This is a genomic window from Paenibacillus sp. PDC88, from assembly GCF_900106725.1.
In the GTDB taxonomy this organism is placed as follows: domain Bacteria; phylum Bacillota; class Bacilli; order Paenibacillales; family Paenibacillaceae; genus Paenibacillus; species Paenibacillus shunpengii.
Window position 1 is genome coordinate 57672 of the sequence record NZ_FNNT01000010.1, and the last position, 98830, is coordinate 156501.

General features: G+C 38.8%; 93 protein-coding genes and 1 pseudogene (1 of these 94 running past the window's edge). 60 read left to right on the forward strand and 34 right to left on the reverse strand.

What is annotated here, in order from left to right; all coding sequences use genetic code 11:
* The 20 genes from BLW49_RS23495 to BLW49_RS23590 all read right to left on the reverse strand — a co-directional run.
* Window positions 1-539, reverse strand: the 5' portion of a protein-coding gene (locus BLW49_RS23495; RefSeq protein ID WP_090727232.1) for a nuclease-related domain-containing protein. Its footprint begins 112 nt before the window's first position; 539 of the gene's 651 nt are visible here — the first part of the coding sequence; its start codon is at window positions 537-539; the stop codon falls past the left edge of the window.
* A gap of 24 nt (window positions 540-563) precedes the next feature.
* Window positions 564-836: a DUF1294 domain-containing protein gene (locus tag BLW49_RS23500; protein WP_090727234.1), complete on the reverse strand. Its 273-nt coding sequence runs from the start codon at window positions 834-836 to the stop codon at window positions 564-566.
* Between the two features lie 172 nt (window positions 837-1008).
* Complete coding sequence (locus BLW49_RS23505; RefSeq protein ID WP_090727235.1) at window positions 1009-1674, reverse strand: HD-GYP domain-containing protein; 666 nt, start codon at window positions 1672-1674, stop codon at window positions 1009-1011.
* The gene (locus tag BLW49_RS23510; protein ID WP_090727237.1) at window positions 1674-2789 is read right to left on the reverse strand and encodes a GGDEF domain-containing protein; all 1116 of its coding nucleotides are present in this window, start codon (window positions 2787-2789) and stop codon (window positions 1674-1676) included. The genes BLW49_RS23505 and BLW49_RS23510 overlap by 1 nt, the downstream gene beginning before the upstream one ends.
* Before the next feature lie 70 nt (window positions 2790-2859).
* Window positions 2860-6183: a DUF5704 domain-containing protein gene (locus BLW49_RS23515; RefSeq protein WP_090727238.1), complete on the reverse strand. Its 3324-nt coding sequence runs from the start codon at window positions 6181-6183 to the stop codon at window positions 2860-2862.
* Between the two features lie 17 nt (window positions 6184-6200).
* Entirely contained in the window at window positions 6201-7148 is a 948-nt protein-coding gene (locus BLW49_RS23520) for a copper amine oxidase N-terminal domain-containing protein (protein WP_090727240.1), read from the reverse strand.
* Between the two features lie 204 nt (window positions 7149-7352).
* Complete coding sequence (locus BLW49_RS23525) at window positions 7353-8345, reverse strand: hypothetical protein (RefSeq protein WP_090727241.1); 993 nt, start codon at window positions 8343-8345, stop codon at window positions 7353-7355.
* Window positions 8332-8883 (reverse strand): hypothetical protein, encoded by a 552-nt coding sequence (locus BLW49_RS23530; RefSeq protein WP_256209919.1) that lies wholly within the window; start codon window positions 8881-8883, stop codon window positions 8332-8334. The genes BLW49_RS23525 and BLW49_RS23530 overlap by 14 nt, the downstream gene beginning before the upstream one ends.
* 11 nt (window positions 8884-8894) lie before the next feature.
* Window positions 8895-9275, reverse strand: a complete 381-nt coding sequence (locus BLW49_RS23535) for a hypothetical protein (RefSeq protein ID WP_090727245.1) — start codon at window positions 9273-9275, stop codon at window positions 8895-8897.
* Between the two features lie 73 nt (window positions 9276-9348).
* Entirely contained in the window at window positions 9349-9807 is a 459-nt protein-coding gene (locus BLW49_RS23540) for an ABC transporter permease (protein WP_090727246.1), read from the reverse strand.
* A gap of 18 nt (window positions 9808-9825) precedes the next feature.
* Window positions 9826-11607, reverse strand: a complete 1782-nt coding sequence (locus BLW49_RS23545) for a hypothetical protein (RefSeq protein WP_143042153.1) — start codon at window positions 11605-11607, stop codon at window positions 9826-9828.
* Window positions 11608-11860: 253 nt separating this feature from the next.
* Entirely contained in the window at window positions 11861-13762 is a 1902-nt protein-coding gene (locus BLW49_RS23550; protein ID WP_090727249.1) for an ATPase, T2SS/T4P/T4SS family, read from the reverse strand.
* Window positions 13762-14604, reverse strand: coding sequence for a hypothetical protein (locus tag BLW49_RS23555; protein WP_090727251.1), 843 nt, complete (start codon window positions 14602-14604; stop codon window positions 13762-13764). The genes BLW49_RS23550 and BLW49_RS23555 overlap by 1 nt, the downstream gene beginning before the upstream one ends.
* A gap of 2 nt (window positions 14605-14606) precedes the next feature.
* Window positions 14607-15290, reverse strand: a complete 684-nt coding sequence (locus BLW49_RS23560) for a hypothetical protein (RefSeq protein WP_090727253.1) — start codon at window positions 15288-15290, stop codon at window positions 14607-14609.
* A gap of 9 nt (window positions 15291-15299) precedes the next feature.
* Window positions 15300-16283, reverse strand: a complete 984-nt coding sequence (locus tag BLW49_RS23565; protein WP_090727254.1) for a flagella basal body P-ring formation protein FlgA — start codon at window positions 16281-16283, stop codon at window positions 15300-15302.
* Window positions 16284-16320: 37 nt separating this feature from the next.
* Window positions 16321-17706 (reverse strand): hypothetical protein, encoded by a 1386-nt coding sequence (locus BLW49_RS23570; protein ID WP_090727256.1) that lies wholly within the window; start codon window positions 17704-17706, stop codon window positions 16321-16323.
* A gap of 66 nt (window positions 17707-17772) precedes the next feature.
* Window positions 17773-18681, reverse strand: a complete 909-nt coding sequence (locus BLW49_RS23575) for a replication-relaxation family protein (protein ID WP_090727257.1) — start codon at window positions 18679-18681, stop codon at window positions 17773-17775.
* A gap of 12 nt (window positions 18682-18693) precedes the next feature.
* Window positions 18694-19542 (reverse strand): 30S ribosomal protein S1, encoded by an 849-nt coding sequence (locus BLW49_RS23580; RefSeq protein WP_256209921.1) that lies wholly within the window; start codon window positions 19540-19542, stop codon window positions 18694-18696.
* Window positions 19539-20021: a hypothetical protein gene (locus BLW49_RS23585; RefSeq protein ID WP_090727259.1), complete on the reverse strand. Its 483-nt coding sequence runs from the start codon at window positions 20019-20021 to the stop codon at window positions 19539-19541. Before BLW49_RS23585 ends, BLW49_RS23580 begins: the two co-directional genes overlap by 4 nt.
* A 104-nt stretch (window positions 20022-20125) precedes the next feature.
* The gene (locus BLW49_RS23590; RefSeq protein ID WP_090727260.1) at window positions 20126-20743 is read right to left on the reverse strand and encodes a hypothetical protein; all 618 of its coding nucleotides are present in this window, start codon (window positions 20741-20743) and stop codon (window positions 20126-20128) included.
* A 254-nt stretch (window positions 20744-20997) separates the two neighbouring features.
* On the opposite strand from BLW49_RS23590, the gene BLW49_RS23595 reads away from it, so the two are divergent.
* Complete coding sequence (locus BLW49_RS23595; RefSeq protein ID WP_090727262.1) at window positions 20998-21303, forward strand: hypothetical protein; 306 nt, start codon at window positions 20998-21000, stop codon at window positions 21301-21303.
* Window positions 21304-21321: 18 nt separating this feature from the next.
* On the opposite strand, the gene BLW49_RS23600 is transcribed toward BLW49_RS23595, so the two are convergent.
* On the reverse strand, window positions 21322-23766 hold the full coding sequence (locus BLW49_RS23600) for a type IV secretory system conjugative DNA transfer family protein (RefSeq protein WP_256209922.1): 2445 nt from the start codon (window positions 23764-23766) through the stop codon (window positions 21322-21324).
* A gap of 527 nt (window positions 23767-24293) precedes the next feature.
* Here BLW49_RS23600 and BLW49_RS23605 point away from each other — a divergent pair.
* The gene (locus tag BLW49_RS23605) at window positions 24294-25103 is read left to right on the forward strand and encodes a helix-turn-helix domain-containing protein (protein ID WP_177178831.1); all 810 of its coding nucleotides are present in this window, start codon (window positions 24294-24296) and stop codon (window positions 25101-25103) included.
* A 155-nt stretch (window positions 25104-25258) separates the two neighbouring features.
* Here the strand turns inward: BLW49_RS23605 and BLW49_RS23610 are convergent, their stop codons facing one another.
* Window positions 25259-26590, reverse strand: coding sequence for an FtsZ/tubulin family protein (locus tag BLW49_RS23610; protein WP_090727265.1), 1332 nt, complete (start codon window positions 26588-26590; stop codon window positions 25259-25261).
* 22 nt (window positions 26591-26612) lie between these two features.
* The gene (locus tag BLW49_RS23615) at window positions 26613-26915 is read right to left on the reverse strand and encodes a hypothetical protein (protein WP_090727267.1); all 303 of its coding nucleotides are present in this window, start codon (window positions 26913-26915) and stop codon (window positions 26613-26615) included.
* A gap of 645 nt (window positions 26916-27560) precedes the next feature.
* Between BLW49_RS23615 and BLW49_RS23620 the strand changes: the two genes are divergently transcribed.
* The 27 genes from BLW49_RS23620 to BLW49_RS23745 all read left to right on the forward strand — a co-directional run bounded on the left by BLW49_RS23620 (window position 27561) and on the right by BLW49_RS23745 (window position 52522).
* Window positions 27561-28553, forward strand: a complete 993-nt coding sequence (locus BLW49_RS23620; RefSeq protein ID WP_090727268.1) for a replication-relaxation family protein — start codon at window positions 27561-27563, stop codon at window positions 28551-28553.
* A 126-nt stretch (window positions 28554-28679) separates the two neighbouring features.
* Window positions 28680-29063, forward strand: a complete 384-nt coding sequence (locus BLW49_RS23625; RefSeq protein WP_090727269.1) for a hypothetical protein — start codon at window positions 28680-28682, stop codon at window positions 29061-29063.
* A gap of 13 nt (window positions 29064-29076) precedes the next feature.
* Window positions 29077-30201, forward strand: a complete 1125-nt coding sequence (locus BLW49_RS23630) for a conjugal transfer protein (RefSeq protein WP_090727271.1) — start codon at window positions 29077-29079, stop codon at window positions 30199-30201.
* Between the two features lie 18 nt (window positions 30202-30219).
* A complete protein-coding gene (locus BLW49_RS23635) occupies window positions 30220-30525 on the forward strand; it encodes a hypothetical protein (protein ID WP_251584631.1) in 306 nt (101 codons plus the stop codon).
* The gene (locus BLW49_RS23640) at window positions 30526-30930 is read left to right on the forward strand and encodes a TcpE family conjugal transfer membrane protein (RefSeq protein ID WP_090727272.1); all 405 of its coding nucleotides are present in this window, start codon (window positions 30526-30528) and stop codon (window positions 30928-30930) included.
* 36 nt (window positions 30931-30966) lie between these two features.
* Window positions 30967-33609 (forward strand): ATP-binding protein, encoded by a 2643-nt coding sequence (locus BLW49_RS23645; protein ID WP_090727274.1) that lies wholly within the window; start codon window positions 30967-30969, stop codon window positions 33607-33609.
* Window positions 33584-36424 carry a CD3337/EF1877 family mobilome membrane protein gene (locus BLW49_RS23650; protein ID WP_256209923.1) on the forward strand — a complete coding sequence of 947 codons (2841 nt, stop codon included), beginning with the start codon at window positions 33584-33586 and terminating at the stop codon, window positions 36422-36424. Before BLW49_RS23645 ends, BLW49_RS23650 begins: the two co-directional genes overlap by 26 nt.
* Window positions 36425-36441: 17 nt before the next feature.
* Window positions 36442-38283, forward strand: coding sequence for a glucosaminidase domain-containing protein (locus tag BLW49_RS23655; RefSeq protein WP_256209924.1), 1842 nt, complete (start codon window positions 36442-36444; stop codon window positions 38281-38283).
* On the forward strand, window positions 38283-38681 hold the full coding sequence (locus BLW49_RS23660) for a hypothetical protein (RefSeq protein WP_090727275.1): 399 nt from the start codon (window positions 38283-38285) through the stop codon (window positions 38679-38681). Before BLW49_RS23655 ends, BLW49_RS23660 begins: the two co-directional genes overlap by 1 nt.
* A gap of 324 nt (window positions 38682-39005) precedes the next feature.
* Window positions 39006-39398 carry a DUF4258 domain-containing protein gene (locus BLW49_RS23665; protein WP_090727277.1) on the forward strand — a complete coding sequence of 131 codons (393 nt, stop codon included), beginning with the start codon at window positions 39006-39008 and terminating at the stop codon, window positions 39396-39398.
* 107 nt (window positions 39399-39505) lie between these two features.
* Entirely contained in the window at window positions 39506-39739 is a 234-nt protein-coding gene (locus BLW49_RS23670; protein ID WP_249436061.1) for a hypothetical protein, read from the forward strand.
* A gap of 240 nt (window positions 39740-39979) precedes the next feature.
* A complete protein-coding gene (locus BLW49_RS23675) occupies window positions 39980-40174 on the forward strand; it encodes a hypothetical protein (protein ID WP_090727280.1) in 195 nt (64 codons plus the stop codon).
* A 72-nt stretch (window positions 40175-40246) separates the two neighbouring features.
* The gene (locus BLW49_RS23680) at window positions 40247-40507 is read left to right on the forward strand and encodes a hypothetical protein (protein ID WP_256209925.1); all 261 of its coding nucleotides are present in this window, start codon (window positions 40247-40249) and stop codon (window positions 40505-40507) included.
* A gap of 15 nt (window positions 40508-40522) precedes the next feature.
* Window positions 40523-40864, forward strand: a complete 342-nt coding sequence (locus tag BLW49_RS23685) for a hypothetical protein (RefSeq protein WP_090727282.1) — start codon at window positions 40523-40525, stop codon at window positions 40862-40864.
* Between the two features lie 3 nt (window positions 40865-40867).
* Entirely contained in the window at window positions 40868-41431 is a 564-nt protein-coding gene (locus BLW49_RS23690; protein WP_090727284.1) for a hypothetical protein, read from the forward strand.
* Window positions 41432-41688: 257 nt separating this feature from the next.
* Complete coding sequence (gene radC / locus BLW49_RS23695; RefSeq protein WP_090727285.1) at window positions 41689-42402, forward strand: RadC family protein; 714 nt, start codon at window positions 41689-41691, stop codon at window positions 42400-42402.
* A gap of 131 nt (window positions 42403-42533) precedes the next feature.
* A complete protein-coding gene (locus BLW49_RS23700) occupies window positions 42534-42914 on the forward strand; it encodes a DUF6573 family protein (protein WP_090727286.1) in 381 nt (126 codons plus the stop codon).
* Window positions 42915-43054: 140 nt separating this feature from the next.
* A complete protein-coding gene (locus tag BLW49_RS23705) occupies window positions 43055-43534 on the forward strand; it encodes a BC1872 family protein (RefSeq protein ID WP_090727288.1) in 480 nt (159 codons plus the stop codon).
* Between the two features lie 10 nt (window positions 43535-43544).
* The gene (locus BLW49_RS23710; protein WP_090727289.1) at window positions 43545-44672 is read left to right on the forward strand and encodes a hypothetical protein; all 1128 of its coding nucleotides are present in this window, start codon (window positions 43545-43547) and stop codon (window positions 44670-44672) included.
* 59 nt (window positions 44673-44731) lie between these two features.
* On the forward strand, window positions 44732-45856 hold the full coding sequence (locus BLW49_RS23715; protein ID WP_090727290.1) for a hypothetical protein: 1125 nt from the start codon (window positions 44732-44734) through the stop codon (window positions 45854-45856).
* On the forward strand, window positions 45819-45989 hold the full coding sequence (locus tag BLW49_RS28935; RefSeq protein WP_175537566.1) for a hypothetical protein: 171 nt from the start codon (window positions 45819-45821) through the stop codon (window positions 45987-45989). The genes BLW49_RS23715 and BLW49_RS28935 overlap by 38 nt, the downstream gene beginning before the upstream one ends.
* Window positions 45990-46570: 581 nt before the next feature.
* Window positions 46571-47251, forward strand: a complete 681-nt coding sequence (locus BLW49_RS23720) for an XF1762 family protein (protein WP_256209926.1) — start codon at window positions 46571-46573, stop codon at window positions 47249-47251.
* 20 nt (window positions 47252-47271) lie between these two features.
* Entirely contained in the window at window positions 47272-48159 is an 888-nt protein-coding gene (locus BLW49_RS23725; protein ID WP_143042154.1) for a DUF6884 domain-containing protein, read from the forward strand.
* Window positions 48160-48188: 29 nt separating this feature from the next.
* Window positions 48189-48953: a hypothetical protein gene (locus BLW49_RS23730; protein WP_143042155.1), complete on the forward strand. Its 765-nt coding sequence runs from the start codon at window positions 48189-48191 to the stop codon at window positions 48951-48953.
* Window positions 48954-49181: 228 nt separating this feature from the next.
* Window positions 49182-50009 carry a DNA adenine methylase gene (locus BLW49_RS23735; RefSeq protein ID WP_090727296.1) on the forward strand — a complete coding sequence of 276 codons (828 nt, stop codon included), beginning with the start codon at window positions 49182-49184 and terminating at the stop codon, window positions 50007-50009.
* Between the two features lie 105 nt (window positions 50010-50114).
* Window positions 50115-51731: a DNA cytosine methyltransferase gene (locus tag BLW49_RS23740; RefSeq protein ID WP_256209927.1), complete on the forward strand. Its 1617-nt coding sequence runs from the start codon at window positions 50115-50117 to the stop codon at window positions 51729-51731.
* Window positions 51732-51913: 182 nt separating this feature from the next.
* Window positions 51914-52522: a hypothetical protein gene (locus BLW49_RS23745; protein WP_090727300.1), complete on the forward strand. Its 609-nt coding sequence runs from the start codon at window positions 51914-51916 to the stop codon at window positions 52520-52522.
* Between the two features lie 95 nt (window positions 52523-52617).
* Here the strand turns inward: BLW49_RS23745 and BLW49_RS23750 are convergent, their stop codons facing one another.
* Complete coding sequence (locus BLW49_RS23750; protein WP_090727301.1) at window positions 52618-53928, reverse strand: hypothetical protein; 1311 nt, start codon at window positions 53926-53928, stop codon at window positions 52618-52620.
* A gap of 328 nt (window positions 53929-54256) precedes the next feature.
* Here BLW49_RS23750 and BLW49_RS23755 point away from each other — a divergent pair, with 328 nt between their 5' ends.
* From BLW49_RS23755 to BLW49_RS23770, 4 genes are all read left to right on the forward strand, one after another.
* On the forward strand, window positions 54257-54544 hold the full coding sequence (locus BLW49_RS23755; protein WP_090727303.1) for a hypothetical protein: 288 nt from the start codon (window positions 54257-54259) through the stop codon (window positions 54542-54544).
* A 17-nt stretch (window positions 54545-54561) separates the two neighbouring features.
* Window positions 54562-56433: a phosphoadenosine phosphosulfate reductase domain-containing protein gene (locus BLW49_RS23760; RefSeq protein WP_090727304.1), complete on the forward strand. Its 1872-nt coding sequence runs from the start codon at window positions 54562-54564 to the stop codon at window positions 56431-56433.
* A gap of 94 nt (window positions 56434-56527) precedes the next feature.
* Window positions 56528-58270 carry an LPD1 domain-containing protein gene (locus BLW49_RS23765; protein WP_090727306.1) on the forward strand — a complete coding sequence of 581 codons (1743 nt, stop codon included), beginning with the start codon at window positions 56528-56530 and terminating at the stop codon, window positions 58268-58270.
* A 26-nt stretch (window positions 58271-58296) separates the two neighbouring features.
* Window positions 58297-58470, forward strand: a complete 174-nt coding sequence (locus BLW49_RS23770; protein ID WP_143042156.1) for an aspartyl-phosphate phosphatase Spo0E family protein — start codon at window positions 58297-58299, stop codon at window positions 58468-58470.
* 109 nt (window positions 58471-58579) lie between these two features.
* Here the strand turns inward: BLW49_RS23770 and BLW49_RS23775 are convergent, their stop codons facing one another.
* Complete coding sequence (locus tag BLW49_RS23775) at window positions 58580-59467, reverse strand: hypothetical protein (RefSeq protein ID WP_090727309.1); 888 nt, start codon at window positions 59465-59467, stop codon at window positions 58580-58582.
* A 219-nt stretch (window positions 59468-59686) separates the two neighbouring features.
* On the opposite strand from BLW49_RS23775, the gene BLW49_RS23780 reads away from it, so the two are divergent.
* Genes BLW49_RS23780 through BLW49_RS23790 form a run of 3 tightly spaced genes read left to right on the forward strand, consistent with a single transcriptional unit; the run spans window position 59687 to window position 61676 of the window.
* Window positions 59687-60070, forward strand: a complete 384-nt coding sequence (locus BLW49_RS23780) for a YhjD family protein (RefSeq protein WP_090727311.1) — start codon at window positions 59687-59689, stop codon at window positions 60068-60070.
* Window positions 60067-61338, forward strand: a complete 1272-nt coding sequence (locus BLW49_RS23785; RefSeq protein ID WP_090727312.1) for a DNA polymerase IV — start codon at window positions 60067-60069, stop codon at window positions 61336-61338. Before BLW49_RS23780 ends, BLW49_RS23785 begins: the two co-directional genes overlap by 4 nt.
* Window positions 61335-61676, forward strand: a complete 342-nt coding sequence (locus BLW49_RS23790) for a YolD-like family protein (RefSeq protein WP_090727313.1) — start codon at window positions 61335-61337, stop codon at window positions 61674-61676. The genes BLW49_RS23785 and BLW49_RS23790 overlap by 4 nt, the downstream gene beginning before the upstream one ends.
* 463 nt (window positions 61677-62139) lie before the next feature.
* On the opposite strand, the gene BLW49_RS23795 is transcribed toward BLW49_RS23790, so the two are convergent.
* Window positions 62140-63126, reverse strand: a complete 987-nt coding sequence (locus tag BLW49_RS23795; protein ID WP_090727315.1) for a DnaA N-terminal domain-containing protein — start codon at window positions 63124-63126, stop codon at window positions 62140-62142.
* Between the two features lie 1186 nt (window positions 63127-64312).
* On the opposite strand from BLW49_RS23795, the gene BLW49_RS23800 reads away from it, so the two are divergent.
* The gene (locus BLW49_RS23800; RefSeq protein ID WP_090727317.1) at window positions 64313-65548 is read left to right on the forward strand and encodes a replication initiation protein; all 1236 of its coding nucleotides are present in this window, start codon (window positions 64313-64315) and stop codon (window positions 65546-65548) included.
* On the opposite strand, the gene BLW49_RS23805 is transcribed toward BLW49_RS23800, so the two are convergent.
* From BLW49_RS23805 to BLW49_RS23815, 3 genes are all read right to left on the reverse strand, one after another.
* The gene (locus tag BLW49_RS23805) at window positions 65539-66642 is read right to left on the reverse strand and encodes a replication initiation protein (RefSeq protein WP_090727318.1); all 1104 of its coding nucleotides are present in this window, start codon (window positions 66640-66642) and stop codon (window positions 65539-65541) included. The two genes, BLW49_RS23800 and BLW49_RS23805, sit on opposite strands and share 10 nt — an antisense overlap.
* A gap of 157 nt (window positions 66643-66799) precedes the next feature.
* On the reverse strand, window positions 66800-67771 hold the full coding sequence (locus tag BLW49_RS23810) for a HEPN domain-containing protein (protein ID WP_090727320.1): 972 nt from the start codon (window positions 67769-67771) through the stop codon (window positions 66800-66802).
* Between the two features lie 135 nt (window positions 67772-67906).
* Window positions 67907-69007, reverse strand: a complete 1101-nt coding sequence (locus BLW49_RS23815; protein WP_090727322.1) for a hypothetical protein — start codon at window positions 69005-69007, stop codon at window positions 67907-67909.
* A gap of 475 nt (window positions 69008-69482) precedes the next feature.
* Here BLW49_RS23815 and BLW49_RS23820 point away from each other — a divergent pair, with 475 nt between their 5' ends.
* Genes BLW49_RS23820 through BLW49_RS23835 form a run of 4 tightly spaced genes read left to right on the forward strand, consistent with a single transcriptional unit; the run spans window position 69483 to window position 71667 of the window.
* A complete protein-coding gene (locus BLW49_RS23820) occupies window positions 69483-70733 on the forward strand; it encodes a toprim domain-containing protein (RefSeq protein WP_090727323.1) in 1251 nt (416 codons plus the stop codon).
* A 53-nt stretch (window positions 70734-70786) separates the two neighbouring features.
* On the forward strand, window positions 70787-71026 hold the full coding sequence (locus BLW49_RS23825; RefSeq protein ID WP_090727325.1) for a hypothetical protein: 240 nt from the start codon (window positions 70787-70789) through the stop codon (window positions 71024-71026).
* A gap of 55 nt (window positions 71027-71081) precedes the next feature.
* Window positions 71082-71411: a hypothetical protein gene (locus BLW49_RS23830; protein WP_090727326.1), complete on the forward strand. Its 330-nt coding sequence runs from the start codon at window positions 71082-71084 to the stop codon at window positions 71409-71411.
* A gap of 16 nt (window positions 71412-71427) precedes the next feature.
* Window positions 71428-71667: a hypothetical protein gene (locus tag BLW49_RS23835; RefSeq protein ID WP_090727328.1), complete on the forward strand. Its 240-nt coding sequence runs from the start codon at window positions 71428-71430 to the stop codon at window positions 71665-71667.
* A gap of 187 nt (window positions 71668-71854) precedes the next feature.
* Here BLW49_RS23835 and BLW49_RS23840 read toward each other — a convergent pair whose 3' ends face one another.
* The gene (locus BLW49_RS23840; protein ID WP_090727329.1) at window positions 71855-72328 is read right to left on the reverse strand and encodes a hypothetical protein; all 474 of its coding nucleotides are present in this window, start codon (window positions 72326-72328) and stop codon (window positions 71855-71857) included.
* Between the two features lie 160 nt (window positions 72329-72488).
* Between BLW49_RS23840 and BLW49_RS23845 the strand changes: the two genes are divergently transcribed.
* From BLW49_RS23845 to BLW49_RS23890, 10 genes are all read left to right on the forward strand, one after another.
* On the forward strand, window positions 72489-74180 hold the full coding sequence (locus BLW49_RS23845; RefSeq protein ID WP_090727331.1) for a sensor histidine kinase: 1692 nt from the start codon (window positions 72489-72491) through the stop codon (window positions 74178-74180).
* Between the two features lie 16 nt (window positions 74181-74196).
* Entirely contained in the window at window positions 74197-74868 is a 672-nt protein-coding gene (locus BLW49_RS23850) for a LytR/AlgR family response regulator transcription factor (protein ID WP_090727332.1), read from the forward strand.
* A gap of 327 nt (window positions 74869-75195) precedes the next feature.
* Window positions 75196-76362 carry a DNA polymerase III subunit beta gene (locus tag BLW49_RS23855; RefSeq protein WP_090727334.1) on the forward strand — a complete coding sequence of 389 codons (1167 nt, stop codon included), beginning with the start codon at window positions 75196-75198 and terminating at the stop codon, window positions 76360-76362.
* A 67-nt stretch (window positions 76363-76429) separates the two neighbouring features.
* Window positions 76430-77473 carry a DUF6094 domain-containing protein gene (locus BLW49_RS23860; RefSeq protein ID WP_090727336.1) on the forward strand — a complete coding sequence of 348 codons (1044 nt, stop codon included), beginning with the start codon at window positions 76430-76432 and terminating at the stop codon, window positions 77471-77473.
* A gap of 34 nt (window positions 77474-77507) precedes the next feature.
* Window positions 77508-78149: a hypothetical protein gene (locus BLW49_RS23865; RefSeq protein WP_090727338.1), complete on the forward strand. Its 642-nt coding sequence runs from the start codon at window positions 77508-77510 to the stop codon at window positions 78147-78149.
* Window positions 78146-80971, forward strand: a complete 2826-nt coding sequence (locus tag BLW49_RS23870; RefSeq protein WP_090727340.1) for a DEAD/DEAH box helicase family protein — start codon at window positions 78146-78148, stop codon at window positions 80969-80971. Before BLW49_RS23865 ends, BLW49_RS23870 begins: the two co-directional genes overlap by 4 nt.
* Window positions 80972-81144: 173 nt before the next feature.
* Window positions 81145-81489: a hypothetical protein gene (locus BLW49_RS23875; protein ID WP_090727342.1), complete on the forward strand. Its 345-nt coding sequence runs from the start codon at window positions 81145-81147 to the stop codon at window positions 81487-81489.
* Between the two features lie 23 nt (window positions 81490-81512).
* Complete coding sequence (locus BLW49_RS23880) at window positions 81513-83303, forward strand: DUF4365 domain-containing protein (RefSeq protein WP_090727343.1); 1791 nt, start codon at window positions 81513-81515, stop codon at window positions 83301-83303.
* A 705-nt stretch (window positions 83304-84008) separates the two neighbouring features.
* On the forward strand, window positions 84009-84395 hold the full coding sequence (locus BLW49_RS23885; RefSeq protein WP_090727345.1) for a PadR family transcriptional regulator: 387 nt from the start codon (window positions 84009-84011) through the stop codon (window positions 84393-84395).
* 75 nt (window positions 84396-84470) lie between these two features.
* A complete protein-coding gene (locus BLW49_RS23890; RefSeq protein ID WP_090727346.1) occupies window positions 84471-85127 on the forward strand; it encodes a hypothetical protein in 657 nt (218 codons plus the stop codon).
* A gap of 655 nt (window positions 85128-85782) precedes the next feature.
* Here BLW49_RS23890 and BLW49_RS23895 read toward each other — a convergent pair.
* Entirely contained in the window at window positions 85783-88740 is a 2958-nt protein-coding gene (locus BLW49_RS23895) for a Tn3 family transposase (protein ID WP_090727348.1), read from the reverse strand.
* 12 nt (window positions 88741-88752) lie between these two features.
* A complete protein-coding gene (locus BLW49_RS23900) occupies window positions 88753-89325 on the reverse strand; it encodes a recombinase family protein (RefSeq protein WP_090727350.1) in 573 nt (190 codons plus the stop codon).
* 280 nt (window positions 89326-89605) lie between these two features.
* Here BLW49_RS23900 and BLW49_RS23905 point away from each other — a divergent pair, with 280 nt between their 5' ends.
* The 9 genes and pseudogenes from BLW49_RS23905 (at window position 89606) to BLW49_RS23945 (ending at window position 97718) form a co-directional block, all read left to right on the forward strand.
* Entirely contained in the window at window positions 89606-89809 is a 204-nt protein-coding gene (locus BLW49_RS23905; protein ID WP_061786336.1) for a hypothetical protein, read from the forward strand.
* A gap of 138 nt (window positions 89810-89947) precedes the next feature.
* A complete protein-coding gene (locus tag BLW49_RS23910) occupies window positions 89948-90178 on the forward strand; it encodes a hypothetical protein (RefSeq protein WP_061786335.1) in 231 nt (76 codons plus the stop codon).
* A gap of 257 nt (window positions 90179-90435) precedes the next feature.
* Window positions 90436-91695 (forward strand): CYP152 family fatty-acid peroxygenase CypC, encoded by a 1260-nt coding sequence (locus BLW49_RS23915; protein ID WP_090727351.1) that lies wholly within the window; start codon window positions 90436-90438, stop codon window positions 91693-91695.
* Window positions 91696-92075: 380 nt separating this feature from the next.
* Window positions 92076-92441, forward strand: coding sequence for an ArsR/SmtB family transcription factor (locus BLW49_RS23920; RefSeq protein ID WP_090727353.1), 366 nt, complete (start codon window positions 92076-92078; stop codon window positions 92439-92441).
* Window positions 92434-94599, forward strand: coding sequence for a heavy metal translocating P-type ATPase (locus BLW49_RS23925; protein ID WP_090727354.1), 2166 nt, complete (start codon window positions 92434-92436; stop codon window positions 94597-94599). The genes BLW49_RS23920 and BLW49_RS23925 overlap by 8 nt, the downstream gene beginning before the upstream one ends.
* A 200-nt stretch (window positions 94600-94799) precedes the next feature.
* On the forward strand, window positions 94800-96218 hold the full coding sequence (gene lpdA / locus BLW49_RS23930; RefSeq protein ID WP_090727356.1) for a dihydrolipoyl dehydrogenase: 1419 nt from the start codon (window positions 94800-94802) through the stop codon (window positions 96216-96218).
* Between the two features lie 85 nt (window positions 96219-96303).
* On the forward strand, window positions 96304-97053 hold the full coding sequence (locus BLW49_RS23935) for a ZIP family metal transporter (RefSeq protein ID WP_090727357.1): 750 nt from the start codon (window positions 96304-96306) through the stop codon (window positions 97051-97053).
* Window positions 97054-97155: 102 nt separating this feature from the next.
* Window positions 97156-97239 (forward strand): annotated as a pseudogene (locus tag BLW49_RS23940) (hypothetical protein); the annotation flags it as partial.
* Between the two features lie 17 nt (window positions 97240-97256).
* Window positions 97257-97718, forward strand: a complete 462-nt coding sequence (locus tag BLW49_RS23945; RefSeq protein ID WP_090727359.1) for a putative iron-sulfur cluster-binding metallochaperone — start codon at window positions 97257-97259, stop codon at window positions 97716-97718.
* 276 nt (window positions 97719-97994) lie between these two features.
* On the opposite strand, the gene BLW49_RS23950 is transcribed toward BLW49_RS23945, so the two are convergent.
* The gene (locus BLW49_RS23950; RefSeq protein WP_243356598.1) at window positions 97995-98288 is read right to left on the reverse strand and encodes a hypothetical protein; all 294 of its coding nucleotides are present in this window, start codon (window positions 98286-98288) and stop codon (window positions 97995-97997) included.
* A 58-nt stretch (window positions 98289-98346) separates the two neighbouring features.
* Entirely contained in the window at window positions 98347-98727 is a 381-nt protein-coding gene (gene lspA, locus BLW49_RS23955; protein ID WP_256209929.1) for a signal peptidase II, read from the reverse strand.
* Window positions 98728-98830 lie beyond the last annotated feature (103 nt).

Genomic DNA, 98830 nt, shown 5'->3' on the forward strand with positions numbered 1-98830 from the left:
CGAATGAAACTTTCCAGATTCTCAGTGGTTAGCACAGCTGTATTTGAATTTCTTTTTAAACTCACCTCTAATTCAACTTGGGGATGAGTAAATACAACGATCCCTTGTACCCACATTGGCAAACCAATGCTTTCAAGGTTCTTAGCAAGCACAAAAGTATGTATTCTGGTCATTGCCATAGGATTTCTAAGCGTCTTGGGTTCCGCGGTGTTATTTCCTGTCTGCTTGTACTGACACCAAACCTTATCTTCCTCAGATCCCACAATGCGGCCAGAACGATTCTTTCTGACGATGATAAAAACACCTTGATCTTGGACACGAATTTCCTCGATATTCACTTTAATATCCTCATGAAACAGCTCAATATTTTTGTATATCTGGTTAGGGCTATCATGACTAAGAGTATTTACTGGTTTTTTTTCTGTGGATTTTATTTCATGTCGAAATTTATTCTCCCTTAAAGTTTTGAATAGCAAGAAACATACAATTGCTAGGGACAATACGATTAAAATGATTGTTATTAAATTTTGTAACTCCAATTAATCCACCTACATAATCTGTATTTAGTTAAATATGACTTTCGTTGAAAGTATTAAGAGTAATATGAGATTCATGATAATAAGTAACGGGATACCTAACTTAAAAAGATGGTGCTTTGTTTTATGTCTAAAAAGGTACATCCCCATCCATACGCCTGTTGCCCCACCCAAGGCCGCGATTGCGAATAATCGCTTTTCTGGAACTCTCCGTGCTCTTATAATTGCCTGGCTCTTGTCGTACCACATGATGAACAAGCCAACAGTGTTAATAAGTGCAAAATAGCCGAATATTAGCATGCTTTTTCCCCTTAAAAATTTTAAAGAAATCTAATTAATCTAAATTGCAAGACAAATAATATTACTCTCGATCAAAGCTGATACTTCACCCCCTTTTAATTGTATGTATGTTAGTTAATATACTAATATACATATATATTAGTATCAATTATTTTCTTCTGAAAAGTACTATTTAATTCTTAGGATTTATGAAAAGTTGACTCCAGGGAATTTTGACTGTAGAAACAGATTGATTATACTTGGTTTCCTGTTCTACTATTTCGATGAGAGATCGGAGGATGGCAGCATCAAAAAGATAAGATTCTTCCTCCATTATTTTAGTTGCACAAACAGCACTTAATGGAGATTGGTATGGCCTGCCTCCAATGATCGTGGAAAATGTATCGCTTATAGCAGCTATCCGTCCACTTAAGGGGATCTGTTTACCCTTTAATCCTTTTAAGTATCCACTTCCATCAAAGCGTTCATGGTGGTAATCGACTATATTATTAATCGCTGATGGGAGTTCAAAGCTTTCTATTAGCTTAATTCCCTTTTGTACGTGTTCCGATAAACATGCCTTATCCTTGGTCGAAAGGACTCCGTTCCCTTTTAAAATATCGTCCCCCATGGCGATCTTCCCTAAATCATGAATTAAAGAACCGGCATAGTATAGCATTGATTGCTTAGAGTCATGGATCTGAGCGAGTTTATATGAATAATGAGCCATCAAGACAGAATGGTTAGCGGTTTGTTCATCTCTCAATTTTATACAGTAGAAAAGTGCATCAATAATCATCAAGTAGCTCTTTAAAGCCTGCTCATTCATCTTAGGCGATGGGTCCACTACGTTAACCATTAACTTACACCTACTTTTGTATTAATTTCACTGACGTCTCTTGATGCCAAGGCTTCATGATCTCCGTATACGACTACTCTGTTTTTCCCTGTCTTTTTTGCAACATACATAGCGTCATCAGCTCGTTTGATTAATTCGTCTGCAGATAGACCTTCAACAAATGTACTAAACCCTATACTTACAGTGATTGAGTAGATCCCCTCTTTCGTATCAAACGATGCCTCATTTTCCACCCTAGAACGGATGGTTTCTGTTAGCTCGGAAATATTCAGATTCGACTCTATAATTAAAGCGACGAATTCTTCTCCCCCGTATCTTCCTCCAACACCTACTCCTTCTAATTCCTCAATAAGGATTGATGAAACTTTCTTTAAAACCACATCACCTTTTTTATGTCCGAACGTATCATTTAACAGTTTGAAATTATCAATATCCAGAAAAATTAAATGTGCATCAACTTTTTTGTCTACGCTTCTAGTGACAAATGTCGTGAACTGTTTACGATTGTATAGTCCGGTTAAGGGATCCTGTATAGATGATTCATATGTATCACGAATTAATTGAATCAAGTAATCGACGATATACGAAATGATTACTGTGTAAGAAGAAATATATAGAAGAATGATAATTATCTCTAAAGGTGGACTATTTCCTATAAACAACCCGAGGATTACGACTATCTTAGAGAGTATAAATAAGATAATTGAAGACTTTGCTTTGTTATGCATAGCTGCAGCTAGGTAATACCATGCAGCTGTCGCTAACACAATTGATAACATAGGCTGAATCGCAGGAAACGGAATCAGTAGACCAGCTAGTCCAATTGCTCCACATCCTAGATAAACCACCGACTGCTCCCATCGCAGTACCGTGTTAGATAACTGGTAAAAGCTAAACAAGGTACAAACGAATAGTACGTCACCTAAGATTTGTGCTCTCAATGTCTGGCCATCAAATGCACCAAAAAGGGATAAAATATGATACACACTAGTTACAACTACTATAATGGTCAATTGAATATTGGTACTTGAGTTCTTACGTTTAGGCATTCTTCTAGTTAGATTCCACATTATATACAAAAGCGGCAGCATTATAACTGATTGTGAGAGTGACACTTAATCCCCCCTAAATGAAAGAGTTTTAGGGAAGGGGGCTACCCTTCCCTGTAAAACCATTTTTGAAATGTTAGAATGGAACCTGCGGACTAAAGTCATCTCGACTTGATAAATCGGCATGATAGAATACAACGTCTCCATCCTGTAAAGTAAATCTGTTACCAAAGGAGTCAAACTTAATTCGCTGATATCCTTCTAATTGCCATTGATTCATTAACGGCGCATTGATGTATTGCAAATGTGGGTTGTTTAGATCACCGTTACGAATGGTTTCGATATCAAAGTTCACGATGATATAGCCATTCTTAAAGAATATTGGAGAATTATCATCGAGCCCTCCGTGTGTACGTCCATACTCAGCAATATCTGTCCCTGCTTCTACCACATAGGGTTCTGCAGGTAAGCTGTACTCCCCATACCAATTCTGAACAGCTGCATTCGCACGTTGGACGTTCACAGAAGCTGGCAAGTTTGTTTTAGGACCTATAAAGGTACGTAGTTGCTCTGGAAGCAGCAGGAGATTATAGCCACCAACTGGAGTTTTTTGCTTGGCATCTTTACTTATAAACTGTTCCGTGTACTCCTGCTTCGTCATCGATCCAAGTTGCCCCGTTGTAAAGTAATTATCGAACTTAAAACTGGCCGTATCGATCATTTCTTCTGCAGGCACATTTCGAAGTCGATCATTCATAATGACATAGCGCTGTACCTTATCTTCTTCTGATCCAATCTTCACAAAATTACTCTCATTGGTTTTGTAATAAAGATCTACTGGAAAGCGATACTGACCATCTTTAGATACAAAGTGGAACGTCGGAGTAATTCGTATTCCATCCTCTTTGCCGAACATATTTCCTTTAGTTTTAAAATCGAATTTGAAGTGATAACCGGTTTTCACAGCTACATTTTTATAACCCTCTGCAGGATGACTACCAGGAAGAATTGGCAAAGTATATTGCTCGGAGTTTCCACGAGGAGCACCATCTATGCCGTTCATTCCAACCCAATATGATAAACCTGTAGGTAGTGTGCTTCCTATTTGTGTTCGGAAAACGGACTCCCAATTGTAATCAGCTATATCAGTTACTTGAAAATCGTACAGCCGGCCAATCACTTCGACGGAAACTTCATCGACAGCTACGTGGTTCACTAAGTCAAGATTTGCATCATACTGATATGGTAACTCTGGAGGAGCGTTCTCAGCTATGTTCCTGAAATACACCTGATAATCACCTTCATCAACCCATACTGGGAGGAAAAATTCTGTATCAAGCTGATTCACAGGAATATCAATCCAGGTATTCTTTGGATAAAATTGTGTCCGGCTACTGTTATAAACATCGAATGGAAACTGGACTTGCTTGGTTCTGAAATATTTTGCGTAATCACGATTACCGTAACCCGGATAGTTCCTATGTTGTCCATTCGTTGGTATCCGAACTGTAAATGGTCGATCCAATATGAATGCAGCACGATTATAGTTCGGGTTCGTCTTCTGATTATGTTCGCGGTCATCCGTTACCGAAGAGTAGTTTACAACAGGAGTATGAACGGTTACTGTATTTATCCCGTATATCGGGAAATTCTTATTACTACCACCGTTAATATTTCCTTCCATAAGACCATAGTAAATTGTCCCAGAACTTGTTGTATTTTCTCGGTTAGTCTTACTACTACTGATAATGTTCCCAGGCTTATACAACACGTTTTCATTAATTTGAGGCGGCTCAGGAATTGTTCTCGGCGTTGGTCCGCTTTCATCAACACGGCAGCCACTCATGATAGTAGCTCCGTTAAACACAAGTGAATCATTCGTCACTTCTACCTTCTTAACACCTTCTTCAGCAACGCTCTGCAAGTTTTCACTTGGTGGAGATGGTGGGCTCGAATAAGAGCTTCCACCGAAAGATCCTGGCGGTGCAACAATTGGATTTGGCGGTGATGGCGGATAAAAAGCACCTGTTTGATCCACTGTAAATTCTGGAGGCTCATACCCCTGTGGAGTGATACTTATCTGATCACCTGGTAATGCGTAATTTTTGAGCTGCCCTTCATCGATTTTATATACTTCCAAGTTATCAATCACCCAATATGAATAAGGCCTTTCAACTGTATACTGTTGCACTACCGTTTCAGGCATCTGTTGAGGATCCGGAATTGTTGTTGGTTCTCCATTCGGTCCAGGTGGACCTGGTTGACCAGGATCCCAGTGCAATGTCCAAGTCTTCTCTACATTAACTGTAAACGTACATACCCCAGACATCTGGACGAAAGAATGTTGAGCAAGGTAGTTTCGAGCAAGGATATTTCCATATAAGCTCTCTGATGTTGGAATACCTTGTAACACGTCAAATTGTTCACTGCCTCGTCGATCAGCCGAGATTTTAGCTGTTACGACTGGATCCATATATCGTCCATCAATAGTAGTTCCAGGAGTTGGTGCTGTACAACTAGCTTCAGGAATTTCCGGATCAGGCGGCGGTGGATTCCCCTCTTTCTTATAGTAAAAGTTCACATAGTAAATAGGGAAGGTAGCATCATACTTAAAGCCACTCGGATCTCCGGGCGTAATTTCTCCACCGCTTGGAGGTTCGACCGTACTTTTTTTATGGCCAACGTATGTATATTCCTCGGTGCCTGGTGTGTGGGTGAATCTATAGTCTACGTTTTTCTCAAGCTTCTCTTCCCGATCCTGAAATCCATCTACGTTATTTAGTCTTTGCCCCGTCGTCGTCCAGTGTTGGACGATGGCTTTTCCTTCTTCTGGTTCAAGTTCAATCGTGAACAGTGTAGGAAAGAAATAACGCCAACCTTCTACATTCTCTCCGAAAATTTGGCCGTTTTCAGTTTCTTCTTCAAGCCTCCTATCGACCTGCTTTACAGCTTCCAAAGTCCCATTCAACACGAAAACTTCCTTCTGCCCGACATTTGTTCCTTTGCCTACAACAGGCGTGTTTCTATAATTATTGTAACTCCTTGTTGAAGTGGCATCTTGATAGTATTGTTTGCGATTTACAGCCAATTCTCCCGTTCTCGAAGTTTCAAATGTCTCATCTGCAAGCTCCCAGTTAAAATCAAAAGGTTTAATTCTAATGTCTTTAATCTTACGGCTCGAACCAAACGTAAATTCATATGTTCCACCATCTACAACTGCGACTGTATCTCCTGGTTTATGGCCGCCGCCAGTCCATTGCCCCGAATTGTTTTTCCAAACCTCGTAATATACCATCCCTACGAAGTAGTATAGATTCGGATTGTCCTCGTCCTGAAGAAGGCGATTTGAGCTAATTGGAAAAACTGCTGCCTCGGCCTTCCCTGGATGAAGTGTAAACACGACGAGAATAGAAGATAGAATAAGTACCGCACTGAGTAAGGAGCTCATCATCTTTTTCATTCGGCTCGTTGTGCTCCTTACTTGAATGGATTAACAATGACAACTGCATAATTCTCTAAGTCGCCATCTTCCAGCAAAATATAATCCGCCTGATTAATTTTAAAGTTTCTCCAACCCTCATAGCTTTCAATGTATTTTCCAGTTTGGAACTTATCTGACCGACTTACCACAGGATAATGATTCATGGCCGTTTTATCACCGTTATTAATAAAAGCCGCATCTAAAACTTGACGACCTTTCGCATAATCGTTCTTAACAAGGAATGAAACTGGATTTCCTCTTTGACTGCTTCTAATCTGAACCAAATCATCTCCTGTTACTTGGTTCTTAACAATATCCAAACTGTAGACTACTTGACTATTTCCCAACTGAATTGGAAGGTCACTTTCCTTAATGATCTTTACTCCTGAATAAGCTTTATCATTCATGTTTGTAAATGCACTCTTTGTTTTCGTATACGCCTTGAACTCGCTCAATTTCGTAAGCTTGAACTCATTATCGTCTGTGCTTCGGAAATCTTTCTCCCCGATCCAGACCCAGCGGCTGATTTTGTCCCATTCTACTTTTTGACCGAGTCCTTCACTTACGAGACGAATCGGAACAAACGTCCGGTTCTGCTTCAGGATGATTTTTGTACCATAGTCCTTTTTCTTTCCGTTGACTAAAGCTGTCGTTTGGCCAACTGTCATCTTCACCGTGTGATCCTTACTTGTAATACCTACGGTTTGAACCTTTCCTGTTTTGGAATAGCTAACTTTAGCTCCGAGTGATTCCGAAACGAAACGGATCGGCACCATCACGCTGCCTTGAGCATCTTGAAATGGTTTTGCATCTGGAAAACTCATTTTTTTGGTGTTAAGAAGAACTTCTACTTGTTGAGAACTAGCTAAAGCGGACCCGGAAGTAAATCCTAACATTCCAAACGCTAGCACACCCGTCATGATAGTTAAAACTGTCTTTTTCATATCTTTTACTCCTTATCAAAATTATTTAATTTCTTTTCCTTAATGAGCCTATAAACGGTATGAGGAAACAATTGTTAGCGATGAGCTATCAATGGAGACAAAGATATAATAAATTTCAAATGCTCACTTCCCTTCAAGAAATGTCTTCATTATTATTGCATTAAATATTGTGTTATAACACAACACAGTACAGACTTTTTATTATTATTTATTGTTTTGATTTGTACACACCTTCGGGAAATATCCTTTCATTGCAGCTTCTTTTTCACTCGAAAACGCTTGTTCTATTCGATATTGAAAGCTACAAGATTCTCTGTAGTAATATTTCAATCCGGTTGAAGGATCCACTGCTCCATAAATTACCGGCGATTTAACCAACCTCCCTCCTCCAAACGCATAATTGTTGTAAAATTGATCTCCTATTGGAATCCCCTGGATAAAGGCCATAATTCCGATATCATCTACGGTATTGACCCAATCCTCTTGGGATATTGTAGGAAGTGTAAAAGTGTAGCTGATACCACTACGGGTCATAACTTCATTGTGTTTATTGATGAAATAAGCTAAGTCTTTTTGAACATTGCTGACAATCCAACTTTTTCTTGCTTCTTCAAACTGAACCGTACTGTTCAGGATCTGAATATCTGTTTTGTTTTGTAATTCCCATTGGTACCCCTCTATCCATTCTCGGTCAGAAGCGTCAAATGCATAAACGTAACTATCCAGAGTAAAATTCAAACTGTTGCCCTGTGAATCTGTGTAAGCATATGGTTTTTTAGGACGCCACATATGTTTCATTTCAGTTGTTCCATCAGCATTTTTGTACTCGCTAAGGGTATACAACCAGTACCCATCATAATCTAGCACGACTACAGCTGGTATGTAGGAAGCAAGGGTACTTTGTCCAACTGGATCATTCTGTACTTCAAAATTCAAATATAGTGTTTTAAAGAAAGTATCGATTGCCTGTTCTTTGTTTGCTTTAAAGTATTTTGAAGACTGATAACCAGCTTCGTATTCTTGCATTTCATTGATGTTTAGCATAAATCCAGCATCTTGCGCTGCTGTCTTAAGAGCTGCATCATATTTGTCTTCTAGCTGCGCTACGAGCATAAGATCATTTGTACGCAGATCCAAAACATAGTAGAAAGGGAAAAAGAAAAGGACAAAGACGATGGCCAGGTTAGTAATCCTCATTGAGTACCATCCCTCCATAATTCATAAAGATCTTTGGCACATCCCCGCTGTTACCTACCAATATAAAATCTTGCATTATAGTTGACATCGTTCGATTTTTATTCTTGACTGAAACGGTAATAAAATCATTTAATGCGAGCTTATATTTTCTTGAATCGTTTTCTGCAGGAATATTAGTTTCTGGAAAAAGAACCTTCATGATTTCTTCGGTATAATGACCTTCATAATATGTATCAAAAGAGTTTTGGAATGTTGCTGGATTCGCTGGGTCTGAATAAACAGGATTATACTTTTTGTGCATGTGCTCTAACGTTACGTCGTACACATTCCCTGTCTCCCCAAGTTTCTTATTAAACTGCAGATACATCTCAGGTGAGATATATCCTTTCGTTCTTACTGCATCTACAAATTCGGTAACTGTCTGATGGACTACAGTTTGAATCTGGTTATCATGACGTACCGTGGACTGATACAATGGATACAACATCATTAATATCAGAGCAATAAATCCAGCTACAAGTTTAGAAAATACATCCATCAATTCATCCCCTAGTTAAAAATGATCTTTGTTAATTCGCCTTTAGTATTTCTCTCATACACAACGCTATATGATTTATTGGGATCGATGTGAGAAACATCGGTATTATCAATAGTCAAATTTTTAGTAAAAAGTATGTCTTCAACTTCAATGTCTGAGTTGATTTCTTGAATTCGAAAGATACTGTAAATGACTTGTGCTCCAGAATATAATTCCTCGCCAGCCTCTTGAATTGTACTGAATACCCGATGATCTTCATTGGCTCGGACCTGAGGCAAATTGTTTGTACTTTGTTCTTGCGAAACTAGTCCCCAGAGTGCAAAAGATGCTGCAGATATAAAGATTAATATTGCAGTTGCTAAAGAAATGGAAGTTTCGGTATTCTCATTCATGAACAAGATCTCCCTTAATTTTATGGGAGGGATTCCCTTCAAGAGCCTAGGAATCCCATGTAATATCTTTTAATCATCCTTGAGTAAAAATGATTCCGCGTACGACATTGTTCTTATCGTAAACAACTTTAGAGTAGAACTTTCCTGATGGGTTGATATAGTTGCTGCTTGTTTGATCTTGTGCAGTGGTAATACTAATATTTTTTGTATCTCCTACGATTTCACCAGCAGCATTAAATGCATTTCCGTAAGTCATACTTCCACCTTTACCTGTAACTACTGTTAATCCAAATTGATCTTGGTTCATATACTGACGCACAGCATTCAATACTTGGCTACCAGTCATGGACGAATTATCGTAGTTGTTGTACTCCGATTGTGATAATGTTTGTTGAATTCCTGTCATTTTTTCTTGGCCAGTTTTCGCTCCTGCTTGGAAGACACCGAAAAGTAAAACTACCAATGTAATTAGTGCGATTGTCAGCATTATACCTCCGGATAATCGCAATCCGGTATTTGTTGATTCTTCCATTTTCTCTCTTCCCTTCGGCTAAATATTCATTATTTGTTGCATCGTCTGATCCATTTGTCCAATGGATACATAAATCATAGGAAACAATAGGTATAGGAAGATCAGCAGATATGCAGGTGCCCAACCACAAATTCTTCCCCACACAACTTTTTTACTAATGAGTCGATTCATGCGATCAATCTTTTGTTCCCTATGAAACTCTTGCTCCATTTCCAAATCATCAAAAGCCTCAATAAGTGGTATCTTTTCAAGTGCCAGCTGCAGTCGATTAACGATTCTCACAAATGAGATAAACGGTGCATCATCTTTAAGTTCTTCAAGTGCCCTTTCTGGACCACTGTCAAAGTTAGCGATGCACTTCCGTAGTGTGGGCTTAAATATTATGCTATATCTCTCCATCCATTCGAGGATTGACTGCACATTCATTCGTTCAAATTGACTAAGAATAGAAATGACCACATGGAATTGATCTACTTCATTTTGAATTTCCATGATTCTCATCTTTCTCTGGAATTGAGTCAACCATAGTGGAATGAAGAATCCGATACAGGCACCACCGATAGCAATGAGCAGCTCCCACCACTTAAAGTACTGATTGTTGAGAACTTCTATTTTCTCAATGATCCTGGTCACGGTATTATTTAAAGCAGCGCTTTCTGATGGAGCATCTGGCATTAATATTACCCTTTCTAAAACTGCTTCCCTGGTAAGAGTATCAGCCCCTTTCAAGTCACGAATTAGTGCATTATCAAAGTCTGTAAGTTCTTTTCCTCTTAATTTTTCTTCATCAGTCATGTAGCCCATCAAGTGTGATGCCTCTGTTGTTAGATTGGTATAAATTTGATGACTTGTATTCCAATGGAGAAAAAAGGAAAGCACGATGACCCCGATAAAGCAGGTCAAACTCACAACTATTCGTTGTATATAGAACCACTCAATCGTAAGTGGTGAGTTTGATTCTTTTAATAAAAGCGTTACTTCATAATGTTTTCTTGTCCTTTTAGAAGGTACAACACGGTCAATAATCCAACTTACACCAGGCCATTCATATACATGCTTCTCCCAATTTCGTCTAGATGTGGTCGTCATGTATCTTGATTCCTCAATCTCACTAATCTTGCGGACAAGCAAATAGAAAATAATGCACGCTGAATAAATGATTATCCGCAAAATATAGCCAATATTTCCGGAGTAAAATTGATTCATAATCGGGAAGTAAGTTGTTGCCCAGGTTTCAATCGGAAAAGTGAGGAGGATCGGTAATAATGCGAACAAAGACAAGTTACTAAGCTTATAACTTAGACGTCTTCTTCTTAGGACATCATCCCTGATCTCTCGAACCAGCTTGCTTAGAGCATTAAGAAACATAGATCCCTTAGAAACCAAACGGTCACCGTACTCCATTACTAAAAATGAGATACCAGCGAACATTTTTAAGTACCGATTAGGAACTACTGTATAGAAAGCTTCAAGGTCTTTCTTAGGATCTTTTGCAGTGAGTATCTCATGAATACGCTCCGCCTGAAGTTTCAAATCATGAGGGGAACGTTGTGCCCCTTGGTAAATCGCTTCATCTACCAATTTCAATTCTTGATAGTCATGACGAACTTCTTCAAGATAATTTACTAACTGTACAAGGAGCCGATCTTCAACACGCTTGACAAAAACATTAATGAGTAAAGTATTAAGAACGATAACACCCATGATTGAAAAGAGGACCATTACAAGGTTTTTACTGAAGATAGCCATAAGCGCAATTACAAGAAAGGAAATGGCAAGAACCTTCAGTGTAATCCGCATTGTCTCTCTTCTCAGTGTAAGCTCGTCATAAGGATTAATGGTTGCGAGACGAAACCGAACCTGTCTGATGAGTTTACCTAGAACAGGTAATTTCGATAACTCAACGTAAGATTTCTGATAGAACACGAGAAGTCTCTTATTGCTCTCCTTCTTAGACCCAAATGTCGATGTCTTATTTTTTCGAACTGAGACATAGTGGTAAACGCTTGATAAGACTAAAGCTATCAAACAAATAATCAACAATATTTGGATGTTAATCATAACTTACATGCCCCCAATGTTTGTTTAGGAAGGCTTTGAAATCACTTGCATCCTTAAGAGGCATAATCGCAAGCATTTGCTGTATTTTTTTCTTGGATAGAGGCTCACCAGCTACATATTTACCGTCCAGGTACTCTACAATGTTACGATCTTTCCATACACGTCCTGTTTTCCGCAGGAGTTCCTCTTTTTTAATTGCTATAAGTGCATCCATCTTGGACTCGAGAGTATCTCCGGACTTGATCTCTAGAAGTTCTGAGTCATCATGCTCTTGATAAATACATTCAGTGATACGTTCAATATAACGGTGACCAGTGTTGCTTCTTTCAACATGGACATCCAACTCAATGACTTTAGCCACCTGCTCTTCAGCAGTTTTTTGATCCGTTGCTGCTTGAGTGTTAATTAATGAATTTCGCAATGACCACATAAGGTCTCTAAAAGTTTTGGCATGGTGAGTAAAAACCGTAAATAAACTTGCGACTTGTCCCATCTTAATCATCCATGCAGCCACCTCATCAGTAGCGACTTCTCCTAATAGATTGACGGTTCCATCTGTTTTCTTCTGCAAATCAAGGCCTTGTTGACCAGTTATATAGTCCGTTTCACGAAATGCAATTGTATTCCGCTGTGGATACAGTTTCCGCAGGTTAAGTTCAAAAGCCATTTCTTGAATGCGTAAGTTATATACTGCTGGGATATACTTGACTGCTGCCATCATAAGAGACGTTTTACCAGAACCTTGTGGTCCAGTAATAGCAGTAATGCGAGCACCTTTCATTAGAAACTTCATCAACTCTCTAGGGAGCTCTGCATTTTCTGCTGTTTCATCTGATATCAGATTTTCTAAAGACATGTTGGGAAGGTCAAATTTTCGAACCCAGAATGCCCAGCTTTCTGAAAAAGGCGGTCGGACTACAACAACCCGCGAACCATCTTTCAACTCATTTACTTTGAAACCTGTCTGTTCTGTCATTTGACTCGGATTGTCATATTTATAGATGTTGTTGACGATTCTCTTTAGCTCCAACTCAGAATTAAAACTGAGAAAAGATAAATGAATTGATTTTCCTTTATAGAAAATCCATACACTTTCGTATCCGTGGTGTTTAATTTTTTTCATAGAGTTCATCAAATCCACTTCATCATCAAGCAGTTGCATTGAGCTAGGCACACCGGAAACCCCACCAGAAACGCCATCAACTCTCATGTTAAGGATGTCATCAATAACACCATATCCTTTGTACTGTGAGTACACTCTCTGAACCACAACACTCAGTCTATCCTGGAAATCCAGTTTAGTGTTCGCAAGTTCTGTCTTAAAGACCTTATTGATTTCTTCACTTGTGATAATGTAAGATTCTGTCGTTCCGTCTTCAATTTCTGACTTTAATTCATCGAGTTGATACTGACTTATCAGCTGCTCCAGTCCCTTAAATCCGAACTTCTTTTTATATAAATGAAGAAGGATATCAAACTTATCTTGATCACTTAATTTTTTGGGATCATTAAATGGGATGATCCAGTTAACATTCTCTTCATTGATCCCATACTTCCGTTCAAGTAGATCGTATATGTATTGCTTGAGATATACTTTCTCTTGAATATCACCGGTATTCGCGTTTTTAAGGGCTTTTTCCAGTTCAACTACTATTGCTTTTCGTCGTTCATATTCTTCATCAGATAAACCTAAATCCAGTAAATTCGTATTGATAAAATCACTTATCGTCCTTTTTACAAAGCCGAGTATCTGATCGATTTCATATCGTTTCCTGTCCATTTCATCTTTTTTAGATACTTGCTGGACGGGTTTGCGTCGTAATTTTAAAGTCAAAAACAATATAAGACCGATCAAAATGAGGACGATAATCAGATAGTTTAAAGTCGTCCCCATTAAGACACTCCTTTCTCAATACTTTTAATCTTTGTGTTGACTCCTACTTCCGTAAGAATGAATTCCGCTGCTCTACGTACTTCCTGCATGAAGTAATAATTATCATGATTTCTTGTGATGTATCGATTTTTCATGAAGAATCCCTTTATATCTCCATCATTGTAGTGATCTCTGAAATTAGTATTGTAAGGAATTGAGAGAATTGGACCTTTGTAACGGTACTTATTGGCTATGTTTTTAATTTTGTATTTTGATTCAACGTCATACTGACCAACCATCAAAACGTGAGGCTTGTTGTGCAGTTCCTCAGGCCAGTAGGTTTTACTTTCAAAGTACTTTTCTAAAACATTTATGTTCTGGTTAACACATACAACTATTAGATCCGAACTCTGAAGCATGGCTTTTCCTACTTCGCTATTCGTCCCACTATGAAGATCTAGCAGCATGGCATCATAATAAGTGCTTGCCTTCTCATATATAATTTTCAATACATCCGTCGATTCTTCGAATTGTGTTTGGTTAGGTTTTCCACTATTCTTCAAGAAATCAAGGCGATCCCGTTCAATGAATAACGAGTTGTTCCTGATGGAATTATTTTGTAACTTGCCTGAACGGACAGCTCGCTCTAAAGCATCAATACCAATTCCTGTGAAATCAAAAAATTCTGGATTAGATTGTTGCAAAGCCTTTCGGAAAGCCTGTTCTAAAGTGACATCGGACCATTGAGGCTGCGAACAAAGAGTTCGGATCTGATATTCCATTCCAACCAGTGCTGCTATCGCAGCGGTATTACTTGTAACTCCTAAGCCATGCTGGTATCCCCAAAATACAATTTGCCCCATCCTTAACCTCTCCTTTCAGTTTGCTTCCATAGATTTAAAGTTTCTTTTGGGCTCTGCTCAAGAATTCGTGATACGATTGACCTGATCACATCTTTGTATGGTCCTGAAATCCCCTTAAGTTTTACCGTACTGGAGAATTGATTATTGATTTTTCTTGTTAAGTCACGCTCGTCCGGATAGTAAGTCAAAGTATCCTCCCAATGGATAGGGTGTCTTTCTAAGAGATCATTAAGATGGGACTCGTTATGAGTACCATTGACCTCAAATAATACTTTAGTAAAAGGGTAGAGCTCAGAAATCATCTTTTCTTGGAAGTATGATTGAAGGAGCTTTGCATTACTCTGCATAACCGGATTCTCAAATGAAGAGACCAAGTAGTACATGTCGGCTAACGGCCAATTTCTCAGGGCCTCTTCATTTTCTGCATCTATTAGTACGATATCGTACTCACCTTTTTTGAGATGCACTTCCAAATCACTGTATCTTTTTAATCCTTCAGCAACATCAAAGTGATCATACTCCTGAAGAGTAGTATTCATCTCCACTTTCGGATAGGCATGCATATATCTACTAGTTAATGTGCAGTCAGCTATCAAAACTCTCTTCACTTGTGATACTAGCTTGGCAATGTAAAACAACAGATCAGTTTTATCGTAATTTCCTACAAAGAGAATATGCTTCTTCATAACTGCCTCCTACTCTGTTACCGTAGCATCAACTGGGACACTCACATTGTTATCTGTGAAAACAGCTTCTGAGTTTTGGGGAGTTTGCTGCTGATCGAGCAATGAATTCCCCGTAACTGTTGAGGTATCAGCTGCCTCTTCAGTTTCCTTCTTGGTTCCGTTCTTGCCGTTACTATAATCCTGTCTTTGCTTTTCAGTCATAGATTGCAAATCACTTTCAAGCTTCTGACGGTATCTTCGTTCTAGCTCCGTTGTTGCAACATCTATAATATTGGGATCAGAATCGATCAAATCTAAGACCTTTTCATTAGCAGGGTACGTAATAGCAGCCTCATTTTGCATGTGTGGATCTACATAGGTTAATGCGTAAATTGTGGCATCATTGATATAAGCGTCCACAATGGCACTAGACATTGTTAAGATTTCTTGCTCGTCCATCTCATACCAAATGGTTCCATTGGCTAAGTCTTTAACTTTTTTCTTAGATAGTACTATGTAGTCTTGGCCTGTTGGAAACTTAACGCGGACATCGACAAATTCATCCTTCTCCAGCTTGCTTGGAAGCTCGATAAGGCGAAACTCTTGGTTTCTCAGATCATCAGGTGTTATTCCATCTTCATAAAGCATCGAGTCGGTGATAGGTGTATTCTTTTTCAAATTAATCTTTGTGTACTTTCCTACAATATCATTAGCATGCATAACGTTTTCTGGTACTGCTCTTTTCGGAACATTTATGGTTACAAGGTCCGATTCATGTAGAATATCACCAGCCTCGTAATCGTCTGCAGCTACCTCAACGGCTATTGTTTCTTCTTCTAACTGCATTTGTGCAAAGTCACGTTGCTCCTCAAGAATGTTTCTTTCAGTTTCGTTTTTACCCTCGATGTGTTTGAAATAGAAGTAGCCGATTGTAACACAAATCAGTAGTACAACAATTCCGCCGATGGAGCCGGCTAAAATCAATTGTTTTTGGCGAAATCTTATTTTTGACATGAACTTTCTCCCTTCATCTCATAACTGCCGTTCAAAATTAGTCCTGAAAGAATGTCTGCATCTTCTTTTTAAGTAGTGAGAGTCGTTGATGTTGGTGCAGCTTCAATATTTCCTCTAATGTTGAGTTAACTACCTTATCCTTCTGATATGGATCTGTTTGAAACGGCAAAGAATGTATTTTTCTCTTTGGTAATTTTTTTCTTATATCATCAACCGTCTGTTTTGAAGCCATAGGAACGCACAATTTCCACCTGCTTTGATCAAGGTCAATTTGTTCCTCAAAGAAGTTCATAATGTCTTTCTGTTTCCATTCACTTCCTGACCCAACGACGATGGATATATTTGCTCGTAAAAATTCTTCATAGCAATAACTTTCTTGATAGGCTCCCATATCAATAATGATGAAAGCATAATTTCCTGAATGATAATGATAAAGTTTAAGATCCTTGACGGACTTAGCATATCTAACTCCGTCAATTGTAAATGTTGGATTTTTGAGTATTGTTGGATTATCTATACCTTCATAGGCAGCTTCAATTTCTACAAAATCGTTTGAATCGTTTGCTTCTATTAAAAGAACAGGATAATTTTCACTCGCTAGATAGTTAGCTAGCATAATGGCAGTATGAGTACAACCGACACCACTTTTTACACCAGTTACTGCAATTACAGCTGTTCCAACAAACCTTTCTTTTTTACGCTTAGCATTTTTTTGTAGTACAGGAGCAAAATCAAGTTCCTCTGTACGAATAACATCTAGATTTTTTTGCTTTTTTCCTTCGATAATCGCCTTTTTCTTCTCATCTATCTTTTCAAATAACTTGGCACTTGTTTCAGAGATTTGACGACTAAATTCTCTTGCAGATTCACTAAATCGGGAAACTGGTTGATTGTCTAAAGAAGTATTCTCAAGAGATCCATCTTCCTTCTCAGTTGTTTCATCAGAGATTATTTCAACTTCAGTAGTGAATGTCTCTTCCTGGTATTCTTCCTTGCCTTCATCAAGTTTCTCACCAAAGCAATTCTCCTGAGGGTTCTTTAGTACAGGAACTCGAACGCTATGTCCTAAGGCTTCAAGGATTCTTACTTCAACAATTCCGGGTTCAAGATCCATATAATTAAGGCAAGTAATACCTTCATCCATTAAGCTTGAAATCAATTCATCATCTTCTCGATGGTAAATCAGCATAATTGTTGAACCAGGACGCTCAATTCGTATCTTCGCAACGAGTCGCTTAAATGCATCGTCAGACCGTATAACATTCTCCATGAAGACAACAATATTTGATTCAATTGACTCCCACTGAGGAACAAAGAAATCTAAAGAATCAATTGTTCTGACTATTCTCCCAATATCACTAAGCTCATCAGCAAACCATTCTGCTTCATCCCTATCCGGGGTAGCTAAGAATATTCGATTCATTTACAACCCTCTATATTCCTGTATATATATCAATATATTAATATACAAACATAAAATGAAAGCTTGTTAGCTAAGATTATAGTATTGCTTCTCCTCATTCTGAAATATGAAAAAGCTTGTTTTGAGATTTTTCTGATGGTTGTACAGATCATTATCAGTTAGAAACCAAACATAATCTGAAATACCTTCTTGCATGATAAGCTTTTGTGCTAAAGTGGCCTTCTCTTCAGTAGAGAGAAGTAAGATGAGTATGCCACCACCTTCAGTACTTTTAAGAAAGTTTTTGTAGAACTGAGCTTGATATCTTAAGGTTTTCAACCATTTCTCGTCTTCGCGATGAACAACCAAGTAGAATGAAAGCATTTTCCCCTTTGGAGTTCGAAGTATATAACGAGCCATGGGTATTTGTTGTTCTTCTTCAATTTTTAAAGTAGGATGAAATTCAAAGTGTGTCATTTTGAAGTTCTCTCGAAGTTGAATATACAACTCGTTAGTCACTGAATATTTCATTCGATATAGCATGGTCATAGGCCGTGTAGCCCTCGGATCTCTATTACCTAACACTAAGCCGTATCGATATTTCAATACATCAGCACCGCTAGCACCTAACTCATAAAAACTCTGACGATTCTCACTCGGACTTGAATAAGTTTTCCATTGAATGCGCCGAATCATTCCATATTTCAACAGCTTACGAACTCTCTTTTTAACTGTTTCCTCTCTCTCTGCTTCAGGAAAGAAAATTCTTTGTAATTGAGATAGCGTAATCCAGCGGTGTACAAAAAGAAATCTTACAATTTCAATATCCCTGTCTGTGATCCAACCATTTTTTATTTTTTCTTCGATGTAATAAAACTCATGTCTTGTTAGCTGATCCATCCCTGTAACGTACGCATATGGATCATCCCAAATCGGTTTTGGTTGGAGTGTCGGTTCTTCCGCTGAATCTAACAACGGAGACACTTGAAATTCCATATTACACTCCCCTTAATAAATTTCATGAGGAAATTTGCAAATTCTTGATTTAATACGCCTTCTCTCCACATCAATGTTTCTTATTTTCACACTCACTCGTTTTCCAATAAGTGAACCATGAGAGGGAAGCTTTGGTGGAAACCAAGCAAGAGTCTCAACGCCAGGTGTCAGCTTAACGAAAACCCCAACATTTTCAACGACACTAGTTATTTCCCCGGGATAAAAATTGCCCACACCAAAATTCTCTCGGACACGATTCCATGGGTCTTCTAACAACTCTTTACGGGATACTCGTACTTGCTGTTTCTCCCTATCAATTTTCTTGATTTTAACAGTAAGCGTAGTACCGAGTGGTACAAGGTTCTTAGCTGAATGTGTCCAATCATATTCATAATCTTGAATGGCTAGCACACATGAAACCCCTTTTACTAAAACATACAAACGTTCCTCTTCCCATCCGGAAACTGTTCCTGTAACAACATGTCCTTCTTCAGCAGTCTCCCAAAATTCCTCCTGAAGTTCATCAATTGCTTGCACACGAGAAAGCAAGACAATTCCCTTTTCTTCATCAAAGACCTGAAATTGTTCAGGGTCTAGCCCCATTTTCTGTACATCCAAAACCATAAAATCAATTCGATGATCAATAAAACCTACAAGAGAACGGAATTTATGTTTATCAAATTGATCCTCATAAATTAACCCTTTAAGACCATTATTTAAATGAACAAGCACGCACTCCATTTTCTTGCCATGAGGTTCGTGTACCTCTACACCGCTCACTAAACCTTGGTGAATTTGTTTTCGACGTAAAGACGTCCTGTATTCCTGCATTGGATTTGATGAAAGTGATTGAAAACTCACGCTGATTCCTCCTTAACTTTTATGTAAAGTGCGTATTTACGATCTGTCACGAAACGAAAACCAACCAGTTCCAAATCCCTACGTTTTCGATCAATTACTCTAATCGCTTTTCTTTTGAACATCTTATTAATAAATTCCTCTCCAAGCTCCGAGGACCATATTACTTTGTAATACCCTTTTGTTGGTAAATGTCCGGCTAAGTCAATGCTTATCTGAAGAGCTGAGTCACTAGCATTAATGTCATTATCTTTTTCGTTTAATTCTAAATCTTGTGTAGCTGTTAAAATCATTTTGTTTTTACTAGACCATTCAATGAGTAAACTTGGATTTATTCTCTTTATAGCTGTAACGAATGCGTATATAGGCACATACTCGTTCATGAAGAGACAGTTGTTATAAAAGTTCTCAAGCCTATCCACATTACAATCAGGATGGGTTAGCACAAACTCCAGTTCTTCAAGTAGATGTTTATCAATCAAACTATTACTCCTCTCTAAATTTTCTCCTTTCCATGTATTATAATCAATTAGTTAGTTTATATATATATTAATATACAACTATAATTGAAAAAAATGAAGGGTTATTATTTAACCCTTTTAAGTTGACCTCTTTTTATTGTTTTTGGCAGCAGCTCTGTTGTATCCAACTGCCTTATTTCTAAGTAAGGATTACCAAACCGATCGGTAGTTCTCTCGATATAATATTCTTGATCCTCAAACAGTATATACGACTCATCATCGTAGTACTCTCCCTTTCGAATCTCATCTATAGCAAATTTAAGTATCTCCTTCGAATGTAGAATACTTGCTGATATCTTAATTTCAGGATGATTGTATACACTTTCAGTTCCAGTCGTCATCAATTTGTATGGTTGTTGAGTCAAAGGATTGTTCATAGTAACAATATTAACTTCATCATCATGAGATATTTTTATTTTTGCAAGATTATCTTGTGGAATCATTTCAAAACTTAACAACGAACCATTAAAATACCAAGCATGGTTTATGTCAAAATCGAGGGTGTAAATCTTATCCAAGATACCATGAAACAATTCCTCATAATTATTTATTGATTCTTCTATATATAGATCTGGGTAACCATAATGTTGGAGTCCGTATGTTCTAACATACTTGATGTTGCCATCTAAGTCAGTCGTCACAACTGGTTTTATTGAAGGATCAAAAAATTGATGCATATACATCGCATCCCTTCTCAAAAGTTTCCGATATAGATTATTATATTACTCTTTTTCAATTCAACAAAATTTTTTACCCTCCCCCTGTAATTTTTCCTGCAAGTTGGGTAAAATGTACTAGAAAGTAATTAATGAAAACATATTTTAATGCTTTTGAATATGAGTTTTTATGATATATATACGCTAATCGATATATGTTATTTACTTATATTGTGTGTTAATATATATGATAGTAACCTGAAAGGCTCGGTGAAATAATAATGACCTTTTCTTTTGATTTATCGTCAGAGTTAAGAGATTACTTAGAAAAAATGATTACAAATCTGCCAAACGCTCCAAAACTCGTTATGCAATCCCTATCAAAAAAGGATTATAACAAGGAAGATTTATCCCTAGAAAGCAGAGTACGTCGTGGTGAACTTAATTACGCAGTTATTTGGATTGAAGCTCTCGGCTTTGTTCAATATAATACGAGTGGTCGCCAAAAACTCTACAGTCTCACACCACTTGGTATCAAAGTTTATGAAGAATTTAATGAATTGTTCCATACTTTGAATGAAGAATAAAAAGAGTAGCATGACGGATTACTCCGTCGCGCTACTCTTTTTTTCCTTTCTGGAAATTTGTGCATCGTTCTTGATTTGCTGTGCTAACTTAAGTGCCTTATCATCTATACTTGCCGGTTTGAAGGTTACCCCACTAGGAGATACAACACTCTCATTTACCTTCGGCTTCGATTTATCATCATCAATACTTCGAGCCAATGGTTCTGGGTCATCCCAAATCGGATTTCGGATTATCTCTGGCTCAGTGTCTTCAGTATGGAGTTCAGCCTCAACTTTAGTGGAATGAAGTTCTTTACTAAGTTGTGCGTTCTTTTTTATTCTTTCCAGTTGATCAATACTATTATCTTTTCTTTTCCCTCCTACATCCCCCCTATTTGGAGATTCCGTATTTAATATCTCCTGGTCTTCAATAATCTCATCATCTTTTAAAATTTCTTTAAGGGGAGTGAACAGGATCTTCGGCAGCGGATAGATAAGCCCTATTACCGGATCCAGTCTAACATTATTATGTACTCCTCTGAATAGACATTCCGCGGGATCCCCAGTTTCAGGATTGTATCCTTTCAGACTAAGTATTTCTTTTGGCATCACAGTATACCTTTTTTCTTCTTTTATCTGAGTTTTGAAACCAGTGGCAGACATTTCATCAGTCCCACTACTTTGTCCAATTTTGTATTCTTCACCTATCATTTCTGAATAGTACTTAGCATCATTAGGATCCAAACCAGCCATTATGAATTTATGAACAGCATTTTGTTTTACCATAGCTCCTAATCTTTTACTCACATCGTCTAATTGTTCATTCCCTTGATGAATCACATTAACAAACACTTCGAATTCTCTGGCCATTTCCATAAATGTTGAGAATTCTTCATCCGCAAACATTTCCACTTCATCGATAGTTAATTGATGTGGGCGTACATTCCCATCCATATTTCTACGGAATGTGCTCGCCCTTGCAAGGTTCAAAAATAAACGACCAGCAGTGTACGTTAAAGTTTGTAATGTACCGTAAGCTCCATTAAAAAGAATAATTTCGCCATTCTTCATAGCTTCATCAATGCTAAATGTTGATTTACCACAAAACATCTTTTGAATATATTTGTTAGACGTCAATTCAGAAAGGTAATCATACAAGTTAGAGTAAGTTTGCATCGCATGCTCCTGCATTTTAGGTGAACCCGCCATATTTCGTGTATATTCAATCAGCAACGGTACCTGACTTTCTTTTCCAAGAAGTGTAATTTGGTGCATCACTTCAACTCTAAATTCATCATTAATTGGTTGAATCAACTTATCTAACTCATTGTAAGTGGCTTCGTTTCCGTAAACTAGTTTTAACGCTTTAACACCTACTCGAAAAAGCTGTGTAGATCGACTTTTAAAATAAATTTGTGCATCTGTTCCAAGATAAGCATGAAACGCTGCTACATTCCTCTCGATCATTGGTTCAATATCTTCACTTTCAGGAACATAAAAAGGATTTAAACAATCAGAGTTCTCAACCAAAGGATCAAGTCTGTAATACTTCCTCCCAATTCGATCCAAGAAATTAGCCATTCGTTTTATCAAACTTCCCTTAGGATCAATAATCGTACTTCCAATGTAGTCATTCAACAAATCCTGAGTAATCAAGTTAGTTGCGAAAAGAGTTTTACCAGCTCCTGTTCCTGCAATGATTTGACCATGCTGTGCTCTATCTGACCGATTAAGCTTCATGAGCTGACTTTGTCTTTCTCTAGTTGGATTCGTGTAAAACAGTTCCAATTCACATAACTCTGAGAAGTATCTTAAATGGCTTAAACAACCTGGTGTATTTATATCTATATCCTCTAATTTAACTAGTCCATCTCTAATAAAAGTAGTATTCTCCTCCCCCTCTCCCTCGCTCTCACTTAAAGTCATTATTGTATTTTTCGACTTACTTTTGTTAGAAGTATTTATTCCCTCAGCTGCCACAGAAAGTTTATTAAAAATTGTAGAATTCGCCCGTATACGCAATGTGTAATATAAAGTCAAGATGATTGTAGATACGAATAAAAGAATTGCAATTACAAATCCAATTTTATTGTCTGTAAAATAAATTATCAGTTGGCCTACTGCTAACACACTAAGTGCATTCAAAAAAGTCTGAATTACAGGCTTTGCATAATGATTTCTATGTAATGCAGGACATGAATATATCGAATGTCCTAAAAAGCAGACTAAAATAATAGGAACTGCTCTAAATACAATCGGATCATCTATTCCGAGTATTACGTCTTGATATTTTGTGACCAACCATAGAAAAATGATAATTAATAAAACTAACAATAAAAAAGCTTGAGAATTCCAGATGGTATTCTTATTTACTGGATCAAGAGAAAATCTTCGAACAGCAATATACACATTCTTAAATATAAATGCCATCATATGACCGATGGCTGAAATTATTCCTCCGATAACCATTCCAATATATTTCAAAAAGCTGCACCTCTCATATTAGTATATTAGTTAATTAATATATTACAATAAAATCCTCTAAAATCTACTCCCTATTGAATATTTCTTACTGAACGAAACGGCAATTGAACATACTTAGACACAAATATACATTTCTCCCATGCACATGGAGCCCCCTCCATCTAACTTAAACGTCTCCCACACTCATGTAGACCCCCTCCCACACCGAAAAAAACCCCTCCAATTATGTGGGAGATCGTCTCCTAGTCCAAAATTATACTCTTACACTTTAACTTGCAACAGTATTTATGGTATATGTATACATCTCTAATATCATTAGTATCTATCTATCTTCTTTGATATATATACCTCTCTTAGTATGTATATATATCTCTCTCAATTGATTGGAGATATATACATGTGCCTTGTTTGCTCTTCCCGATTCAATGGGAGTCGTATATAATTCTATTAAGAGAACCGTATTACATCGGGTAGATACATCTCTCAATCATTTTGGAGAGGGTCTCCAATACGAAGGGAGGGTTATCATGAACGAAACTATGTTTGAAAAGGCCTATACAATTAAGGAATTTAGTGATGCAACAGGGGTTCCGCAAAATACTCTCCGTAACTGGGAGGAAAAATTGGGGGAAGCTTTTGTAGTCCCAAGGGATCCACACGAGAATCGTTACTATACTGAGAGGCATTTAGAATTAATCCGGCTAATTCAGAAATGGCGCGATTCCGAGTACGAGTTGAGCTTTACCCAGATAAAGCAGATGCTTCTCCATATGAATATGGCAGGGCCTAAAAACGAGATGTATTCAGCTCCAAGTGGGGAAGAAGGGGGCTCCAACTCACTTGTATCCCTCTCCCAACAGAATTCACAATCCTTACAGCTACAAGAGGTTCAACAACTTGTAGTTAATATGGAAGAGCGTATGCAGCAGTTTTTTGGTCACCTTGATCAAGTGCTGCAAACACACGCTGAAACTACCCACGCGTTCGTTAGGCAAGAAATTGAGACTCTAAAATCATCTCAATCTAGTAGAGACGAGAACTTAATTCAGAAAATAGAATCAAAATTCCATGACAAAATTCAAGAAGAACACAGAGAGTTTCTATCTAGCATCAATTCAATGAAAGATGAGTTTAGATCTCAGGTTGAGACAACTACAGAAACAAACAAAAGACACTTAGATGTCCTTATGGCAAACACTAAGAGCGAGTTCCAACAACAGTTAGAGGACAATATGAAGAACTGGGCAGTTATCTCCCGAGAAGATTTAGAAAGAGAAGAGAATGCACGTAAGAAAAAGAAAAAAGGATTCTTCGGGTTATTCGGTGGGGGAGAGTAACAAAAAAAGCGCTGCTTTACGCGGCGCTTTTTTTGTTACTCTTTTCAGTAATAAGAAGGGAAGTACACTCAGATTAAATTAACGACGCGTAATGTTACGTAACGCATCGTTATTATTGGATAACAAAAAACCCCCTATAAAGGGGGGAGGGGAGCCTACAGTAAAAAGTCATCATCATCAGATGATTTAGTCTTTTTGCTTGTATCTCCAAATAAATCAAACTCACTATTTACCGGTTCCTTTGATGCAGCCACTTCATTTTTTGTGATTGTTTTGAATGCAGACAAATCCAATGTTGTCTTGTTCTTTCTCTCATTTTTTTTAATTTCTAACTCTTGCTCTTCGCGGTCAATTTCCTCCAACATTTTAACGATTCTATCAGGTAATTGGGAGCATACTACACCAGTATAGAGAATTGCTTTATTGGTTTCATTTTCGCTGTGTTTTCCTCGACTAGTAGTTGTTCCCCAGATATTGTTTTCAATCAATCCGGAATGAGGTTTCTCAGCATTAGCAATAAAGCGGCCAAATCTTTCTTCCAGTGTTCTAAACTCTGAATCAGTTATAATCGGGTTCTTATGCTTAGGATGAATTACTGCAACAAATCCATTTACTGCATCCAGTTCGTAGTCATAGTCATTGGCAGTAGGAGATTCTCTGAAGCTCTTTTCAATGATAGAAGTGAGGCTATTTACTTCAAGAGAGTCATTCTCATGAATATAGCATTTTCCCGACGAATAGTAGCCAGGAGTACTCAGTACATCAAGTAATTCATCTTCGTCAAAAGTCTTGCTAGAAGGGAGTGAAGTCATAAAAGATATCTCTGTGAGCAATGAAGCGAGAGTACTGTTACCATAGTCAGTCCATTCTAGTTTAGTTTCTGTGTTACTAAAAATCCCTTCTGTCATCGTGTATAGCTTTTCATTATCAATGATTGTAACTGATCCACAAGCGTTTTTCTTAATCAATTCATCAATATGTGATAAACCCCATCGAGCGTTCTTTTTGATACCACGTTTTTCCCATGATCCTGGTACTGAGACGATTGCGCCAAATGACGGTTTTCCGTTGAATGGCTTTCTTACTCTGCTTAAGTTACTTAAGATGATAGGAGCAGCTGCATTACCTGTGCCTCCACCCATACCTGCGATAACAAAAACAAAGTCAGCATCTACAACATCGGGATTGCTTAAAAGAGAGAGGACCATCTCACGGTTATCTTTAATAGCAGCTTGGCCACGCTCTATATCCTTGACTGCTCCATTGTAGCCCTCTAATTTGATAATATTCTGGACAACTTTGAGGTCCGAAAGGTCTGATTCAGAGGTGTTTAGAGCGTAAACTGTATGTCCTAACCGGGCTAGTTCGTCACCTTGACGTCCACCGAATTGTCCGCAAGCTATAAAACAAAACTTAAGTTTTTTCTGGTTACCATCAGTCCGACGCATAAAGCCCTCAAGTGTGATAAATCCAAGATTCATTTCCATTAGTTTTACCTCCTATTATTGTTTAAGCCTTACTATCACGTAAGTAAAGAGCTAATTGTTTTCCTCTTATTTCGTCTGGAATATACTTCTTCTGTCTCCGATCGAGTGGGGAGGGGTCTACATTAACAAAACCATTGGTCTCTAATAGAAGAAGAGCCTTCTCTACTAAATAACGATCCCCAATTTTACTAACCAGAAGTGTCCAGGTAACTCCTCCTTCAGAACGGTGATTCCAAATCTCAGCAAATACGCTGATCATTTCTTGTGGAATCCTACGAGCTATAAAGTCTAATACTTCTGGAGGGTATTCAACGTGACCATTCAATCTCAATCACTCCCTTTCACATAAGATATTACGATTTGAAATAAACTAAAACTCACGACGCCTTACGACGCACTAAATATGATTTAACAAAATTAATTAACGTTACTTAACGCAGCGTCATTTATGTAATTTGACACTTTAGCCTTAGAATCCTGCATATTATCTACAATTTTAATAATTTAAAATCCAGAATTTCACGTTGCGTAACGTGTCGTTATTATTATTCCGTAGGATATTGTTTCCTGTCAAGTTCTTGGAGCCTTAATTTCATTTTTTTTAGTGCTTCTATGATTAGTTGGAACTAAATCCAGTTCAAAATTTTGGTTTTATTAAGTTCAAACGAAGCTTTTTGAGTAGAGTAATATATTTAGAAAGTTTGCAATTACGCTGTTGCTTCCTATTAGTAAATTTGGTTACGTTTATCTTTATAGGAATTTGTTCATCCATTGACTCCTTATTTGTCCATTCATTGATCTTTTTATCTATCTGCCTAATTGTTTTTTAATTTCATGATACAAAGCCAATGATTTTGTTATACTTCCTTGTATGGCGTGGGTTCTTAATCATAAAGAATTCCCGACTAATACCCTAAAAGAGGGTGTATCAACCTAAGCCCACTCATGGGTAGCAAAGGAGATGAATGAATTGGCTGACCAAGTGAAGTTTGAACGGATTGATCCAAGTGAAGAGGGAGGCAAAAAACGAAAGAAGGGAGTTAGCGACTACTCCATAGGCGAAGCGATAGATCTCCTAACAGAGAGGGAGTGGCGTCTATTGATAGACCTCTACAAGTGTAGATGTATCCCACAAACAGAAGTCGTAGACACGTACTTTATTGATTCACCAGAAATGCATTATGAGGAGTATGTAACTGCAGGTAAGGTAGAAAAAAACAAACTGGAAGAAAAAAATAGGAACAGAGCAGTCTTGAAAGCACGCCGGACATTTAAGCGGTTAAAGGATCGCGGTCTAGTAGAAAGTACTTCCATCATTCCAGATGCTATTGATTTACCAAGCAAACGAAGGGGGAGAGTTACAGGAGAAACATGGTATTACCTATCTAACAGAGGACTGAGGATAGTTGAGAAACGATTAGAAATACCTGATGATTCTAAGTTGTCTAAAGTTGAAGTAGACATGGAACGAGCGAAAAAAGACCATTATTGGGAACTCGGAAAGATATATCTCGATTTAAGATATCAGTGGATGGCGAGATTTAATGATTTAAGACAATTCATTGATTGGGATTGGTATCCCTCTGAAATAGTGTGGGGAGACAATAGAGTAATAGAGGTACGCCCCGATGCAATATTGCGAATTGGAGAACAGCTCTTTTGTATTGAGTTAGATCGATCTACTGAACCAATTCAGAGATCCCCTTTCTACACGGAACAGGTTTCCATACAAAAGAAGCTGGAACGGTATAGAGATGTTATAAAAGCTTCTACGAATCCAATAATTCGAAATTCAATTATTGCTTTTGTAATTCCCGATGCTGTTTATCGGACAAGGCTTCAAAATATAGGTAATGCTGCCGATAAAGTTTTTGGCAAAAAACATCGAGTGCTGATTGGTCGGAAAATAGAAGATATTCTTATTGCTTATTCCGATCTTGCAGGCACATCCCACTACAATTAGAGCGGGAGACCTTTACAATTTGTGCTGAAACCCACTCTAATTGTTGTATATTAATATATATACTAGTGTGTTATTATATTAGTTAGTTAATTTATATATATGGTATATGAAATTGGGGGTGAGTATTTGAGCAAGAACAAAAAAGTTGTTTTGGTAAGTGTAGGAGTATTACTGCTTCTAATTGCTTCGGTTATTTTTTTTCGGAGCCCCACAAAAGAATCGCAGCCTGAGCCAAGCCCATCAATTGTACATACAGAAGAAAGCCAAGAATCTCATGGTATCTCTTCAGAGGAATACAGCGATTCTCACGACAGAGTGGCTAAGGTAATCGATGACGCAACAAACGCAATAGCGGAACGAGCTCCTGGTTGGTGGGACAAAATCGAATCATGGTGGGATTGGTTCCTCGGGTTTAAAACGCATCATGCCATAATTTTAGCTATAGTTGCATTGTTCATTATTGGTGTCGTCTTCAATCCGAAAAACCGTGATCAGTCTCGAAATCGATAGGGGGTGATAATCTTTGGGACTATTCAGAAAAAGCAAAATAATAGATACAGATGAACCAGTAGCAACTACGGATTCTGTAAAGAAGACAGCTGAGAGGTTGAAGTCTGACAAGGCAATAAAGGAACGAGCTCCAAAATCAAGGACTGGAATGAAATTACTTAGAACGTGCGTTTGGATATTCGTCGGTTTTATCCTCATCAAAGGGTGCATGTCATTTGTTCAAGGTACACGTGTGGTAAACCAGACCATCATTAATGGAGAAACCGCTCCTGTAATTGAAGAAAGAGTTAAAGGATTCGCCGCGGATTTTGCTTCTGAATACTTCACCTGGAGTATGAATAATTTCTCTGAGCGTTCAACACGATTGGCTGCTTTTGTGTCGGGCATTGATTCAGATGCAGGAATAAAATCTCTAGACGTTAAAGGATCAAGTCGTGTCCTGACAACAGAAGTATTTGATGTTAAACAACTAAACGAAAATCAAGTGGAAGTAACAGTGATGGTAAGAAGAGAAGTTGAAATTCCTACTGAACCATCAAGCACAACACCTACGAATAATATTGAGAGTACTGAAAGAGCAGTATCAATAAACAAAGTCTACATGGTTGTACCAGTGACTGTAGCAGAAGAGGGGTTGGTAATCCGGTCGTATCCTCGGTTTGTTACCGAATTACCAAAAGGGGAAGCAACAACTACCTCGATAGGCCCATCAGTCTCCGACACAAATACGCTTGCTTTAGCGAAAGAATTAACCGGCAGCTTCCTTAGTGCTTGGTACGAAGGAAATGCTAGTCAGTTGCGTTATTTCTACTCAATTGCGGATGATGCTCCTAAATCTCTGATCAAATCTTCATTCGTATTTGACCGAGTTGAAAGCCTCAATATGTACCGTATCGAAGATCAAAGTGAAACAATGAGAATTCAAGCGACAGTCATCTTAAAAAGCGACATTGGCGAGTCATTTACTAACGCATGGTCACTCGACGTAACAGAGAAAGATGGCCGATTATATGTTCTTAAATCCTCCCAGGAAACCGAAAAAAATGATCCTGCCGTAGAGGAACAATTGACTGAAGAGCCACAACCGAATGTAGAAGAAACAACTCAGGTGCTGCCTGAGCCCAATAATGCAAATTAATGAAAGGATGTTAACTAAATGAAGATGTTTAAAAAGGATTTAATGATCCGTACTACATTAATGTCAAGTGCTCTTATGCTGATAGCTACTCCTGCTTTTGCAAGTGGTCCAGGAGTAAAGTTAGGTGATTGGCTTGAAACTAATATTGGTGGAGTTGTACCAGGAATCCTGATTGCTATCGGTGTTTATCATCTAATCAAACGCGATTGGATGAAACTAATCAGTTTTGTTGCAATTGCACTTGTAGTAGCTATCCTGATGAACTGGTCTGATGTACAAAAGCTAGCTAAGTACTTCTTTGACCAAATCTTCGGAGGCATCTAAATGAGTGATAGACAATCAGAATCCCCACGAGTAACCGTATCTAATTACTCAAAGATATGGACCTGGGATTGGGTTATTTACGCTTTTGAAGGCAAGAAGTTACCGGTGCCTGCGAATGTTCGAGCTATCGGCACATTCTTCGCTTGTCTAGTATTTTGGTCCATTTTCGGTAAAATATTATTTTTTCTGCCAGATGCTTATATTTATGTAGTCCTCCCATTTGTCTCTGCCTGGTTAATCATGAAACAAAAACTTGATGGGAAAGCACCACATAAATGGCTACTTTCAATGATATTTCACTGGATAAGACCAAAACATCTTCGAAGATATCGACCGATTCAACACAATAAGCGATATACCTACGGCAGCAAAGTGGTTTATCGTACTCACCGGGAGCGTGCTTAATACGCGCTCCTCTTTTTTAATAAGGAGGGTAGAACTATGGGTGTGGAAGTGACTAAGCGACCAAATAAAATAAACGTTGAGTTCCCTATTGCTTACTTTGAAGGAAACTTAATATTTAATCATAACAAGCAGGTGTGGGCCGTATATGAGCTAGATCCTTTCATATATGACCATCAGAGTGACCAACAAAAAATAGATCGTCTGATTGCCCAAACCTCTTTCCTAAGCATGTTAACGGACCAATTCCAAATCCTATGGTTACCTAAAGCCCATGACATTGCTAAGCACCATGAAAAGCTTAGACAACGAAATACTGGACCGCTTAAAAGTTGGGGGAACAGGTATATCTCCGGAATGGAGGATTATCTAGGCGAAGCATACAACACATCGGATGGATCCAATAATGCGGAATATCGTCCCTATGTTGTTGTATACATCCCCAAGAGTGATGATAAGGATCTGGTAGAACAAATAGAGAACGTATATACCGAAATGAAGAAAATGATTCTTCATCCTAAACGTTTTATTGAGCATATTTCAGGTCTTAATGAACCAGAAATTTTCGAACATGAATACCAGGCTTATATGGTAAAGGAGCGGCAAATATACGATCGTATTTCCCGCAGAATCAAAGTAAAACGAGGAACTCCTGCAACAACAGAGTGGCTAATCAAGCGTAACTTCTGGTGGGGGATATCGGATCCAGTTCTCCGTTCGACGAAAGACAAACCATGGACTCCAAAGAAAAGAAAAGGAAACCGCGGCGGTCTTGATACATTCTTATATGACTCAAGACAGATTATCACTTTGACTGAGGCTGAAATTGATGGATCGCATCCTCGTAGATTGCAGATTAATCAGCCCCATGAAGGCCAGGACGATTACATCTACCATACATATCTTACCGTTTCTGAACTTCCAGATAATATGGATATGCCGGGAAGTGAGTGGCTTTACAGTGCAGCTACATTGCCATTTCCAGTTCAAATGAGCATTAAAGTGGAAGTGATAGAAGCACCTGAAGCAATTAAGAAACTAGCAAAGAAAAAAACTGACATCGACAACCAGGTAAAGAACGTGCATGAAGCTGGTGCAACCGTACCTCTTGAACTTGCTGAAAAGCAAGAAAGGGCATTACTGCTCGAAGACGAGTATAAGAAAAGAAAGAACCAAACCTTCATTACACATATTACCTTTGGGCTGTACCATACGGATATTAACCTCTTAAAAAGTAATGCCAAGATATTGCAGGATCATTTCAGAGATTTCGGAAACATACATGTTGAATTACCTGCAGGTGATCAATGGTTACTCTTTAATGATTTTATCCCTGGATCCCCCCGCTATGTTTCAGACTATATTCAAAGAATTCCTCCTGAAACATTGGCTTCCGGAATGTTTGGGGCAACTCAACAGTTAGGAGATAACATTGGGGTCTATATAGGCACAACGGGGTCATTACAACAACCTGTATTTGTTGATCTTAGGCACGCTAGCCAAATCAATAGATCACCGTCTTTTACCATAAGCGGAACACTCGGAGGCGGTAAATCCGTCCTGCTAAACTTGTTAGGATATATTAACGCAGTATGCGGAGGAAAAACTCTAATATTCGACCCTAAGGGTGAACGTTCTCATTGGCCGGATATGCTGCCTGAGCTAAAAGGACAAATTCAAGTGGCTACCTTATCTGCTTCTCATGAGGATCAAGGGAAGCTCGATCCTTTTGTGATGCTACAAAATATTGAAGATGCTAAAGAAGCAGCGATGGACATTTTATCATACTTAGCATCTGTACAGAGTGATCGGGTAGAGTACAGTTACATATCTCAAGCGGTCACAAGAGTAGCTTCCGAACCGAAACCTTACTTAAAAAAATGTATTGATGTCCTGCGACAAATGGGTGAGACTAGACAACCGGCTGCTGTGGTAGCTGAAGTACTCGACAGTTTCAGTAACTTATCATTTGCCAAGTTGCTTTTTGGTAACGGGGAACAAAAAACAATCGACTTAAACTATGCGATGAACATTTTACAGGTTCAGAATCTTAAAATGCCTCCTGTAGAAAAGCCTCCCGGGAACTACTCCTTGGTTGAGAAAATGTCTGTAGCCACGATGTATTCAATTGGTCGATTCATGGATACCTTCATTTATTTTGATCGCTCGGTCTTTACACTTGCCGAAATGGATGAGGCATGGGCGATCCTGCGAACTCAAATCGGGAAGGAAATGGCCGATCGTGTAATTCGTACGGGGCGCTCTCTAAATGGCGGACTTGGAATTGCGACTCAAAACCCTACAGATGTAGCTGGTGACCTTGCTGGTAACATTGGAATGAAGTTTGCGTTTAGGGACTCAGACACAGCCAAGATCAAAAGTACGCTTTCCTACTTTGGATTGGAGCACACTCAAGAAAATATTGATCTAATTAAGAATCTTGATAATGGGCAATGTCTCATGCAGGATATTTACGGCCGAAATGGTGTACTTACAGTAGATGTTGTATTTCAACGTCTCTTTGATTGTTTTGATACTAGACCACCTGAAGAGGATAGTTCAGATACAAGAGAGGAAACCGAGTATACAATACTTGAGAAATTCCAAGAACACTATGAGCAGTATGCTGCTGCAGGTGATGTAGGAGGGGAGCTTGATGGAGAAGACCCCGACCATGATTAAGCGAGGAGTGAAAATAAGGAAGTCTCTTGTATTACTAGGTGTAATAGTATCATTTCTCCTAGTCTTGATACTTCCTACAGTAGTAGAAGCATCCTCCATCGATGAAATGATTCCTTCTGACAACAACAAAGAAGGGATATATAACAAGTATGGAGCAACCAACTATTCATTTCAAACACTGATCCCAGAGCGATCATTCTGGCAAATAGGTCAGAAAGCTTCGGACGGTATAATCAGGGTTTATGATCATGTACTAAGTTTCTTTTTTCTTGTCCTAGTTCAAATCACTCGTTTATTCACCTTTTTATCTCATCAAGCATTTACATTTTCCTTTATGGATCAATTGATCGATGCTGCTGAGGATATTATTCAAAGTGTCGCAGGGGTGAATAACGGTCTCTTAGGTAACGGTCTATGGGGGAGTCTCTTAGGGATTTTTGCTTCCATTACCGTTCTTTATATCTTGTTTAATATGCTTCGAGGAAGATACATGGATGGATATCAATCCGCATTAGGCTTCGTAATGGCTCTTGTCATATGTCTCGGTTTTATTTCAAACGCAGGCACCATTATTAAGTCTTTTAATGGGATCGGCAACGAGGTGGGGGGGATGATGTACTCCATGCTCGCCAAAACAACTGGTCTTAATACTGATCCTAACAATGGTGTAGGAACGATCTCAGAACAAGTATGGAATGAGCTAGTAGTTCGACCCTACACCATGCTTCAGTTTGATGATCCAGACGTTCAAAAAAAGGACCCTCAACTTTTTAACGAAGTTCTTTCAACAGCACCATTTTCAGATGAACGAGAAGCAGTTTTACAGAAGGCACTAAGCAAGTATCCCGACATTGGGCGAGAAAGACCATATGAACAGATGCTAATACTTGTGTGTTACTATGCATTCTCCATTTTTACACTAGGGTTATTTATCTTCTGGGCTATCCTTTCTATATTCTATCGTTTGAAACTGCTAATTCATGCAGCTGTTATGGCCGTAACGTTACTTGCAACGCTGCTTCCAGGTAGAGAAGCTGGGTTCAACTCTATGAAGCAACAATTCATCAAATTAATAGGTCTTTGTGTAATGACCGCCTTTGTCATGTTTTTCTTAAGTCTATCCCTAGTATTTGGACATCTATCCTTTGATGTTGTCTATTCAGCAGGAGCAGGCTGGTTTACCGCAATGATAGTAGAGGCAATTGTAGTTGTTGTTATATTCAAATATCGTAACGAGATTGGACAAGTTTTCAGCAAAGCAGCAGGACATATTCCAATGCCGGAACGTGCCAAATCCACTGTTGTAGATACATTACAGCGTGGTGCAACGAGAACCTTGTATCACAGTACTGCTGGTAAAATCAGTAGCATGTTTAACCGAAAAGAGCATGAAGGAGTTCCTAGTACATTTACTCCGTCTTCTCTCAGTACTGCCGGCACCAACATTAACGATGCTACTACAGCAAGTATGGTCCTGCGTTACCAGCGAGAGAAACAAGCTGCCGAACAAATTTCTAATGAATCTGGAGCAGAGGCACAATATTCTCCTTTTGTTCAGAAAGTAAATGAGAATCTTCGGAATGGCAGTAAAAATCCTTTTCGTGGGTTGGACAAAGAATGGAAAGAAGAGAAGAACAGATTGTCGTCTGTCAAAACTGATGGTGGAGATATGCGTAACGCGATTCTTATGCAGGGCGTGAATGACAACATGAATGATCAAGAGGTTGCATCTACATTGTATTCAAATGAGAATGCAATCCGAGAAGCGAGTTCCTTCATGGTGAATCGACCAAAACAGGCTATAAACCAACTCGACAGGGCCAAAACACTCAATCGGAATCGTAAACTCGAAACTGCAGTGGATGATTTTGTAATGGTCCAATTGTTCCAAAGGTACAAAACAGAATATAAGCAAGCTGTTGATACCTCCATCGAGACGGGTGAACCAATCAGACACTCTAACTTTGTAAAGAAAATGGATGGTCGATTTAAGGAAGCAGGGCTCAGCAACACCAACAAAGTAAACACTACGATGCTATCAAGAAAAAGTAGGATTGCCGTTGCTACTCATTTCCAATCAATGCCTGAGTATGGAGCACAGAAGGAGCGGCTACTAAAAGCTAATGACTCATTCCGAAGGGTAGCCGTACAAAATGGTGGAATATCTGAAGTACCTAAAATTCAGCTAAATCCTTTAAAGAATCCTGCTACTATTATGAAAAATATGCCTCCTCTACCAACGGCTCAGTTCGGTTCTAGAGGAAATAAGTATAGTGCAGGCAGCTTTAATACTACTAAATCTGTACCAGCATCAATATTGTCGGCTCCTGCAGCTCTTGCAGCTCCTGTAACTTTACCATCCGTTCCTGATCCCAAGATGACTACGAACAATGTTAAGGGTAAGAATATCGCAACTCAATTTAACGTTCCTATGTCTGTTACAGCAACTCCTGTGACCGATCCTAAACTAACCATTAACAATGTTAAATTTAGTAATCCGGATCTTAAGAACAAGATTGAAGCTTCACGTGCCAACCTCAAAAACAGCATCACTACGGATGACCTTCAAGACATGCGGCTTGAAATTGATACTAATGCAAAATCCGAAGTGGTCATGAATTTGAGGAATAAGGTAACTGGTGAAGTAACAGGTGGACTAGATGATATGAAAGCGTCCCTTGAAATCATGAAAAAGGCCCGCGGTCAGCTGCATCGCGCTGAAGTTTCTTCTGCCAATCGTAACATTGAGAAAACAGTGGCAAATAAAGCGCAAAGCGGTAGAAAACAAACCAGGGTCCTAAAACAGCTTGAGTAGTAAGGGGGCGTACTATTTTGCTAGACAAGAAAGCTATTATTGGTGAAGCATTGCAAGGTGGTTTGAATAAGGAAAATCTTAAGCAACGAATCAAAAATGAAGCGATAAAGCGACTGCTCAATAAAGTATCAACATCGTTATTGAAAAACCCTGTCTTTTGGATCGTAACTTCAGTGCTGGCTGGAATCTTCATGTTCTTCTTTCTAATCGCAGCGCTAGTTTCGTCCACAACAGTCGTTGCTTCTTCTGCATTTGTATCTGAAAGGGTATTACCTCCTCAAATTTACTATCGTGATCTGGATAAGATCATAACCAGTGAGTTTGGGGAGCGAACTGACCCTGTGTTTGGAACGAAAGCTTTCCATAAAGGAATTGATTTCGGTATACCCGTAGGCACTCCAATCATCAGCTCATTCGATGGTGTTGTAACAACCGTGAGTTATCCGTCTACAAACCCAACGGAAAGTAATTCAAATGCCGGTATATACGTCTCGGTTAAAAGTTCTGATCCTGAGCTTTCATCCACCACAAGATACCTTCATTTGAGTGAAGCATTCGTCGAGCCAGGTCAATTGGTTCGTCGAGGGGAAATCATTGGACTATCGGGGAACACTGGTAAGTCTACAGGTCCTCATCTTCATTATGAGTGGATTCCTGAAGGGGAAGAGCCAGTTGACCCTACTCCTTTCATAATGCTCATGTCTAAGGCAACGGATACTGCTAGTAAAGAAGCTTTTAAGTATTTCGATAAGGTGAAATTTTCTAAAGAAGATGGAGATTATGATTATTTTTCAAATAAGATGCTCTATTTAAGCGGAGTCTATATGGAATCTGCTGCACCTCCATTTAGCAATATGGGAACTGTAACGACACGAAATGTTCAGACTGGCGCGTCCAGCTCAACAACTGGGGAGGGAACTGAAACTTCAGAAGACGTACCTGAAGTTTCAGTTCCACCAAATCTAGGTTCACTAACTCATCCCTTCTTTATTGAGTATGCTGCCGCTGCCATGGAAGAAGAACGCAGAAGCGGGGTACCTGCAAGTGTCACTCTTGCACAAGCTGCGCTCGAATCAGGGTATGGTCAACGAAGCGTATGTAATAACGTTTTTGGTATCAAAGCATCCAAAGGGTGGAAAGGTCCTACTTGTTCATCTCCAACTAAAGAAGAATATGGTGGTAACATTGTCACGATCGTTGGTACGTTCCGTGCCTACTCTAGTGTAGAGCAATCATTTGCAGATCATTCAGCTTTTCTTTTAGAAAACCCTCGCTATCGTTTTGCTTTAGCCCAGGATAATCCCTATGCCTTCGCAAATGAATTACAACGGGCAGGATATGCTACAGATAGCCAATATGCAAATAAGCTTAAGAGCATTATGAGAAGTCAGAATCTCGTCTCCCTCGATGCCAACGGAGGAATTGATCCCGCAACTGGACAGCCTTTCAATGATGTACCATTCGGTAGTGGGGGAGGAAGTGTAGGAAGCGGTGGAAGCAGCGGAGGGAGTGTAAATACTGATGGTACTGTAACTCTCGTATTCGGCATCCAGCAATTTTATGGTAACTATGCAAAGCAGGTATACCGATCAACGTCAACTGTTACAGACTCCAAAACCGGTAAAACACAAACTAGTCAAACGGTTACTAAATCCGATCTAATCGATCCGACTTTTAATAAACCAATCATTAATTCAGTTAATTATAATAACGTGGTGAACAATGGAGGTTACGGGGAGACTGAAGGACCTAATCTATTTGTTAAGGAACTTCCTGCAGCTATTGCAGTAACTCTTTCCAGTGGTACCGATGAGGAACTTTATATCTCTAACATTCAGTACGTAAGGGGGACATACTAATGAATGTACAATTAGTTGAACAGTTACAAACCGAAACATACTTTATGCTTAATTTAGAAATCACTTTCACCGGCTTAAAAGAATGGTTTCATATGGCTGGAATGCAATGCGATGATGTATCCCTTTTTCAAAGTATCCTGATGCCAGAAAAGATATCACCGGAGAAGCAAGTTGAATTTGCACAGTTGATACTGTATCGACATGAGGATGTCTTCTTCCAGATGCATCGAGGATTATCTGCCGATGAGCCGCTTCATCAGTTACTCATACAATTGCTGAACGTTAGAACTCTTCATGGTGAGGAGACTGCTATCCTTGATCTATGGGAAAAATTGAACCTTGATCGGAAAGAAACTGATCCAAAGTACCGTTCTATTTACGAGTTGTTTAGCAATTAGTATTCTATTTTCCTGCAAAAAGTTTATTTAACCGCTTGGGGAAGCATAACAATTAATACTGGGGTAATAGATGGGTCGATTGAAGGCCTTTCTATTGCCCATTTTCCATAATTAGACTATAATCATTGTATTACTATTAAATGAATTATTTTTCTTTGCTGCTATATTTCAGCGAAGAGAGGAGCATGTTGTTCATATTCGACAACGATAAATAATTGCCTTGATGCAAAAGGATGGAGCAGGCCCTATTCAGGTGTGCTTTTATTTTTGCGTTCAGGGCTTTTTTATTTTCATCTATCTCAGAGAAAAGGGGGTAATAAAGACGTGGATTACCGTAAGGAAAATTGGTCCTACGAGTTAGAGTGTTTCCGGAAAGCGGTGAATGGGGGCGTTGACGGCTTCATCATTGAAATTGCCGATCATTACTTAAATGATCGCCTTGACAATGAAGAGTACGAGGATCGTACATATACTCAAATCGATATCGCCGTAGCCATTTTTAACGGAAAAATAATTGAAGGATATTCAAGTGAAGATAATCGGATAAGGGAATCTCGCTCCATGGGACTAGTTACCCCTAGCCGTTTAGTTCTCGGCAAAGATCTTCAGGGAAATTGGTTCATTATTGTAGTTGGATTGCTCACAAGCAAGCATTTCAAGGTGGTTACTTGTTACCCTCCTGGAAAACGCCATCTTCCGTATATCGAGAATTTTTAATGAGCTGAAATTTTTTGGAGAAACGGAGTTCCGTGATACAATAAGGTTAGAAGGAGGCGTTGTGCATGACGACTCATTGTGACCGTTGCAAAGGGGAGTACGTAAATATGATAACCACCAAAACCCAAGTATTTGAAGGTGGCACTTTAATTGTTTCCGATGTTCCTGCAAGAAAATGCGAATGTGAGGTACTAACGCAAATTCCTGATGGAGTTATTATGGAAGGTTATAAGATGCTGCTCGAAAAGAATGGAATTGTTGGTGATGTGACGGTATCGTTGGCCAAGCTCAAAGAGCATTTCACGCCAATGGATTTTATTAGACCGCATATCAGTACTTAACCAGGAGTTATAAAAAGAGAAGTCCCAAGTAGAGTTTTACGTTAAAAAACGTGATTCTTGTTGGGGCTTTTTTTATTTTCTATGGACTATAAAAAACTATTGGAAGGACTGATCCTTTTGCCACATAAAAACACGGATAAGACGAAAGTTCTGCTACTCATGAGTTATATTATCGGTCTTTGTCTGATAATTGATCACTTAGTTTTCGGGTAACGATCCAAAAAAATGGGAGGAATAGATATGAATAATTGCGAGCGCAGGTTTGATGGAGGACTGTTAGTCGTGACAAACATTGGAGATGAGGATGTTCAATTCATGAAGAAGATTGAGCAATACACCCAACTCCTCAATCAACTTAAGGTATACGGCACCGTAGAAGTGACTTTGGCTGATCTGACACGAAGACTCAACGCAAAGTTAACTTCGATTGCGTAACGCAAAATAAGGATGGCCATAAAGAGAGCGACATGAGCGCTCTTTTTTTTGTGCCCTAAGGAGGCAATAAAAATGATAAAAAAGGTTTCGATTCAGCTTAACCGGAGCCTAATTTGTGGTGGGGTAGCGATCGTTGATAAGAATGGTAGCGACGCTTGCATCTTCTTTGATGTTGTGAAATCCAATCCCATAAAAGTGATTGTTGGCAATCGTGGGAAGGAAGTACCTGAAAACGAGGCAGATGTCTATGAGCACACACTTCTAGAGCTCTTTGCAAAGCATAATGTGCCCCTGCAGCTAGGTACTTACCTTGTTCAAACCCATGCGCTATAGAGAGGAGTAATATATATGCGAAAATTCAGTCGTAAACCCATCTGCCTGCTTATGAATCTTGGTGGCTTTGAAACACGTATCGATGAGCTCATAAATAAGGCATCCCGCATTGGAGAGATTGTTTATTCTCTCACAGGTGAAGGTATTGTTCCTTTTTCCACTCGAGGAATAGTTCCTGTGAATGTGATGACCTTATCTCCTGGTGAACTTCATGTATGGTCTTCACTGATCAATGAGCAGCTGCAAGAGCAGGGTATGAGTGTTGAGAACGTCGTCATCCTAGCTGCAGGACGTAAATATTGTGGAGTACTTCCATTAGGCACTATCGTCTATGAAGGCTTCAGGATAGGAGCGTGAGTTATGCAGCTACTAAGTATTGCATTTAAGTGGCATGCAGAAGCACCTATCGATGCTGTTCTCCCCATTTTAAAGCTTGCAGGATTCACACCAAGTAAGAAAAATATTTGGTACCGTTCCGTCGGTTTACACAAGCTTGAAATTGAAGCGCGTGTGCGAATGAATAATCCAGAGAGGTCTTATTTCTGGATTCGGTGGGTAAGCGCTAAGGGAGTCGTTGATAAGGGTCCATTGGAACGTCTGTTGAATGATTGGTTTTTTACAGTCAACAGCCACGTCAACATAACGGTCAACTGGCTTCAGGTCAAAGTAGATACCAATGACTTTAAGCCTCCGTTATTTGGCTACAAGGAAAATGTCCCTACAATTTGGGTCAAGGCGGAAAAGCAGATCCGATTATCTTTCTATCCAATCCTAGGTCACTATCATTTTGAGGCTAGGAACAGCGATATTCGGCTACCCATTCCACATAATCGTTTTTCACTATGGATCGATGAGCTTAAGCATAATTTGCTTGGACATCAGCGTCCAGATGATCAAATCACTTTTGACCTGAACGTAGGATAAAGAGAAGCATTTTGGGAACGCTTAGCTGCGTTACCCGCCGGAGGCAATAAATAAAAACTCAATTAATGTGAGGAGGGAGCCCCTCTGCCGCAACAATGGTGAGGGCTCTTGTCCTCAGTTGCGGTAAGGGCAGATATATATGAATAACAAAGTAAACCTTATGAGACTTCAACGGATTTATAACCGCAGGAAGCAGCTAAAAAAGTATACCGTCATTGGAAAACTTTTGTCACGCTAATAAGGGAGGAGTAATAGAAATGTCGTATTCGGTCTTAAACCAATCCGCTGTTAAAGAAGCCAGAAGCGTCTATTTTCATAGTTGTGACGTAAGTCGGCTCTCAGTTAAGGATTTACTGATAGTTATCCTTGAGCCGATCGTGAAAAGCCGATCCATCTCTGCTGTAGTAGATGATATCCTGCAGAATGGGCTGCCATATCTCGGAACCTTATCCGAGTTTGAATTATCGGTTCTTTTCGATCTGAACGAGAAACAGAGTTTCCAGTTGATGTCGATCTTTGAGTTGGCAAAGCGCATGAATACTTCTGTTGCTACTGAAGAGGTCATCATTCGATCTCCTGTAGATGCGAGATATGCCGTTCAAGATCTTAAATATTTGGATCGTGAACATTTCGTTACCCTTTATCTTAACACTAAGAACCGAGTGATTGGTCGTGAGACGGTATCTATCGGATCTTTGAATGCAACTTTAGTACATCCAAGAGAAGTATTTAAAGGGGCAATTCGAAAAGGTGCAGCGAGTGTTATTTTCGCTCATAACCATCCAAGTGGTAATCCTGAACCTAGCATAGAGGACATCAGCCTTACTGAAAGAATGGTGGAAGCCGGCGTAATCATAGGTATTGATGTACTGGACCATATAATCATTGGTGAAGATAAATATTACAGCATGAAGGAGAAAGGCAGACTTCCTATTCTTAAAGAAGCAAGCAATAAAGGAAGTATTGTTTGATGGAAGAGTCTTAAGAGATCCCGATTTAAGGCGGATCAGCTCTTTTCTTACATAAAAAGGGAGGGGCTTAATCGCTCTTCCCTTTTTTCCATCATAAATAAATTAAATACAATAATTGGAGGATTTAAAAAATGAGTATATTCGAAAATGCAAAAGTGATTGATACGTATTCCCGTGCCAATGCGTTAGCTGATGGATTTCTAGTTGATGTGAGCCATCTTGCTAAAGAGGTAGGTATAAAGTATCCAGTTCATATGAAACGAAATGTTTGGGATTCAATGATTGTTCCTGATCAAACCGCTATTAATAACGGCGAGAGCGAGAAAGGGAGACTTTGGGATTGCTTGTGGATGTTTCGCATAGCAATATCCAACCAAAATGGATCGATCGTACATTTTAAATTCATAGCCACTTTTGATGGAGTTGATAGATATGTATCAGTTAAAGCAATTTGTGGTCCCGGGGATAACCTGGAACCGGTAATTACTATTCTTTTTCCTGATGAGGATTGACTGATATTAAAGACATGTGAAGTGGAAGCCTACCATTCCTTAGGGAATATAAACTATGAGCTAGGATGAACTTTGCTCGTTAAAAGGAGGGAGACCTGCGATTGCTGGAGGACTCCCTCCAGCAATTTTAAGGGCAAATAATGATTAATCATTCAAAAGATGAAGTATTAACTCAATTAACAGCGGATAAATTGCGGCAAGCACGGCTAAATCTTGAGCCATTGCTAAGAAGATGGAGCAAGCTGTCTCCAGATGACCAGGATCGCTACATTGCAACAGAAATTATGGGATGGACCATTGGCAGGGGGAAACACGTCGGCTGTTATGTTTATGAGGAAAAGGTAGTACCCTTTGAAGAATTTCAGCCATCAGTTTGCCTGAGAACTGCTTATAACTTATTTGAGTCCTTTCTTATTCCTGATCAAATATCGATTCAACCATGCGGATCCGCATCAGGTTTGTTTTGGATGGTTTATTTTAAAGATGCTTACATCGGTGTAGGCAAAACACTACAGCAGGCACTGTGTAATGCTTGTATTGTAATTAAGCATGCTGCAGCATCTTTAGACAAGGAACCGGTACAACGGTTTTTTTATCCCGTTAACCGTGTTCTTCCATAGGAGGTGCATCATGTCCACGATACATTTCACACAGAAAGCAGAAGTAAAAGAGCGGCAGTTCTTCCGAAAATACGGAAGACCCGGCTACAAAATATATACGGTTACAGGAAAAGAAAATACAATTGAGCGTGTAACTGAGAAATACGTGTATATTAAGACATCCAGTGGAAACAAAGCGAATCGCATTCCTAGAGTTTTATTAATAAAGGCTCTAGCCATTCTCTTCCACCGTAGAGTGATTACTTTAAAGGAATTGATGCGGATTCAGAAATTCTCCAGCGCTATGGCTGCGCTTATCCGGATCATTATGGTCGATATATGCAAGGTGCGTCGCACACCAACCGGCGTACGCCTCTCCCTTAAAGGATTACGTTACATTTTTTCAGGTATCAGTAAGGGAAAGCAGGACGTGAGGATAGTAAAAAGTAATGGTGGGTTATTCGTCTTGATCAATTATTTAACTGTGCGATCAGACACGGCAGCCACATGGAAGCAAAACCTTCGAGAGCTTGGATTTGATTATAAATGTGTCCTGCTTGATCCTGGGGAGAAAACCCTTCATGAAGCAAAAAAGAAGGGGAAAATATTAAAGCCGATTGATATTGATGAATATGCCAGCTTCGTAAAGCAGCACAGGGATATCATCTATCAATACTTGACAATAGATAAAATTGCAGACCCCGAAACTACAAAATCAAACACCCTTTATTTGGAGCAGGTTGTTGGACATAAGCCTATCCCGGTATACCATGTGCAAAATTCGCTCGAGGTCCTGCAGGATTATGTTGATCAAGGATATGAGGTAATAGCCATTGGGGGATCGGTCTTTGTTGGACCTAAAAGACGTGTGCAGCTGTTTGATGAGATTTTTAAACGGTTTAATGATACAGCTAACTTTCATGCTCTTGGCCTGGGATCCACTGAACTCCTGCTCAGATATCCATGGTTTTCAGCGGATGCTTCGTCCTGGCTAAATGGCCGCATTTTTAGAAACTTGTTGTCATTTCAAGGAACTGTCAGGGTGCCTGCTTGGATGAATTCGAGAGATGCACTAGGGTTTAATGTCCGGATGCTTTCTAGCTTGGAGGATCGCTATACCGATATTCAAATCAATATAGATTTATTGCCACCTAGCTAACCTCCCGCTAAAATAAAGTGGACAAGCATTCGTAAAATAAAAGAATGAGTGGTGACAAGATGTCGCACGAGGACACAAAATTTAATTATCACAGTTTTATTGGGGATTTAAAATCAACCTTTGATCCGATCCTGCGAGAATCGAGAACACAAGACCCGCAAGATTGGATAAAGGTAGCTTTCCTTGGGCCGGTAAAATCATTTAGGAGTATATTAAAAACCGCTAGTACGCTTGGAAAAATCGGGTGGAGCACACTCCCAGTTATTGGTCCAATCCTAGTCATTGTCGGAGGAGTAATTAGTTCCGCACCGATATGGCTCATCACTGTTCTTATACTAGTCGTAGTATTAGGAGTATATGGTCTACTTGTTTTTTTACATACAGGTAAAATGGCCACAATGGGAAATCCTCATTTTCATGTAGGAGCATTTAAAGCTAAGAGACCGTCAGAATATAAACTATGGAAACCTTTTCTGGAGAAAAACGGCCCTACATTCGAAGGTCTTTATCACTTTATTACTCCGATCCTTAACCCGAACAACGGAGCTGACCTGAATAAGGTTATTGATTACGCCAGATGGCATGTTGAATCTATGCAGTCTGAAAAGGATCAATATAGAGATACACGTGATTACCTGCAGAAGGAAGTTATAAGATACGAAAAAGCCGTTGGATACTTGGTAGATTTGGTTAAAGATATTAATAAGTCGCTGTATAGGTATGTAAATGATTGTATGAATTACTATGAGTTAGACTTTGTTAGTGCATATACAATCTATCGTGTCGAAGATGGCCAGATCCGTAAATTGCATGATAAAGGTACAACTGGTGCAAGCCCAGATGTCATCCCACTCACCGAAGACAATGCTAGAAAATATGCCGCGGTATATGTTGCGATGTTACCCGAAGAGGAAGATGGGCTTTCGTATAATAATCCTTTCCCAGGCCGAACAGTAACTGCTTATAGAATGAAAGTATACGGGGAAACATGGATTTGGAGCTTCCATTTCGATGATTCAAACGGTAAAGCATTGAGTCTAACTCTATCAAATGATACTATAGAGATACGAGATATATATCGTCTCGTACATGCGTTTTGTCTTTTACTACAAAAGCAGGAGAATGTAGACAAGGAGGGAATCCCAGATGGTATTGCCGAAAGCCAAAGAGCCAAAGAAAATTAATTTTGTATCTCAGAGAGAAATTGTAGAAAAAAACCGCATCCATCGCGAGGAAGTTTTACGGGTTCTCGATGAAATAAAAGCTGCCCAGCAAGAAGCTGCGGCTTCGAATGAATCAAAACCTTCTTATAAATAACAATAATCTGACCCTAGCCTATGCTAGGGTCTCTTTTATTTGGGAGTTTGGAAAGGGGGAGGAAGGTGCACTCCTTTCATCTTTTATTTTCATAGATTGAATAACTTTTAGTAGGTCGGAAACACTGATTGCTAGAGAACTTACAGGTGGTGATCAGTGACCATGCAAAATCGAAAAGTTATCCCTTTCAATATGAAACCTAAAAAGGTAAAGTTTAAGTCACAGGACGAGATTACGAAAGAAAATCAGAAGAAAAGAGAAGAAATGATAAAAAGGCTAGATGAGAAAAAGAAGCAATGATTGCTTGAGGAAAAGAATTGATTCAAAAATAGAAAAAAGTAAGGTGTAATATGTAATCGTTACTATTGCATAGCTTTACTTTCAGCTTTTCGTTACTATATAATTAGCATATTGTTTAATAACATTCTTATTTTTCTTGCCGTCAATTTCGGCGAGGATGGGTCATGCAGCTTCAGCTGTTTTATAAATATTTGTGCTTTTAAGGAGACGCTAAGGTGTACGGGAGACGTACGCTTTTTTTGCGTCTCCTTTTTTTGTGCAAAAAAGGAGGAATGAGGATTATGGTCTCTGCAGGTCCCATAACTGATCAGTTCTATTGGGTGTTCGCGAACAATGAGTTAGAGCGATACATCGTGCTATCAGTTGAGGAATTGGGAAGCTCTCATTCACTGCGCTGGGAGATGATGAACGAAGGATTCCATGTATTATGGGACTCTTCTCGTAGTCGTAAACAAGCAATCCGGTATATGGAGCTTTACTATCCCGATTATAAAAAGTTTGAGTCCGTTCCTGTGCCAGTGACTTTTAGGGAAGCATGCGACTTTGTAAACAAGCATCATCGTCATCATCCTGCCCCGCAGGGTATGAAGTTTGCACTCGGTCTCAGTAATGGAAGGGAATTAATTGGAGTCTTGATAGCCGGTCGGCCTGTGTCTCGCTTAAGAGATAACAGAAAGACAATTGAAGTTACCCGCTTATGCGTCCACAGTGCTTATAAAAATGCATGCAGTAAGTTATATGCATCGGCTGCACGTATAGCAAAAGAGATGGGCTATCAAATGCTCATTACCTATACGTTGGAGGAGGAAGATGGAGGCTCACTTCGAGGGGTAGGATTTCAATTTATTGGAGTGACTCCAGGAGGAAGCTGGCATAGCAAATCCCGCAGCCGGCAAGACCGACATCCAATGGGACCAAAAAGGGCTTGGAGCCTGAATCTATCGTCGAGCCAGGAGGAATAAAGAAACAAGGAGTGTTTGTTGTGAATCGTATTGCATTGATTACAGAGTCATCTACCCGGCAAGATAGTCCAATGCCTGCTTATCGATTCTACCAAGGATCCCGCAGCCGTTGGGTAAACAACATCATTCGTTACATGGAGGTACGTAATTTTTCGGAGGACAACATCTTCTTTCTTAGTGTATTTGGGCAGCGGATCATTGGGTACCAGGAGATTATTGACCCGTACCCTGTTCGAAAATGGCACCCACGAAAGGATGAATGTACTGCTTTTGCAGAAAAGGTATTGGCTTTTATTCAACAAATTCACCCGCTTCCCTTCGTAGAAATCCATACCGGTAAGACCATATCAGACCCCTTAAAACGTCTGTTTGACGAAAAGGGAATCGAATACCGAGTATACGGTGACGGAGTTCCTCTTGGAGCAAAGCCTACATGGTACGCGGAGTTAATTGAGAACGAGCTTACCCAAATCCGACTGAAAGAGATTGAAAGAGAAAAGATGGTCGTATCTTCGTTAATTCAATTCCAGTCGCCACAAGAGGCAAGCCATTTAATCGATCAATTCGAAAATAAGGCACACCTATACGGAATTGAAGCCAACATAGAAGAGCTTAAAAAATTACTTGGCAGCTACCGCCAAAAGAAAAAGGACGCGAAAAAGGCATATGAAGCATTCAACAACGTAATGGAGAAAGAAGATATTGCAGGGGAATTTAATAAGTTCCTGCTGAATGTTCAATCCCTTGCTGAACTTCATGGACATGCTCATTTTGAAGAAATAAAGAGCAGATTCGGTCAGAGTGTAGCAAAGCTTAGGTTGTACTTGATCAAGCATAACTACGCTTTAATGGCCGAATACAGCATCTTTGCTGCACTGCAGCGTATGCAGATAGCGCTTCTTAAATGATGAGTAGATAAAAAGACATAGGAAAGAGAGTGATAGATGTGATCAAGTGTAATTCTGATATTTCTCTAACAGAGCTGAACTGCGAGTGTGAAGGGGCAAAAAACTGCCCAATATGTAACGAAAAAGGTACTGTAACGGTTTTGGACTTTTCAGAAGCCTCTCTGTATTGGCATGAAATGCTGGAGAATTTCGTTTATCGTCTAGAAGCTGATTATCAGTATTCCAACTTTGTCACGGATATTTATCGCATCCAGGATAAGTTGTTTGTAACTTACTTAGGCGGGGAATTTAAAGAATCGCAATCTTTCTGGTTTGATATTCAATTTCTCAATACATTAGAGCTGAATCTGAATGATCCATTACAGCTTGAGACGGTTACCCTTGATGAAATTCATGATTGGTCCACTGAGGTTTACAATACCATTATGTTAATCGATTACGAGGGAACACTTGCTGGATATGGGAATCTAGATTGTAACGAGAAAGAGGAGAAGGGCACAGTGAGAGAAATAGATTTGAGTACTCAAGTCATTATCTCAGTAAAAATGTTTCAGGATGTTATTCAGCAGATCACTCCATATATGGGTCCTACTGCAGTAGAACGAGCAGCTGCAGACTTTCAAATTTGGACGAATATTCCCTATTCTGAATATGTTATGCGTACTGAAGCAGGAGAAGATGCTGAGGAGATTCTTGGGGAAGATTTTGCTGGTTCAACCTTGTATTTCGAGACAGCTGTTATTGAGGCGTCACCGAATACAAATGAAAAAGAGTACTTAGTAATAAAGGAGTAAAAGAAATGACAAATAAAAGTAGGCAACTCCATACTCTCTAAACTCAGGTGTGAATGAAGGAACGGATTTATTTCCGTTATGCGGTTCATTGTAGCCCCCTTCTGCGAGCTCCCTATTGGGATAAGTAGCACTTACGTTTCTCTAATCGAGGATCCGTAAGAGGACAGATAGAGTCCTGCCTATTTCCGAATCGATACAACCGATTTCGGATAATAGGAGAGATGGAAGATGGCACTGAAAAACAATGTTGTACAGACGGGTCTACGATACTTCGGAGGTAAGGCAAAACTTGCGCATTCAATTATTCCTTACCTACCTGACCATCATTGCTGGGTTGATTTATTCGGCGGGGCTGCCAATATGACGATTGCCCGTGAGCCCAGTAAAGTTGAGGTGTTTAATGATAAAGACGGAGATCTTATCAATTTTTATATGATGCTGCGGCAGCAAAAGGAGCAACTGATAGAAGACCTAGCCTCTTTGCCAACGAGCCGTTTTTTATATGAGACCTGGCTTCGTGAAGAAATGCCGGAGGACCCATATGAACGCGCCGTTCGATACTTCTATCTGCTCAGACAAAGCATCATTCCTATGCCTAATCAACCGAGCGGCTGGCGTGCTGGAAAAGTAAAGAATTGCGCTTCAGATTACCAGTCATCGATACTCAAGTTGGACTCTTTTGAGAAACGCTTCCGCAATGTCATGATTGAATGCTTAGACTACCGAGAAATCATAATACGTTATGATGGACCAGATGTGTTCTTTTTTATCGATCCTCCTTATGTTGGCCGTGAGAACTGCTACAAAGGTGGTTTCCGGCAAGAGGATCATGTGGAACTAGCTGAGATGCTTAAGCATATAGAGGGGAAGTGCCTTGTTACCTATTATGGTGACCCGCTTGTGCTTGAGCTTTATAAAGATTGGAATTACGTGACCTTAGAAGCGAAGGTTGGTTCTGTTGTGAAAGCATCAGAAGGCCAAAAACGTAGGACAGAAACCGAGTATCTGTTTATGAACTATTCACCTACTATGTCAGGACAGATTTCATTCTTCTAATAAAGAACAGCATTATAGCAGCAGATTCTAAATGCTTTTACACCCTCTGCACAGGGAAACATCAATCCTCCCTGTGCAGAAGGGAGGAGCAGGAGGAATAACATAGTGGTATTTGCAATCAAACCTGAAGTTAAGACGGAACATACGGTAGCTCATCTATTTGGCGGAGCAGGCGGCGGCTCTCTTGGTTTCGCTCAGGCACGAGCAGAATATATGGGATACGTCGGAAGTTTTCGAACACTATGCAGCATTGATGCTAACCCGGTTGTTTGTCAAAACTATGAGCTGATTACAGGTAGTAAGGCCGTATGTATGGATTTGTTTTCAAGAGAACAGTACATAGATTTTCACGGAGAAGAACCGCCGAATCATTGGCATGAGGCCACGCCTGGTGATCTATGGGACGCATTTGGTTGGGAAGTACCTGATGTAATTTTTACATCTCCTCCATGCAAGGGTTTTTCGGGTCTGCTGCCTGAAAAATCAGCAAAAACAAAGAAGTATCAGGCTCTCAACATGCTAACAATCCGTGGTCTAGAAATAGCGCTTAAAGCTTGTCTCGAGTACGGTGGACATCTTCCAGCGCTCATCTTGCTTGAGAATGTACCTCGCATTATGACCAGAGGAAAGCAGATTCTTGATCGAATCAAAAAGCTATTGCAGTCATTTGGCTATATTACCAGCGATAATACTCACGATTGTGGGGAGTTAGGTGGTCTGGCGGAACGGAGAAAAAGATATCTCTTAATCTCCAGACAAGAAAAGCTTGTGAAAAATTTTGTCTATCAGCCTCCACGCAGGCCGTTAAAAAAAATTGGAGATGTTATCAAAGATTTACCGTTTCCAGGTGATACAGTCGCAGCAGGACCACTTCATCGGCTTCCTAAACTTGAGTGGAAGACGTGGATGCGTCTTGCGCTGATTCCTGCCGGCGGAGATTGGAGAGATCTAAATAAGCTCGATTGGTGGAACTATAGAGTGCAACACGAGCCTAGACGAGGGGCTTGGGCAGTTGAAGATTGGAACAGTGTTTCTAGAACAATCACAGGAGGAGCTGGGCCTGGCAGGAGCAATGGAGCTTCAGCCGTATCAGATCCTCGAATGGGTCTAAACGAAGGAAGTACGCATCGTTCCATTTACCGTATGTCTCAATGGGATGAGGCTTCCCAAACGGTGACAGGCGCTGTAGGGCCGAATAATGGAGCTATTTGCGTAAATGATCCTCGTCTTAAAGAACGGAAGGGGAGACACCCTGGGGTGTATCAAGTTGTTAGACATGATGAGCCTTCTCCGTGTGTGACCGGAACTCGATTCGGTAGCGGTGCCTTGGCTTTCTCTGACCCAAGGAATGCTGCACCTTCCAATGTTCTAAACGGTACAAAGGATGGAACACTTCCTGCAGATCAGGATCGAGGGGTTTACCTCATCATTGCTGAAGACGGTACTTGGCATCGTCCACTTACGACTTACGAATTAGCGATGTTGCAATCTTTCCCTGCTCATTTGCCTAATGGTATGCCTTTCCAGCTTGTTGGCTGCAGTGATGCAAAGGCTCGGGAGTATATAGGAAATGCGGTACCTCCGGAAGCAGCTAGAGCAATGGGGACAACCTTCCTTGTTGCTTTGATGGCGGCTTCTGTAGATGCTGGCTTTACGCTGAGCTATGAGGCTGTTTGGGTTCGTAATGAATCAGAGCAGCAAACTGAAGCAATCTTGCATTAAGAATGTCTGCTCTTGGAAGCTATTGTGTATAAATAGAAATATATCTCAAGAAGCCGCCAATTGGCGGCTTTTTTAAGTTGAGGTTTATTTTTAAAATTTTCATGCCGAAAAAAAGGAGAAAATAAAAAAATTAGTTATATTTAGGTTAGATAAAAAAATTTCTATATGAGGGGAAAAGATTTATGAATGCCAAGCGAGTTGTTGATACTATATTGAGGAACAACAATTTTTACAGCTATACTGTGACACTAAATAGCAAGATTAGCAGATGTAATTTCAACAGGCAGGGTAATACAGAGATACAGTTGGAATCATACGAAAGAAAAGAAGAGGAGTTAATTGTAGCAGCTCACGAAGCATCCCATGTTTTAAATTATAATGAGAACGTTACTAATCTTAAACTGCTCTTATGTCTTGAAAAATTGATGAAGTTTACGTTGCTGGGTCTACCTGTCTTCTCAGTATTTATGATAATACGAAATCTATTGATGATAGATTCAACTAATTTAATAGACTTCATATTTAACAGTTACACCTTGTTATGCTTTGCTTCTGGAACATCTTATTATCTATATTATGGTCGTGATGAAGCATTGACGGAAAAGAGGGCGTTGAAAGAATTGGAGAAGGGTATTTTCCCATTAATAGATAACGAACTAAAATTTTTAATTGTAAACGAGAATAAAACAAGGATAGTAACTTGGGTTTATAAAAAGGTATTCCTTTTACTTATTGGACTTATTCTGCTGTTACTTTTTTTAAGATTCCTTCCTGAACTACTTATCATCTAAATTGCTTCACCTAGAAAACTGATCATAAAAAGACAGACGATTATATAAAATCGTCTGTCTATACCCCTAGTAAGAGTCAAGAACTTTCTTCTTCATCAATCGAGTTCGTTCCCATAATAACATGTGACACCTAAATCATTACAATGCATTTTGAATAATTTTAGACGTGCTCCTCCGTCAGCTTTTAACTCTTCTGATACTCGGGATTTAAATGTACCTGAAGATTTAAGATTAGACAATAATGCATTGATATGTTCAACTAATTTTTGATCTAGATCGACATGTTTTAAGTAGATCGGAAGTAATTGCTCTTGACCGTACCAAAAGTAATAATTCAAACCTGCATTGCTCTGGTTCAAGAGGTAATCTCTATAAGTCGCAAAATACCCAGAACTCTGAAGGAGAGCAACAAATTCTTGTGACAAATCATTCCCTACCCAACGTAGCGTTCCTTGATCGATCCATTTTTTCCAAAATTCTGTCAACTCAATTTTTGGAATCTTTTGATTCAATATTAACCAGTTTGTCATCTCATATAGGCTTTCCACTCTATCTTCATACAGATTAACTGATGGGATAATAACATTCCAAATCTTGCGTAAAGTGGAATCATCGTCACTGTAGTATCGAATCAATTTGGGATATGCAAAAATGAAACCCTCTAGTTTCCCCCATTCTTCCCTAAGGTAGCTTAACAAATGTCCCCTTACAGTTTCATCATTTTCTAGAAGAGAAATCCAGAATTTCTTGTGGTAATCCTGGGATTGGGATCTCATCGGCACCACATTAAATAGTTTCGAAAAAAGTGTCTTAATTTCATCTACATGAACAACATTTGGGAGAAGTTGAAGTAACTCTGTAAAGTCAGATGTCGGGTCATTTTCTGATGGGTCAAAATGAGTTTTAACTAGCTGTGTAAAACCTTCTATCCCACCATTAACCATAAATTTTCCTGAATGATTCTGGATGAACAGCCATAAGCTCTCCACATGCGGATAACTGATAATATCTTTTCCATGTGCACAATCATTTCGCTTCTCTCTAAAATATATAGCGTCATTTTTTACAGTCTTAGGAATTAAAAAAATGGTTTTCTCATTTGCTTCATTCTTCTCACTTCTTTTTCCTATTAAACTATTAACTTGATAATCCCATTGTTCAGGCTTTCGTAAATTAGATTGGATACTTTCCCAACTTGCTTTTTCCGGTAAAAGCTCAGGATTTGGCTGACCAGATAATAAAAGACGTTCTCTAACTATAGTAATGAACCCTAGATAGGATAGTATAAAAGCCCCTCTGATTGCAGAGGCCTTATAACAGATTATTGCTTCATCGAAAATTTCCTTGGCCGCAGCTGGAATCGTTTGATGCTGTTTCTCAATCCATAACTCAAAATCTATTTTCATTCCCTGAAAAGCTCCCTTCAAGTCTTGTAGTTACAACCAGATTTATATACAGATAATATCGGTATTTAATCATTATCAATGAACAGTATGAGGGTCTTGTTTCTTCAATGAAGATCTACTAATTATTTACAACACTTTTGTCTCACCTTATAATAAGACTATTAAGATTATTTATATTTTTCTTTGCCGCTAATTTTCGGTAAAGATGGTGAACGCTTCTTTTAAGCTAATAAATATTGGATTGAAATAGGAAGGCTATAAAGCATACGCACTATACGTATGTCTTTGTACGCCTTCTTTTTTTATGTCCAACTAGGAGGAGATAGAGATGAGCAATTTGGAAACCGTGTTTGAAGACGACGGAATGAAGATGCTTAGAGTCTACAGAGCTGGGCAACTGATACTCTGTTTACCTGAAGTAAATCGAATTGCGGCATTAGAAAATCAGATTAATACGGAAACTTTCGATACGATCGAGGAAGTAGTGGCGTTTATCGAAAGTAGCGAGCAGCGTTGTAGCAGATCTTACTCACTGCATCTGATCTTGAGAGCATATGAGTTCGTTAACGAACACTACATCAAGCTTTATTACTACATTCATTCTTCAGGATGTTAGTAGAGGGGGATATAAACATGGAAACTTATGAATTAGTCGAAAACACAACAAAAATTGGGATTCAAAATCGGCTGAAGGACTATAATTCTGTGATCTTAGATACCTGGGATTACCTTGAAGCTGCTGGTTTTTCATTTCATGGGGTCGTTCGAGACTGGACTGCAATTTTTGAGAAGGGTGTATACTTTGCAATCCATCATTTCGTTAAAGATCAACCAGATTTGGATTGTATAGCACCTGATAGCGGCTTTTCATGGAAGGATATATTTCAAGGCGATTCTGTCTCAGGAGCGCTTTTTTTGTTTCTGGAAAAATCAGGATTTAATTTATGGATGCCTGAACAGGCAGCTATAGACGCTTTGGTTGCTACTACAGTGACGGATGACTCTTATATGTTTGGCAGAGACATTTATCCTTCCATGAGTGATTGGAGCTACACGAGTCCAAAGCACAAATTCCAGGTCTACGGATTCCATCGATCCGGCGCTGTACTTATTGAAATTTACGCGCTCAATATTCCTCCTTATGGTGCGAGTAAAGACCCGCTACCGTTTCCAGAGGATCGCTGCCAGCCATCTTTCGATATATTTGATCTGGCAACCGGCGCTTCGCAAAAGCGTAAACAGCGAGCGATCGCGGGGGAAACTTTGGATTTCCTTGAGAAAGTAGATGATGAACTATTAGCTGTAACAAGAGCCAAGATCAAGAAGATCTATGATGAGCACTCTATCATCGGGTTATTAAATTCCGGTGGTGTTGATTCAAGGCTTACGCTGCAGCTGATGATAGAGCATGCAATAAAGAATCCCGATCCATCTAAACGAATCATGGTCATATCAGCTGATACGTTAGTGGAGAACCCAGGCGTTAAACAAATTATTCATGAGCTTCGAGATGCTTTAGGCAGGGCTTTTCCATGGATTGAGTATCACATCGTGGAACCACGAGAGGACAATACCCTGCTCGTATGCATCATCGGTAAGGGATACCAAGCCCCTTCCGTCTCCTTCAAATACTGTGTTCGTCGTCTTAAGATTGAGCCGGCGAGAGAGTTTCTTGAGGCAATGTTTTTGGCTGACGGAGCTGAAGATACGGTGCTGGTGCTTGGTTCGAGGGACAATGAGAGTGTAATGAGAAAACGCAGCCTATCGAAGCACTTTGGTGAGGACTTCTACGGTCATCATCCTGTAGGCAATATTCGTACAGCCTCACCTATTCGAGATTGGACGAAGCAGGAAGTCGTCACGTATCTAGCGTTTAACCGGGGACCATGGAAAAAGGGAGCTCGTAATACTGAGCTTCTAGCCTTTTATGGGAATGCAGCCGGTAGTGAGTGTCCTCTTGGTGCTGCCGTTGTTAATGACAATGAGGCCATGATGCAGTGCGGTAAGTCGGCAAGAATGGGCTGTTACCTATGCACCATATCTCAAGACAAGAGTATGGGAAATCTGATCTCCACTCATCCGGAGTACGAAAAATACTACAAATTCCGTAGAATCCTTAAAGCGATCGGTCAAGATATTCGATATGGAGGTATCACTGGGGTTCAAAGGATAGGTAAGTCTAAAATCGGAAGTGGTATCGGAGATCTAACGATAGATTGTCGAACACATCTCCTGCAGGCGATGGCCAGACTCGATATTGAGTGGCGCAAGAGTGAGATTATCACCGCGTACCAAATGGTATTAGAACGAGAAATGGTGGAGGGATTCCCAGTAACCGAGAGGTTCCGTGATGCAATATTTCAGTTGATCGCTGTATCTGGTTCTATGAAGAATTTCTTTGGTCACTCTGTATTCGATCCATACGGAACAGGAGTTGACCAGGTTACAGAGGAAGACAACGAAGCTATAAAGAGAGTACTTGAAAAGAGAAGAAATATGATCTGATGGGTACATGTATGTGTCTATCGCTTGTTCAGCGTCCTGGCGGACGGTAATAAAAACACCTCCGCCTTGCGCGGAGGAGCATGGAGGTATAAATATGTCCCAACAATCAGTTATGTCACTGTTTGATTACTTTATGTTTGAGCAGGATTATCAGGTGGTTGACCAACACGAGATTTTCTTTAATCCACCGACAGCGGTAGTTGCGTCTAGTAGTTCCGGCAATAGAAAACAATTTGCTTACGACTGTGGTGAGGAATTACGGGGTGCACGAAAGCATCTTGCATCTGGCCTGGTAAAGTTCTCATCTGAGTGGCAGACAGCTATGGAAGTCGATCCTAGCCAGGCATATGATTTAGTCTGTAAAGATGGGTTAATCGGCTCACTGAATGCTGAGAATTTACAAGAAGAGGGTTATACTTCTGAGGCTGCTCTAGTTGTGAAACTTATCTGGGACCGTGTAAGTCAACGACCAGCCGATGATTCAGTTCAAAGAAGATATTTCATACAAGCTGTGAATGAACTGAGATCCTTATTTAGAGACGCGAAAACAGTGGATTCTGTTAAATCTGCAGTCTCAGAGCTGCGGATTAATGTTCGTAATGCCCATTACTCGCAATCCGAGTACCAGGTGAAAAAGAATCCGGAACTGTTGTCCTACTCGCATTGGCTGTCACTAGGAGATCGATTCAAATCTCTTTTTGTTACCAAGTCACGGGCAGTGGCAGGATACCGCAAGATATATAAGAGAGCTTTTGAATCAGAGGAAGGACAGGATTGGAATTGGGCAAAGAAACGAAAGAATCAAAGTAACCGACGACAGTCAAATAAAGCCTACTGGGAGCGTAAAGTACCTGATGAGGTAATCCGCTTATCAGAGAAAGCATCCGGAGTTACGAAGCCTGAGGACTTTATTACTCAATACGGTTTTCGTGGAATTCAGTTCGGTAATTGGGTGGATGATGCTGCAGGAAGATACCACGTACTTTGTTCTGGGAATGCTTGGGCAGATCTAGCTTCTATTTTGAATCTTCCTCCAAAAGCGATCTCATTCTATGGTGCTCTTGGGCTTGCCTTTGGAGCAAGAGGGAGTGGTAAAGCAGCAGCACATTTTGAGGTTTCTACCAACGTAATGAATTTGACCAAGCATCGCGGAGGAGGATCCCAGTGCCATGAATGGGCTCATGCGCTTGATCAAAATCTGTATTCATACTCCCATCAATTCTCGAACGGTAAGCGTGCCTTATTGTCCGGTTCTGAGGCAGGACCTCATCTTCCTGCAGAGTTAAAAGAAGCCTTCGCTGATCTAATGAAGGTGATTAAAGAAGGTAATGGCAAGCGACTAGTGAAAGTTCCTGATCCGCTCCCGCTTCCCCAGAGTCGTTATTACGACAGAATTAAAGGGGCATTGGCGTTAAATAATTACGATATAAGTACTGCATTACAGTCCTTGATTGGCCGATATCGTATAAAGAATAATCAATGGATGGATATTGCCATTTTATATTGTAATCTGCTAAAGGAAGCAGGGAAGGAAGTACCAAAGAGCTTCTACATTCCCTCTGATGAAAGCCTATTTTATTCCGATGCTAAAAACATGGGGGCATACTGGCGTCGTGACCATGAGCTCTTTGCAAGAGCATTTGAATCATGGATTGAAGATGAATTGTCAGCGGCTGGTATGACTAACTCGTATTTAGTATATGGAACACAGTTTGGTAGTCCTTACCCGTATGGTGAGGAGAGGCAATTCATTAATGCTTCTTTCCGCAAATGGTGGGAAATCATGCTGCAGCTAGAAATCTTCACAAATGAACGTCTCTGGCAGAATGCGAATTGATAACTCACAAAATGGGGGGATCCGGAATGGCTAGAACCTTGAAAGAGTTACTGAGGGATATAGAGAGGAAACGCGAATGTTTAAATAGAGCTGAGAAGCGACTAGGGATTAAGTCACCATATGTTCTTAAAAAGTCCCAGGAGCTTGATGCATTGCTAAATGAATATGTTGCTAGAACCACAGCTTGCAGGGAGAAATAAAAAGTTTTGGGAACAGGCAGGATAATATCCGCTTGTTCCTTTTTATATGCTTTTTTAGAGTCCCATTACATAGACTACGAATCTGTAAGAACAAAACAAAGTAAGGACACTAAACGCTCCTTATAATATATTGGTCTACTTTCATTTGAGTGGTCTGTTCTATAACATATAGGTTATTGTTTTCAAGCACTAGTCTCAATTGTAGTGCGTCTGCCATACTATCTTTGAATAATGTTTGGATCAATTGGGGGTTTTCACGTATGTCTTGTTCGAGTCGACGTATATCATTGACTGTTCTCTTGTAACTGCGCACATCATGCATAGCATCTCTCGATGCAGTAATTCCAAGTCCAGGTGGTGCTAGTATAATTGCATTGCCACTGATGTCTTTTAACTCGAGCATCACCGTGTACCCTTTTTTTCGTAGCTTTTCATGATTTTCTTCAGTGATCTGATACTGTAATTCTTTAACTCCTTTAAAGATATATGGCTCTATTAATTCTGGCCAATTATCATAGACCGTTTGCAAAACTGATTTATCTGTCCATGAACCATGTTCGTAAACATTAATCAAATAAGCTTCATTTTCGTTTAAATATAAAAACAACACGGGGCCTGTCCTCGCAACGTAGTTACCATCTTTTTCGTCTGGATGATCTCCAAGATGAAGATGGAGTACCCCCCAGTCGTTAAACATGCCATCAAAAAATGAAATTTTGTCAACCATTTTACTGAGATAGGGGGATATATCCTGCCCGTTTTCAAGTACATCTATTAATTTATCAAAACCATTTTTTAAATGGAGTGGGCAATTGAATTCTTTAGCCAGATGTAAACGACGCTTGCGAGTTACTCCTCCTTTTTTTCTTAGATATGTAAAATATCTGATTACTAGTAGATCTTTCTGTGTCGACTTTGAAAAACGAAGTCCATCAGCTACCATATCCTCGATGATAATGTCTTGCCAATCCGAGACTAGATTCATTTCAATATTCACTGGTCCAACACCTACTTTGACCTTATTCGACCATTCTTTTTAAACAACATAAACTATTCCTCTAATGTTATCAAGCTAAATATTAATTGAGTAAATAAAATCCACTGATTTCATTCCAGAAATCAAAACAAGCTAAAATCCTCCTTAATTTTACATTGATAAAAGAACTAATGTTCGCATATAATACAAACAAATGTTCTTAATGTGGGGTGGATAGTAATGTTGAGTATTGGGCTAAATTCAGACGATATCAAAATTGTTAAGGATTATGCTTTATTGCCGATACTACTCGATGTACTGGAGAAGGACTGGGAACTCCTTTGTCGGTCCGATATCAAAACCTCGGAATTGACTCGAGTGATGATTGAACGGTTACAAAATGCGGCAATGAGTGATTTAACCGCAGCTCGAAAGCTAATGCGAGAAAAGAATTTAAAGGTGTATGAGTATCGTAAGACCAATCATGGCGTTGAATTGCAGTATGTAAGCAAGGGATACCATAGAAAGTTGTCTATGCTTTGGGGACTGATTGAAGCAGAAATTGAGCAACGTTCATACAACTACCTTGGGTTTGAGATTGCAGAAATGGGAGAGCAACTATGAAGACGAAAGAGCGAGTCATTATGTTAGCTGACTGTCAGTCGTTCTATGCCAGTGTTGAAAAGGCAGAGCATCCGGAGTACAAAAATCGGCCGCTCGTTGTTGCTGGTGATCCTGAAAGACGTTCAGGAATCGTATTGGCTGCTTGTCCCATTGCCAAATCTAAAGGAATAACTACTGCTGAAAGACTAGGGGAGGCACTGGCTAAGTGTCCGGACCTTGTGGTCGTCAAACCACGCATGCAGCGGTATATCGATGTCTCAATGCAAATTACTGAAATCTACAAGTCTTATACGGATTTGGTGGAGCCGTACAGTATCGATGAACAGTTTTTAGAAGTAAGCGGGAGCCTGCACCTATTTGATTGCACACCTGAAGAATTGGCCCGTTTAATACAAAATCATGTCCAAGAAGCAACAGGAGTGTACACCAGATTTGGAATATCCAATACTAAAATACTTGCAAAGACCGCGTGTGATAATTATGCGAAAAAGAATGCTGCAGGAGTCTACACTTTAACAAAAGAGATGCTACCAGAGACATTATGGAAGCGACCTGTCAGCGACATGTTTATGGTAGGGAGCCGAATGAAACGGCATCTTACAGTAATGGGACTTACTACGATCGGAAGTGTCGCTCAAACGCCATTATCCAGGCTTAAGGATATGATGCGTCGTAAGTTCGGAAAAAATTCGGACATTCAGGCAGAGATGTACTGGAGAATAGCCAACGGGATCGATGATAGTCCAGTGCGCCCTGGCACTCACCAAGATGCACCTAAATCAGTCGGCCATATGATGACCCTGCCCAGAGACTACGGAACCATTGATGAAATTAAGGTTGTTCTGCTGGAGTTGACTGAGCTAGTCTGCCAACGCTGCCGTACACTTGGATTAATGGGGAACGTAGTGTCAGTAGGATGCTTAGGCGCTGATTTTGACCGACCTACAGGCTTTTCTAGGCAACTTAAAATGGAAGACCCGACGAACATAACCAATCAAGTTTACCAATGGGCCTGCAAGCTGTTAGAACAATTCTGGGATGGATTCCCGATTCGTAGGGTGGGTATCAGTTTGTCTCAGCTTTCACCTGACAATGAATACCAGGTATCCATGTTTGACTCCTGTCGTGAGAAATCTATGGCTCTTGAACGAGTTACTGATGCTCTAAAACAGAAGTACGGGGATACAGTTGTCATGCGCGCTGTTTCCAAAACGGCAGCGGGTCAAGCGGTCGACCGATCTGATAAAATAGGAGGTCACTTCAAATGACAACTCGAAAAAAACTCGAAGGTAACGGATTATGGGAGTCAAGTCGAATGATGCTCCCGGAGCATAAAGAGGTAATAATACGGCAGCAGGTTGAAGAAAACAAAAAAACAAAACCAATTCTAGATTCCCAAGAGGTAGAGCTCATCCAACTCGCACTTGCAGAGTCTCTTCATCAACATCGGCGTATAAATTTGCAATTATATGATGAATATAAAGACATACATCTGAGCGGGTTCGTTGTTTTGATAAATGCTTACAAAAGGGAATTTAAATTTGTCACTAATCGAGATGAATGGCATTGGGTAAGTGTTCAGGACATCGTTTCAGTTAGCTCATAATCTAATGAGAATTTTTTTAAGATTGCTAAATAACTAACTAGCAATCTTTTTTATTTTTTATGCATATCTTTTTCATCCATTCAATAATGTTGTAGGAGTATAATATCGTTTTTCTTACTTGTAGTGCTTCTTTCGTTTTTTTTAATTGTATTTATTTGTTCTCAAAATATGAGATAGGGTCTCTCAACATCTGATCCAAACTCTCTCAAATCTTCAGAGAGGGCCTCTCAGTTATTGACTAGCGAATAGGCCTTTCAAAATTTGAAAGGCAGCTTCTCGAAAATTGAGAGGCGAGATTTATTAGTTAAGCCGCCTCTCAAAAATTGAGAGACGAAGCTCTTCAAATTATTATACCCCGCTACTCAAATTTTGAGAGGCGGCTTCTAAAAATTTGATAGTCGGCATTTCAGATTTTGAGAAGCGGACAATTACATAAAAAAAACAGACCATGAGGTCTGTTTCACTAATCTAACTGTACACAATCAAAGTGTATCTCGCTGATATCGCAGGCAAAAGGCAAGACAATTTGTAAAATCGTATCTTTATACCGTTCTCTTAGCCAATCCCTTGTAAAGGGGACTGGAGAGTATACTGTAAGCACTTGTCCTCGCTTAATAGCAAAAGTATTTTTAAACCAAGTATCGAAAGAAGGACGGGAAAGATTTGTACTTATTCCACTTAATACTTGATCCCATAACTTTGTGTCTTCATCGGTACGCTCTTGTTCGAGTAAGCTTATCTTGTTGAGTGCTTCCTTTTCCAATTGCAGCACTGATTTTTCTTTACGTACTACAGTGCCATGTTTAACAACATCATCATAAATCTCTAAGTAGTCAACGGCTGGGTTCAGGTTGAGAAATTGATCAAAATTCGCAACAATCCCCTGCATGTACTTATCGTGATCAAGTTTTAATTCAGTCGGAAGCTGCTCATAGAGCTCCTGGGGCAGGAAAGGGACCTGCTTACGAACCTTATAGAGGGGACTTTCCTCCATATTATTCATGTCTGCATTCTGAACATTAAAGACAAGTACGAAACCATATCGCTCAAGATTGCCTAAAAACTTTTTAATCGTGTTTCGACTCTTGTTCATTTTCAAGCTAATTAGTTTGAGATCTGGCCAGCAATAATCCTTATCCCCATAGCAGTATCGTTTCAAATGAGCATATAGAGCTACACCCTCAGCACCGAGAAAATGACTCCAATAGTCAAAGATATAATTACTCAGAATAGTAACGTGACCATCTACATAGGGAATAGGCTGCCCGTGCTTGTCCAAGCTGAACTTACGAACATTCTCTTCTGTAATATAGATTTTCTCTAATTCTTTTTCGGTGTAGATTTGTTCAACACCGTCGACTTTTCTTACCTTAGATGTCTCTGTACCCGTTGGCCGATACCGATAATACATTAACTTATGTTGTGTACCTTTTAGGTTTTTGTCGATCATAAAAATACTCCTCTAACGCCCTATAACCAAAGCAGGTGAACTTCACAGAGTTTTGAGACTATGATAAAATAGCCATAATCTAAGCAATGTGAATGAAGTCCTTACTTCCTCACATTTACTGTCTTATGCTTGGCGGCCGCGGACAGCAAATGTTGACTAGAATGAGGGCTTTATTTTTTTATGTAGCAGCAATTCAATTCATTCTAATATATATATTAATATATTACCTTCAAAGTTCTACATATTTCCACTCCTTATTTTGTGACAGAAAAATAAATTATGAAGAATTGAAAAAAGCTATGTCGCATACTGTTTGTTTATAGATATTGTTTGTTATTTAAAATGATTAACAGATTGATTGTTTGTTTACAAGTCTATGAATCTATTGAATTGACAGGCTTTCTAGCACTTTGCTGTCACAAGATAAGGAGTTAACAGTCACAATTTGGGGAGTATAGATGTCACAGTTAGGGGAGTAGGGTATCACATTTGCAAGAGTAAGCCGTCACAATAAAAGGAGTAGAGGTGTCACAATTAGAGGAGTAGATATAGTAAAATTTCACCCAATTTGTTATCGATTATATACACACAAATTATTTCTTCCTTGATCCTGGTCTAGCTTGTTGATACTGATATAAAAGTTTGCTCCTTATATTGTGACAGTAATGGTTGATTACTCCTAAATTTGTGACACTTGTGATGGATACTCCTTATATTGTGACAGCTAGGAAGTGATAATTATGAAATCACTCCTTTATTTGTGACAGACAAAGGCCGATTCCTGCAAATTTGATGGCATACGTAAAGAAAGACACCAGTTTAATGTGTTTTACTCCTAAGTTTGTGACAGAAAGAAAATACTACTCCTTAAAGTGTGATAGTTTGCTTTATTTACTCCTTTATTTGTGACAGCTAAGGGAATATGATTCAAATAACTCCTCGTTATGTGACAGAAAACTAGAAAGAGACTCCTCATTATGTGATAATTACGTTCTAGAAAGCATAAAAGCTCTCTAATATAAGAAAGAAAATTCAACTGATTTAATATGTTCGGAAAAAAACTCCTCTTTTTGTGACAGAAGTTCAGTTACTAAAGGAATTTATTTACTTTTATCTGTCACATATAAAGGAGTGGAAAATCAGTAACCGGTTATTTATAGTAAATTTAAAGGGAGGGTTAAGAGAAATGAAAGCAGAGCAGTTAGAATTCGACCTGGAACCAACATCTATTTCACCTGAGTATATCGTTACAAAATCAAATGCATTGATCGAAATGCCTCTTAACCTGGACCTGCAGGAATCACGAGTAATCTATACACTTATATCCTTGATCCAACCCGATGATGAGGATTTTAAAACTCATTTTGTTAAAGTGAAAGAATTTGCTGATATTCTAGATCTGCAGGAAAAGAACTTCTATAAGAAAATAAGAGAAGTTGTAACTGGGCTGCAGCGAAAAACACTCGTTATCCGTGAAAATAATGGGGAATCAGAGCTAGTGGTAAACTGGCTTTCCGCGTCTCGTTATCACCATCGGAAAGGTGTAGTTGAATTAGAGTTCTCGCCTCAGTTGAAGCCTTATCTACTGAAGCTTAAGAAGGATTTTACCCGATATAAATTGGCCAACGTCCTGGTCCTTAGAAGTAAATACTCGATTCGGATGTATGAACTGCTGAAACGTTATCTCAATTTTGGAAAGAGAAGGTTCACACTTGAGCAGCTTCGTAACTTACTCGAGATTGAACCAGGCAAATTAACGCATTATGGACACCTAAAGCAGCGGGTACTTTTAAAAACACAAGAGGAGCTGGCTGAGAAGACCGATATTTCTTTTGATTTTGAGGAGACAAAAGTCGGACATAAGGTAGTCGCAATTACTTGTTACATAAAACAAAATCACCGTAAAAAGTTGCTGCAAAAGGATCCTGATTTATTTGAAGAAGGTGTCACAGCGATTTCTTTATTGACTCGCTTCGGTGTAAGAAAGTCTGTTGCTGAAGACTTGCTCAAAACATTTGGCGAAAAGAGAGTCAAAGCCAATATTCAGTATGTTTATGAGACTAAACAAGAGGCGAGCATTGATAATATAAGCGGTTATATGGTTAAAGCAATCCGGGAGGATTTTGTGAATAACGGAGCAGGATATGAGGAGGAAGATCTTTATGATTTTGAGACATCGATTCCTCATTTGAATGTCCGCTTGCGCCGACTGATTGAAAATCATCAGGAAAAGATGGATCAGGCGAAAAAGTCTGAAGAGAAAAAAATGCGTAGTGACATGACTCAAGCGGTTGTTGATGAAATTCACAGAACACTTGAAATACGAAGGAGCCGAAATCTTCGGCCACTTGATCCGGAGGATTTTGAGCAAAAGTATGTACGAGAGCTGTATGAATACTTATTGGAGCACCCCTATGTATGATTGGGGTGCTTTTTCTTTCGATTATCGCTTACAAAACCATGGATATCATTGATAATCTTATCCTTAGCCTTGAGCCAAAGCTGAAGAGTGTTCTTTTCGTATCCATTATCTTCGCAGTACTGTCTAAATTCCTTTTCTATCACAAATTGAGGAGTCACACTGGTAATATTCCTGAAGGGATCCAGGAAGTCATGAATCAGCAGGTATTCTTCAGGTCTCAGTCCGTTTATTACTTGTCCAAAGTTCTCAGTCTCAATAAGTTTTGATAAATACGGCACCGGCTGCCGGATTGATTCAATTCGAGTTTGAACATAATCAAGTGCAACAATAAAAGCATATTCTCCTTTTTGCAGCCACTTGGAATAGAGATCCGGAGTAAGCTTGGCATCAATGAACTTTGTGAAAAGCTTGGCTTGATCCAAAAAGTAGTCCTGGTTGATATCCAGGTGAGCATGCGAGATGGAACGGGATAGCTGGATTTGCAAACTATTTATTCGATTTCCTGATTTTTGTTCCATGAAGTTTATCGACAAGCCAAGGAGAGATTTAATTTCTTCAGATGCTGGCACCAGTATCCTTGCTTTAAAGTTAGCATAGCGTGGGTATTGATCATGTACATCTAACAACCCTCTTAATTCTTCGATAGTAACAATATCACCGTGCCATATGCTGTCACGAACAAGGGTATACAATTTGATAGTAAAAGTACTTTTGGCTTTCAGCAGTAAGTTTATTTCATCGGTATTAAACATTTTGGCAAGTCTGAGAAATAGAATTTCTACGGCAGCATGCATTTTGAATCTAATTACTTGGGATCCGCGAGGTATTTCGATATTTTCAATCAGCCTTTTCTCGAATTCAAGAGAGCCTGCCTTTATTACAATCTCTTTTTCAGCAAGATGAGTAACACATGATTTTAATTCTGTATATTTAACATTTTGATGACCCATTCTCTCGGACAAATCGGATAGTCTTGTCTCGTATTGATGGGACGGAGAAAGATTCCAGCGAATTAAGTCTGAAAGCCACAGAAGAACTTTGATTTCAATGAGGGTAAGTTTCTGTAATCCCAAAAAGGAGTTTTTAAATGACATATACTGATAATCACCTCAGTGGCTATTATACTGTAGTTACATATTATTAGATACTAGAAGACTGTTGTGCAGCAATACAAACTAAAACGGTGTTGTTTCTTTTTTGTAAAAGCAAAAAACGTCACCGTTAATTGGCGACGTTTTTGTTGAATGGTATTTAATTTAAAACAAGATCTAGGAAAAAATCATCAATCTCTTTATCCGATTTAGAGAAAATTTCATGATTGTTAACAACAAGTTGTCTTAATATTTCATCAAGATCCTGACAAAGTTTACCTAAGCTAACGTCACTTTCCTTACCAATTTGTTGACCATGGACAACCTTAGACCGGCAGTTGTAGGCATCTTTAATTACTTTAAAGTAATATTTCTTGGTTACATTTGAGGTGCCAAAGAAAAGCGCTACTCTCTCTGCAATTTTATAGCTCAGCTCAGAGGTTCCTGTAGTAAATAGACATTCTAGTGCAGTACAATATGATAATATTTTCATTGGTATAGTTGCACTTCTTCTTGCACCAAGAATGAAGTAAATAGCTCTATTCATCCGATCAACGTTTTTTTTCTTATAAAAATGGTCAGAATCAGGATTTTTCCCGCCACTGTGCCTAAGTTCGTAATCTTCTAATGTGATTAAAGGGAAATAAGAGATAGCTTTTTGTATTTCAGTATCTGAATAAATCGAATCCTCTTCTTCAGAGTTTGAGTAACTAAATACCTCAGATAAGGAAGCTTTATATGTAACACCATCTATATCAATACCTTGTTCGTAAATTATTAAAAAACCCTCTCGAACGTAAATATTATTGTCTTTTATTTGCCATAGGTAGTGAGTAAATAACTGGGCTTGCCTTAATAAAGAAAAGTCTAGATTAATGTAGTATCTATTCATCTCATCTTCTTCTAGAATAGGTGGTTCTACTTCACCATCAATATATAGATACGTTGCATCTTCAAATTCATTAATTGAGTGGAACCCAGCAGTATACCTTAGTAGTTCCGTCTCAAGAGTCTCTCTGAATATTTTTTGACCATTAGAGATTCTTGCACCAGGATATAACTCAATTCCTTTATTTTTAATAGATTCAAGCCTTAAATTATGAAATACAGTAATGAACCTATACTTTTTCATTATTGAAACCGTCCTTTTTGATTTTTGCAAAAGAATACTGTTTGTCAGTTCTGAATTTTGAGAATGATTTAAATTAACTATACCATATTAAGGTATTTAAATAGCCACTGGAAATCCAGCGGCTTAACAGTTTTTTTATTTATTTTCATCTACGAGTGGAACGTATTTACCCATAAGATCATTAACACATTCGTTTAACTTATCTTGTGCTTCAGGTGTAAGTTTAATTTCCTCTCCATTAACAACAACATTACTATTATTTTTAATTTCACTAGTATTTTCAATGTGCACATCCATATCAACCGTTATATTATTTATTATAGTTAGGTTATTATTGTTTGCATTGTTACCATGGTTGTTAACTGTAGTTGTTGGTTCAGGGGAGTCTTGAAATGGTGATAGTTCTTCTATGTGAGGTACTATCATAGTAATCACTACCCAACGAAGTACCCATATAGTATAGTACATCCATGTTGGTCTATCGCTTTCTGCAGAAGCGGTTCCTTTTACATTTGCAATAACTTCATCTTTTAAAAGTCCTAGTATAGCAATAAGCTCATGTAGTTTTTCATTTGTTGCATCAGGAATGGGTTCATTAGCTATCTTTTCAAACAAAGTAGGATTAATAGCCCCCAATAACGAGGAAACTCTACTTAATTCTGAAAACTGGTTTCCCAGACCGCTTAATCTAGGATCTGGAAAAAGAGTGTTAACAATCGGGATGTTTACTGTTTTTACAGAATTTAATTCTTGAATAGCGTTTCCTACTTCAAGAGTTTTAGCGAAAGCAGTTGTCGCTAACTCAAGTGAGTTTGTTCCTTCAAAACTTCGAATAGCAGAGCTTAGGTAATGCTCACTATTAAACCATCCCGAAGCTTTATTTGCTTTATTAATGGCATCAATTAAAGGATTAGTCCGACTTAATTGCTGCATATTATCAAAAATAGTTGCTGATATTGAACTTAGTTCAGGGATTTTAATTTGACTAGTTAAGGAAAGTACTGGTGAGAGCGAAGTGATGTGAGAAGCTGTTGAGTTTAAAGCCTGCTGAGCAAGGGCTGTACTCTCCATGAAGCCAATTGATTTAGGGTAGTACTCTTGAGCTTCTAATATCGATCTACTAATTTTTAAAGGTGTCTCATACATCTTTATTAACTTATTTTGTCTCTCTATAGCTTTAATTGCTGGATTCAGTGTCATGCCTTCTATGAGCATATCTAAATCAGTTTTTTTCATTGTGTCTCCTCCGACTTGTTTTTGTTTATTATTATTTTATTATTACGTAACTGAAACAAACCCAGTTACGAACTAAATTCCACAGAGAGAGTGCTGCCTGTACTTCATATTGTCAATTCATAATGATTATATAGTTTTTGGTATACTGTTAACCAAATGATTAAAGAAAGGGAAATTAATGCTGCAATCTTCGCACGAACCTAATTCTACGGTGTTGTCTCTTTTCTCTATTGATAGGAAATGATATAATCGAACTATTATATGAATCATCATTAATTTTCTCTGCTGTCTTACATTTCAGTGGAGTGGGAGTAGCTGTTATAATGGCAAATAGGTAGTTGGATTGCTGGTGCATGCGGTATAAGTATGTACTTTTTTTGCGTCCATTTTTGTGAGCTCATCAATTGATGAGCTCTTTTTTTATGCCCATAGGAGATTTAAAAACAACAGGTTTCATAAAGAAAGGGGTTAATTCATGAGATTACGTAGAACAAGAAATACTGATTGGTTTGAGATTATGTCGCTGTGCCCGATCTGTGGGAAGAAAGGGTGGTGTGCGATAAATAAGGATCAGACCATTGTTCATTGCATGCGAGTACCATCGGATAAATACAAAGATACAGATATAGGTCGGCAATATACACATTATTTAACGGAGAGTGTACCGCGGGAGCGGATTGAAATTGAGGTATCCAATGCGGTAGAGAAGCGATCAAATGACCATCTGAATCATGTATACCGTGCCTTTACTAAAGAAGTCCCTCTGTCTACAAAGCACGCAAGTCACTTACGTAGCGACCGAATGATGGACGAGGACTCAATACGAATGAGAGAGTATCGGACAATGCCAGAAAGGGACCGTTATAAATTCGCTAAAGGGATGATTGGTCGATTAAGCAGCGAAAATGACTTACTAGGTGTTCCAGGATTTTTTGCTGCTGAGGGCCGCTACGGAGCATACTGGACGATAGCTGGGAATACGGGTCTAATGGTTCCGTATCGATCAATCCGTAATGAAATCACTGGCTGGCAAATTCGTGTAGATAAACCACCGCTCGAGTTATCGATGCAGGGTTCTATAAAAGGTGAAATTATGGAGGAGGTTGAGCCCCTTCCTAATGGCTTGAGACGAGCTAAATGCTCACTCCAAGTCCAGGATAAAACACTTGAAGTAATTCTTACTGAAAAGGATAAGAAGGTATGTCATTCCAAGTCCGGTCAGTTTGTCTTCAGTGTAAAACTTGAGCAGGGTACCAAGTACTGGTGGTGGAGCAGCGGATCTAAAATGAATGGTGCTTCTATAGGGGGACCACTGCCGGTTCATTTGGCTCTTCCTTATCCATGTCTCCCATATTGGAAAACAGGGGAGGATCCCAGCAATATTATCGACTGTTCAGAGGTATGGGTGACAGAGGGAGCACTAAAAGCAGATCTTGCAGCTGATTTAATGGTAAAGCCGTTCTTCGCCGTTCCTGGAACCGGAGCTTTTAGATTAGCTCTTGAACCATTAAAGGAGCTCGGCTGCAAACATGTCGTTTTAGCCTTTGACGCTGACGCAGTTACAACTCCTGAAGTAAAACGTTCTCTAGAGCTATGCGCAGAGTTTTTTGCAAAAGAAAGCGATATGGCATTAAGTCTTGCAATGTGGGACGTTTCATTAGGAAAGGGAATTGATGATCTACTGCGGGCAAATTATGTTCCTCAGGTGTCTTCTTTATTGAGTTAAGGCATTGTGTGGCAGGGAGTTCAAAATTAACTATAGAGAGGAGATCAATGGATATGATAGAAAAAGAATTTTCAAATTTCGTAACAAAAATAAATCAGGAAGAAGATAAAGCAAAGGGGATACACTTTAGTAACGCTGAGCTACTACTAATCGAAAGTGCTTTATCGATTGCAAAAGAAGAATCAGGAGGTTTTATCGGTCCAGGTCAATGGTTATATGACAAAGTACGTAACCATCTAGAGTCGCAAGGATATAGATTTAACGATGATGGATCGTTCTATCAGATTACGTAGGATTTACCTAGGATTGGGATTAAAATAAATAACAATAATAAGGGAGAATGAACATATGCCAACTTGTATAGAATGTCGTTTTTATGATGATGCAGATGCAGATTTCTTGACAAAGGAAAAAGATATCTGTATAAGTTGCGGACCACATATTTTAGTGGAGTTCGGGGTTAGTGATAAACTCGGTAAATATGTGAATGTACATATCAAGAATCTCCTGGATTATAGTGGAGATGACGATGCAACTTTCTATAGTGAAAGTAAACACTCTTACAAAAAAGATGCAATTGATTACGCTAAGCAAGCTGCTGATAAAAACCAGAGGAATTTCATCATTTTGTACAGGGGAATCAGCCCTTGGTTGGCAGATAAAGAGTTGAGCATTTAGGTCAGGAGAAGATAGCATGCAATTTCAAATAAAACAAGTAGGTCGGCGCTGGTTTAAAGTCGAGGTTTTAGAGCCCATAGATGGCAGCAGGTCCTATTATGATAGAGGAGAAGCGGAAGCCAGTTTTAGTGTTAATCTTGAGTCATCGAAAAGGAAATGGACGATCACAGGCACTGGATCAAGAGCTTACCGGAAAGAAATGATACAAGAATTAGAAAATTATGTTGAGCTGCATGAACCATGGATTGAAGAGTAGCAGTGGTGTAATGAGTATATGTCCAGGTTTCATCCCGGGAATATTACTAATGAACTCATTAGGTAAAATATTGGGTTTTAAAAGAATGAAAGCGAGGACATGATGTCCTCGCTTTTTTGACTTTTTGAGATGACTATTTTCGACAACAACTCTAACTTTTATATCATAAACAGAGTCATAATATATGCTAGGATATTTGTAAAGTTCGTAATGGAACTGACGTACTTATAACTATGTGAGCAGTGGATATACGCTCAATATGTACAAATTCTTCTGGCGTTTTTGTATTGCTATTTTTTCTGTACGTTACTTCATTTTGTAGAACGATTCTTGCTTTCCTTTTGACATCTTCAAGAGATGAACTTTCGACTCGAATACGGAATCCTGGAATATAAGCTGTATAGTGATTTTTATCTCTATTGGATTCATACAAAACTGGGAACTTAGTTCCTCCCATAAGAAGAGTTTCAGTACTTGCGTTATCATCTGGAATTAGGCTGCCAGCATCGATAAGCGATGAAATTTCATGATTTAGAATTTCTTGAATAATTTCACGTGCTTCTTCGTAAGTATCACCGATGATGTCCATGTTAAGAGCAGGTATGTAAGCTACAACATTCGACGTAGCTCGATCTCCTTCGTAAATTACTAAATAAGACACAGAATAATGCCCCCCTTTTGCCTGATTGCGAACGTTCTACTTGAAGTTTATAACAAATTTGTTAACAGTGGAATATTAATGGCCTAAAATGGAGATTAACCGACCTGAAATGTAAATTATGTAGGCAAAAGGGGGCAGGACTTAGGAAGGATATGTTTTTATGCCTGTAAGAAAATTTGCACTTTTATCCGCAATAACTATATTCATTTTCCTATTAACAAATCTATTCATATTCTATAATATAAGCAAAAAGACCTTTTTAAATCATATGTCAAGTGACACAATGGTCATTTCAGAACATATTTCTTCTGATATAGATAATTTTAGCGGTGCTATTAAGATCTCCGATGCGCTATTATCGGATTCTTTACGAAATGCAGCTATAGCAATACGCAATAGTCTGCCGATAAAGTATAAAGATGTTACAAATGATCAGTTGAAGGATTTAGCAAGTCGTTTAGAGGTCAGTGTGATTTCATTAATTGCACCAGTAAAGGGGGAGTATAGTGTTGTACGGTCTTCAGATGCATCTCGGATAGGTAAGAAGACAAGGAATTGTGATACATGTGATACAGCGATGTCCGAGCCCTACTGGTCTGCTAAGCCAACTGTGCAGTCTATTAATTCTGAGACTCATCATAAACATGGTTATTACTATGACGGAGAAGCGAATTATATTATCAACCCTTATGTAGATAATGGATATTATTTTTTAGTTAACCAAGAGTTGGACGTAGATACATATGTAAACAACATTCTCCAAGACCATAAGGGGGAGTTACTTGATATAACTGCGTTTTGGATAGATGTTATCGAACCTTCTGTAACTAAAGAGCTAACCAATACTGCCCCTCTTAGAGGGTTTAATCCCACAGAGGAGGACATATTTTTAGGTTCAAACTCATTTGCGAGTCCTAGAGATATAGATCACATACAAAGAACTGCATTAACGGGGGATTATACAACATATGTAGACGTAATAAACGGCCAACGTGTCATAAAAACTTTCTACCCAGGTGTCATTGATGGATATACGTTTATTATTAGCATCACAGGCAACATGGAAACATCGAACCCGGTATTGAACAGTCTTATTTCTAAGTACGGGATTCTTATAACAAAGGTAACGATTATAAGTCTATTGTTCGGGTGGGCTGTACTGAGGTTGTCTAAATATCCAGGTAGTTTTGTTACGATTGAGCATGAAAAACCTGAGGGTAATATCGATCACTTGTGGGTCGAGGTAAAAGGTCAACGACATGACTTGAACAATCATCTCGATACCTTGCATGGTCTTCTTGAACTCGGTTTTTATACTGAGGCAAAAGAATATATTAATGATTTAGTAGAAGAGACTTCAACTATCAACGAGATAATTGATATTGGGCAGCCGGAAATCGCAGTTTTGATTCTAGCTAAGATGTCACAGGCAACTGCTAAGGATATCGATTTTCAGTTTGAAATACTAAATAAAACTAAATCAAAGTTAGTTCTTTCAGGAAACAGAAAAATGGACTTAGTAAAAATCCTCGGAAACCTGTTGGATAATGCGTTTGATGAGGTGATGAAGCTGAGTCCAGATCAAAGACTGGTTGTGCTTAATGGAGAAATACGTAACGATGTGTTTCAATTTCTGGTAAAAAATAAATTGAGCCAACAAATATCTCCTGCCATGATTGAGCAGATGTTCCTTCCAAGGAAAACTACAAAAAACAGCACTGGAATAGGGTTAAGCATTGTAAATGAGAGGGTAAAGCGCAATGAAGGAAGCATTATTTGTCAGCTTCCGGAAGAAGGCTTTATCCAGTTTGATGTGTTGTTACCGATGGAACAGAGTAAACTAACGGAATAGAGTAAGAGGTGCAAAAATGGAAACAAATTTTACAATTATTATAGCTGAAGATGGAGTTGTCCAACGAGGAAAATTAAAATTATATGTCGAGAAGATGGGACATACCGTCGTAGACATGGTAAGTTCGGGTTCACGTTTGATTGAAAGCTGCGCAATATACCGACCGGACATTGTTCTCCTTGATATCGGACTCGAGAAGCTGGATGGATTATCCGCATTTCGTATACTTCGAGAAAGCGGGAATAACTCAAAAATGATCTTTGTGACGGGTTCTGGGAATCCTACACATCTTTTAGCGAGCTATGATTTGGATAGCGTTGATTACATCCTGAAACCCGTAACCTTTGAACGACTAAAAAAGGCGATAGATAAAGCTGCTATACAGTTGAGTGCAGAGAACATCTTAAGTACAAGACAGAATGAGGATGTAAACATGATCACTGTTATGTCTAACAGACGTGATCTACTAGTAAACGAGAAAAAGATACTTTTCGTCGAGAAGATTAACGATACAAAATGGATAAAGATTCATCTCAAAGATGGAGAAATCATTGAAACAAGAACACCTTTAAAAAAAATATTGGATCAGACATCGAGGATTATTTTTTGTCCACATCGGAGTTTTCTCGTAAACATGTTGTGTGTGGAGGAGGTAGGGCAGATCCAGTCACTAAAGGAAACTATCTGATCTCATTGCAGAATTCTGTTGCCGTTATCTTACTTTCTAGAAACCACTATGAAGAATTCTTACAACGACAATCTGAACTGAAGAATAGGATGAACATTGATGGCTGGTTAAGCTTGCAGGGAACCAATTGAATTAATATAATGATGGTATTACGATTTACCATTATTTTTCACCACCGCTATCATTTCGGTAGGTGAGCGAGTAACCCAATTTAGGGAACATAAATATGAGGCATGAATTGCCGTGGAGAACAAAGACACGCCAAAGGTGTGTTTTTTTGTTTCTTCACGGCTTTTTTTGTGCTTAAAAACTGGGAGGAATTTAGAAATGGCAAAAGCAGTGGAAGAACGTGTTACTACGGCAGTTAAGGCAGAGGGAGTATCGTTTACCGTTGATCATGAAGCGATTATGAACGTATTAACGACTTGTTCTAAGGTAGTGCCGAGAAGCAGCGTTGTTCCAATACTGAAATGTATTAAGTTTGATTTAAACAAAGATGTTCTTTTCGTTACGGCAATGTCCGATTCCCAATCGGTTATTGTGAAACTGCAGGTAGAGAATACAGGAAATCAGGATGGGAGCTATCTATTTCCTTCAAGAGAAGGAATAGAACTTGTAAAACGTTTGCCAAGCGGTTCGCTATCGTTCAGTGTAAATGAGGCCTCTGTACGTATCTCGTATGGGAACAATGGTTCTGCATCGCTTAAGGTCTTGGATCCGGACGAGTATCCTCAGCTGCCGTCAGTGGCCGGAGTAAAGTTTGTGCCGGTTCCAATGGATGCCCTGCGAAAGGGTGCTGCAGCCCAGCGTTTTGCCTCAACTGATTCCAGTACTGCTATTCTCTGCGGTATTAATATCCGCAAAGTAGAGGATAAGCTTGGATTTACCGCGACGAATAGGCATCGGATATATGATTTCGTTTCTGACGTAAAGATACCAAATCCAGACGAGTTTCGTGGTGGAGTTATCGATGCTATAAATTTCAAAAGTATCGTAGATACTTTTAGAACCTCTGAAAGAATTGATTTGGCAGTGACGGATCATCATTTAATTTTAAGAGACCGTAGCAGCAATTCAGTGTACTTTGGTAGGCTAGTTGAGGGAAGTTATCCTGATATTGCGAAACTCTGTGAGATGCCTGAGCAGTCCTGTCTTGCAAGGATTCCGCTTGGGCGCCTCGACGAGACGTTGAACCGGATGTTATCGCTAGAATCCGAAAATCATCGTGTATATTTTTTACATGGAGATAACGGAGAGCTGGTTGTTAAATCGGAAAGCCACACAGGTGAGATTGTAGAGTCAATTGAAGGCTCCGTTGTAGATAAAAGTATGGGAATGATCAGGTTCAATGCTCGATATCTGAGGGATGCCCTTTCAGCCAGTGACCGGGATGTGAACGATGTTTTATTTAACATTACAGGTCAGAGTACTCCATCATATATTACGTATGATGGAGATCCATCGGTATTGAACGTTGTATTACCCGTGAGGTAATAAATATCAAGATAAAAGAGAGCTGCGCATGCGCGGCTCTTCTAATTTCTATTGGGGGTTAATAAATATGTCCGATAACATGAAGCGCATGTTTGATCGAATTATTAGAAACAAAATTCGTATGGGTAACTTTGAGACAACTGATCGAGATATGGACTGCGTACGAAAACTATTACAATTTCCTGATCGGCCGTTCTCAGCTGCGGATTTTTGTGCAGGAAGTGGCCGTGCAATGGAGATTCTTACACAAGGTTCAAAGGCTGTAACGTTTGGTGTGGAACCTAATGAAGAGAAGTACCTGGAGCTCCGAGAGCGCGTACACCAAGCATGTTTTGGAGGCTATGAACAGTGCCGTATCTCTAAGGACTACTTCAGGCTCATATACTTAAATCCTCCCTATGATGATGATTCGGAATCAGAGGAGAGCAAGCGAGAGCGTAAAGAAAAGGTGTTCCTTCGGCACATCATTCAGTACTTGGCGGTTGACGGAATACTTATCTATAACATTCCGAGGCGACGTATGACTAAGGATATTGTCAATTTGCTAGTCACTAATCTGGATGAGATTAATGTTTATCAATCTCATGACGATACATACGGTCAAGTATATGTTTTCGGTCGTAAACGATCTGTAAAGTTCATTGATCGACCGGAAGTACAAAGAATACTTGGATTAGTTGCTGAAGGAATTGTACTTAGTCGGTTACCTGAAGCAATAGATCCTATTTATAAAGTGCCGGCAGGGAACGTCACTCCAAAATACTTCAGATCGATAATCATGGACGTAGACCAGCTCAGGGTCGTTTCTTGCCATTCATCTTTGTCACGAAGAGGCATGGAATGGACGACACCTAAAGCACCTGCTTTGAAGCTGCAGCCGCTCCTTCCGGATAAAGAAATGCATAGGGTCCTAAGAATGGCCTCAGGCCGATTAAACGGAAAAGTTGGCAGCGGAGAACTTCTTCACGTTCTAAAAGGCATTGTGAAGAAGGATGCTACTACGGAAATTGAAAAAGTCGGGGATGAGACCATAGAGACGACAAGGGAAACCTTTAAGATTACCTTTCGTATCGTGGACCGGTTTGGAAATATTCGAACGGTTCAGAGCTAACATCTTAGAAAGCAGATGAGGGGGAATAGAGACCATGAAATTTATGGAGTTTACTCATAAGGATATATATGTGAAGGTTCATTGCTCACTATTAGTGACAAAGTATGATTCAACTACTAAAAATAATTATCTCATTTATACGAATGTTATAGATATTGATTCGCGTGTGCAGGCAGTTTTTGCTCAATTTCATCATGCCAAGAAAGCAGAAGATGTAACTTTTCGTTTCTATCATGCACCGCGTATTGGAGAGAAAGGGTATGATCGATCCTCTTTCTATATTAAACCCTATGGAAAATACAAGCATCTCTCACAGCGCGAAGATGAGACGCTGGTTACCGGAATTGTTGCCAGTGAAAGAGTTTTATCGCGCCAGGACCAAGGTTATTGTATTTTTGCATGGGATGGCAATATACACGAAAGACTTTTCTGGGCAATCGATGCTTACTATGAGACGCCAATGCTAGAAGAGTGGATCCCTTACTTATATCTTCGGCTATTCCAGGATGGTTATCTCGTTCAACTTGATGTATATGATTACACGGGAGACTATCAAAACCTGGTTGCTTTTGAGCTGCTCGCTGGAGAGGAAATATTGGATGAGTATATATCTTATGGACTCAGAACAGGGGCAATTCAACTGGTTGAGGATATAAATGGGGAGGCCGTTTCATGAGTGAATCTTCAGAAATAAGCAATGTGGTGATTGAGGCAATTGACCCTGCTCTGGAAGAGAAAAAGGTTTCCTCTCTTTCCGATGTGGAATCTATTGGGGATTATTTAGGGTTATTTGGAGCAGACCTGATTAGACGTCTTAACGATGAATATGTACCAGTTCATCATCCAGGTCAAAATAAACCACTCCAGTTGTTAGAGAACCTTAAGCGTCCATTATTTCAAGCACAAGCTCACGTCGTAACTGCATTAATTAAGGGGTTTCAGCGTCATCGTAATCTCTTAGTTATTGGTGAGCCTGGAACAGGGAAAACATCCGTCTCTATCTCAGTTTTTTATTCCCTAATCACAGAATTACTCCAGAAAAAATCTGGACGGGTTCTTTATATGGTCCCAAATCATCTGATAAAGAAGACGAAGCGGGAATGGGGTATTCTGCTAGATAAGGATCTGTTTGAGGTTCACTTTCTATCAGACTATATTGACGTTATCAAGCTCCGAGATAGCAGAAGATTGGAGACGAAACCTAAAAAAATTGAGGTTTACATCATTGCAAGGGATACTGCTAAACTAGGTTATATTTACGAACCGGTTGCACATTGGTCGGACCGTACATATCAGCAGCAGTTTCAAAACAATGATGGGACAGTTCGAACTGTTGAAAAGGTTGCTTTTCGCGGATGGAGATGCCCCGATTGTGGTGGACAATTAATGAAAGAGAAAGAGGACAGTCTTGTACCGATGGAGTATGAGGACTTTTTTAATAAGCATGGAAAGCCTACGCGTAGAAAAACGAACTTGTACTGTTCTAATCAAGTACGCCTCTATAAAAATGTAGATCCCGACAAGGATGAGACCCGTATTTGTGGGTCAAGACTTTGGCAGGCGAAGAATTCGAAAAAATCATATATATCTGGTAAGCCGAAACCGGTTGCTGGGGTGGCGCCACGAAAAGTATCTCCTGCGGATTTGTTTAAGCGTTGGTTTAAAGGCAAATTTGACCTGGCCATCGGTGACGAATGCCATGAGTTAGCAGGAGGGAGCGCTCAAGCTCATGCTTTTCATGTATTTTTGAATTGTGCCAAACGAGGGATCGCAATGACCGGAACTTTGTCCAATGGTTATGCTTCTTCCTTATTCGAATTGTTTTTCCGGATGTTTCCCTCTCGTCTGAAGCAGATGGGCTTTAATTGGGGAGACGTAGGAAAGTGGGTCGATTTGTACGGTGTACGGGAAAGGGTCACTAAAATACGTGATGACGGAGATTTGAACAGCTCTAGTAACGGGAAGTCGAAAAGGACAAGTGTTAAGGAGTTGCCGGCTGCCGCACCGCAGCTCTTCACGGACATACTCAGTGACGTTGCAGTTTTTATACAGATGGCTGATATGTTCGAAGTCCTGCCGGAACTCAAAGAAGGACCGATGAGTGTTCCTCTTGAGGGTGAAAGAAGACTTATAAGCTGCAAAACCCAAATTGTTCGACGACCAGGTAGAAAGAGAAAGATTGAAAAGAAAATGAGGTTACTTGCGCCAGATTGGTATCTCAGAAAAAATCTGACTGAAGTCGAAAATCGTCTGCGAGAAGCTGTGCAAAAAGAGCTCGCTGCAGGTGGCCAGTCGGTACTTCTAGGGAGCCTTGTGAATACACTTTTGAGTTATTCAGATGTCCCTTTCAATTTCGAAGGTGTCTTTCATCCGGATACAGGAGAATGCATAGTGCCGGGTAGTTACCGGCTTAGTGAGCGCCTATTATATCCTAAGGAGCTTCAGATGATCAAGTTTGTCCGATCGCAGCTAAAGCTCGGGCGAAGGGTAGGCATTTATGCGACTTATACGGGGAAAATGGGCACTCTGCAGCGACTCTCTCAGTTACTTGAAGAAAGAGGGATAAAGACAGCCCTACTTGGAACAGAGGTAAAGGGACCAGATAGAGAAGAGTGGATTGCCGAAAGGGTAAGGGAAGGTGCTCAGGTAATACTGACGAATCCAATCCTGGTTAGCACTGGCCTTGATTTATTGATGTTTCCTTCACTTTATTTCTATCAGACTGGGCACCGTCTGAATATTGTGCGGCAGGCATCAAGACGGCATTGGCGGATAGGTCAGCCGAATAAATGTCTTACTGTTTACAACTCATATCAGGGAACAATGCAGGAGCTGGCCATTAATCTTATGGCAGCCAAAATGAGCGCTGCCCAAGCCTTAGAAGGTCAGTTTTCCCAGGAAGGCTTATCAGCTCTTACTGAAGGTTCTGGAGGAAGCCTTGCTACGGAATTGGCGAAACGCTTTGTTGGTAATAATATCGAAGGTGTGGAAAGTGCTGAGTCCATTTGGGGCAAGATGACTATAGATGCGACTCAGTTTATTCCGGAATCTTCGGTACAAGCTTTGGTACAGGAAGATACTATTAACGACAATTCCAGTGATTTTGTTGAGGTGGAAGTTCCTTCAGTAGATGTTATTGAAGCGGGATCCCTGCAAGAAGTACTCCTTAAATGGGCAGATGAGTCTATACCAGCTGATCTTCATTCACGATTTGAGCAACAAATAAAATATGTTGTGGAGCGAGTAAAGCAAGGTGTAGAGGGCTTAGAGTTCTCCTGCAGTGCTGAGTCTACGGTTCTAAGCTGGGATCGTTCAAAAGCACCAAGAGATGCGATTGATTTTCGTCGATGGGTTTTTAACTTGACGAATAAGATTGTTCATGAGCAGTCTACATCGAAACAGGAGAAAATTAGACTTGTGGTCGAAGGTAATAAACCAGCTGCCAAAACGAAGAAGAAATACAACGTGGGTGCTGGGCAGATAGCTTTCAATTTTTGAATCTCCTATTAGTGATCTGAAAAATGAGTTTGATAATACAGAAAATCGTTATAAAAAAAGGTGCTGGCTTGCCGGCATCTTTTTTCTGTTTTTATTTATGAAAAAATTTTGTGAAAATCAACTTCCGTTATATGATAAATACAAAATATACGGAAAAAGGGAGGTTTTTATCTATGGGAACACAGAAAATTAATCCAACATGCAGAATTTGTGAGAAGCTCAATGATGAAATGACCCATTGTGCTGTCTTTGGAGCAATAACACCAGAAAATACTAATAATACAGCGCTAGGGGCGGCTTGTGCTAAGTCAGGTGATTATGTGAGATTGTTACATGCACGTCCTAATGAGTACAATTATGGTTATAGACAAGTAGATAGTGTTGTTGCTGAGAGAGAAGATGAGGAGCTTTTAGTATTTGACGCAGCTGATGAGGCAGAGGGTTTTCAAATTCAGAATGGCATTACATTAGAGGAATGGGCAAGAATGACCTTCGGCAATGGAAATAATCAGGTCTGAAAACAAAATAAGGGGGATCCAGGGTGGCCAAGCTTTCAAATCAGAAGAAGGAACGTCAGACGGTAAATGCAATTGAATATCTGGCAAATTTACCAGACTCCTATTTGATACCTGATATACCAGTTGGAGATAAGGGAATTTCGTTTGACGGGCATATCTCTGTAATGAAGGATGACTCAGAGACTAAAGAATCCCTAATTGGAAGGGTACCTGTACAAGTGAAGGGGACTGAAATAGAGCATTTCACTGAAGGGATTAGGAGCTTCAGCTTCGAGTTAGCTGATTATCGAAATTTTTTTAATTCTGATGGTGTTCTCTTACTTGTTGGAGAGGTCAAACCGAACGGAGAAACTAAGCTTTTTTACAAAGCTTTGCTTGCTCTCGAGATAAATGAATTACTACAACGTTTTAACAAACAGAAACAGAGGGTTATTGATTTACGACCACTGGATGAAACAAGGTTATATGATGTTTGTTATAAATTTTTGACTGAACAAACACTGCAATCAAGGCAGCTCGTAACGCATAAGCCGTTTCAAATTCATGAGTTTCCAGAATTAAGGTTGACCAGTATGACTTACTCTCCTTCATTTGATGAGTCTTTGGAGAAAATTTTCGAACATGACTTCACAATGTATGGTGTCCGAAACCAAGCTCACTTTCCTTTAAATAGGATTAGAATTGAATCCATCAATGTGATTGAAGGTGTTATTACATTCAGTGATGATCAAAGAAACTATCACGTTTTTACTGACATCGAAATAAAACAAGGTGTTAAATTTATAACTTTAGAAAAATCATATGTTCTTAGTTTAAGTGATATTGATGGTGTTATTATACTTAATTATGAAGTCCTAAATTTTCACACTCTTTCTGCTCAGTTAAAAGTTGTTCCTCTGCTTATCAGTTTGTTTTCAGGGAATAAATTAAGTTTTGAAGGTGGCGCCTATATTCATATGAGTCCTCAAAAAGATACTCTAGCAGAATTACTGGAATGGTATGACTGTTTGCTCGAATTAGAGAAAACTTTTGAGCTTTTGGGTATAGAAAAAACAACAGTTATTGAACAAAAACAAGATCGTCAATTAGGTTTGGAGCTAGAATGGTTAATTCTTCGGGTGCTGAAAAATGATGTTCGAGGATTTTCATTTGAAAAATCGAAAAGTGGAATGTTTAATTTTTATGTTGGTGATAAATCAATCCTATTGTTCTATAATTCAACAGCCAAGAAGAAAATTGTAAGTGCTTTTTCGGATAAAGTAGCTGATGCAAGAGTGTATTTTAGAGATGAAAATGATGAAAAGTTTCCTCACAGTATATATTTATTACTTACTGATGATGCACTAGCAGAAGGAGTAAATCTTAACAGTCAAGTGATTTGTCAAACTTTTGATCAATTCGATCCCTTTATGAATAACACATCAGCAGATCATACGAATAGTTTCTGTTTAAAATGCATTAACGCATTTATCAAGTCTGGAAAGAGTGAGCTCTTGGATATAGCTGACTACATTTATGATAAAGCCAAGGGGACTGCGAGTGAGAACGAGGAGTATATTCGTATCAACAAGTTACAAATCAAACTTTGGCGAGATGGACGTCTAACTTCCGAAGATAGTAAATATCTGTATCAAAAAAAGATGAAAGCTATAAAAGAAGAAAATCAGGCGTTATCATTTTGCGTTAATGTATTGCTTAAAAATTCTGAAGAGAGTAAGTTTTTCTTTAGCTTGATGGATAAACAAGTACAAGAATACTATATGACACTGCCCATCTATAAATTGTATGAGTCTTTTAATCCTGTAACTGAATGATCAGTTATCAGATCTTCGGGGTAAAAAGGTCAAACCCGCTTTTTGTTTTGTATATAAAGAAAGGTGGGTTTGATTACTCATACCAGTGTTTACACTAAGCGTGTTTACACGGTTAACACGAACTCGTATTGCTTCGTCGTCGCTCTTCCTGCTACCGTCCACCGTATCCATCCATTGTTTGTCCGGCTGGCTGCCCCCCCCAGATAATTCTCTCACTAGATATACAACTTCGTTAACTTACTTACATCTGCGATTATGTACCTTCAACACAGACCTTTTTTCCGTCCTCTTTTTTTATTTCTTCTACAATTTTTCTAATTCTTTTGATACCTTTTAAACCCGGTTTTTGCGCAGCGCGCGGCCCCCCCGACAGTCGTAATCTGTTGCTGGATTCGGATTAAGTTACATTGTTATTATCTACAGCTACATACCTACTTAGCAAAAGAATAGATCCGGATTGAGTTGCAGATATAGAGCTCTGCAGCTAGGTTCGAATCTAGATACAGAAGAAGTAGAAAATTGGTATAAAGGGGATAAACAAAAGAGATTGCTCGTATGATGGAGAGCGGGAAGGAAAAGGCGTGTAAACACGGATAGTAATTCCACGCTTTGGTTGAGAAATATGTTATAATTAGTACATTATACGGGGCCCTGCCCTATTCAATTTAACGGTTAACATTGATACTTTGCAAGAGGAGGCGTGTTATGCCTAGAAATGATAATCCCGTAGAAAAAGAGGGAACCTTGGGTTATGTTGTTAAAGTGCAGCAAGTGATTGATTTCGTTGTTTTATCCGAGCTGCAGGGCGGAAAGCAGCTCTATGTTAGTGAGCTGGATAAAAAGATTGCGTCCGTTTTAGGCGGAGTTGGCGTGAACGATTCATATCTTAGTGCTAGGCTCAGAAAGTTGGCCGAGAATGGGCACGTCATTCGTGAGTGGAAAGGTGATGATCGATACAACCGGTATTATAGCATCACTGATTCTGGCCACGAATACTTCGTTCAAATGTTACGTGATCTACCTGAACGAGTCACAATGGCAAAGAAGGTCTATTCTAACTTTGAAAAATACATGAAGAAGTTTGATGTATAAGAATGTACTAAGCACTAAAATCAGTTTCCCTCCAGTTCGGATGTAACTGATGTATTTATGTGGGGAGTGAAAAATATGGACGATCTGAATTACCCAGATATTGTTCGAAGGCTAAAGGAGTCATTTCCAAAAGGAACAGTCAAGCTGCGATCCGATACACAGAAAGCTTATATTCCGAATCAGATATATACTGACAGGCTGGAAGCTGCAACGGAGGGGCAGTGGAGCAAAACCATTAAAGATATCGAAATCAATTTGGAGCAGCAGTACGTTAAAGTAATAGTTTCAATTTCTATAAGTGATTACAGCAGAGATGGATTCGGCTTCGCATATATTGATAAAGATGGCCAGGGACGTCCGAAAGTATCCAACGCACTTGATCAGGCTGCCGCAAGCGCTTTTGTTGAAGCGGTAGATAGTTGGCAAATGGGATGGAGTGATCTTGCTCCATATAAGGACTGGGGAGATAATCCAGCTTTGCGTCACCTCATAGGCAGTAATCCTGCTCCAGAAGGACAGAAACGAGTTGTCCATTCCAATTCAAGGATTGAGCGAAATTGTATAATGGCAGGCTGCGGAAAACCACTATCAGCTGATGAATGGGAGCTGCTCAAACAAGTTCCAAATCTCAACCGTGATAGAATGATTTACTGTTTTGATCATCTTCCAGAGCATTTAAAAAGAAAAATCCCCGACAAAGAAATGAAAGCATTCTTGCAAAGTCAAGAATAAAATTAAAGAGCCAGTATTAATGAAAAAGTCAGCACGGCGATATATCTCCTGGTAAAGATACAATACGTACTACAAAAAACCTGACAGCTACGATTAGCTGTCAGGTTTTTTGTTGAAATGAAAGTATTATTTGATCATTATACTGATAGTTAGAATACGGTGTCTCGATCATTATATGCTGGCCATCTATTTGAACTTTTATCGAAGCTTACACTTGCACCGTAATTAGCTGCCCCCCCAGAGAAGGAAATACTATTAATAGAGGTAGTGTCCCAAGTGTGCGCATAAACTGTGCGAGCGTTACCATTATAATTTACAAATTTAGAGTCATAAGTAACCGAAGCTGCAAATCCCCAACCGATATAGGTTGCTATTGGCACACCATCTCTTTGAATGCGTGCTTTGTCCTGGAAATCGAATGCTACCCCTAGTTTTCCGTTACCCCAAGAAACACTACGGGATTCGAAAGAATGACCATCATTGTCATGCCAGTATCCCAAAATTTGTCGATATTATTTAAAACACAGTTTCTTCAGTAAAGTTTGTTTTTTCCATTTAGGGGTACCGCCAACATTTTGACATAAAACCCACGTTAAGACAATAAATGGAAAACAAAAGCTGATTTCTCTAACGCTAAGAGAATATCAGCTTATCTTTATGTCTTTAATGGACGTAGTTTATTTGAGTTAGGTGCCTTTTTTAAGTCAAATGTATATTCACCTAATAAGTTTATGTGTTCCCAACCTAATGGGGAAATGTGAGGTAATAATTCCTCTTTTAATAATCCTTTAGCTTTTAATATCTTCGTAGCTTCTGTAAGGTAAACTGTATTCCAAACTGTTATAGCATTTATAAGAATATTTAAGGCACTAGCCCGTTGAAGTTGATCTTGCAATCCTCTTTCCCTTAACTCTCCACGTTTCCCAAAGAATAAGGCTCTTGCTAATCCATTCATTGCTTCTCCCTTATTTAATCCTCTTTGGACACGCCGACGTAATGTTTCATTAGAAATATAGTCTAATATAAAGATTGTTTTTTCAATTCTTCCCATTTCACGTAAAGCTGTTGCCATTTTATTTTGGCGAGAATAGGATCCTAACTTACCTAAAATTAGAGAAGCTGATACTTTTCCTTCTCGTATAGAATGTGCTAATCGTAAGACATCATCATAATTATCTTGAATGACTTTAATGTTGATTTTCCCCCGTAAAATGCTTTCAATTTTTGAATAGTCATTAGATTTATCCATAATATAAAGTTTAGAGTCTGATAGATCCCGCATTCTAGGAGCAAAACGAAAACCTAATATATGGCTTAATCCAAAGACTTGATCTGTATAACCAGCAGTATCTGTATAATGTTCTTCAATAGATAATTCTGATTCATGATGAAGCAACCCATCTATAACATGGACGGCATCCCGAGCGTTAGTGTTAATAACCTTTGTATAAAAGGAAGAAAATTGATCGCTTGTGAATCTATAGATAGTAGTTCCTTTCCCAGTTCCGTAATGTGGGTTTGCATCAGCATGAAGAGAAGAGACGCCAACTTGTACACGCATGCCATCCGAAGATGAGGTACTCCCATTTCCCCAATATTTTGATAAAGAAAGATGATGTTGAAAATTTACTAAAGTAGCTTGAGCTTTACTCAAAGAATCCTCATGTAATCGCCATTGGGCTGCATTAGCTAACTGATGATAGGTGATTCCTGGTGTTGCTTCAGCCATTTTGGTAAGACCGATATTGGTTCCCATGGCCATAATCGTAGCCATTACAATAGACTTTTCTTCTCCCTTAGGAGGACGATTACTAGACGCATGAGTAAGGTGTTCATCAAATCCTGTCCAATTTGAAACTTCAATCAATAAATCAGTAAGTTTTACCCGTGGTAACATGTTATATAAAGTTTGGCTAAGAGATTTGGCTTCTTCCGGTGTATCTTTCTCTAAACGGTCAAGCCGTATCCTTGACTTGTCAATACTTATTCCCTCAAGAGAATCTATGTTTTCCATTATATAATTTAATCTTTCATTTAAAGCTGTATTTCTCTCAATAATATATTCTTGAGCTGACATACCAACAGCTAATCTATTGCTTGTATACTTAGTTTCATCCCAATTATCTTTAGAGACTAAGTATTCTTCAAAATCCTTATGTAACCTGCTTCCAACAACCCATATATCTCCTGAACGGATATGGTTTTTTAATTCGGTTAGTGCTGCTAATTCATAATACTTTCGATTAATATTTCCATCTTCATCATAGACATGTTTCTGCCATCTCTTTGGCACAAAATCCAATGGCGCGCCTTCGGGAATATGGCGCTTCTTATTATTGTTAATTTCACGCAAGACATTTAGAGCACGCAATAAAGGCTCAGTAGCCTGAGTCGTATGGAACTCCAATTTACTGAGAAGTACCGGTGTATACTTTCTAAGGTAACTAAACCGGGTGACCAACAAATCTAAGTAATCGTAGTCCATAGGACGAGCTAAACGTTTTGCTTCTTCTATAGAATCAACAATCTTTTCCCATGGCATTATTTTCTCTAATACTTCAAATGGATCTAGCTCTTCATTCCGTGCTTTTACTAAAGCTTCGCCAATATCCGCAAAGTGTAGTACTTTTTCATTGATAGATTTCCCATTTTGCTTTTGCAGTTCTTCTTGTGCTTTTCTACCCTTTGACTGTAAAATCATAATTTGGCGGTCATGAATTTCGATAGCTTGATCAATTAGATCTTGACTAAGAGTTAATAGGTGAGCTACAAGAATAGCGTACCTTTTATTCTCATTAAACCTCCGAAAGGAATGAGGTTCATATCGGGCGCCTAGCCTAGCAAGCTGTAGCAGCCTATTCGAGTGAATATTTTCGGCCTCTGTTGAAAGATTTAATAAACGAACATATTCTAATCTCTCAATTACCTTTAAAAAAGCATCTGGTGATGATTGACCTGGTATTTCCCTTAGCCATCCAAGCTTAGTTTTGGATTTATCGGAAGGTGTATCAATTAATTTCTCCAATTGTTGTTTTTGCCAAGGAGATAACGGTTTATAGAGTGAATTATATACTTTCTCCTCTGCCCTTCGCCTTGTTTCCCATACTAATCTTTCGATCGTTGTCATAGCAGGCAGAATGATTTTTCGCTTTCGCATTTCTTCTAAAGTCATCCTTATTAGAAACAGTGCATTTGAATTTTCAATTGCATGGGGTAGTAATGCGTGTGAAATAACCCGATATGAGTGGGCAGAAAAATTAGAGAAACCATAGTGTTTTCGTATTTCTTCCATATGTTCATGTTTTGTTTGCTCTCGTTCGGAATATAGTTTAAATTCATTTGGGTCTACTTGTAGCTGTTTAGCAACATAGTTTATCACCTTATCAGGAATACTTTTAATATCTGAAATTGACCAACCTGGATAACGAAAAAGACAGATTTGAATAGCGAATCCCAATCGATTATGATCTCTTCTTCTACGTCTTATTACCTCAATATCATTTTGTGTAAGGGTATAGTAGTATGCTACTTCCCAATTACTTAAAGTTGAAGGGATTGTCAAGAAATCCTTTCTTTGATCAGGTGTTAGTAGTTCTCTTGCTCTTAGGTACACAGGAAATTCCCCCTATTCTAACCCAACAGTTTGAATTTTTTCCAAAGCTCTATACAAAACTGATTTACTTACACCCGTCATATCCGTAATTTCCTTGATGCTATATTGATTAGAAGAATGTAGTTTTAAAGCGCGTTCCACCAACTTGGGGTCTTTGGAAGGTCTTCCTCCGATTCGACCTCTCATTCTTGCAGATTGTAATCCAGATTTTGTACGTTCACTGATAATATCCCGTTCTAATTCAGCGATGCTCGCCATTGTTCGGAAGAAAAAGCGTCCCATAGCTGTTGATGTGTCAATGCTATCCTGTATAGAAATAAAATTGACTTTTTTTTCTTCAAAGGTTTCGGCCAACTCAATAAGGTGCTTTGTGGATCTTGAAATACGGTCCAATTTATAAACGACCACAGAATCTCCTTCACTTATAGCCTTAAGAAGCTGCTCTAATTCTGGGCGTTCTTTTTTCGTTCCGGTCATTTTCTCTTTGTAAATAACAGCTGCGCCTGCTTTCTCTAAAGAGTCAAGTTGAAGATCTAAGTTTTGGTCTTGAGTAGAAACACGAGCATACCCAAAAATTTTCCCCATTTTATCCTCTCCTTCTGAAACAATTATTCCCTAATCCGGATAAATCGTCAATTTTAGGGAAGATGTTAAAGGGAAGGGTTTAGGGATTAGAAAACAACAAAAATAAGTGAATTACTGATAAGTAAAAAATTATCCCTTAAATGTTCGTTTTAGGGAAAATCTTATTTATTGAATTTTATACTAATGTGGAAATGTGATAAATGGTTGAGCTACCCCCTTATATAAGGGGAACGCCTAAGTTTAATATTACATAAATATATATACTATGTGTGGTTATTTTATGGAGGTGAGTGTATGCACCAATGCCGTTGTTGTCACGGTGCAGGCTGTTGTCGTTATTGTGGTGGTGCTGGTATGTGCTGTTGTTGTAGTGGGCGTGGATGTCACCACTGTCAGGGAAGTGGATGTTGCCCTTGTTGTCACGGTGGAAAAAGATGTGGTTGTTGTGGTGGATCGGGTGTTCAACCAATGTAAAGCTTACTAATCCTATTCAGACGGGAGCTTTTTATCCTAAGCTCTCGTTTCTTATGTTTGTAGTGTTAGAAATCTAGTGAGTGTTAATTAGCGGTATAGTATAATACCATTGGACACATCAATCATTTTTACATAAGGGGGAAAAGGGATGAGAAAAGTAATATTTTCTTTAGCATTTTTAGTAGTGATGGCATTTAGTGGTTCTGTTTATGCAGCACAATCGGAAGAGATGGATTGTTGTCAATCAAAAAAAGAATGTATGGAAATGTGTGAGGAAATGAACTGTCAAATGGATTGTTGCGAAATGGCGAAAAATGGAAAAATGAAAATAAAAGATTGTAAGAAAATGATGAAAAAGTCAAATATGGATTGCTGTTAAGTTAGTATAAAGGATCTTCCAATAGAAACCACCTATTGATTTTACTACATTTTAAACATGGTACACTCAGAATGAACACAAAAAATAAAAAAAACCTAATTTGGATTAGGGTCTTAGGCTGTCGACAAAGTCGGCAGCCATTTTCTTTATCTTGATAATGTTCATTATATAGTATGTTGATCCAAGTTTTTTTCAAGAGTAATTAGGGAAAAGTTACAAAGAATAAAATTATCACTAATAAAATGGAGATGAATGATATGTCAGATACAAATCAAATGCCTCGTGAAGAAGGAATAGATCATAGCTTGACCCTTATGAGAGAAGGATATATGTACATTTTAAACAGACGTAAAAGTTTTAATTCTAATATTTTCGAGACCCGATTGCTTGGAAAGAAAGCAATCTGCATGGTAGGAAAGGAAGCTGCGGAAGTTTTTTATGACACGGAGAAATTTAAAAGGAAAGATGCAGCACCGAACCGGGCGGTTCAAACATTGTTCGGGAAGAATGGTGTGCAGGCATTGGATGGACAAGATCACAAACATCGGAAAGAAATGTTTATGTCCATCATGTCTCCTAAAGGACTTCAAAACTTAATAAACATTACAAAAATACAGTGGAAGAAAGCACTAGATAAATGGGAACAGATGGATGAAGTTATTCTTTATGAAGAAGTAAAAGAAGTCCTATGCAGAACAGCCTGCCAGTGGGCAGGTGTCCCGTTGGAAGAAGACGATGTTAAGGAAATGACAAAAGACTTGGCGGCGATGTTCGAGTCTCCGGCTGAAGTTGGTCCAAACCATTGGCTAGGGAGAAATGCACGGAATAAAGTAGAAAATTGGATTGGTGAGTTGGTTGATAAGGTGCGTAATGGGGAAATTAATCCTCCAGAAGATACTGCTTTACATAGATTTGCCTGGCATCGCGATTTAAAAGGGAATCTTCTGGATACCGAGACTGCTGCTGTGGAAGTGATCAATATCTTGAGACCTATTGTGGCGATCGCTATATTCATCAATTTCACTGCGCTGGCATTGTATCATTATCCGAAAGAAAGGGAGAAACTTGAATCCCGTGATGAAAAATATGCTCAGATGTTTGTACAGGAAGTTCGCCGTTTTTATCCGTTTTTTCCGTTTGTCGTAGCATTGGTAAAAAAAGATTTCACCTGGAACGGCTATAAATTTGAAGAAGGCACATTAACTTTACTGGATCTTTATGGCACAAATCATGACCCTGAAATTTGGGAAAATCCAGATTTGTTCAGTCCTGATCGGTTTGATAAATGGGAAGGAAGCCCATTTGGCTTCATTCCGCAGGGTGGTGGTGATTACTTTATGGGTCATCGCTGTGCTGGAGAGTGGATCACCGTTGAAGTCATGAAAGTAAGTCTTGATTATCTAGCCAACCAAATGGAATATGAAGTTCCTAACCAGGATTTAAGTTACAGCATGGTGAGCATACCAAGTATTCCACATAGTAAAGTAGTGATAAAGAATGTTAAACGAAAGGTATAATCACACTAAATTATGGATATTCATTAGAAAGATAAATAAAAAAGTGACTCCATAATTATCGGAAAACCGTTTTATAGGTAGACCCCCTAATGTTTATTGAGAATTTAAAAAACAAAGCCTGATTTTTCTAACACGGGAGAAATCGGGCCTTTTATGGTGAAAAAAACTCTATGTTTAAATCTGTGTTTACCTGACGTACTCATTCTAGGTGTTCTACATAAATGGAAATTAAATTTAGTTATATATTAGAATTATTTATTACAAACTAAAAAATATAAAAAATATTTTTTGATTTATATTCAAACATATATTTGACTATTTGTTTTTGTTTGCATATAATAATAATCAAACAAACATTTGATTGATGTGGGGTGGAAAACTTGCAAAATGATGCATGTGAAGTTACGTGTATAGATGACGAAAAAGTCATAAGAGTTAAAAATGAACTAATCCAACAAAATCCTTTGGAAGTAGCCAAAATTTTTAAAGCATTATCAGACGATACTAGGATTAAAATTGCATATAGTCTCTCTTTAGAAGATGAATTGTGTGTATGTGATGTAGCAAATATTGTTGGTGCTACAACTGCCACTACATCTCATCATTTGAGGTTACTTAAAAATCTTGGATTAGCTAATTATCGAAAAGAAGGAAAGTTAGTCTACTATTCATTAGATGATGAGCATGTAAAGCAACTAATACAAGTTGCATTTGCACATCATAAGGAGGTTGTAAAAATTGTCTGAAGCAAAAGCATTAGAGGCTGAAAAAAATGTTTACCGCGTTCAGGGGTTTACATGCGCAAATTGTGCAGGAAAATTCGAGAATAATGTAAAACAGCTTCCTGGAGTAGAGGATGCAAAAGTAAATTTTGGTGCATCTAAAATTGCTGTTTACGGTAATGCAACAATTGAAGAACTAGAAAAAGCCGGTGCATTCGAGAATCTTAAAGTGACTCCTGAAAAATCTGCTCGCCAAGTTTCACAAGAGGTAAAAGAAGATACGAAAGAAGAAAAAGTTCCATTTTATAAAAAGTATAGTACATTACTTTATTCAACTTCGTTCCTTGCTTTCGGTTATCTCTCCTACTTTGTAAATGGAGAAGAAAATCTTCTTACAACCCTATTATTTTTAGCATCAATGTTGGTAGGTGGATTGTCGCTTTTTAAAGTAGGTTTGCAAAACTTATTACGCTTTGAATTTGACATGAAAACCCTTATGACAGTAGCTGTTATAGGTGGAGCCATTATTGGTGAATGGGGAGAAGTTGCCATTGTTGTTATTCTCTTTGCGATTAGTGAAGCACTTGAGCGATTCTCTATGGACAGAGCAAGACAATCGATTCGTTCATTAATGGATATCGCTCCTAAAGAGGCACTCGTTAGACGTAATGGACAAGAAATAATGATTCATGTCGATGATATTGCTGTTGGGGATATTATGATTGTAAAACCAGGTCAAAAGATTGCGATGGATGGTGTAGTCGTAAGTGGCTACTCTGCAGTCAACCAAGCAGCTATTACCGGTGAATCAGTCCCTGTTGAGAAAACAGTTGATGATGAAGTATTTGCAGGTACATTAAATGAAGAAGGATTACTTGAAGTAAAAATAACGAAACTTGTAGAAGATACAACGATTTCTAAAATTATTCATCTTGTAGAGGAAGCACAAGGAGAACGGGCTCCTTCGCAAGCATTTGTCGATAAATTTGCAAAATATTACACACCGATCATTATGATCATTGCAGCATTAGTTGCTATCGTCCCTCCTTTATTCTTTGATGGTAGTTGGGAAACATGGGTTTATCAAGGATTAGCTGTTCTTGTTGTTGGTTGTCCTTGTGCGTTGGTCATATCGACTCCGATTTCTATCGTTTCAGCGATTGGGAATGCCGCAAAAAAAGGTGTCCTTGTAAAAGGCGGAGTGTATTTAGAAGAAATGGGTGCCTTAAAGGCTATTGCATTTGATAAAACAGGTACATTAACAAAAGGTGTCCCAGCTGTAACTGATTTTAATGTGTTGAACAAACAGATAAATGAAAAAGAATTACTATCCATCATTACTGCATTAGAGTATCGTTCTCAGCATCCACTTGCATCTGCGATTATGAAAAAAGCAGAAGAGGAGAACATTTCTTATTCTGACGTACAGGTAGAGGACTTCTCTTCTATTACAGGTAAGGGTATCAAAGGTATTGTAAACGGGACTACTTATTACATTGGAAGTCCGAAACTCTTTAAAGAATTAGCAATTTCTAATTTCGATAAAGACTTAGAACAAAATGTTACTACACTTCAAAATCAAGGTAAGACAGCCATGATTATTGGAACCGAAAAAGAAATACTTGCAGTTATTGCAGTTGCTGATGAAGTTCGTGAATCAAGTAAGGAAATTATTCAAAAGTTACATCAACTTGGAATCAAAAAAACAATTATGCTTACAGGTGATAACAAAGGTACTGCTAATGCTATCGGAGGGCAGGTTGGAGTATCTGATATTGAGGCAGAACTAATGCCACAGGACAAATTAGACTTTATTAAACAGTTGAGATCTGAGTATGGCAACGTAGCTATGGTAGGAGATGGTGTCAATGATGCACCTGCATTGGCGGCCTCAACAGTTGGAATTGCAATGGGTGGAGCTGGTACAGATACAGCCCTGGAAACGGCAGACGTCGCTCTAATGGGTGACGATCTAAGAAAACTTCCATTCACTGTAAAACTTAGCCGAAAAGCTCTGAATATAATTAAAGCTAACATTACTTTTGCAATTGCTATTAAACTGATTGCCTTATTATTGGTAATCCCAGGTTGGTTAACGCTCTGGATTGCAATCCTATCAGATATGGGGGCAACGCTTTTGGTAGCGCTAAATAGTTTAAGACTAATGAGAGTGAAAGAATAACGGGAAAATGGCTAAAAAGGGCTTTCCAGACAGATTGGAAAGCCCTTTTCCAAAAGATGAATTTCATTAATAGGCTACCTTCTATATTTCCAGCCTAATTAAAGATAGAAATATTGGGTATAAGTAAAACATCAATTATTGGTAATTTTTTTATTAAAATAATTATTTTCTTTTTTATAAGATTGAAGGAGGAAACTAAAATGACTGTTGAAGGAAAAAAGGATGTAGATTTGTTAGTTATAGGTGCAGGATCAGGAGGTTATGTAGCTGCTATACGTGCTGCTCAGTTAGGGAAAAAAGTGGTTTTGGTGGATAAGGCAGAATTAGGAGGGGTTTGCCTTAACCGTGGATGTATACCTTCAAAAGCTCTTATTAGTGCTTCTGAACGAGTGAAACACATAAAACATGCCAACTCAATGGGAATAAAGGTTTCTGGTGAAGTTGAAGTAGAGATGCCAGAAGTAGTGAAGTGGAAGGACGGTATTGTGAATAAACTAACGAATGGAGTTCAGACTTTACTGAAAGGCAATGGAGTAGAAGTCATTAGTGGGGAAGCTTATCTTACTGAACCCTATGTTGCCAAAATTAAAATTGGTAACGAAGAACAATTCTTTTCATACAAAGACTTAATTCTAGCGATAGGATCTTTACCTACGGAATTAAAAAGTATGCCCTTTGATAGAAAAAGAATCATCTCTTCAACTGAGGCATTGATGCTTCAAGAAGTGCCAAAACATTTAGTTGTAGTAGGTGGCGGTTATATCGGTTTGGAGTTGGGAACTGCTTATGCTAAATTCGGGTCTAAAGTAACGATTCTTGAGGGGTCAGATACAATTCTTCCAGGTACTGATTCTATGCTTACAAATGTAGTAAAACGTCATTTAAAGGAACTTGGAATTACAGTTATAACGAATGCTTTAGTCCAAGGCGGAGAAAATACAGGCGATGAAGTAAACGTTCAGTTTCAGGTTAATGGAAAGGAAGAGAGAATCCAAGGGGATTATTGCTTAGTTTCCATTGGAAGAAAACCGAATACAGGGAAAATTGGATTGGAAAATATCGGGGTTGAATTAGACCAACGAGGTTTTATTAAAATAAATGATAAGTGCCAAACAAATATTGAACATGTTTATGCCATCGGAGACTGTGCGGGCGGTTACCTCCTTGCTCATAAAGCTAGTTATGAAGGAAAGATAGCTGCAGAGGTAATAAGTGGGCAAAATAGCGTGATTGATTTTCAGGCAATGCCTTTTGTTATTTTCAGTGATCCGGAAGTAGCTTATACAGGTTTAACCGAGAAGGAAGCGAAGGAAAGGGGATATGAAACAGTTTCTAGTCGTTTTCCATTCCAAGCTAACGGCAGAGCTTTATCTGTTTCTGATGCCGATGGTTTTGTACAAGTTGTGGCGGATAAAAAATCTAATCGGGTGTTAGGTGTACAAATGGTAGGGCCAGAAGTATCATCTCTTATTGCTGAAGCAGTTTTTGCAATTGAGCTAGGGGCAACTGCAGAAGATCTTAGCCTTACAATTCATGCACACCCAACCTTACCTGAACCACTCATGGAAGCAGCTGAAGGCGTTATGGGACATGCTATTCATATGCTGAATAAAAAATAATTCGAACAGTTAGAGCATATTTAATTTAACTAGGCCTGCACAATCATACGTGCAGGTCGAATTATTTATTTTGGAGTGACGATTAATGGAAATCATTTTTTATGTAATAACGGCAGCTTTAGCTAATGTTTTGGGCGGTTTTGTTATTTTTCTTAAGAAAAATTGGTCCAGAAGAAGTTTATATGCTCTAATGGCTCTAAGTTCCGGATTACTTTTCTCAATTGCAATTATGGATCTAGTACCAGAAGCTTTAGAAATAATGGAATCAAGTTCAATTTATATAATTTTAGGTTTTGGCATTATATTTTTATTTCAACAGCTGGTAGCACCTCATTTTCATTTTGGAGAAGAAACACATCAATCTCAAACCCATACTACAATGTATGGTGCATTAATAGGCATGATAATACACACTTTTTTTGATGGGTTATCAATTGTAGCTAGTTTTGCAATAAACAGCGGATTAGGTTTTGTCGTATTAATCGCTGTCCTACTACATAAGATACCTGATGGTTTAACTATATCTTCCATTGTATTTGCAAGCTTGAAAAGCAAAAAGAAAGCTATAGGTGCAGCTGTTTTATTAGGTTTATCTACCATAGTGGGGGCTACAGCAGCTTTGTTTCTAACAGAACTCGTTTCTTTACAAAGTAGCATACTTGCCATTTCGCTTTCATTAACTGCAGGTATATTTTTATACATAGCTTTAACAGATTTATTACCTGTTGTAAATGTGACAGAGGATAGGCCTATTATTCTTTTCTTTTTCGGGGGGATCTTTTTAAATTTCGGGCTTCATTGGATGTTTGAGCAATTAGCTCCTCATATACACTAGAATGAAAAGACGTAAATATTGTTTAAGGATATAGGTGTGGCTTTGAAATAAAGTCTGATAATTTGTAAAAAAGCTTGATAATTTATAGATAAAGCTTGATAAAAAGCACCAGATATATATGACTGGGTAGGTGCAGGTATATGTTTAATTGGTGTCTCGGTAATGCTATTTGCACCTCGCCAATAAAAAGGGGAGCGTAAAATATGTCTGATTGTTGTTCTACAAAAGGGCAGGTTTCTGAAAGTAGTAGTAATGAGTTGTGTCCTTCTTGTAATGTAAAAGGGAAAAAAGTAAAAATAATTACGTTAAAATCAATGTTAAAACCAACAATTTTAGGTACATTGAAAGCAGGCTTAACTCATTATTTTTGTTCGTCAAAAGATTGTAATGTTGTTTATTATGATACAGATGAAAAAACGTATTTAAAGTCAGAAATTAAGGTTTCTGTTTATCAAAAAGATAATGCCACAGTTGTTCCTGTCTGCTATTGTTTTGGTTGGACAAAAGAAAAAATTAAACAATATGTTGAAAATGGAATTAATCCTAATCCAGTAGAACATATTCGTGAAAATATAAATGAAAACCGATGTGGTTGTGAAGTAAACAATCCTCAAGGTAGTTGCTGTTTGGGGAATGTAAAGATCTATATCAAAGAACTAACCTAAATAAAGATCCATCTTCAACGAAATGATCAAACTTTTTTATGGAAAATTGAACTAAGTATTGATATGAGAATCCATTTTGATCAATCTTTTTTCAAAATGGATTCTTTTTTTGTGCCGTAGAATATGGGTTTGTTGAACGTTTTTGATTAAACTTTTAAAGCTACAATAGGAAACTGTTTTGGTTTTGAGGAGAATCTATTTTTTATTTCTAAACAAAGAAAGAGCTTGGACATTTATTGTAGCCCATGCTCTTTCTTTTTTGTTGTTTATTTCCTATCAACAATCGTCATACATAGAATGGTTTTGGTTCTGGTGGTTATTCGTGGTACTATCATTTGAATTAGTCTGTTGTATATTTAAATTCTTTGATGTTGAGGTTTCATGCTGGATATTGTTTTGATGATTATCCATGAAAGAATTCATCATTTGAGAACAATAATCCATCATTTGTTGCCAATTTCCGTTCCCTTGACTAGGAGTGCTGTTTGAATGTGCAAGAGCAGCAGTGCCAATACCTAGAAATAAAGCAACAGCTACTATAGACGTAAGTAATTTTTTCAATACTTCCACCCTCCTTTGTCCCCATTATACCCATATATATAAAATACGAAAACAATGAAGATTCTTTTTAAGATTGATTACTTTCTAATTTTGACTCTTTATAAGTGCTAATAAGGAATAAAATAACTCCACTAACTAAAAATACATCCGCAGTATTAAAAATTGGATAATTGATAAATGTAACTTCGAACATATCTGTTACTTCACCAAAAATTAAACGGTCTAAAACGTTTCCCATTGCACCTCCTATAAATAAGCCAAAGGCTATACGCGTTAGCTTATCAGTTACTTTACGAGAATAAATAAGACCAACGACTATCACAATAATTGCAATGCTAATTAAGAATATTTTTTGTCCTGAAAAAATCCCCCAAGCAGCGCCTGTATTACGATGAGATGTCAATTGGAAAAAACCATTAATAACGGGAATGGATTGCCCATAGTCCATAAAATTTCGGGTCTTCGGAATATATAGTGGAATTACTATTTTAATAATTTAAAAACAGTTAGTGTTAAATCGGATTATTTAGTGGAATACTAAGGAAAATAAT

Bases quoted from the DNA above. Each gene is read 5' to 3' on its own strand.
- BLW49_RS23500 (WP_090727234.1), bottom strand. From the start codon at position 836: ATGCTAATATTCGGCTATTTTGCACTTATTAACACTGTTGGCTTGTTC.
- BLW49_RS23505 (WP_090727235.1), bottom strand. From the start codon at position 1,674: ATGGTTAACGTAGTGGACCCATCGCCTAAGATGAATGAGCAGGCTTTA.
- BLW49_RS23515 (WP_090727238.1), bottom strand. From the start codon at position 6,183: ATGAAAAAGATGATGAGCTCCTTACTCAGTGCGGTACTTATTCTATCT.
- BLW49_RS23520 (WP_090727240.1), bottom strand. From the start codon at position 7,148: ATGAAAAAGACAGTTTTAACTATCATGACGGGTGTGCTAGCGTTTGGA.
- BLW49_RS23525 (WP_090727241.1), bottom strand. From the start codon at position 8,345: ATGAGGATTACTAACCTGGCCATCGTCTTTGTCCTTTTCTTTTTCCCT.
- BLW49_RS23530 (WP_256209919.1), bottom strand. From the start codon at position 8,883: ATGGATGTATTTTCTAAACTTGTAGCTGGATTTATTGCTCTGATATTA.
- BLW49_RS23535 (WP_090727245.1), bottom strand. From the start codon at position 9,275: ATGAATGAGAATACCGAAACTTCCATTTCTTTAGCAACTGCAATATTA.
- BLW49_RS23540 (WP_090727246.1), bottom strand. From the start codon at position 9,807: ATGGAAGAATCAACAAATACCGGATTGCGATTATCCGGAGGTATAATG.
- BLW49_RS23545 (WP_143042153.1), bottom strand. From the start codon at position 11,607: ATGCGGATTACACTGAAGGTTCTTGCCATTTCCTTTCTTGTAATTGCG.
- BLW49_RS23550 (WP_090727249.1), bottom strand. From the start codon at position 13,762: ATGGGGACGACTTTAAACTATCTGATTATCGTCCTCATTTTGATCGGT.
- BLW49_RS23555 (WP_090727251.1), bottom strand. From the start codon at position 14,604: ATGGGGCAAATTGTATTTTGGGGATACCAGCATGGCTTAGGAGTTACA.
- BLW49_RS23560 (WP_090727253.1), bottom strand. From the start codon at position 15,290: ATGAAGAAGCATATTCTCTTTGTAGGAAATTACGATAAAACTGATCTG.
- BLW49_RS23565 (WP_090727254.1), bottom strand. From the start codon at position 16,283: ATGTCAAAAATAAGATTTCGCCAAAAACAATTGATTTTAGCCGGCTCC.
- BLW49_RS23570 (WP_090727256.1), bottom strand. From the start codon at position 17,706: ATGAATCGAATATTCTTAGCTACCCCGGATAGGGATGAAGCAGAATGG.
- BLW49_RS23575 (WP_090727257.1), bottom strand. From the start codon at position 18,681: ATGGAATTTCAAGTGTCTCCGTTGTTAGATTCAGCGGAAGAACCGACA.
- BLW49_RS23590 (WP_090727260.1), bottom strand. From the start codon at position 20,743: ATGTATATGCATCAATTTTTTGATCCTTCAATAAAACCAGTTGTGACG.
- BLW49_RS23595 (WP_090727262.1), top strand. From the start codon at position 20,998: ATGACCTTTTCTTTTGATTTATCGTCAGAGTTAAGAGATTACTTAGAA.
- BLW49_RS23605 (WP_177178831.1), top strand. From the start codon at position 24,294: ATGAACGAAACTATGTTTGAAAAGGCCTATACAATTAAGGAATTTAGT.
- BLW49_RS23610 (WP_090727265.1), bottom strand. From the start codon at position 26,590: ATGGAAATGAATCTTGGATTTATCACACTTGAGGGCTTTATGCGTCGG.
- BLW49_RS23635 (WP_251584631.1), top strand. From the start codon at position 30,220: ATGAAGATGTTTAAAAAGGATTTAATGATCCGTACTACATTAATGTCA.
- BLW49_RS23640 (WP_090727272.1), top strand. From the start codon at position 30,526: ATGAGTGATAGACAATCAGAATCCCCACGAGTAACCGTATCTAATTAC.
- BLW49_RS23645 (WP_090727274.1), top strand. From the start codon at position 30,967: ATGGGTGTGGAAGTGACTAAGCGACCAAATAAAATAAACGTTGAGTTC.
- BLW49_RS23650 (WP_256209923.1), top strand. From the start codon at position 33,584: ATGGAGAAGACCCCGACCATGATTAAGCGAGGAGTGAAAATAAGGAAG.
- BLW49_RS23660 (WP_090727275.1), top strand. From the start codon at position 38,283: ATGAATGTACAATTAGTTGAACAGTTACAAACCGAAACATACTTTATG.
- BLW49_RS23670 (WP_249436061.1), top strand. From the start codon at position 39,506: ATGATAACCACCAAAACCCAAGTATTTGAAGGTGGCACTTTAATTGTT.
- BLW49_RS23675 (WP_090727280.1), top strand. From the start codon at position 39,980: ATGAATAATTGCGAGCGCAGGTTTGATGGAGGACTGTTAGTCGTGACA.
- BLW49_RS23680 (WP_256209925.1), top strand. From the start codon at position 40,247: ATGATAAAAAAGGTTTCGATTCAGCTTAACCGGAGCCTAATTTGTGGT.
- BLW49_RS23685 (WP_090727282.1), top strand. From the start codon at position 40,523: ATGCGAAAATTCAGTCGTAAACCCATCTGCCTGCTTATGAATCTTGGT.
- BLW49_RS23690 (WP_090727284.1), top strand. From the start codon at position 40,868: ATGCAGCTACTAAGTATTGCATTTAAGTGGCATGCAGAAGCACCTATC.
- radC (WP_090727285.1), top strand. From the start codon at position 41,689: ATGTCGTATTCGGTCTTAAACCAATCCGCTGTTAAAGAAGCCAGAAGC.
- BLW49_RS23700 (WP_090727286.1), top strand. From the start codon at position 42,534: ATGAGTATATTCGAAAATGCAAAAGTGATTGATACGTATTCCCGTGCC.
- BLW49_RS23705 (WP_090727288.1), top strand. From the start codon at position 43,055: ATGATTAATCATTCAAAAGATGAAGTATTAACTCAATTAACAGCGGAT.
- BLW49_RS23710 (WP_090727289.1), top strand. From the start codon at position 43,545: ATGTCCACGATACATTTCACACAGAAAGCAGAAGTAAAAGAGCGGCAG.
- BLW49_RS23715 (WP_090727290.1), top strand. From the start codon at position 44,732: ATGTCGCACGAGGACACAAAATTTAATTATCACAGTTTTATTGGGGAT.
- BLW49_RS28935 (WP_175537566.1), top strand. From the start codon at position 45,819: ATGGTATTGCCGAAAGCCAAAGAGCCAAAGAAAATTAATTTTGTATCT.
- BLW49_RS23720 (WP_256209926.1), top strand. From the start codon at position 46,571: ATGGTCTCTGCAGGTCCCATAACTGATCAGTTCTATTGGGTGTTCGCG.
- BLW49_RS23735 (WP_090727296.1), top strand. From the start codon at position 49,182: ATGGCACTGAAAAACAATGTTGTACAGACGGGTCTACGATACTTCGGA.
- BLW49_RS23745 (WP_090727300.1), top strand. From the start codon at position 51,914: ATGAATGCCAAGCGAGTTGTTGATACTATATTGAGGAACAACAATTTT.
- BLW49_RS23750 (WP_090727301.1), bottom strand. From the start codon at position 53,928: ATGAAAATAGATTTTGAGTTATGGATTGAGAAACAGCATCAAACGATT.
- BLW49_RS23755 (WP_090727303.1), top strand. From the start codon at position 54,257: ATGAGCAATTTGGAAACCGTGTTTGAAGACGACGGAATGAAGATGCTT.
- BLW49_RS23760 (WP_090727304.1), top strand. From the start codon at position 54,562: ATGGAAACTTATGAATTAGTCGAAAACACAACAAAAATTGGGATTCAA.
- BLW49_RS23765 (WP_090727306.1), top strand. From the start codon at position 56,528: ATGTCCCAACAATCAGTTATGTCACTGTTTGATTACTTTATGTTTGAG.
- BLW49_RS23770 (WP_143042156.1), top strand. From the start codon at position 58,297: ATGGCTAGAACCTTGAAAGAGTTACTGAGGGATATAGAGAGGAAACGC.
- BLW49_RS23780 (WP_090727311.1), top strand. From the start codon at position 59,687: ATGTTGAGTATTGGGCTAAATTCAGACGATATCAAAATTGTTAAGGAT.
- BLW49_RS23785 (WP_090727312.1), top strand. From the start codon at position 60,067: ATGAAGACGAAAGAGCGAGTCATTATGTTAGCTGACTGTCAGTCGTTC.
- BLW49_RS23790 (WP_090727313.1), top strand. From the start codon at position 61,335: ATGACAACTCGAAAAAAACTCGAAGGTAACGGATTATGGGAGTCAAGT.
- BLW49_RS23795 (WP_090727315.1), bottom strand. From the start codon at position 63,126: ATGATCGACAAAAACCTAAAAGGTACACAACATAAGTTAATGTATTAT.
- BLW49_RS23800 (WP_090727317.1), top strand. From the start codon at position 64,313: ATGAAAGCAGAGCAGTTAGAATTCGACCTGGAACCAACATCTATTTCA.
- BLW49_RS23805 (WP_090727318.1), bottom strand. From the start codon at position 66,642: ATGTCATTTAAAAACTCCTTTTTGGGATTACAGAAACTTACCCTCATT.
- BLW49_RS23810 (WP_090727320.1), bottom strand. From the start codon at position 67,771: ATGAAAAAGTATAGGTTCATTACTGTATTTCATAATTTAAGGCTTGAA.
- BLW49_RS23815 (WP_090727322.1), bottom strand. From the start codon at position 69,007: ATGAAAAAAACTGATTTAGATATGCTCATAGAAGGCATGACACTGAAT.
- BLW49_RS23820 (WP_090727323.1), top strand. From the start codon at position 69,483: ATGAGATTACGTAGAACAAGAAATACTGATTGGTTTGAGATTATGTCG.
- BLW49_RS23825 (WP_090727325.1), top strand. From the start codon at position 70,787: ATGATAGAAAAAGAATTTTCAAATTTCGTAACAAAAATAAATCAGGAA.
- BLW49_RS23830 (WP_090727326.1), top strand. From the start codon at position 71,082: ATGCCAACTTGTATAGAATGTCGTTTTTATGATGATGCAGATGCAGAT.
- BLW49_RS23835 (WP_090727328.1), top strand. From the start codon at position 71,428: ATGCAATTTCAAATAAAACAAGTAGGTCGGCGCTGGTTTAAAGTCGAG.
- BLW49_RS23845 (WP_090727331.1), top strand. From the start codon at position 72,489: ATGCCTGTAAGAAAATTTGCACTTTTATCCGCAATAACTATATTCATT.
- BLW49_RS23850 (WP_090727332.1), top strand. From the start codon at position 74,197: ATGGAAACAAATTTTACAATTATTATAGCTGAAGATGGAGTTGTCCAA.
- BLW49_RS23855 (WP_090727334.1), top strand. From the start codon at position 75,196: ATGGCAAAAGCAGTGGAAGAACGTGTTACTACGGCAGTTAAGGCAGAG.
- BLW49_RS23860 (WP_090727336.1), top strand. From the start codon at position 76,430: ATGTCCGATAACATGAAGCGCATGTTTGATCGAATTATTAGAAACAAA.
- BLW49_RS23865 (WP_090727338.1), top strand. From the start codon at position 77,508: ATGAAATTTATGGAGTTTACTCATAAGGATATATATGTGAAGGTTCAT.
- BLW49_RS23870 (WP_090727340.1), top strand. From the start codon at position 78,146: ATGAGTGAATCTTCAGAAATAAGCAATGTGGTGATTGAGGCAATTGAC.
- BLW49_RS23875 (WP_090727342.1), top strand. From the start codon at position 81,145: ATGGGAACACAGAAAATTAATCCAACATGCAGAATTTGTGAGAAGCTC.
- BLW49_RS23885 (WP_090727345.1), top strand. From the start codon at position 84,009: ATGCCTAGAAATGATAATCCCGTAGAAAAAGAGGGAACCTTGGGTTAT.
- BLW49_RS23890 (WP_090727346.1), top strand. From the start codon at position 84,471: ATGGACGATCTGAATTACCCAGATATTGTTCGAAGGCTAAAGGAGTCA.
- BLW49_RS23900 (WP_090727350.1), bottom strand. From the start codon at position 89,325: ATGGGGAAAATTTTTGGGTATGCTCGTGTTTCTACTCAAGACCAAAAC.
- BLW49_RS23905 (WP_061786336.1), top strand. From the start codon at position 89,606: ATGGAGGTGAGTGTATGCACCAATGCCGTTGTTGTCACGGTGCAGGCT.
- BLW49_RS23910 (WP_061786335.1), top strand. From the start codon at position 89,948: ATGAGAAAAGTAATATTTTCTTTAGCATTTTTAGTAGTGATGGCATTT.
- BLW49_RS23915 (WP_090727351.1), top strand. From the start codon at position 90,436: ATGTCAGATACAAATCAAATGCCTCGTGAAGAAGGAATAGATCATAGC.
- lpdA (WP_090727356.1), top strand. From the start codon at position 94,800: ATGACTGTTGAAGGAAAAAAGGATGTAGATTTGTTAGTTATAGGTGCA.
- BLW49_RS23935 (WP_090727357.1), top strand. From the start codon at position 96,304: ATGGAAATCATTTTTTATGTAATAACGGCAGCTTTAGCTAATGTTTTG.
- BLW49_RS23945 (WP_090727359.1), top strand. From the start codon at position 97,257: ATGTCTGATTGTTGTTCTACAAAAGGGCAGGTTTCTGAAAGTAGTAGT.
- lspA (WP_256209929.1), bottom strand. From the start codon at position 98,727: ATGGACTATGGGCAATCCATTCCCGTTATTAATGGTTTTTTCCAATTG.